At 66.4% G+C, this 113,949-nt stretch carries 100 protein-coding genes (2 of these 100 cut by a window edge); 35 read left to right on the top strand and 65 right to left on the bottom strand.

The window, feature by feature from the left end:
* Positions 1-257: the end of an MBL fold metallo-hydrolase gene (locus SMAL_RS17285; protein WP_012512093.1), read on the top strand. It extends 718 nt beyond the left edge of the window; 257 of the gene's 975 nt are visible here — the last part of the coding sequence; its start codon lies beyond the left edge, outside the window; its stop codon occupies positions 255-257.
* Between the two features lie 97 nt (positions 258-354).
* Here SMAL_RS17285 and yihA read toward each other — a convergent pair whose 3' ends face one another.
* Complete coding sequence (gene yihA, locus SMAL_RS17290; protein ID WP_041864681.1) at positions 355-957, bottom strand: ribosome biogenesis GTP-binding protein YihA/YsxC; 603 nt, start codon at positions 955-957, stop codon at positions 355-357.
* Between the two features lie 155 nt (positions 958-1,112).
* Here yihA and SMAL_RS17295 point away from each other — a divergent pair, with 155 nt between their 5' ends.
* From SMAL_RS17295 to SMAL_RS17310, 4 genes are all read left to right on the top strand, one after another.
* Positions 1,113-1,913 (top strand): c-type cytochrome, encoded by an 801-nt coding sequence (locus tag SMAL_RS17295; RefSeq protein ID WP_012512095.1) that lies wholly within the window; start codon positions 1,113-1,115, stop codon positions 1,911-1,913.
* 106 nt (positions 1,914-2,019) lie between these two features.
* Positions 2,020-2,670: a thiol:disulfide interchange protein DsbA/DsbL gene (locus tag SMAL_RS17300; RefSeq protein ID WP_006391516.1), complete on the top strand. Its 651-nt coding sequence runs from the start codon at positions 2,020-2,022 to the stop codon at positions 2,668-2,670.
* A gap of 106 nt (positions 2,671-2,776) precedes the next feature.
* Complete coding sequence (locus SMAL_RS17305; RefSeq protein ID WP_012512096.1) at positions 2,777-3,604, top strand: thiol:disulfide interchange protein DsbA/DsbL; 828 nt, start codon at positions 2,777-2,779, stop codon at positions 3,602-3,604.
* 53 nt (positions 3,605-3,657) lie between these two features.
* Positions 3,658-4,395 carry an endonuclease/exonuclease/phosphatase family protein gene (locus SMAL_RS17310; protein ID WP_012512097.1) on the top strand — a complete coding sequence of 246 codons (738 nt, stop codon included), beginning with the start codon at positions 3,658-3,660 and terminating at the stop codon, positions 4,393-4,395.
* A 131-nt stretch (positions 4,396-4,526) separates the two neighbouring features.
* On the opposite strand, the gene SMAL_RS17315 is transcribed toward SMAL_RS17310, so the two are convergent.
* Entirely contained in the window at positions 4,527-5,402 is an 876-nt protein-coding gene (locus SMAL_RS17315; RefSeq protein ID WP_012512098.1) for an EamA family transporter, read from the bottom strand.
* A gap of 72 nt (positions 5,403-5,474) precedes the next feature.
* Here SMAL_RS17315 and SMAL_RS17320 point away from each other — a divergent pair, with 72 nt between their 5' ends.
* From SMAL_RS17320 to fhuE, 3 genes are all read left to right on the top strand, one after another.
* Positions 5,475-5,957, top strand: coding sequence for an Lrp/AsnC family transcriptional regulator (locus SMAL_RS17320; RefSeq protein ID WP_006391525.1), 483 nt, complete (start codon positions 5,475-5,477; stop codon positions 5,955-5,957).
* Positions 5,958-6,034: 77 nt separating this feature from the next.
* Positions 6,035-6,586 (top strand): M23 family metallopeptidase, encoded by a 552-nt coding sequence (locus tag SMAL_RS17325; protein ID WP_012512099.1) that lies wholly within the window; start codon positions 6,035-6,037, stop codon positions 6,584-6,586.
* Between the two features lie 173 nt (positions 6,587-6,759).
* Positions 6,760-8,904, top strand: a complete 2,145-nt coding sequence (gene fhuE / locus SMAL_RS17330) for a ferric-rhodotorulic acid/ferric-coprogen receptor FhuE (RefSeq protein WP_012512100.1) — start codon at positions 6,760-6,762, stop codon at positions 8,902-8,904.
* Between the two features lie 148 nt (positions 8,905-9,052).
* Here the strand turns inward: fhuE and SMAL_RS17335 are convergent, their stop codons facing one another.
* Positions 9,053-11,914 (bottom strand): TonB-dependent receptor plug domain-containing protein, encoded by a 2,862-nt coding sequence (locus SMAL_RS17335; RefSeq protein ID WP_012512101.1) that lies wholly within the window; start codon positions 11,912-11,914, stop codon positions 9,053-9,055.
* 101 nt (positions 11,915-12,015) lie between these two features.
* On the opposite strand from SMAL_RS17335, the gene SMAL_RS21060 reads away from it, so the two are divergent.
* A complete protein-coding gene (locus tag SMAL_RS21060) occupies positions 12,016-12,618 on the top strand; it encodes a hypothetical protein (protein ID WP_157628473.1) in 603 nt (200 codons plus the stop codon).
* A 9-nt stretch (positions 12,619-12,627) separates the two neighbouring features.
* Here the strand turns inward: SMAL_RS21060 and SMAL_RS17340 are convergent, their stop codons facing one another.
* Complete coding sequence (locus SMAL_RS17340) at positions 12,628-13,035, bottom strand: ExbD/TolR family protein (RefSeq protein ID WP_006391637.1); 408 nt, start codon at positions 13,033-13,035, stop codon at positions 12,628-12,630.
* Between the two features lie 151 nt (positions 13,036-13,186).
* Between SMAL_RS17340 and SMAL_RS17345 the strand changes: the two genes are divergently transcribed.
* The 3 genes from SMAL_RS17345 (at position 13,187) to SMAL_RS17355 (ending at position 16,848) form a co-directional block, all read left to right on the top strand.
* Positions 13,187-15,172 carry a transglycosylase SLT domain-containing protein gene (locus SMAL_RS17345; protein ID WP_012512102.1) on the top strand — a complete coding sequence of 662 codons (1,986 nt, stop codon included), beginning with the start codon at positions 13,187-13,189 and terminating at the stop codon, positions 15,170-15,172.
* A 105-nt stretch (positions 15,173-15,277) separates the two neighbouring features.
* Positions 15,278-15,514: a hypothetical protein gene (locus SMAL_RS17350; protein ID WP_006391668.1), complete on the top strand. Its 237-nt coding sequence runs from the start codon at positions 15,278-15,280 to the stop codon at positions 15,512-15,514.
* Positions 15,515-15,627: 113 nt separating this feature from the next.
* Positions 15,628-16,848: a multifunctional CCA addition/repair protein gene (locus SMAL_RS17355; protein ID WP_012512103.1), complete on the top strand. Its 1,221-nt coding sequence runs from the start codon at positions 15,628-15,630 to the stop codon at positions 16,846-16,848.
* Between the two features lie 69 nt (positions 16,849-16,917).
* Here SMAL_RS17355 and SMAL_RS17360 read toward each other — a convergent pair whose 3' ends face one another.
* The 9 genes from SMAL_RS17360 to SMAL_RS17400 form a co-directional block, all read right to left on the bottom strand.
* The gene (locus SMAL_RS17360; RefSeq protein ID WP_012512104.1) at positions 16,918-17,352 is read right to left on the bottom strand and encodes an SseB family protein; all 435 of its coding nucleotides are present in this window, start codon (positions 17,350-17,352) and stop codon (positions 16,918-16,920) included.
* Between the two features lie 49 nt (positions 17,353-17,401).
* Positions 17,402-17,737: a hypothetical protein gene (locus SMAL_RS17365; protein ID WP_012512105.1), complete on the bottom strand. Its 336-nt coding sequence runs from the start codon at positions 17,735-17,737 to the stop codon at positions 17,402-17,404.
* 3 nt (positions 17,738-17,740) lie between these two features.
* A complete protein-coding gene (locus SMAL_RS17370) occupies positions 17,741-18,904 on the bottom strand; it encodes a S41 family peptidase (RefSeq protein ID WP_079993556.1) in 1,164 nt (387 codons plus the stop codon).
* 152 nt (positions 18,905-19,056) lie between these two features.
* The gene (locus tag SMAL_RS17375; RefSeq protein WP_012512107.1) at positions 19,057-22,086 is read right to left on the bottom strand and encodes an autotransporter family protein; all 3,030 of its coding nucleotides are present in this window, start codon (positions 22,084-22,086) and stop codon (positions 19,057-19,059) included.
* Positions 22,087-22,396: 310 nt separating this feature from the next.
* Positions 22,397-23,464 carry an acyltransferase family protein gene (locus tag SMAL_RS17380; protein ID WP_012512108.1) on the bottom strand — a complete coding sequence of 356 codons (1,068 nt, stop codon included), beginning with the start codon at positions 23,462-23,464 and terminating at the stop codon, positions 22,397-22,399.
* Positions 23,464-24,612: an N-acetylglucosamine-6-phosphate deacetylase gene (gene nagA / locus SMAL_RS17385; protein ID WP_012512109.1), complete on the bottom strand. Its 1,149-nt coding sequence runs from the start codon at positions 24,610-24,612 to the stop codon at positions 23,464-23,466. The genes SMAL_RS17380 and nagA overlap by 1 nt, the downstream gene beginning before the upstream one ends.
* On the bottom strand, positions 24,612-25,640 hold the full coding sequence (locus SMAL_RS17390; RefSeq protein WP_012512110.1) for an SIS domain-containing protein: 1,029 nt from the start codon (positions 25,638-25,640) through the stop codon (positions 24,612-24,614). Before SMAL_RS17390 ends, nagA begins: the two co-directional genes overlap by 1 nt.
* Before the next feature lie 7 nt (positions 25,641-25,647).
* A complete protein-coding gene (locus SMAL_RS17395) occupies positions 25,648-26,715 on the bottom strand; it encodes a LacI family DNA-binding transcriptional regulator (RefSeq protein WP_006391719.1) in 1,068 nt (355 codons plus the stop codon).
* A gap of 39 nt (positions 26,716-26,754) precedes the next feature.
* Entirely contained in the window at positions 26,755-28,044 is a 1,290-nt protein-coding gene (locus SMAL_RS17400; RefSeq protein WP_006391721.1) for a sugar MFS transporter, read from the bottom strand.
* A gap of 376 nt (positions 28,045-28,420) precedes the next feature.
* On the opposite strand from SMAL_RS17400, the gene SMAL_RS17405 reads away from it, so the two are divergent.
* From SMAL_RS17405 to SMAL_RS17415, 3 genes are all read left to right on the top strand, one after another.
* Positions 28,421-29,440: a glucokinase family protein gene (locus SMAL_RS17405; protein WP_012512112.1), complete on the top strand. Its 1,020-nt coding sequence runs from the start codon at positions 28,421-28,423 to the stop codon at positions 29,438-29,440.
* A gap of 143 nt (positions 29,441-29,583) precedes the next feature.
* Entirely contained in the window at positions 29,584-32,292 is a 2,709-nt protein-coding gene (locus tag SMAL_RS17410) for a TonB-dependent receptor (protein WP_012512113.1), read from the top strand.
* A gap of 111 nt (positions 32,293-32,403) precedes the next feature.
* Positions 32,404-34,761 carry a beta-N-acetylhexosaminidase gene (locus SMAL_RS17415; RefSeq protein WP_012512114.1) on the top strand — a complete coding sequence of 786 codons (2,358 nt, stop codon included), beginning with the start codon at positions 32,404-32,406 and terminating at the stop codon, positions 34,759-34,761.
* Positions 34,762-34,941: 180 nt separating this feature from the next.
* On the opposite strand, the gene SMAL_RS17420 is transcribed toward SMAL_RS17415, so the two are convergent.
* Positions 34,942-35,334, bottom strand: a complete 393-nt coding sequence (locus tag SMAL_RS17420) for a VanZ family protein (protein WP_012512115.1) — start codon at positions 35,332-35,334, stop codon at positions 34,942-34,944.
* Positions 35,331-36,515, bottom strand: a complete 1,185-nt coding sequence (locus SMAL_RS17425; RefSeq protein WP_012512116.1) for a class I SAM-dependent methyltransferase — start codon at positions 36,513-36,515, stop codon at positions 35,331-35,333. Before SMAL_RS17425 ends, SMAL_RS17420 begins: the two co-directional genes overlap by 4 nt.
* Positions 36,516-36,574: 59 nt before the next feature.
* Here SMAL_RS17425 and SMAL_RS17430 point away from each other — a divergent pair, with 59 nt between their 5' ends.
* Complete coding sequence (locus SMAL_RS17430; RefSeq protein ID WP_006391894.1) at positions 36,575-37,312, top strand: pteridine reductase; 738 nt, start codon at positions 36,575-36,577, stop codon at positions 37,310-37,312.
* Between the two features lie 80 nt (positions 37,313-37,392).
* On the opposite strand, the gene folK is transcribed toward SMAL_RS17430, so the two are convergent.
* The gene (gene folK / locus SMAL_RS17435; RefSeq protein WP_041864585.1) at positions 37,393-37,878 is read right to left on the bottom strand and encodes a 2-amino-4-hydroxy-6-hydroxymethyldihydropteridine diphosphokinase; all 486 of its coding nucleotides are present in this window, start codon (positions 37,876-37,878) and stop codon (positions 37,393-37,395) included.
* Between the two features lie 91 nt (positions 37,879-37,969).
* Here folK and SMAL_RS17440 point away from each other — a divergent pair, with 91 nt between their 5' ends.
* Positions 37,970-38,719, top strand: coding sequence for a proteasome-type protease (locus SMAL_RS17440; RefSeq protein WP_012512118.1), 750 nt, complete (start codon positions 37,970-37,972; stop codon positions 38,717-38,719).
* 71 nt (positions 38,720-38,790) lie between these two features.
* Here the strand turns inward: SMAL_RS17440 and SMAL_RS17445 are convergent, their stop codons facing one another.
* The 4 genes from SMAL_RS17445 to SMAL_RS17460 form a co-directional block, all read right to left on the bottom strand.
* Positions 38,791-40,302 (bottom strand): ATP-binding response regulator, encoded by a 1,512-nt coding sequence (locus tag SMAL_RS17445; protein ID WP_012512119.1) that lies wholly within the window; start codon positions 40,300-40,302, stop codon positions 38,791-38,793.
* Positions 40,303-40,306: 4 nt separating this feature from the next.
* A complete protein-coding gene (locus tag SMAL_RS17450; RefSeq protein ID WP_005411057.1) occupies positions 40,307-40,747 on the bottom strand; it encodes a response regulator in 441 nt (146 codons plus the stop codon).
* Positions 40,744-42,561: a sensor histidine kinase gene (locus SMAL_RS17455; protein WP_006392039.1), complete on the bottom strand. Its 1,818-nt coding sequence runs from the start codon at positions 42,559-42,561 to the stop codon at positions 40,744-40,746. The genes SMAL_RS17450 and SMAL_RS17455 overlap by 4 nt, the downstream gene beginning before the upstream one ends.
* A 199-nt stretch (positions 42,562-42,760) precedes the next feature.
* Entirely contained in the window at positions 42,761-43,144 is a 384-nt protein-coding gene (locus SMAL_RS17460) for a BON domain-containing protein (RefSeq protein WP_012512120.1), read from the bottom strand.
* Between the two features lie 171 nt (positions 43,145-43,315).
* Here SMAL_RS17460 and SMAL_RS17465 point away from each other — a divergent pair, with 171 nt between their 5' ends.
* A complete protein-coding gene (locus tag SMAL_RS17465) occupies positions 43,316-44,359 on the top strand; it encodes an oxidoreductase (protein ID WP_012512121.1) in 1,044 nt (347 codons plus the stop codon).
* Between the two features lie 335 nt (positions 44,360-44,694).
* Here SMAL_RS17465 and gnd read toward each other — a convergent pair whose 3' ends face one another.
* From gnd to SMAL_RS17500, 7 genes are all read right to left on the bottom strand, one after another.
* Positions 44,695-45,600, bottom strand: a complete 906-nt coding sequence (gene gnd, locus SMAL_RS17470) for a phosphogluconate dehydrogenase (NAD(+)-dependent, decarboxylating) (RefSeq protein ID WP_006470430.1) — start codon at positions 45,598-45,600, stop codon at positions 44,695-44,697.
* Between the two features lie 10 nt (positions 45,601-45,610).
* A complete protein-coding gene (locus SMAL_RS17475) occupies positions 45,611-46,849 on the bottom strand; it encodes a hypothetical protein (protein WP_012512122.1) in 1,239 nt (412 codons plus the stop codon).
* 17 nt (positions 46,850-46,866) lie between these two features.
* Complete coding sequence (locus SMAL_RS17480; protein WP_006392232.1) at positions 46,867-47,469, bottom strand: DUF2242 domain-containing protein; 603 nt, start codon at positions 47,467-47,469, stop codon at positions 46,867-46,869.
* Between the two features lie 245 nt (positions 47,470-47,714).
* Positions 47,715-49,892, bottom strand: a complete 2,178-nt coding sequence (locus SMAL_RS17485; protein WP_012512123.1) for a carboxy terminal-processing peptidase — start codon at positions 49,890-49,892, stop codon at positions 47,715-47,717.
* 291 nt (positions 49,893-50,183) lie between these two features.
* A complete protein-coding gene (gene lipA / locus SMAL_RS17490; RefSeq protein ID WP_006392304.1) occupies positions 50,184-51,194 on the bottom strand; it encodes a lipoyl synthase in 1,011 nt (336 codons plus the stop codon).
* A gap of 18 nt (positions 51,195-51,212) precedes the next feature.
* Complete coding sequence (lipB, locus tag SMAL_RS17495; RefSeq protein WP_012512124.1) at positions 51,213-51,923, bottom strand: lipoyl(octanoyl) transferase LipB; 711 nt, start codon at positions 51,921-51,923, stop codon at positions 51,213-51,215.
* A complete protein-coding gene (locus SMAL_RS17500; protein ID WP_012512125.1) occupies positions 51,911-52,189 on the bottom strand; it encodes a YbeD family protein in 279 nt (92 codons plus the stop codon). The genes lipB and SMAL_RS17500 overlap by 13 nt, the downstream gene beginning before the upstream one ends.
* 261 nt (positions 52,190-52,450) lie before the next feature.
* Between SMAL_RS17500 and SMAL_RS17505 the strand changes: the two genes are divergently transcribed.
* On the top strand, positions 52,451-53,524 hold the full coding sequence (locus tag SMAL_RS17505; protein ID WP_012512126.1) for a lipid A deacylase LpxR family protein: 1,074 nt from the start codon (positions 52,451-52,453) through the stop codon (positions 53,522-53,524).
* Positions 53,525-53,698: 174 nt separating this feature from the next.
* Here SMAL_RS17505 and SMAL_RS17510 read toward each other — a convergent pair whose 3' ends face one another.
* The 9 genes from SMAL_RS17510 to SMAL_RS17550 form a co-directional block, all read right to left on the bottom strand.
* Positions 53,699-54,919, bottom strand: a complete 1,221-nt coding sequence (locus tag SMAL_RS17510; protein ID WP_006392399.1) for a D-alanyl-D-alanine carboxypeptidase family protein — start codon at positions 54,917-54,919, stop codon at positions 53,699-53,701.
* Between the two features lie 100 nt (positions 54,920-55,019).
* On the bottom strand, positions 55,020-56,291 hold the full coding sequence (locus tag SMAL_RS17515; protein WP_012512127.1) for a septal ring lytic transglycosylase RlpA family protein: 1,272 nt from the start codon (positions 56,289-56,291) through the stop codon (positions 55,020-55,022).
* The gene (gene mltB / locus SMAL_RS17520) at positions 56,288-57,433 is read right to left on the bottom strand and encodes a lytic murein transglycosylase B (RefSeq protein ID WP_041864586.1); all 1,146 of its coding nucleotides are present in this window, start codon (positions 57,431-57,433) and stop codon (positions 56,288-56,290) included. Before mltB ends, SMAL_RS17515 begins: the two co-directional genes overlap by 4 nt.
* 1,068 nt (positions 57,434-58,501) lie before the next feature.
* On the bottom strand, positions 58,502-59,557 hold the full coding sequence (rodA, locus tag SMAL_RS17525) for a rod shape-determining protein RodA (RefSeq protein WP_232273996.1): 1,056 nt from the start codon (positions 59,555-59,557) through the stop codon (positions 58,502-58,504).
* 269 nt (positions 59,558-59,826) lie between these two features.
* A complete protein-coding gene (gene rodA, locus SMAL_RS17530) occupies positions 59,827-60,939 on the bottom strand; it encodes a rod shape-determining protein RodA (protein WP_012512130.1) in 1,113 nt (370 codons plus the stop codon).
* On the bottom strand, positions 60,936-63,011 hold the full coding sequence (gene mrdA / locus SMAL_RS17535; RefSeq protein WP_012512131.1) for a penicillin-binding protein 2: 2,076 nt from the start codon (positions 63,009-63,011) through the stop codon (positions 60,936-60,938). Before mrdA ends, rodA (SMAL_RS17530) begins: the two co-directional genes overlap by 4 nt.
* Positions 63,012-63,014: 3 nt before the next feature.
* Positions 63,015-63,500 carry a rod shape-determining protein MreD gene (mreD, locus tag SMAL_RS17540; RefSeq protein WP_006392642.1) on the bottom strand — a complete coding sequence of 162 codons (486 nt, stop codon included), beginning with the start codon at positions 63,498-63,500 and terminating at the stop codon, positions 63,015-63,017.
* Positions 63,497-64,720 carry a rod shape-determining protein MreC gene (mreC, locus tag SMAL_RS17545; protein ID WP_012512132.1) on the bottom strand — a complete coding sequence of 408 codons (1,224 nt, stop codon included), beginning with the start codon at positions 64,718-64,720 and terminating at the stop codon, positions 63,497-63,499. Before mreC ends, mreD begins: the two co-directional genes overlap by 4 nt.
* Before the next feature lie 121 nt (positions 64,721-64,841).
* Complete coding sequence (locus tag SMAL_RS17550) at positions 64,842-65,888, bottom strand: rod shape-determining protein (protein ID WP_005419402.1); 1,047 nt, start codon at positions 65,886-65,888, stop codon at positions 64,842-64,844.
* Between the two features lie 283 nt (positions 65,889-66,171).
* On the opposite strand from SMAL_RS17550, the gene SMAL_RS17555 reads away from it, so the two are divergent.
* Positions 66,172-67,110, top strand: coding sequence for a carbohydrate kinase family protein (locus SMAL_RS17555; RefSeq protein WP_006392776.1), 939 nt, complete (start codon positions 66,172-66,174; stop codon positions 67,108-67,110).
* A gap of 129 nt (positions 67,111-67,239) precedes the next feature.
* Here the strand turns inward: SMAL_RS17555 and SMAL_RS17560 are convergent, their stop codons facing one another.
* The 5 genes from SMAL_RS17560 to ubiE form a co-directional block, all read right to left on the bottom strand.
* Positions 67,240-69,213 carry an LTA synthase family protein gene (locus SMAL_RS17560; protein WP_012512133.1) on the bottom strand — a complete coding sequence of 658 codons (1,974 nt, stop codon included), beginning with the start codon at positions 69,211-69,213 and terminating at the stop codon, positions 67,240-67,242.
* Between the two features lie 285 nt (positions 69,214-69,498).
* Positions 69,499-70,131 (bottom strand): HAD family hydrolase, encoded by a 633-nt coding sequence (locus SMAL_RS17565; protein ID WP_012512134.1) that lies wholly within the window; start codon positions 70,129-70,131, stop codon positions 69,499-69,501.
* Positions 70,128-70,859: a hypothetical protein gene (locus tag SMAL_RS17570; protein ID WP_012512135.1), complete on the bottom strand. Its 732-nt coding sequence runs from the start codon at positions 70,857-70,859 to the stop codon at positions 70,128-70,130. The genes SMAL_RS17565 and SMAL_RS17570 overlap by 4 nt, the downstream gene beginning before the upstream one ends.
* 124 nt (positions 70,860-70,983) lie before the next feature.
* Positions 70,984-72,912 carry a M1 family metallopeptidase gene (locus SMAL_RS17575; protein ID WP_012512136.1) on the bottom strand — a complete coding sequence of 643 codons (1,929 nt, stop codon included), beginning with the start codon at positions 72,910-72,912 and terminating at the stop codon, positions 70,984-70,986.
* Between the two features lie 179 nt (positions 72,913-73,091).
* Positions 73,092-73,853: a bifunctional demethylmenaquinone methyltransferase/2-methoxy-6-polyprenyl-1,4-benzoquinol methylase UbiE gene (ubiE, locus tag SMAL_RS17580; protein WP_012512137.1), complete on the bottom strand. Its 762-nt coding sequence runs from the start codon at positions 73,851-73,853 to the stop codon at positions 73,092-73,094.
* Between the two features lie 79 nt (positions 73,854-73,932).
* Here ubiE and SMAL_RS17585 point away from each other — a divergent pair, with 79 nt between their 5' ends.
* The 5 genes from SMAL_RS17585 (at position 73,933) to SMAL_RS17605 (ending at position 76,310) form a co-directional block, all read left to right on the top strand.
* A complete protein-coding gene (locus tag SMAL_RS17585) occupies positions 73,933-74,385 on the top strand; it encodes a nucleoside deaminase (protein ID WP_012512138.1) in 453 nt (150 codons plus the stop codon).
* 198 nt (positions 74,386-74,583) lie between these two features.
* Positions 74,584-74,841 (top strand): hypothetical protein, encoded by a 258-nt coding sequence (locus tag SMAL_RS17590; RefSeq protein WP_006393103.1) that lies wholly within the window; start codon positions 74,584-74,586, stop codon positions 74,839-74,841.
* 74 nt (positions 74,842-74,915) lie between these two features.
* Positions 74,916-75,242 carry a hypothetical protein gene (locus tag SMAL_RS17595; RefSeq protein ID WP_006393104.1) on the top strand — a complete coding sequence of 109 codons (327 nt, stop codon included), beginning with the start codon at positions 74,916-74,918 and terminating at the stop codon, positions 75,240-75,242.
* A 73-nt stretch (positions 75,243-75,315) separates the two neighbouring features.
* Positions 75,316-75,738: a low affinity iron permease family protein gene (locus tag SMAL_RS17600; protein WP_012512139.1), complete on the top strand. Its 423-nt coding sequence runs from the start codon at positions 75,316-75,318 to the stop codon at positions 75,736-75,738.
* A gap of 119 nt (positions 75,739-75,857) precedes the next feature.
* Positions 75,858-76,310, top strand: coding sequence for an REP-associated tyrosine transposase (locus tag SMAL_RS17605; protein ID WP_012512140.1), 453 nt, complete (start codon positions 75,858-75,860; stop codon positions 76,308-76,310).
* Positions 76,311-76,441: 131 nt separating this feature from the next.
* On the opposite strand, the gene smeF is transcribed toward SMAL_RS17605, so the two are convergent.
* The 3 genes from smeF to smeD all read right to left on the bottom strand — a co-directional run bounded on the left by smeF (position 76,442) and on the right by smeD (position 82,269).
* On the bottom strand, positions 76,442-77,842 hold the full coding sequence (smeF, locus tag SMAL_RS17610) for a multidrug efflux RND transporter outer membrane subunit SmeF (protein WP_157628474.1): 1,401 nt from the start codon (positions 77,840-77,842) through the stop codon (positions 76,442-76,444).
* A gap of 110 nt (positions 77,843-77,952) precedes the next feature.
* Positions 77,953-81,075, bottom strand: a complete 3,123-nt coding sequence (smeE, locus tag SMAL_RS17615) for a multidrug efflux RND transporter permease subunit SmeE (protein WP_012512142.1) — start codon at positions 81,073-81,075, stop codon at positions 77,953-77,955.
* Between the two features lie 12 nt (positions 81,076-81,087).
* Complete coding sequence (gene smeD / locus SMAL_RS17620) at positions 81,088-82,269, bottom strand: multidrug efflux RND transporter periplasmic adaptor subunit SmeD (RefSeq protein WP_006393237.1); 1,182 nt, start codon at positions 82,267-82,269, stop codon at positions 81,088-81,090.
* Between the two features lie 226 nt (positions 82,270-82,495).
* On the opposite strand from smeD, the gene smeT reads away from it, so the two are divergent.
* Positions 82,496-83,155: an efflux transporter SmeDEF transcriptional repressor SmeT gene (smeT, locus tag SMAL_RS17625; RefSeq protein ID WP_012512143.1), complete on the top strand. Its 660-nt coding sequence runs from the start codon at positions 82,496-82,498 to the stop codon at positions 83,153-83,155.
* A gap of 45 nt (positions 83,156-83,200) precedes the next feature.
* On the top strand, positions 83,201-84,187 hold the full coding sequence (locus SMAL_RS17630) for a Gfo/Idh/MocA family protein (RefSeq protein ID WP_012512144.1): 987 nt from the start codon (positions 83,201-83,203) through the stop codon (positions 84,185-84,187).
* A gap of 229 nt (positions 84,188-84,416) precedes the next feature.
* Here SMAL_RS17630 and hslU read toward each other — a convergent pair whose 3' ends face one another.
* The 9 genes from hslU to SMAL_RS17675 all read right to left on the bottom strand — a co-directional run bounded on the left by hslU (position 84,417) and on the right by SMAL_RS17675 (position 92,430).
* Positions 84,417-85,790: an ATP-dependent protease ATPase subunit HslU gene (hslU, locus tag SMAL_RS17635; RefSeq protein ID WP_012512145.1), complete on the bottom strand. Its 1,374-nt coding sequence runs from the start codon at positions 85,788-85,790 to the stop codon at positions 84,417-84,419.
* A gap of 106 nt (positions 85,791-85,896) precedes the next feature.
* A complete protein-coding gene (gene hslV / locus SMAL_RS17640) occupies positions 85,897-86,448 on the bottom strand; it encodes an ATP-dependent protease subunit HslV (protein ID WP_005411093.1) in 552 nt (183 codons plus the stop codon).
* Positions 86,449-86,621: 173 nt separating this feature from the next.
* Positions 86,622-86,822, bottom strand: a complete 201-nt coding sequence (locus tag SMAL_RS17645) for a DUF3079 domain-containing protein (RefSeq protein ID WP_006393300.1) — start codon at positions 86,820-86,822, stop codon at positions 86,622-86,624.
* Between the two features lie 177 nt (positions 86,823-86,999).
* A complete protein-coding gene (gene xerC, locus SMAL_RS17650) occupies positions 87,000-87,890 on the bottom strand; it encodes a tyrosine recombinase XerC (RefSeq protein WP_012512146.1) in 891 nt (296 codons plus the stop codon).
* 13 nt (positions 87,891-87,903) lie between these two features.
* Complete coding sequence (locus SMAL_RS17655; protein WP_006393359.1) at positions 87,904-88,578, bottom strand: DUF484 family protein; 675 nt, start codon at positions 88,576-88,578, stop codon at positions 87,904-87,906.
* On the bottom strand, positions 88,575-89,426 hold the full coding sequence (dapF, locus tag SMAL_RS17660; protein WP_006393360.1) for a diaminopimelate epimerase: 852 nt from the start codon (positions 89,424-89,426) through the stop codon (positions 88,575-88,577). Before dapF ends, SMAL_RS17655 begins: the two co-directional genes overlap by 4 nt.
* Positions 89,419-89,691: an LPS translocon maturation chaperone LptM gene (gene lptM, locus SMAL_RS17665; protein ID WP_012512147.1), complete on the bottom strand. Its 273-nt coding sequence runs from the start codon at positions 89,689-89,691 to the stop codon at positions 89,419-89,421. Before lptM ends, dapF begins: the two co-directional genes overlap by 8 nt.
* A 128-nt stretch (positions 89,692-89,819) precedes the next feature.
* The gene (locus SMAL_RS17670; protein ID WP_012512148.1) at positions 89,820-90,242 is read right to left on the bottom strand and encodes a YbaN family protein; all 423 of its coding nucleotides are present in this window, start codon (positions 90,240-90,242) and stop codon (positions 89,820-89,822) included.
* A 55-nt stretch (positions 90,243-90,297) separates the two neighbouring features.
* The gene (locus tag SMAL_RS17675; protein WP_012512149.1) at positions 90,298-92,430 is read right to left on the bottom strand and encodes a S9 family peptidase; all 2,133 of its coding nucleotides are present in this window, start codon (positions 92,428-92,430) and stop codon (positions 90,298-90,300) included.
* 197 nt (positions 92,431-92,627) lie between these two features.
* Here SMAL_RS17675 and SMAL_RS17680 point away from each other — a divergent pair, with 197 nt between their 5' ends.
* The gene (locus tag SMAL_RS17680; RefSeq protein WP_012512150.1) at positions 92,628-93,812 is read left to right on the top strand and encodes a pyridoxal phosphate-dependent aminotransferase; all 1,185 of its coding nucleotides are present in this window, start codon (positions 92,628-92,630) and stop codon (positions 93,810-93,812) included.
* 119 nt (positions 93,813-93,931) lie between these two features.
* Here SMAL_RS17680 and SMAL_RS17685 read toward each other — a convergent pair whose 3' ends face one another.
* Together SMAL_RS17685 and SMAL_RS17690 are read right to left on the bottom strand one after the other, a co-directional pair.
* Positions 93,932-96,028 (bottom strand): prolyl oligopeptidase family serine peptidase, encoded by a 2,097-nt coding sequence (locus SMAL_RS17685; protein WP_012512151.1) that lies wholly within the window; start codon positions 96,026-96,028, stop codon positions 93,932-93,934.
* Positions 96,029-96,097: 69 nt separating this feature from the next.
* Positions 96,098-96,424 carry a hypothetical protein gene (locus tag SMAL_RS17690; protein ID WP_006393450.1) on the bottom strand — a complete coding sequence of 109 codons (327 nt, stop codon included), beginning with the start codon at positions 96,422-96,424 and terminating at the stop codon, positions 96,098-96,100.
* 127 nt (positions 96,425-96,551) lie between these two features.
* Between SMAL_RS17690 and SMAL_RS17695 the strand changes: the two genes are divergently transcribed.
* Positions 96,552-97,154, top strand: a complete 603-nt coding sequence (locus SMAL_RS17695) for a lipocalin family protein (RefSeq protein WP_006393456.1) — start codon at positions 96,552-96,554, stop codon at positions 97,152-97,154.
* A gap of 83 nt (positions 97,155-97,237) precedes the next feature.
* Here the strand turns inward: SMAL_RS17695 and SMAL_RS17700 are convergent, their stop codons facing one another.
* The 3 genes from SMAL_RS17700 to SMAL_RS17710 form a co-directional block, all read right to left on the bottom strand.
* A complete protein-coding gene (locus SMAL_RS17700; RefSeq protein ID WP_012512152.1) occupies positions 97,238-97,927 on the bottom strand; it encodes a methionine ABC transporter permease in 690 nt (229 codons plus the stop codon).
* Complete coding sequence (locus SMAL_RS17705) at positions 97,924-98,931, bottom strand: methionine ABC transporter ATP-binding protein (RefSeq protein WP_006393468.1); 1,008 nt, start codon at positions 98,929-98,931, stop codon at positions 97,924-97,926. The genes SMAL_RS17700 and SMAL_RS17705 overlap by 4 nt, the downstream gene beginning before the upstream one ends.
* A gap of 210 nt (positions 98,932-99,141) precedes the next feature.
* Complete coding sequence (locus SMAL_RS17710) at positions 99,142-100,038, bottom strand: DMT family transporter (RefSeq protein ID WP_012512153.1); 897 nt, start codon at positions 100,036-100,038, stop codon at positions 99,142-99,144.
* A gap of 151 nt (positions 100,039-100,189) precedes the next feature.
* Here SMAL_RS17710 and SMAL_RS17715 point away from each other — a divergent pair, with 151 nt between their 5' ends.
* Positions 100,190-100,672, top strand: coding sequence for a YajQ family cyclic di-GMP-binding protein (locus tag SMAL_RS17715; RefSeq protein ID WP_006393629.1), 483 nt, complete (start codon positions 100,190-100,192; stop codon positions 100,670-100,672).
* Positions 100,673-100,780: 108 nt separating this feature from the next.
* On the opposite strand, the gene SMAL_RS17720 is transcribed toward SMAL_RS17715, so the two are convergent.
* From SMAL_RS17720 to SMAL_RS17730, 3 genes are all read right to left on the bottom strand, one after another.
* Positions 100,781-101,875 (bottom strand): helix-turn-helix domain-containing protein, encoded by a 1,095-nt coding sequence (locus SMAL_RS17720; RefSeq protein WP_232273997.1) that lies wholly within the window; start codon positions 101,873-101,875, stop codon positions 100,781-100,783.
* A gap of 209 nt (positions 101,876-102,084) precedes the next feature.
* On the bottom strand, positions 102,085-103,212 hold the full coding sequence (locus SMAL_RS17725) for an NAD(P)-dependent alcohol dehydrogenase (protein ID WP_012512155.1): 1,128 nt from the start codon (positions 103,210-103,212) through the stop codon (positions 102,085-102,087).
* A gap of 17 nt (positions 103,213-103,229) precedes the next feature.
* Complete coding sequence (locus SMAL_RS17730; RefSeq protein WP_012512156.1) at positions 103,230-104,696, bottom strand: benzaldehyde dehydrogenase; 1,467 nt, start codon at positions 104,694-104,696, stop codon at positions 103,230-103,232.
* Positions 104,697-104,890: 194 nt separating this feature from the next.
* Between SMAL_RS17730 and SMAL_RS17735 the strand changes: the two genes are divergently transcribed.
* Positions 104,891-105,457 carry a DUF1415 domain-containing protein gene (locus SMAL_RS17735; protein ID WP_012512157.1) on the top strand — a complete coding sequence of 189 codons (567 nt, stop codon included), beginning with the start codon at positions 104,891-104,893 and terminating at the stop codon, positions 105,455-105,457.
* Positions 105,454-106,257 carry an SDR family oxidoreductase gene (locus tag SMAL_RS17740; RefSeq protein ID WP_006394009.1) on the top strand — a complete coding sequence of 268 codons (804 nt, stop codon included), beginning with the start codon at positions 105,454-105,456 and terminating at the stop codon, positions 106,255-106,257. The genes SMAL_RS17735 and SMAL_RS17740 overlap by 4 nt, the downstream gene beginning before the upstream one ends.
* Positions 106,258-106,328: 71 nt before the next feature.
* Here the strand turns inward: SMAL_RS17740 and SMAL_RS17745 are convergent, their stop codons facing one another.
* The gene (locus SMAL_RS17745) at positions 106,329-108,359 is read right to left on the bottom strand and encodes a M3 family metallopeptidase (RefSeq protein WP_012512158.1); all 2,031 of its coding nucleotides are present in this window, start codon (positions 108,357-108,359) and stop codon (positions 106,329-106,331) included.
* Between the two features lie 170 nt (positions 108,360-108,529).
* On the opposite strand from SMAL_RS17745, the gene SMAL_RS17750 reads away from it, so the two are divergent.
* Positions 108,530-108,934 (top strand): hypothetical protein, encoded by a 405-nt coding sequence (locus tag SMAL_RS17750; RefSeq protein WP_006394184.1) that lies wholly within the window; start codon positions 108,530-108,532, stop codon positions 108,932-108,934.
* 101 nt (positions 108,935-109,035) lie between these two features.
* Here the strand turns inward: SMAL_RS17750 and SMAL_RS17755 are convergent, their stop codons facing one another.
* A complete protein-coding gene (locus tag SMAL_RS17755; RefSeq protein ID WP_012512159.1) occupies positions 109,036-110,148 on the bottom strand; it encodes a PLP-dependent cysteine synthase family protein in 1,113 nt (370 codons plus the stop codon).
* 125 nt (positions 110,149-110,273) lie between these two features.
* On the opposite strand from SMAL_RS17755, the gene gloA reads away from it, so the two are divergent.
* Together gloA and SMAL_RS17765 are read left to right on the top strand one after the other, a co-directional pair.
* Positions 110,274-110,789 (top strand): lactoylglutathione lyase, encoded by a 516-nt coding sequence (gene gloA / locus SMAL_RS17760; RefSeq protein WP_006394246.1) that lies wholly within the window; start codon positions 110,274-110,276, stop codon positions 110,787-110,789.
* Between the two features lie 90 nt (positions 110,790-110,879).
* Entirely contained in the window at positions 110,880-111,308 is a 429-nt protein-coding gene (locus tag SMAL_RS17765) for a VOC family protein (RefSeq protein ID WP_012512160.1), read from the top strand.
* Between the two features lie 67 nt (positions 111,309-111,375).
* On the opposite strand, the gene SMAL_RS17770 is transcribed toward SMAL_RS17765, so the two are convergent.
* Both SMAL_RS17770 and glmS read right to left on the bottom strand, forming a co-directional pair.
* Complete coding sequence (locus tag SMAL_RS17770; RefSeq protein WP_012512161.1) at positions 111,376-111,807, bottom strand: CBS domain-containing protein; 432 nt, start codon at positions 111,805-111,807, stop codon at positions 111,376-111,378.
* A 445-nt stretch (positions 111,808-112,252) separates the two neighbouring features.
* Positions 112,253-113,949 carry the 3' portion of a glutamine--fructose-6-phosphate transaminase (isomerizing) gene (gene glmS / locus SMAL_RS17775; protein WP_012512162.1) on the bottom strand. Its footprint extends 142 nt past the window's final position, so 1,697 of the gene's 1,839 nt are visible here — the last part of the coding sequence; the start codon falls outside the window, past its right edge; the stop codon is at positions 112,253-112,255.

Consider the following 113,949-nt stretch of genomic DNA (forward strand, 5'->3'; position numbering starts at 1 on the left):
GCCTGGGCCAGTCGCTACTGGTGTGGGGCGATGTGCTGCACTTCCACGCGGTGCAGTTCGCGCACCCGGAGGCCGCGTTCGAGGCCGATTCGGACCGCAAGGCGGCCATCGCCAGCCGCCGCAGCCTGCTGCAGCAGGCCACCGCCAACGGCTGGTGGGTGGCAGGTGCGCACCTGCCGTTCCCCGGCCTGGGCCATGTGCGTGGCGAGGGCAAGGCCTATGCGTGGGTGCCGGCGGAGTATTCGCCGTTGAAATGAGGTGCCACCGGGCCTGGTGGCGTTGCCGGCCAGCGGCCGGCACTACCGGGCATCAGAGCGGTAGCGCCCGGCCGCCAGCCGGGCGACCGAAAATGCCTTATTCCAGCCCCAACCAGCCGCCGATGATGCCGCGGGCTTCGTCCACACCGGTGCGGGCGGCGCCGGAGAACACCTGCACGCTGACCGTATCACCGAAGGAGGAGTGCAGTTCCTTGCGCACCTTCTGCAGGGTCTGCATCTGCTGGCTGCGGCTCAGCTTGTCGGCCTTGGTCAGCAACGCATGCGCCGGCAGGCCACGCTGCACGGCATAGGCCAGCATCTGCCGGTCGTAGTCCTTCAGCGGGTGGCGGATATCCATCACCACCACCAGGCCCCTCAGCGCATTGCGGGTGCGGAAGTAGCGGTCGATGAAGGCCTGCCAGTGCGCCTGCAGGTCCAGCGGCACCTTGGCGTAGCCGTAACCAGGCAGATCGACCAGATGGGCTTCCGGGGTCACCTGGAAGAACACCAGCTGCTGGGTGCGGCCGGGGGTCTTGGAGACACGGGCCAGGCTGTTCTGGCGGGTCAATGCGTTGAGGGCACTGGACTTGCCGGCGTTGGAGCGGCCCGCAAAGGCCACTTCGGCCCCCTCATCGGGCGGCAGCTGCCCCATGTTGTGGGCAGAGAGGTGGTATTGGGCGCGTTCGATGAGCAATGACATGTGCATAGGATCGCATGTTGCGGCACCGCGCGCCCGGCCCAGGGCCCTCCGCCGGGAAAATGCTGCACTGCTGCGTTGACCGTGCGCGGAAACGGCGTTGATAATCCGGGCGATGCCGTGGCTGCCGCCCGGCCCGGTCCATACGGAGCTTTAGCATGCGCCACGCTCGCGTTCTTGCCGTATCCGCCCTTGCCACTGCCGTAGTCGTTGCCGCTGCTGCGTTCGCGCAGACCACGTTGACCCCGCTGCCCGACAACGGGCCGATCAACACCGCCTCGCTGGAGGTCGATTTCAGCAAGACCCACTGGGGCGATGCCAAGGCCGGCCAGACCAAGGCCTCGGCCTGCGCGGCCTGCCATGGCGCCGACGGCAACTCCACGGTGGAGATGTACCCGTCCATCGCCGGCCAGAGCGAACGCTACGTGGCCCAGCAGATGGCCCTGATCGCCAACGGCCAGCGCAGTTCCGGTGCGGCGGTGGCGATGGTGCCGTTCGTGCAGAACCTCACCCCGCAGGACATGCGCGACATCGGCGCGTTCTTCGCCACGCAGAAAGCCACCGCCGGCATCGCCGACGACACGGCGGTTACCGAAGGCCCCTACAAGGGCATGAAGTTCTACGAGATCGGCCAGCAGCTGTACCGCGGCGGCGACGCCAAGCGTGGCCTGCCGGCCTGCATGGCCTGCCACGGCCCCAGCGGCGCTGGCAATCCGGGCCCGGCCTACCCGCATATCGGTGGCCAGCACGCCAGCTATGTCGCGCGGCGCCTGCAGGAATACCAGGCCGGGCAGACCCACGAAACCGACAAGGCGCACTTCCAGATCATGGCCACGGTCGCGCAGAAGCTGAGCGAGCAGGAGGTGCAGGCGCTGTCCAGCTACCTGCAGGGCCTGCACAACAAGGCCGATGACGTGGCTGCCGCGCCTGTACCGGCACAACCGGTCGCCGCCCCCTGACCACCATTGGTCGGCCCGGGCCGCCACCACGGCCCGCGCCTGCGGTATGTTTCCTTCACGCCGGCGACTGCGCCGGCGTTGCTTTTTTCAACGGAGATGCGTGTCGATGAGGTTGATTTCCCGCCTGCTGTTGTCCCTTCTGGTCCTGCTGCCGCTGGCCGCCAGCGCCGCCACCCCTGCCAACGCGCCGCTGGTGGAAGGTAAAGACTACGAACGCATCGCCCAGCCAGGCCCGTTCCAGCCGCTGGCCGGAAAGATCGAGGTGGTCGAGGTCTTCGGCTACACCTGCCCGCACTGCGCCCATTTCGAGCCACAGCTGGAAGCCTGGGCGGCCAAGTTGCCGGCTGACGTGCGCTTCACCCCGGTCCCGGCCGCGTTCGGTGGCGCCTGGGATGCATGGGCGCTGGCCTACTACGCCGCCGACCAGGTGGGCGTGGCCAAGCGCAGCCACGCGGCCGTGTTCAAGGCCCTGCATCAGGATGGCTCGCTGCCGATGCAGAACGTCTCGGCCGATGAGCTCGCCAACTTCTACAAGGCCTATGGCGTGACCCCGGACCGCTACATCCAGGCCCTGCGTAGCGATGCGGTGCAGAAGAAGGTAGACGCCGCCCGCGCCTTCGCCCAGCGCACCAAGATTCCGGGCACCCCGGCCATCATCATCAACGGCCAGTACCTGGTGCGTGGCAACAGTTTCGACGACCAGCTGCGCATCGCCTCGGCGCTGATCGCCCAGGCCCGCGCCGCCCGCGGCCGCTGAACCAATACACACCATCGACACGGCGCTGTCGCCGCCGCATGTCATCATTTCCCTCTGGCCGGCACCGGTTGCCGGCCCCACCTATCCAGATGCTGGAGACGTTTCCATGAAGATCCGTTACGCCCTTGCACTCGCAGCGCTGCTGCCGATCCTGGCCGCCTGCAAGGCCGACGATGGCAGCACCAACACCACCGCCGCCCCGGCTGAGCCGACCGCCACTCCGGCCACCACCGAGCCGGCAGCACCGGCCGCTGGCAGCGAAGGCGCCGCCCCGGCCGCCGAAGGCGACAAGGCTCCGGCTGAAGCCGCACCGGCCGCGGCACCGGCCCCGACCACTGCCGCACTGACCGGCCCGGCCCCGGTGGAAGGCGCCGACTACCAGGTGATCCCGAACGGCCAGCCGTTCCAGCCGGCCGCCGGCAAGATCGAAGTGACCGAAATCTTCGGCTACGTCTGCCCGGCCTGCGCCGCGTTCCAGCCGCTGGTTGGCCCGTGGAAGGCCGGCCTGCCGAGCGATGTGAACTTCGTCTACGTGCCAGCCATGTTCGGCGGCACCTGGGACAACTACGCCCGTGCCTTCTATGCTGCGCAGACCCTGGGCGTGCAGGACAAGACCCACGAGGCGCTGTACGCCGCCATCCATTCGCAGAAGACCCTGAAGGGTGAGCGCGGAACCGACTCGGTGGACGACATCGCCAAGTTCTACGGTGCCTACGGCGTGGATCCGAAGCAGTTCGCCGCCACCATGGGCAGCTTCGCGGTGAATGCCAAGACCAATTCGGCCAAGCAGTTCGCGCAGCGCAGCCAGATCAGCGGCACCCCGTCGATCATCGTCAACGGCAAGTACCTGGTGAAGGGCAAGAGCTTCCCGGACATGCTGCGCATCGCCGACCACCTGATCGCCCGCGAGCGCGGTGCGGCCCAGGCTCACTGATCCAAGAGAAGCTGTTCCCGGCCGTGACTTCCCCCCACACACGGACCCTGCGCTTGCTGACGGCCAACATCCAGGCCGGCTCAAGTACCCGCCGCTACAGTGACTATGTGACCCGCAGCTGGTCACATGCACTGCCGGCGGGTCGCAAGCGCAGCAGTCTTGACGCGATCGCCACTTTGGCGCGCGAACACGACATCGTCGGCCTGCAGGAGGCCGACCCGGGCAGCCTGCGCTCGGGCTTCACCAACCAGACCCACTACCTGGCCCAGCGCGCCGGCTTCAACTACTGGAGCCACCAGCCGAACCGGCGCATGGGCGGGGTCGCTTCCAGCGCCAATGGCCTGCTGAGCAAACTGGAACCGGTGGAAGTACAGGACCACGCCCTGCCCGGCCGCATTGGCGGGCGCGGCGTACTGCTGGCCAAGTTCGGGGATGGCGAGGACGGCCTGGCGGTGGCGGTGGCCCATCTGTCGCTGGGGGCGGGTTCGCGGATGTCGCAGCTGGGCTTCATCGCCGAGCTGCTGTCCGACCACCCCAACGCGGTACTGATGGGCGACTTCAACTGCCTGGCCGAACGCCCGGAAATGCAGGTGCTGTACCAGAAGACCCGGCTGCAGCCACCCGGCTGCATCGTGCCGACCTTCCCCAGCTGGCGCCCCGACCGCGCCATCGACCACATCCTGGTCAGCAGCGGCCTGCAGACCCGCACAGTGGAAGCCGTACCGGCGGCGTTCTCCGATCACCTCGCGCTGGCGATGGCGATCGACGTACCGGCCAACGCCCTGCGCTGACGCGCTGCCGCTGCGCTCGCCGGGCATGGCCCGGCGCTACCGACCCTGGTAGGGGCCAACCTTGGTTGGCACGCTGCCCTGGTGGGTGCGGACCGTTGGTCCGCACGCTCTCCGCCGGGCATGGCCCGGCGCTATCCCGCCTGCACCACCGGCACCTTCAGCCGCCGCGCGGTCATCGTGCTGCCCACCGAGGCCAGCACCGTGCAGCCGATCGCCAGCCACTGCAGCCCATGCAGGTGCTCGTGCAGCAGCAGCATCGCCCACAGCGCGGCCACCGCCGGCTCCATGCTGATCAGGATGCCGAAGGTCTCCTTCGGCAGGCGCTTGAGCGCCATCATCTCCAGCGACATCGGGATCGCGCTGGACACCAACGCCACCAGCAGACCAGCGGCCAGGATCTTCGGATCAAGCAGCGCGGCACCGGCATGCACCACGCCCACCGGCACCACCACCAGCGACGCGGCCAGCAGGCCCAGCGATACCGAATGCCCGGCATGCAGGTGGCCGGCACGCTTGCCGAACACGATGTACAGGCCCCAGCACGCCGCCGCACCCATGGCATACAGCACGCCTGCCGGATCCAGCGCCGGGCCGCCACCGATCGGCAACAGCAACAGCAGCCCCACCGCCGCGCAGCCCACCCACAGGAAGTCGATCGGTCGTCGTGATGACAGCATCGCCACCGTCAGCGGGCCGGTGAACTCGATGGCCACCGCGATGCCGAAGGGGATCGTGCGCAGGGCCATGTAGAACAGCAGGTTCATCAGGCCCAGGGTGAGCCCGTAGCGCAGGATGGTGATCGCATCCACGCGGCTGGTCTTCCAGCGCCATGGCCGCCAGAACAGCAGCAGCAACAGCGCCGAAAAGCCCACCCGCAGTGCGCTGGTGCCCTGGGCACCGATCAGCGGGAACAGGTGTTTGGCGTAGGAGGTGCCGATGGCCAGCGAAGTGACCGAACCGAGCACTGCCAGCGCCGGCAACATCGGCGCGAATCGTGAAGTCTGCATGCGCAAAGTCTATTGCGCCGGCGCCGAGCACTTGGCTCAATTGACAGCCCGTTCGTGCAACTTCTGCTCGCCATGGCCACCGCCCCCGTGCTCGACAGCTTCGACCGCGCCATCCTCGACCTGCTACAGCGGGACAACACCCTGCCGCAGCGCGAAATCGCCGAGGCCGTGCACCTGTCCACCCCGGCCGTGCAGCGCCGCATCAAGCGCCTGCAGGACAGCGGTGTGATCGCGGCCAATGTGGCCGTGGTCGCTGCGGCGAAGGTCGGACGACCGCTGACCATCATCGTCGAGGTGCGCGTGGTCAGCGAGCAGCGCGAACGCGTGGCGCCGTTCAAGCGTCGCGTGCAGGACGACCCGGCCGTGCAGCAGTGCTATTCGATCACCGGTGACGGCGATTTCCTGCTGCTGCTTTCGGCGGCGTCGATGGAAGAATACGAAGCGATTACCGAGCGCTTGTTCGGCGGCGACGACAATATCGAGCGCTTCCGCACCTCGGTGGCACTGGGCACGTTGAAGCGGAGTTTCGAGGTTCCGCTGGTACCGGTTCTGTAGAGCCGAGCCAGGCTCGACTGCCTTTTGACCGCAAAGCTGAAGCAGTCGAGCATGGCTCGACTCTACACTCCGAAACCATGAGTACACCCCCCTCTCCTGCCCACCGCCTGCGCCGCTGGCTGCTGCGCGGCCTGTGGCTGGGCATTGCCATCGTTGCCGCGATGGCGCTTTGGAACAGCCCGTGGGCGGCCACGCCGCGAATGCTCTGGTCGCTGACACGGATGCCGGCTGCCACCGAACTGCCGGTGCCGGTGGAGGGTGTACGCCCCCGGCAGATTGCCGACACCTTCGGCGCGCCGCGAGGCCGTGACCGCTCCCACGCCGGTATCGACATCTTCGCCAAGCGCGGCACGCCGGTGCGCAGCGTCACTGCCGGCGTCATCGCGGATGTCAGCGAACGCGGCCTCGGTGGCCGCCAGGTCTGGGTGATCGGGCCCGGGCGCGAGCGCTACTACTACGCGCATCTGGAAGACTGGGCAGAGGGCCTGGCGCGCGGCCAGGTGGTCCAGGCCGGTGACCTGCTCGGCCACGTCGGCGACAGCGGCAACGCCAAGGGCACGCCGCCGCACCTGCACTGGGGCATCTACGGCACGAACGGCCCCCGCGACCCGTTGCCGCTGCTGCGCTGACCGCCATTGCGCCCCCGCGGATCGATCCGTTCATGATTTGTAAATAGGAATTGTTCGTATTACCATTTCTTTCGTTTCCGGTGGTGCCAGGACGGCCTGCCCGCCCTTCCCCTACCCGTAGCGCCTCGCCTTCTGGATGCCGGCCGAACGCGCGTGCTCGTCCAGGATCCCCCATGACCCGTCCCGCCTTCCGTACCCTGCAGCCGCAGCGGCTGTCCATTGCCGTGTTCGCTGCTCTCTGCTCCGTGGCCCCGACCGCCTTCGCCGACACCACCGCCGACCCGACCACGCTCGACAAGGTGGTGGTCAAGGGCGAACGCGCCGAAGGCTACTCGGTACGCCGCACCTCGGCTGGCACCCGCTTCGATCTGGCACCGCGTGAGATCCCGCAGTCGGTCAGCATCATCAGCCACCAGCGCATTGAAGATCAGAAGCTGGACGACATCATCGACGTGCTGGCCAACACCACCGGCGTGACCAGCACCCAGTCCGACAGCGAGCGCACCGAGTTCTATGCGCGCGGCTTCTACATCGATGCCTACCAGTTCGACGGCCTGCCGACGCAGATGGTGCAGAACTGGAGCTACGGCGATTCCGGCCTGGACCTGGCCCTGTACGACCGTGTGGAAGTCGTGCGCGGTGCCACCGGCCTGCTCAGCGGTGCCGGCAATCCGTCGGCATCGGTGAACCTGATCCGCAAGCATGCCGACAGCGCCGAGCTGACCGGCAGCGTCTCGGTGAACGTGGGCAGCTGGGGCCGCACCCGCACCACCGTGGACGTGGGCAGTGCGCTGAATGCCAGTGGCACGGTGCGTGGCCGCGTGATCGGCAGCTACCTGGATACCGATGGCCAGATGGACCGCTACAACCAGCGCAAGACACTGGGCTATGCGGTGATCGACGCCGACCTGACCCCGGACACGCAGCTCAGCGTGGGTTACGACTACCAGCAGAAGCGCGCCAATGGCGCGACCTGGGGCGGTTTCCCGATGTGGTACGCCGATGGCAGCCCGACGAACTACCCGACCTCGTTCAATCCGTCGCCGGACTGGACCTACTGGGATACCACCAGCAAGCGTGCGTTCGCCACCCTGCAGCACGCCTTCAGCAATGGCTGGAAGTTCAAGATCGGTGCCACCCACGACCGCACCGAGGCCGACGACAAGCTGTTCTATCCGGCCTACACCGCGTTCAACAAGACCACAGGCGCCGGCATCACGCCGATGGCCGGCTTCTACAACACCGAGCGCAAGGTCGATGGCATCGATGGCTACATCGACGGACCGTTCCAGCTGTTCGGCCGCGAACACCAGTTCATGGCCGGCCTGAGCTACAACAAGCGCGAGTTCGCCAACTATGGTGACTTCCAGCCCGACTCCAGCGATCCCGAAGCACAGTACCTGCCGCTGGCCAGCTACCTCGGCTGGACCGGTGATTTCCCCCAGCCGAACTGGCGTCCGCTGAAGCTTGCCAGCCAGGGAACCATCACCCAGAAGGCCGGCTACGCTGCTGCACGCCTGTCACTTGCGGATTCGTTGAAGCTGATCATCGGTGCACGCTATACCGACTGGAAGAGTGAAGACGAAGGCAACGATCGCTCGCACAAAGTGACCACGCCGTATGCCGGCCTGGTCTACGACATCAACGACACCTACTCCGCCTACGCCAGCTATACCGAGATCTTCCAGCCACAGACGCTGCGCAACAAGCAGAGGAGCTACCTCGACCCGGTCGATGGCAAGAGCTACGAAGTGGGCGTCAAGGGCGCGTGGTTCGACAACCGGCTGAATGCATCTGTGGCGGTGTTCCGCATCGAGCAGGACAACGTTGGCCAAGCGACCATGGACAAGGTCGACGGGCAGTTGAACGAGACCGCCTACATCGCTGCACGCGGCACCGTCAGCCGCGGCTTTGAGTTCGAAGTGAACGGCGAACTGGCACCGGGCTGGAATGCCACCTTCGGTGCTTCGCGCTATGTGGCCAAGGACATCAACGGCGCCGACATCAACACCGAGTTGCCGCAGACCGCGTTGAAGCTGTTCACCAGCTACACCCCGCAATCGCTGCAGGCACTGACCGTCGGCGGCGGCGCCAACTGGCAGAACCGCATCTACTACACCGCACCGGTAGTAGGCCGCTTCGAGCAGGAAGGCTACGCACTGGTCAGCGCGTTCGTGCGCTACCGCATCTCGCCCGAGTTCAGCGTGCAGGCCAACCTCAATAACCTGCTGGACAAGAAGTACTACTCGCAGATCACCGGTTACGGTGCGTATGGCGATGGCCGCAACGGCTCGCTGACGTTCACCTGGTCGTTCTGATCAGCAGCGGGGCACAACCGCCCCGCTCCTGTAGAGTCGAGCCCATGCTCGGCTGCCGTTCGCAACATCGTGTGGCGATCGAGTCGAGCATGGGCTCGGCTCTACATCCGCATGACGGCGCCGGGCTGAGCCCGGCGCCGTCCCTTCATCAGAAACGCAGGTCCGCGCGCAGGTACCAGTAACGGCCACGCGGGATGTCGTAGGTCGATGCGTCGTAGCCGTTCAACGAGCACGACAGGCAGATCGGCGGATCCTTGTCGAACACGTTGTTCAGGCCAGCGGTCAGCTGCAGCCCCTTCATCCAGTCGATCTTGTAGCCCACCTGCATGTCGTGGAAGGTGGTGGCCGAGAGCGTATTGGTACCGGCGGCCTGGTTGCTGCACACCGGGAACGCAGCGGCATCTCCACAGTTCTCGGTCAGCTCGGAGATGTGGCGCACCGTCCAGTTGGCGCTCCAGCGGTCCAGCGTCCAGCCGATGCTGGCATTGCTGGTCCATTCCGGAATCGAGCTGTCGGCCACTTCCACGCCCGGCTTCTGCGGCTGCTTCTGGCCAGCCGCGCCGGTGGCCTCATAGCGGCCGACGAAGGTGTTCTTCCAGCCCAGCTTGAACTGGCCGATGGACGACTGCGGCAACGTCCAGAACAGATCCACGTCCCAGCCGTCGGTCTTGATGGAACCGAGGTTGGTCAGGCGATTGTTGAAGCTGCTGACCGCACCGGTATTGGCACGGGTGATGCCCTCGCAGTAAATCGGGTCCAACGTATCCACGCACAGGTCCAGCTGGGTCTGTGCGTTGATTGCCTGGATCGCACCGTCGATGGCATGACGGTAGAAGGTCACTTCCACGTCGAAGCGTTCCGACCACGAGGTGTTGTTGCCGAACCACGGGCTCCAGACGAAGCCGGCACTGAAGCTGCGCGAACGCTCCGGGTCCAGCTCGCGGTTGCCGCCGGTGGTCACCGAGATCTGCGAGTTGGCCTGCTGGAAGCCGGCCGGCACGCCCAGCGCAGCGCAGTTGGCCGCACTGCCGCGCGGCGGCGTACCGCCCAGGCCCACCGAGCATGGATCGAACAGCTGCAGGTCGGCACGCGCCGCCGAGCCATACAGTTCGCCGATCGACGGCGCGCGGAAGCCTTCCGCATAGGTCGTGCGCAGCACGAAGTCGTCGGTCACCTGCCAGCGCAGGCCGTACTTGGGCGTGAACTCGCCGCCAAAAGTGGAATAGTCCGAATAGCGCCCGGCCAGGCTCAGGTCCAGCTTCTTGCCGAACGAGGAGTCGGCGAAGATCGGTACGCTCAGTTCCAGGTAAGCCTCGTTGACGTCATACGAACCCGAGGTCGGCTGCGATGGCACGCCATTGTAATGGCCGGCCACGGTCAATGGATCCGGCTGGTACGAACCCTCGTACTTGCGGTACTCGAAACCGGTGGCGAACGACACTGGGCCGGCCGGCAGCGAGAACAGTTCGCTGGACAGGTTGGCGGTGAACAGGCTCAGTTCGTTCTGGCTGCGGTCACGCACCACCGGCTGGATCCACTTCAGCATGTCCGGCGTGATCGAACCGACGCCGCCGAAGATGTTCAGCGGCACGCACCCCGGCGTCGCCGCACAGATAGCAGGATCGCCCAGCGCCATGTTGACGTTGTAGATGTTGTAGCTGCCGTAGTTGGTCTGTTCGGCCTTGTTCTTGCTGTACATGCCGTTGACGTCCCAGTACCAGCTGCGATCAGCGGCATGGAAGTCACCGACCAGACCGGTGGCGAAGTACGTGGTATCCACCTTCTGCTCGAACACGCGCGCACCGCCTTCCACCGGGCGGCGACCGATCAGTGCCATGTTGCCCGAGGACACCAGATCGAAGCCGAACGGGTTGTACGGATTCAAGCGCGAGACCACGATGTTGTCGGCCAGCGGATTGCCGGTGGCGCCATCAGGACCGAAGAACAGTGGCTCCGGCCCGGCCTGATTGGTCGACTCGCGGCGGTTGCCCAGTGCCTTGACGTACCACTGCACGTTGTCGGTGATGTCGAAGCGGAACTGGCCGAACAGGCCCTTCCGTTCCGACGGTGTCAGCACCATGTTGTATTCGGCGAAATTGAAGCGGTCGGCACTGGTGAAGCAGTGGTAGTCATCGCTGCGATTGCAGCCAGCACTACCGTCATAGCGCGGATTGCTGGCGCCGGTGTTCGGCACGATGTCCTGCACCGCTCCTGTGTTGGGATCGGTGAAGCGGAAGCGTCCCTGCGGAATGCCGCCGCTGCCGAATGCCAGGCCGGTGCCCGGAATCGGGAAGCGCGACTGCTCGCGATCCTTGGCGAACACCGGGTCCTGCTTGGTCCAGCTGGCGCCGAGGAACAGGCTGTAGCGGTCACCGCTCTTGCCCCAGGCCAGGTCAACGCCCTTCTGCGTGCCGTCGCCCTTGCTGTACTCACCGTAGTTCAAGGTCACCTGGCCACCGTCGAAATCGCGGCGGGTGATGATGTTGACTACGCCGGCGATGGCGTCGGAACCGTACAGCGATGAAGCGCCATCTTCCAGCACTTCGATGCGTTCGACGATGGCCAGCGGAATGGTATTGAGGTCGGTGGCCGAGCCCACGCCGGACGCGGACGACTCATTGACCCAACGGATGCCATCGACCAGCACGAGTACGCGCTTGGCACCGAGGTGGCGCAGATCGACCTGCGCCGAGCCGGCGCCTACACCGCTGCCATCGGGCGGGAAGCCGAAGTTGCCGGACGAATTGAACTTGGCATTGAGCGCCGAACCAGAGCCGGTGAGCTGCTGCAGCACTTCGCCGATCGAGGTCAGGCCGGTGCGTTCGATGTCGCCGCGGGTCAGGGTCTGGATCGGTACCTGGCCTTCGACTTCAGCGCGCTTGATGCGGGTACCGGTGACTTCCACAGCATCGAGGTTGGTGGTGGATTGTGCAGCGGCACCCAGTGGTGCCAGGGCCGTCACGCACAGCGCGACGGCAACCGCCAACGGGCGGTGATGCAGGTGAATCATTCGCTCTCTCTCCAAAGGAATGTCGGGACATTGGCTGCCGCGCTCCCCCCTGCATGGCGGCAGCGTCTCCTTTGTAAACAAGTGGTAAAAGTCGCGGCGTGATGATCGACACTCTTTCACGCGGATTTGACGCATTTAGCGGCGGATTACGTCAGATAGCTGCAGGTTATGACCGGACGATACTGTTCACAACAGGCAGCCTTGATGCCGGCTGCGACAGCGCGCGCCGACAGCTGCCGCATTCATGGAAAAGGTCTTTGCCGGACCGTTTCAGGAATAGTTTGAAATTCCTTCTTTCAGAAGGCGCCGCTAATCGATCCAGCGCAGACTCGCACCTCCAGCCATTCGCGGGAGGGTCGATCATGAAAGCGGTGAGTGCGGTGCTGGGTGTCACGACGGTGATGACGCTGCTTCTTTCCCCGGCAAGTGAATCGAGAGCAGGCGGCCTGATCGAGTGCAACAACTGCCCCTCTCCCAGCGATGCGGCCTTGGCCTCGGGAGAAGGATTGACGGTTGTGGTGGATTTCGAAAGAGCCGAGCTGACTGCTTTCGACGTTGAACATGAGCCCAAGGCCAAAAAGTGGCGAGCACATCCAACCCCTGTTCCAGCGCAGATTGAAACGGCCTTTCTGCGGATTCTGGATGCGACGCTGTCAGCAGGGGAAGCGCCGCTCATGCAGCAATCACCGCATGAGCGGCAGTGAGACAACGCCCTATCGCACGAACGCGATGCGCTCCACGCCAGTGGTTTCGGCCGCAGCCAATATCCGGGCCATGCCTTCGTACTCGGCCGCCGGATCGGTGGCGATGCGCAGCTCCGGCAGGTTGCCGGCATGCTCGCCCGCCTGCACCTGCAGGCGCGCCTGCAGATCGCCGATGGCCATTGGCTGGCCATTCCAGCTGAGCTGGTTGGCAGCGTCCAGGCGCAGCTCGATCGGCGGTGGCGGTTCGGGACGGTCGACCACGCGATCGGTGGCCTGTGGCAACTGCACGGCAATCGGCCGGGCCACGATCGGCGCGGTCACGATGAAGATGATCAACAGCACCAGCATCACATCCACCAGTGGCGTGACATTGATCTCCGCCAGCGGGCTGCCTGTTCCTGCGCTACTGAACGCCATGTGCCGCTCCCTGCAGCCGGGCCGTTCGCCCAAGCCCGACACTACGTCGCCCGCAGACCCGCGAGGCAGTGCCCGCAGCATGAGCATTCAGCTGCCGTTGCCAACCCACCGCGTGCACGCGATGCGAACCTGAATTCAGCCACTGCCCGCTATGCTGGTCGCCATGACCCGACGCTCTTCAACTGCCCTGTCCCTGCTGCCCTTGGCCACCACGCTGCTGATCGGCTGCGCCAATGCCCAGTCCCTCGACGCCCAGAACGCGCAGCTGAAGGCCGCGATCGCTGCCGCCGAACGCGGCCAGTTCGATCCCGGCCAGGCCGCCGCACTCAGCCGCCATCCAGCATACGGCTGGCTGGAGTACGCCAACCTGCGCCGCAACATCGACACCGTCGATACCGCGCAGGCGCAGGCCTTCCTCAAGCGCTATGACGGCCAAGCCGTGGCCAATACCTTCCGCAGTGTGTGGCTGCCCTCGGTCGCACGCCGCCAGGATTGGCCGACCCTGCTGGCCAACTGGACGCCCACCGACAACGCCGGCCTGCGCTGTGCGCAGCTGACCGCACGCCAGGTGACAGGCAAGGTCGATCCACAGTGGATCAGTGAAGCGCAGGACCTGTGGCGCAAGAACGGCAAATCACTACCCGACGGCTGCGATGCGGTGTTTGCCGTGCTGCAGGCACAGGGTGGCCTGAGCGACGCGCTGCGCTGGGAGCGCATCGACGCCGCCGCCGACGCGCAGCAACCGGCCGTGATGCGCAGCGCTGCGCGCGGCCTGCCCGCCACCGATCTGGCGCTGGCCAACAACTACGCCGCCTTCGTCGACAAGCCCAATGCCAGCGCACTGAACTGGCCGCGCAACGAGCGCAGCCGGCGCATCGCTACCGACGGCCTGGCCAAGCTGGCCAAAGCCGACCCCGGCGCCACCGAACAGCAACTGCCGCAGTACGCCCAGGCGCTGGGCCTGAGTGCCGAGCAAAGCGGCCAGGTGCTGTACCAGATCGCGCTGTGGACGGTGGCCTCCTACCTGCCCGATTCGGCGCGCCGCCTCAACGCGGTACCCGAATCGGCGTACGACGAACGCCTGCACGAATGGCGCGTGCGCGAAGCGATGTCGCGCGGTGACTGGCCGGCGGCGCTGACCGCGATCCGCAAGATGGCAAGCAAGCAGCGCAGCGACCCGCGCTGGCGCTACTTCGAAGGCCGCATGCTGGAGAAGACCGGCCAGGCCCAGCAGGCGCAGGCGCTGTTCCGCGAGGCCGCACGCGCACCGACCTTCCACGGTTTCCTCGCCGCCGACAAGCTGCAGCAGGGCTACACGCTATGCCCGTGGAAGCCGAATGACAGCGCGCAGGCACAAGCCACGATCGCACGCGATCCGGCCATCCAGCGCGCGATGGCGCTGTACCAGATCGACCGCGCCGGCTGGGCCGTGGCCGAGTGGAACAGCGCGCTGTCGCGCTTCGATGACACCCAGCGCCGCCTTGCCGTGCGCGTGGCGCAGGACAACGGCTGGTTCGACCGCGCCGTGTTCGCACTCGGCAAGCAGCCGCAGGAACAGCGCTTGTACGACCTGCGCTTCCCGCTGCACCACGACGCCACCATCCGCCGCGAATCGGCACGCAACGCGATCGATCCGGCCTGGGTGGCGGCAGAGATCCGCGCCGAGAGCACCTTCACCCCGCGTGCGCGCTCGCCTGCCAACGCCATGGGCCTGATGCAGGTGCTGCCGGCCACCGGTGCCGGCGTGGCCAAGTCGATCGGTCTGACCGGCTACGGCGGCGCCGACAGCCTGTACGACCCGGACACCAACATCGCCATCGGTACCGCCTACCTGCGCCAGCTGATGAACAAGTACGACGGCCTGCCCTACGTGACCATCGCCGCCTACAACGCCGGCCCGACCCCGACCGCCCGTTGGCAGAGCCAGCGCCCGGGTTACGACCCCGACCTGTGGATCGAGACCATCAGCTACAAGGAAACCCGCGAGTATGTGGCACGCGTGCTGGCCTTCAGCGTGATCTACGACTGGCGCCTCAATGGCGATGCATTGCCGCTGAGCGACCGCCTGATGGGCCGCCTGGTGGACAAGCGCAAGAGCTTCAGTTGCGCCGCCAACGCGGACCAGGGCGGCGATTGATCGCGCTGCGGTCGTGCCGGCCGCTGGCCGGCATCCGCGATTGTCCAAGAGTTGCCGGCCAGCGGCCGGCACTACCCGACATCCATTTCCCGGGGAGGGGAAACGATGAGCCTGCTGGTCTGGATCGGGATGTTCACCGCCTGGAGCCTGTTTGCCACCTGGGTACTACGCTGGGGTGGCGCGGCCTGGATGGAAGGCTGGAAGTCGCTGGCCTTCGTCGACAGCTGGGGCAGCCTGTGGGACGAAGCGCAGATCAAGCTGTACTTCCTCTGCCTGTGGATCGTCTACGGCCTGTGGTTCGTGGCCGGCCTGTTCGTGCCGGAGTGGCGCGGCCTGCCGTGATGCCGCTGCGTCGGTAGTGCCGGCCGCTGGCCGGCAACCGCCATTGTCCAAGGGTTGCCGGCCAGCGGCCGGCACTACCGATGCTCATTCTCCTACCATGCGATCATTCCCCCATGAAGATCTATCTTGTCGGCGGCGCCGTACGCGACCGCCTGCTGCAGCGCCCTGCCGGTGACCGTGACTGGGTCGTGGTCGGTGCCACGCCCGCGCAGATGGAAGCACAGGGCTACAGCGCGGTAGGCCGTGATTTCCCGGTGTTCCTGCACCCGAAGACCGGCGAGGAGTACGCGCTGGCACGCACCGAGCGCAAATCCGGCCGCGGCTATCGCGGTTTCGTGGTCGACGCCGATCCGGCGGTGACGCTGGAAGAAGACCTGCAGCGCCGCGACTTCACCATCAACGCGATTGCCTGCGACGAAGACACCGGCACGCTGGTCGACCCCTATGGCGGCGTGCGCGATATTGAACAGCGCGTGCTGCGCCACGTCGGTCCTGCGTTCGTGGAAGATCCGCTGCGCGTGCTGCGCGCGGCGCGCTTCATGGCGCACTTCGCGCCACTGGACTTCACGGTCGCGCCGGAGACAATGGACCTGATGCGCAATGTTGCTGCCAGCGGCGAGCTGGATGCGCTGGTGCCCGAGCGCGTCTGGCAGGAGCTGCGCAAGGCGCTGGTCAGCGCACAGCCCTCGGCCTTCCTGCGCACGCTGCACGACGCGCATGCACTGGGCCCGATCCTGCCCGAACTGGAAGCGCTGTATGGCGTACCGCAGCGTGCCGAATTCCACCCGGAAGTCGACACCGGCATCCACCAGGAAATGGTCAGCGACATGGCCGCGAAGCTGGCACCGGGCGACGACCTGGTCGGCTTCGCCGCGCTGACCCACGATCTTGGCAAGGGCCTGACTCCGCCGGAAGAATGGCCGCGCCACATCATGCACGAGCAGCGTGGCATCAAGCCGTTGAAGGAACTGTGCGCACGGCTGAGGGTTCCCACCGAGCACCAGCAGCTGGCCGAGGCCGTCTGTCGCGAGCATTTGAACGTGCACCGCATCGACGAACTGCGCGACGCCACCGTGCTGGAGCTGTTGGGACGATGCGATGCGCTGCGCCGACCGGAGCGCGTGGCCCGCATCGCGCTGTGCTGCGAAGCCGACAAGCGCGGTCGGCTTGGATTCGAGGACAGCGACTACCCGCAGGGCGAGACGCTCAAGCGCCTGCATCAGGCGGCGCTGTCAGTGCAGGCACGGGATCTGGATACGACGCACCTTAAGGGTCCCGCCATCGGCGAAGCGCTGGCCAAGGCACGGGTGAAAGCCATCGCCGCCGCCCGTTGATCCGCAGCGGCTGCGCGCACTGCCATGGGTAGTGCCGGCCGCTGGCCGGCACTCAGACAACCCCTGTATTCAGTGCGCCATGCCGCGGGTGATCGCCGCCGCACGCTGCTTCAGCTGGGCCACGGCATCGGGAATCATCTCCATGCCCACGTCCAGGCCCGGGTTCAGCACCAGGCCGACGCCGTCGCCGATACCGGCCAGCAGCGCGTGCACCGCGATCGGCATTGCATGAGCAAACTGCGGCAGCTGCTCATGCCATAGGCCAGCACGCTCGGGCGCGGTGAACACCGCGAACATCGCCTCGCCGCTCTCGCTGGTCAGCACCAGCGGCGAGATGCTCTCATCCCAGGCACCGTCTTCGCCGATGGCCTTGTCCAGCAACACGAACGCCGTCGAGGTCAGCAGGCCATCGAGGAACTGCGACGCGGTCAGCGTGCCGTCCTGGGCCTGCAGCAGGCGCACCTCGAGGTCGTTGAGGGGTTCGAACGGGGTGTCGTGGTCCATGGTCGGTTCCGGTACGTGATTGCAGGACAGACTTTAACAGCCCCGGCCCTCAACCGATGAACCCGTGCCGCCACAGCCAGCCCGAGAGGGCCAGACCGACCACCACCACCAGCATCAGTGGCAGGCCGAAGCGATGCCGCCACGGGATCGGTACCCCGCCCAGCTGCTGGTCCATGGTGTCGGTGTCCAGCACCCAGCCGTACCCGCACCGGCTGCAGGCCAGCTCGTAACGGCGCTGGTAGGTGAAACCGAACAGCAGGTCGATGCGCGCCATCCTGTAGCGCAGCTGGGGCGCGAACTCGGTTTCCGTCTGGCAACGCAGGCAGTGATGGGCTTCGGTTGGGCCGACGGTCACCACCCGTTCGTGCTGGCCGATCAGGATCATCGATCAGCTGCCCTGGCAGGCGGGTTGGGCCAGCAGCCAGGCTTGGGCGGCGGCAAGGGTGGCCGGTCCGCTGGGGGTAGCCTGATCCGGCTGCATCCTGCCACCGTCGCCCTGGCCGTTACGGTCGGTCATGACGTTGTGGGTCAACAGCAAGGTGGTACCGTCCACCAGCGTCGTCGGTCGATTGCCGGTAGAAAAGCCCGCGCTCGGCTGGCCGAAACTACGACTCCCTGGTTGCCCTCGAAACGCGAGTGCCACTGCTTCGCCGGAGCTGGCAGTGCCTGCCCCCATCACCACCGCCACCGGTGCCGTGCCCACACGCAGCCGATACGCGCCCTGTCGTGAACGCAGCATCGATGCATTGCCTTGCACGACTTCACCTTCCGCCTGCCGCCACCACAGCAATCCATTGGCACTACGGAAAGCGCCGATCAACGCCCCCTGCGTATCCGGTGTTCCATGCAGCAATGGCAACAAACCAAACAACATCGGCCACATGTTGCCGCCACCATTGCTGCTTACATCCACTACCCAGCCGCACCGCGTGCCGTCATCCAGGCCAGCGATACGCTCCTGCAACGCCAGCGCGTAGACCTTGCGTGCTTCATAACGTTCCGGTTCGCTGCGCTGCTGGTCTTCCACGAAGGGGCTCACCCGCAGCACGCCGATGCGGGGATTGGCGTGCCTGGGCGCAGCGAGGGCGGTCGCCTGACCGGCATTCAAGCGCTGGGCACGTTCGGAGCGCTGACGCTGCTCGCTGGGCGAAAACCAGCGGCCGTGGCCTCCGCTGCTACGTGCGGCGGTCTCATCCAGAACACGGCGCTGTTGCGCGCGGTCATCGCCTGCGGCGGTCAGGCGCGCGCGCACGTCATTCCAATCTACGCGGTCGCGGTACAGGGACTGGGTTTCCAGCAGCTGCAGCATCTGTTCACGTGCTTCGGGCGAGGGCAACTCCACCGTTTCCTCTGCGACTGCGACAGAAGATGAAAGCAACAGCGTGGCAAGCAGGGGGGCGCGCACGCTCATGAGATCCAGCATCGACGACTCCTTGTCATGTATCGAAGTCGCAGGATAGCCGGGGCGGGACCGATCTCGCCACGCGCCAGTGTGCTGTAGAGCCGAGCCCATGCTCGGGTTGGGGGGATTGCGACTGAAGCAGCCGAGCATGGCTCGGCTCTACAGATGTCCCCGACCGGCAGGGTTCGTGTCGACCAAGGTCGACACCTACCAGAGCAGGTTCATGGCGTCGGCGGAATAGGTGCCGACCAAGGTCGGCACCTACCAGAGCGCGGGGAGGCGCCGCCGGGCGTGGCCCGGCGCTACCAGTCCGCGCGCAGGCCGATGTTGCCTTCGATGATGCGGCGCTTCTCGTTGCGGTCGCCGCCCAGTTCGCGCGCGTAATCGGCCACGGCATAGGCGCTGATGGTGCGGTTGAAGCGCCCGACCACGCCTACACCGGCTTCCAGCGAACGCGAGCGCTGCGAATTGATGATCACGTCATCATCGAAGCGGATGCGATCCTCACCGGAACGGCCATGCCAGTAGTTGAGCTTGAAATACGGCTGCCAGCCGTTGTCGGCCAACTGGTAATCGCCGGCCAGGCGCAGGCCAACACGACCGGTCCAGGCATTGTCATTGTCGAAGCGCACGCTCGATACATCATCACGCCGGTCATCCAGCGAGGTGCGTTGCCAGATCACCTGTACCTGCGGTTCCAGCCACCATGCGGACTGACCGAAGTGCAGCAACGGCTTGCCCGCTTCCACCGACACGCTGGTGCCATCGCCCTTGATCCCGAAGCCGAGCCCACGCGATGAGCGAGCGCGCCCGTCGTAGCGGCTCTGCATCGCCACCGCATCGATGTAGCCACCACTGCTGTCGGTGAACGTCCAGTACAGGCCCACGTGTTTGTCATCCAGGCGGTTCTGCCCCACCTGTACGTTCTCCCAGCCCAGCGCCAGGCCGGTGGTCTTGCCCTGCGCGCGGGTGCGGCCGACGAACACGCCGATCTGATTGCGATGGCTGTCATTGGCCGCGGCCCACACATCGAGGCCTGCCTGCAGGCCCATCACATCGCCATCAAAGCCCGGCTGCGCATCACCCTTCCAGTGGATCTCGCTGCTCTGCCCCACCAGACGGCCCCAGGCAGTGCGGAATGCGCCCTGGTTGTACAGCAGGCGTTGTTCGCCTTGCCGCTCGTGGAACGTGCCGAGGCTGGCCAGCGAGGTCTCGCGCAGCAGCGGCGGCACCACGGCATAGGTGGCGGTCTCCACGCGGTACAGCGGTACCACTGTGCCCTCGGCGGGGCGTGCACCCGGCGTCGGCGGCGTCCCGATACCCGGCAGGCTGCCACCCGCAACCGGCACGTCCGGCACCGCCGGATCGCTGGGCGGGGCGACAGGCGCCGGTTCAGGCGGTGGCGGTGGTGGCGCGGTCTCGCCGGCGGTCAGATCGGGATCAGTGGCACCCTCGGGTGGCGGTGGCGGCGCAGGGGTAATGGGTGGCGGCGGTGCCACCGGGGGTGTCGGTGGCGGTGGCGTGGTGTTGACACCGATTCCGTTGGGCGCCGGTGCCGGCCCGGCCACCACGGTCGAGCGCAGGTACCAGTTCTCGCCGCTGCCGGAACTGACACCGCCCTTGAACAGGAAATACTCATAGGCACCAGCAGCCACTGGCGCGAACAGCGAGAAAGCACCGGGTGAGGTCGTCGCACCATTCAGGGCCTGCACCACCAGGATGCCGTCGGCCAGCGTGGCCGCTCCACTGCCTCCAGCATTGAGGACACCGATGCCCGTCGTGCCAGTGGCGGTACCGCCATCGATCACCAGTCGATCACTGGTGGAATTATCCGCCCCCAACACCGTACGCAGGTACAGCCCGCCACCGTCACCGCGGTAGTTGCCGCGGACGGTAAATACATCACCGGCGCCGGTACCTGTCAGATCGATGCGCCCGGCATTGACCATCTCCACCAGTGCGCCACTGTTGAACGGACGGACGGCATGGCCGCCACTGCCCGCGTAGACAGTGCTGGTGTCATCCACCGTGAGCGTGCCGGTGCCGGTTCCGCTGTCACCCAGCACCAGATCGCCATCGAAGGTCAGCTCGGTGCTGTTGGCCAGACTGATCGTCTCCCAGTTCTGGAAGCGCCCCACGCCAGCGGTTTTGACGTTGTTGAAGTTGAGCTGATCGATGCCGCTGCCACCGTCGAACAGCGGCACCGCACCAAGGTTGGCGTGATTGAGGCTGCCGAGATTGGCCACGTCATTGTCCGGGCCCATGTCGATCGCGCCGTAGACGATGCCGCCACCTCTCCAGTTGAAGATGTCGTTGCCGGTGCTGAGCAGTACCTGGCCGCGCACGGTGCCATCGGTGATGGTCACGCTGTCGGCACCACCACTGACACTGATATTGCCGCCGATGTAGGCCGTACCCGAGATGATGATGGTGTCGGTGTCGAAGCCGGTGACCACGTTGCCCTCAACGATGCCGCCGGACTGATCCCACAGATTCTTGTCCAGCTTCATGTTGACGCGGCCGACGCGGCCAGCGGTCATCCAGGCCTGGTCGCCATCCTCGAACGCACCGATGATGCGGCCACCGCTCATGCGGAAGGTATCGATGTTGTCGCCCTGCTGCAGCGCGCCGATCGTGCCGCCACTCATGACGAAATCATCGCGGCCGCTGCCCTGCACCACCACACCGGTGACGGTGCCGCCGGTGACGGTCACCTGGTCATCACCGGTGCCCTGGTCGACGCTGTCGATCGTACCGTCGCTGAGCTGCAGCACATCGTTGCCATCACCCTGCAGGACACCTCCGGCGATGCTGCCGGCCTGCATCTCGAGGCGATCGTTGCCGGCATCGAACTGCACGCCTGTGCGGCCACTGATGGTTCCGCGGTTGATCAACACGCTGTTACCGCCACCGACGAACTGCAGGGCGATGGTGTTGCCGGTGCTGATGCTGCCAAGGTTCTCGACGCGGCTGCCGCCCCCAAGCTGCACGGCCACACCGCCCACTGAACTGATCGCGCCCTGGTTTGACAGCAGGTGCCCGCCGGCACCGACCAGCGCGATGGCCGATCCACCACCATTCTGCTGCAACTGGGCACCATTGGCGACGTTGACGGTGATTCCGGCCACGCCACTGGCAGTGATGGGAACGGTCTGCGGATTCGGTGCGTTGGCATCACAGGTGACCGTCTGGCCGGCGGTCAGTGCCGGGTTGTTGCAGCCCGCCCAGGCGACGCCGGCGGTCGTCAGAAGCAGGGACGGAACGGCGAGGGCCTGCAACACGGAAACAGCAAGGCGGCGCGGGCGGAACGCACGCGGAACGGCACGGGACATGGGGCACTCCTGGACGGGAAATCAGGAACTGCGTATGTGCGGCACTGCGCTTGCAGTCTGCCGTGTGGTGAAGCGTTTCGACAGGTGAACTTGCGTGCAGAGAATCACAGTTCAGATGTGAAAACGCCCGGTCCTCACGCCAATGTGACGTGCCTGAAATCGTTCATTTTTTCGGAACTTGGGAATCACGCGCAAAGCATCCACGCATGGCGTGGATCTACTGATCCATCGCGCCCTGCCCGATTGATCCACGCCACGTGCAATGAAGCGCATCGCCAGTAGTTCCACGCCATGCGTGGATTAGGCGCCATCAGATCTTCAAATAGATCTTCCGCCGGTCCAGCCACCACGCCACGCCCCACCACAGTGCGACGAACACCAGCGCCTGCAGCATCGACGCCAGCTCCAGCGTCTGCGGCATCGCGGTGGCCAACTGCTGCCAGATCCAGCCCCAGGCGCCGGTGGCCATCAACACCACCGACATCACCGATGCCCCGAGATACGCGGTGATCGCATTGACCCCGAAGCGCCGGCCGAGTGCCGGCCAGCCCTTCTGGTCAATCAGTACGTAGCCCAGCCACAGCGCCAGCGCCGCAAGGCCGCCGGTCCACAGCACGTAGCTGGGCGTCCACAGCTGCTTGTTCAACGGCAGTACCACGGCCAGCAGCAAGCCCAGCACGGCAGCAACCGCGCCCAGCCCAGCCAACGCAGCAGTGCGCCGGTTGCGCAGCAGGCCACCCGCCAGCAGGCCAAGCACCGTGCTGGCCAACGCGCCCAGCGTGCTCAGCAGCCCTTCCGGGTCATGGCCGAGCCCGGTATCGGCGTGCCATTGATAGATCCACGGTGCGAACAGCGCGGTATCCAGACGACTGGCCGGATTGGTCCACGGCGCAAGGTCACCGATGCCGAGCAGCAGTACGGTGTACCCCACCAACAGCACGATCAGCGCACCGACCTGCACACGCGGACGCGCATACACCGCCAGTACGCCCACCAGCGCCGCGCATACCGCGATCCGCTGCAGTACGCCCCATATGCGGAAGTGATGGGTATCCAGCGCCCACCAGATCAGCAGGTGCAGCAGCGCACCGGCCACCAGGATGCGCAGTGCGCGCTCCAGAACGCCGCGCGCCAGCGCGGGTCGTAAGGCCACGTCCAGCGCGCGTGGCGCCACGCTGAAGGCCATCGACACGCCGACCAGGAACAGGAAGAACGGGAACACCAGGTCGGTGGGCGTGCAGCCATGCCATTCCGAATGACGCAGCGGCGCGAACACCGCGCTCCAGTCACCCGGGTTGTTGACCAGCAGCATTGCCGCCACGGTGATGCCGCGCAGGGCATCGATCGAGCCCAGCCGGCGTGGCGGCGAACTGTTCATCAGGCAGCCTCGTACTGTCCGGCAATCCAGGTGCCACGCACCTGCAGGGCATCGTCCAGCAGCACCAGGTCGGCCTGGTAGCCCTCGGCGATGTGACCCAGGCGATCGTCAACGTTGAGGAACTGGGCCGGATAGGTCGAGGCCATGCGCGCGGCTTCGGCCAGCGGCTGGCCGAGCAGTTGCACGGTGTTGCGCACGGCAGTGGCCATGTCCAGCGCCGAACCGGCCAGCGAACCGGCCGCATTGCGCACCACGCCATCGATGGCGGTGATGGTTTCGCCGTACAGCACGTAACTGGGATCGTCGGCGCCAACCGGTGGCATCGCATCAGTCACCAGCAGCAGGCGGCCGCGCGGCTTGGCCGCCAGCGCCACGCGCAGGCTGGCCGGATGCACATGCACGCCATCGACGATGATGCCGATCCAGCTGTCGCGGTCTTCCAGCGCCGCGCCCACCGCGCCGGGCTCACGGCCCTGCAACGGCGACATCGCGTTGTACAGGTGGGTGAAGCCGCGCACGCCGGCATCCAGGCCGGCGCGGATCTCTTCATAGGTGCCTGCGGTGTGGCCGGCGGCAACGATCACGCCGCGCTCGACCAGCGCGCGAATGGTCTCCAGCGGCACGCGTTCCGGTGCCAGCGTCAGCAGGGTCACGCCGTTGTCCAGCGATGCGGCCAGCGCGATCTCTGCTTCGTCTGGCACACGGAACTTGCTGGCATCGTGCGTACCCTTGCGGGCCGGCGCGATGTACGGTCCTTCCAGATGGATGCCGATCACGCCTGGCACACCCTGTGCGATCGCCTCGCGCAGCGCATCGATGGCTTCACGCATCACGCCCACGTCATCGCTGATCAGCGTCGGCAGCATCGCGGTGGTACCGAAGCGGCGGTGCGCCTGCGCGATGGTCCGCAGCGACGCCACGTCCGGCGTGTTGTTGAACAGCGCGCCGCCGCCACCATTGACCTGCACATCGATGAAGCCGGGCAGCAGCCAGCCACCGCCCAGATCAACCTGCTCGGCGGCCTGGCCCAGCTGCGGCGCTGCATCGGGCAGCAACGCGCTGATGCGGCCGTGCTCGATCACCACCGCCAGATCATCGCGGAATTCGTCGCCGGCAAGGACGCGGGCATTGCGCAGGACCGTTGCCATCACACCGTCTCCGTGACCTTGTTCAGGTGCGGCGGCAGGTCCGGGTTGAAGCCACGACGCAGCGCCAGCGCGTTGATGGCGCGGTAGAAGCTCTGCACGGTCAGCAGCGGTGCGCACAGCGGATGCGGCGCGGCCGCTACCGGCAGGTTGCCACCGGCACCGGCCATCCACACCTGTGCACCGCGCGCGGTGAATTCTTCGACGACGGCACGGGTGCCGGCGCCGGTTTCATCAGGCTGGGCAAAGGCCAGCACCGGGAAACCGCGGTCGACCAGCGCCATCGGGCCATGCTTCACTTCAGCCGAGCTGTAGGCTTCGGCATGCAGGCTGCAGGTTTCCTTGAACTTCAGTGCGGCTTCCTGCGCCGCGCCCAGGCCCAGGCCACGGCCGAGCACGAACAGGTTGGTCGCCTCGACCAGGCCCTCGGTCACCGGCGTCCAGTCGCACTGCCAGGCCTCGCGCATCGCATCCGGCAGCAGATCCAGCGCATTACGCAGGCTGCTGTCCTGCTTCCAGTACGCGGCCAGCTGCAGCAATGCGGCCAGCGAAGCCAGGTAGCTCTTGGTCGCCGCCACACTCTTCTCGGCACCGGCATGCAGCGGAATGACCGTATCGGCCAGCTGCGCCAGCGGCGAATCCTCGACGTTGACCAGTGCGATCACGCGCGCGCCGGCGGCCTTGGCAGCTTCCGCGTTGCGCAGCAGGTCCGGGCTCTTGCCCGACTGCGAGATGACGATGAACAGCGCGCCACGCAGCTGCAGCGGTGCGGCATAGACCGAACCCACCGACGGCGAAGCCGATGCGACCACCAGGCCCAGCTGGGTTTCCAGCAGGTACTTGCCATAGGTGGCGGCATGGTCGGAGCTGCCGCGTGCGCAGGTGACCACGAACGGCGGCGGCGCGGCGCGCAGGCTGGCAGCCAGGGTTTCCATGGTGGCGTGGTTGCGCGAGAACTGGCGCGCGACCACGTCGGCCGCTTCAGCGGCTTCGGCGAACATCAGGGTGGACGTGGGGTCTGACAGCGACATGGCAGGCTCAGGCAGGATCGGAAGGAAGGGGGCGTGCGCCGGCCGGGCGCATCGGCGCGGTCGAGCCGCGCACCACCAGTTGTGGCACGAAGCCCTGGTTGTGCAGCGGTGCCGGCGCATCGTCGTAGGCGTCGCTGCGCAGCTGTGCGATCAGCAAGCGCGCGGCATGGCGGGCAATGTCCTCGGTGGCCTGCTTGGCGGTGGTCAGCGGCGGCCACGACTGGCGCGAGAACGGGCTGTCCTCGAAACCGGCAATGGACAGGTCGTAGGGCACGTTCATGCCGGCCGACTTGGCAGCGGCCAGTACGCCGGCGGCGATTTCGTCGTTGGAACCGAAGATGGCGGTGGGCGGCTCGCGCAGCGCCAGCAGGCGGCGCGCACCACGGAAACCATCGTCGAAGGTGTAGTCGCCCTGCACCACCAGGTGCTTGTCCACGGTCATGCCGTAGTCCTTCAGCGCAGCTTCGTAACCGGCGTAGCGCTCACCCGAGGAACGGTGCGAGATGCCGCCCCAGAGGAAGCCGATGCGCTGGTGGCCCAGCTGGATCAGGTGCTCGGTGATCTCATAGGCGGCCTCGCGGTCGTCCACGAACACGCAGGCGCCGTCGGCCGGGTCTTCGGTGGCCGCGATGATCCGCACCAGTTTGATGCCGCGCGCGGTCAGCGCCTGGATCAGGTCACGACGCTCGGACATCGGCGCGGTCAGTACCAGACCGGCCAGGCGCGAACGCTGCACCCAATCGGCCAGCTCGTCGGCCAGCAGCGGCGAGCTGGAATCGCAGGGATGGATCTGCAGGCCGAAACCGGTCTCGCGGCACGCGGCCAGCACGCCGTTCTGCACGCCGATGATGTGGTACGGGTTCGGGTTGTCGTAGACCAGCCCGATCACGAAGGTGGTGCCACTGCGCAGGTTGCGCGCCGACGGATCGGGCTCGTAGTCCAGCTCGGCGATGGCACGCAGGACCCGCGCGCGGGTGGCCTGCATCACCGAAGGTTCGTTGTTGATCACCCGCGAGACCGTCTTCAACGAGACCTTGGCCTTCTCCGCAACGTCCTTGATGGTCGCTCTGCGCATCGGTTTCCCCTGGGGTTGGCTGCCGTCCATCATCGCCGATCAGACCTTGTCCTGCGGCAGGCCGGCGCGATGGCCGATCACCGAATAGAACAGGATGTACAGGTAGCAGGGCACCATCAGCAGCACGAACACCAGCTGGAAGTCGATGTGCTGCTTGAGCACGGCGAACAGCTGCGGAATGATCGCGCCACCGGCAATGCCCATCACCAGCAGCGCCGAGCCGGTCTCGGTGAAACGGCCCAGGCCGCGGATCGCCAGCGGGAAGATTGCCGGCCACATCATGGCGTTGGCGAAGCCCAGCAGGGCCACGAAGGCCACCGACACATAACCGTGGGTGGCCCAGGCACCGAGGCAGAACACCACGCCCAGCACCGCCGAAATGGTCAGGTAGCGCGACTGCGACACGACCTTGGGGATCAGCAGCAGGCCGACCACGTAGCCCACCAGCATCGCGCCGAGGGTGAGCGAGGTGAACATCTTGGTCTGGTCCAGCGGCAGGTCGAAACCATGGCCGTAGGTGCCGATCGCATCTCCGGCCATCACCTCAACGCCCACGTAGACGAACAGGCACAGTACGCCCAGCCACAGGTGCGGGAACTGGAAGATGCTGCGGCGCTCGGCGGCACCGGCAGCCACCGGCGTGGCGTTGGCCTCGGAGGACTTGATTTCCGGCAGCGGCGAGAACAGCACGGCCACCGCCAGCACCACCAGCAGGCCGGCCATGGCCAGGTACGGCGCGTGGATCTTGGCGGCGAATTCGTTGAGCAGCTGCGCCTTGGTGGCTTCGTCCGCAGCGGCCACCGTGGCCGACAGGTCACCGATGCCATGCAGCACCACGGTACCGATCAACACCGGAGCGAGCATGCCGGCGATCTTGTTGCAGATGCCCATCAGCGCGATGCGCCGCGCCGCGGTCTCGATCGGGCCGAGGATGGAGATGTAGGGGTTGATCGCGGTCTGCAGCAGGGCGAGGCCACTGCCGATCACGAACAGGCCGCCGAGCGCACCCGGGTACCAGCGCTGGGTGGCGAATTCACCGAACAACGCGGCACCACCGGCCATCACCAGCAGGCTCAGGCTGAGGCCCTTCTTCATGCCGGTACGGCGCAGGATCCACGACGCCGGCAAGGCCAGGAAGAAGTAGGACAGGTAGAACACCATCAGCACCAGGAAGGCGCCGACCTCGCTGAGTTCGAAGGCCAACTTGACGAAGGTGATCAGCGGGCCGTTGAGCCAGGTGAAGAAGCCGATCAGGAAGAACAACACGCCAACGATGGCGATGGAGGTGGCCACGTTCGGGCGCGCGCTTGCAGCGGGGACGGCGGACATCAGGAGGGCTCCTGCGGCGACGGCCGCAGAACGCGGCGTCGGAGAGTGGCTGGGAACAACGTTGTCACATTCTTTCGATGGACTACGCCGGTTTGTCAACTTCCACGCACGCCTCCGCAAACCACGTGCTGCACTGCGCAACCCCTCAACAGCGACCCGCGCTGAATGCGCACCAGCCCTTGAGCCCCATGCTGCAACGGTTCCCGCGTGAAAGCAGCACTCACGCCATGTAAACGTTTACTGCATGTCGCATTCGTTGCGACGCAGCAACGAAAGTGTCACGAACTCGTTGACATCGTTGTCAACGCGGTTACAGACTCCGCCCCAATCGCCGCCCCCGATCCTGGGTCCGGCCCCACCTGCTGCAGGAGCCCGCGTGACCGCCAGCCACCCCGCCCCGGCCCATGTCCTGTCCCGAGTCGCGCCCTCGTTCCTGGCCGCCGACGTCGGTGGCACCCATGTGCGCGTTGCCCGGGTCCAGGCCAGCGGTGACGCTGCCCATCCGGTGCAGGTGCTGGAGTACCGCAAGTACCGCAACGCCGACCATGCCGGCCTCAGCGCGATCCTGTCCGACTTCCTCGGCGAAGGCTCGCGGCCCACGCACTGCGTGGTCGCCAGCGCCGGCTATGCCCGCGAGGATGGCACGGTGATCACTGCCAACCTGCCATGGCCGCTGTCGGCGCGCCAGGTGGAGGCCGACGTCGGCCTGCAGCGGGTCTACATCGTCAACGACTTCGAAGCCGTGGCCTACGCCGCCGCGCAGGTTGACGCCAGTGGCGTGCTGCACCTGTGCGGGCCGGACACCGCCGCCCGAGGCCCGACCCTGGTGGTCGGCCCCGGCACGGGTCTGGGTGCCGCGCTGTGGATTCCCACCGCGCACGGACCGGTTGTGCTGCCCACCGAAGCCGGCCAGCCCACGCTGGCGGCCAGCACCGAACTGGAAATGGCCATCGTCCGCCACATGCAGCGCGACCGCGCGCACGTGTCGATCGAACATGCGATCTCCGGCCCGGGCCTGATGAACCTGTACCGCGCGGTGTGTGCGCTGCAGGACCAGGCGCCGACCCTGGCCAGCCCCGACGCGGTCACAGCCGCGGCCATGGCCGATACCGATGCGCACGCGCGCCAGGCGCTGGATGTGTTCTGCGGCCTGCTCGGCAGCACCATCGGCGACATGGCCCTGTTCTACGGCGCCCATGGCGGCGTCTACCTGGCCGGCGGCATCCTGCCGCAGATCCGCGAATACCTGCGCGGCAGCACTTTCGTCGAACGCTACCTGCAGAAGGGGCCGATGGGCGAAGCGCTGGCACGCATCCCGGTGAAGGTGGTCGAACACGGCCAGCTGGGCGTGGTCGGCGCTGCCAGCTGGTACCTGCAGCAGCAGTCCGCCGCCTGACACCGCAACAGGCTTCAACGCAATCGCAGCACGCAGTACGTGGCACGCCAACGCACGGGACTTCGCCGCCGCCCCGCGCATGTCATCGCAACCGTAATCGAACACCGCCGCCGGCATCCATTCGAGTGATGAGGAGAGACATCATGAACACCCGCAAGACCCTGCTTTCGGCCGCCATCGTCAGCTGCATCGCCTTCAGTGCGCATGCGCAGCAAGCCGCCCAGAACGCCACCGACCTGGACACCGTGCAGGTCACCGGTATCCGTGGTTCGATGGAAAAGTCGCTGGACACCAAGCGCGAATCCAATGCGCGCGTGGAAGTGGTCACTGCCGAGGACGTGGGCAAGCTGCCCGCGCACAACGTCGCCGACACCCTGCAGCGCCTGCCCGGCGTCAACATCAGCTCGTCCAGCGCCGATGAAGGCGGCTTCGACGAAGCCGACCGTGTCAGCCTGCGTGGTACCAGCCCGAGCCTGACCCAGACCCTGATCAACGGCCACACCGTCGGTTCGGCCGACTGGTTCGTGCTCAGCCAGGGCAACAACGTCGGCCGCAGCGTCAGCTACTCGCTGCTGCCGTCGGAACTGGTGCGCTCGGTGGAAGTGAACAAGTCCTCGCAGGCCAAGCTGCAGGACGGCGGCACCACCGGTACCGTCAACATCCTCACCCGCAAGCCGCTGGAATTCTCCAAGCAGTTCACTGCGGAAGGCTCGATCGGCATGGTGCGTTCGGACCAGGCCAAGTCGAATGACCCGCAGCTGTCGGCGCTGTTCAACTACAAGAATGACGAAGGCAACTTCGGCGTGATGGTGCAGGCCTTCAGCCAGAAGCGCGAACTGCGCCGCGAAGCGCAGGAAGTGCCGGGCGGCTTCTTCCAGATCGATCCCAACGGCACCGTTGCCAAGTCCAACCCGGACCTGGCGGGCGTGTACGCGCCGGGCCTGCTCGGCTCGACCCTGTTCGAACAGACCCGCGAGCGCAAGGGCGGCCTGGTCTCGCTGCAGTTCAAGCCGTTGGACAACCTGACCCTGGGCCTGGAAGGTTTCAGCTCGGAACTGAAGGCCAACAACTACAACCGCAACTTCATGCTGTGGGGCGGCCGCATCCTCAACGACCGCACTGTTGAAGATGCCAACGGCAACAAGACTCTGATCCCCGGCCAGGCACCGAATCCGGGTTACGTGGTCAAGGATGGCGTGCTGACCAATGCCACCTTTGCCGGCCAGGCCGATCGCGATTACGCGGTCTACGACATGATCTACCGCGAGTCGAAGGCCAAGACCAACTACATCACCTTCGATGCCGACTGGCAGATCAACGACAACCTGGGCATGAAGTTCCAGGCCGGCAACACCAAGGGCACTGGCGATACGCCGCGCCAGTACATCGCCGAGGTCAACCTGGCCCGCGGTGGCGGTGCCAACTGGTCGACCCACGGCAACGGCTCGCCGATCGACTGGAACGTTGGTGGCAACATCAGCCCGGGCGGGGTGACCGATTTCGGTACCTGGGGCAACCAGCAGGTCACCGCGATCGACAAGGAGAAGTGGGCCACGGTCGACTTCAACCAGTACTTCAGCAATGCCGGCGTCCTCAACTCGCTCGACTTCGGTGCCCGTTTCGGCGACCACAAGCGTGAAGCGAAGTCGCCGGAAGGCGCAACCCCCGGCGCAATCTGGAATGCCCTGAAGAACGGCGCGACCGCCAACTTCCCGGGTGGCTTCGCCAACGGCATCGGTGGCAGCTTCCCGCGCGACCTGTGGTACTTCACGCCGGGCGCGTTGAAGGATGCGGTGACCAACAACTCCACCTGGCTGTCCGGCAATGACGGTCCGACCGGCCGCCACAATTACGGCGCCGAGTGGAAGGTGTCGGAGAAGAACTTCGCCGCCTACGTGCAGGCCAACCTCAGCGGCGACCGCTGGAGCGGCAATGTCGGCCTGCGCTACGTCAACATCAAGCAGGACATCGACACCTACGCCGCAGCCACCGGTTCGACCGTGCCGGATGTGAGCAGCCTGTTCGGTGCCTGGACCCGCCAGGCCTTCGACAACAAGCACAACCGCGTGCTGCCCAGCGCCAACCTGAAGTTCGACCTGCGCGATGACCTGGTGCTGCGCTTCGCTGCGTCGCAGACCCAGACCCTGCCCGACTTCTCGGCGCTGGGCGCCTCGTCCTACGGTTCGGACCTGAACCGGACCGGCGGCGGCGGCAACCCGAAGCTGAAGCCGGTGGTGTCGACCAACTTCGACGCCAACCTGGAGTGGTACTTCATGCCGCGCGGCATGCTGTCGGTCGGTGCCTACTCGATGCGCCTGAAGGACTACGTGGCCTTCAGCACCGAGAAGGAAATGCTGTTCAGCGAGCTGACCAACCGCCTCGAGGAATACAACATTTCGCGGCCGAGGAACGCCGACGGCAAGGTACGCGGCATCGAAGTGGCCTATGAGCAGCCGATCGGCGAGTACTTCGGCGTCAATGCCAACTACACCTACGCCGATGGCAGCACCGAACATACCTGGGCCGACGGCAGCGACAACCTGCTGGGCACTTCGAAGAACACCTACAACGTGGGTGCCTACTTCGAGAACGACACCTTCGGTGCACGCCTCAGCTACACCCGCCGTTCGTCGTTCCTGATCGGCCTGTCCGGTGCCAACCCGTACTACCAGGATGACTTCGGCACGCTGTCGGCATCGCTGAGCTACAAGGCCACCGACTGGCTGAGCATCAGCCTGGATGGCCTGAACCTCAACAACCCGACCTACAAGTACTACCAGACCGCGGCCATCCCGACCTCGTTCTACAGCAACGGTCGCCAGTACTACCTCAACTTCCGCTTCAAGTACTGATCCAGCGGCGGCAACATCGCCGAGTCGTGCACGCACGCCGGGCCTGGGTCATTCCGGGCCCGGCGTTTTTCATGTATAGCGTTCATCGCACCGTTCCAAGGAGTCGTTCCGATGGTCAAGCCTTCCCGCGCCCGGATGCGCAGCGCAGTGCTGCTGGGCAGCCTGCTCGCTCTGCTGCCGGCACTGCCGGCACTCGCCGCCGATCCCACGCCTGCCGCTGAAGCACCCGGCCCGCAGCTGCGCGCCGGCAGCCTGATGCTGATTCCCGCCCCCAGCAATGTGCAGGCCGGCCAGGGCAGCGGCATCACCGTTCGCGCCGATACCGTGCTGCAGGCCGAAGGCGAAGTCGCGCAGCGCGTCGCCGCCCAGTTCGCCGACCTGCTGGCCCGCAGTGGTGGCCCGCGCCTGGTCCTGGCCAAGGGCAAGGCTGCAGCCAAGACCGGCAGCATCCGCTTCCAGATCGTGCCCACCTTCCGCGACAGCGGCGAAAGCTACACGCTGGAGAGCACCGCGCAGGGCGTGGTGATCCAGGCCGGCAACGAGACAGGTCTTTTCTACGGCGCGACCACCCTGGCCCAGCTCGCCACCGGCGGCAGCAACGGCGTGCTGCCGGCAGTGCAGATCCAGGACGCGCCGCGCTTCAGCTGGCGCGGCTTCATGCTCGACTCGGCGCGGCATTTCCAGAGCCTGGACGAGATCAAGCGCGTGCTCGATGCAATGGCCGCGCACAAGCTCAATACCTTCCATTGGCATCTCACCGATGACCAGGGCTGGCGCATGGAGATCAAGCGCTACCCGAAGCTGACCGAAGTGGGCAGCTGCCGCCTGCCGGCCGGCGACGGTGGCATCGATCCGGTCAGTGGCCAGGAACATCCGTACTGCGGCTTCTACACGCAGGAGCAGATCCGCGAGGTGATCGCCTACGCCGCCAAACTGCATATCCAGGTGATTCCGGAAATCGACGTGCCCGGCCATGCGACCGCTGCGATCGCCGCTTATCCCGAACTGGGCACCATCGATACACCACTGAAGCCGCTCAGCGAATGGGGCGTGTTCCCCAACCTGTTCAACGTCGAAGACAGCACGGTGACCTTCCTCGAGAACGTGCTGGAAGAAGTGATCGAACTGTTCCCCGCCAAGTACGTGCACGTGGGTGGCGACGAGGCGGTCAAGGACCAGTGGGAAGCTTCGAAGCAGGTGCAGCAGCGCATGCATGCGCTGGGCATCAAGGATGAAATGGCCATGCAGAGCCACATCATCAAGCGCCTGGAGACGTTCCTGGAGGAGCACGACCGGCGCCTGATCGGCTGGGACGAGATCCTCGAAGGCGGGCTGCCGCCGCAGGCCACGGTGATGTCATGGCAGGGCACCGAAGGTGGCCTGGCTGCAGCCAGTGCCGGGCATGACGTGATCATGTCGCCGGTCGGCTACCTGTACCTGGACTACCTGCAGACCGCCTCGCCGAACGAGCCGCCGGGTCGTCCGACCCAGGTCAACCTCGGCAAACTCTACAACTTCGAACCGGTGCCGGCCGAGCTGGCGGCCGACAAGCGCGGGCACATCCTCGGCCTGCAGGCCAACATGTTCACCGAGCACACGCGCAGCTATGCGCGCCTGCAGCACAACCTGTTCCCGCGCCTGGCCGCTGTGGCCGAGACCGGTTGGAGCACGCCGGAGCGTCGTGATTTCCGCGATTTCCTCGCACGCCTGCCGGCACAGCTGCAGCGCTACCGTGCCTGGGGCCTGGCCTACGCGCAGACCCCGTTCGAAGTGGGCGTGGACTACACCGACAGCCGCGCGGCCAACACGGTGACTCTGTCGCTGGCCAACCCGCTGGGCTATGAAGTGCGCTACAGCACCGACGGACAGCCAGTGACCGCGCAGTCGCCGCTGTACCAGCAGCCGCTGACCACGCAGCTGCCCGCCAACGTGCAGGCCGCCGCGTTCTACCAGGGCCAGATGCTGGCCGCGAGGCCGACGGTCGCGGACTTCAGCGCACAATCGCTGCTCAGCCGCCGCAGCGATGAACTGCTCAGCTGCGTGGGCAAGAAGGGGTTGGTGCTGCGCCTGGAAGACGATGGCCCGCGCGAAGGCAACCGTGCGGTATTCAACGTCGACATCTTCCAGCCGTGCTGGCGCTGGCCGCAGGCGCAGCTGGACGGCATCGGCAGCGTGGAAGTGCGTGCCGGCCGCATTCCGTACTACTTCCAGCTGGCCCACGACGAGCCCAAGCGCCGCTTCGAGAAGGCCAAGCGTGCGCACGGCGAGATGCAGGTGCGTCGCGGAGACTGCAGCGGCAGGGTGCTGGCCGAAGTCCCATTGCCGGCCAAGCCGGATGCCGATGGCTTCGTGACCCTGCGCGCCACGCTGCCGAAGGGGACCCAGGGCAGCGCTGACCTGTGCATCAACTTCACCGGCGATACGCGCCCGGCGATGTGGGTGCTGGATGAGGTCACGCTGGGGAAGTAACGGCAGGTCTGTCCTGGTGGGTGCCGACCTTGGTCGGCACCTCAGGCAGTTCATCCACGCGCGGCGTGGATCTACTGAAATTCCATCCAGGCGCGGCGTGGATCTACTGTAGAGCCGAGCCCATGCTCGGCTGCTTTTCAACCGGAAAGCCGAGCATGGGCTCGGCTCTACAGCACGCCTTTACCCGCGCCAGCGCAGCAGCAGGTCGCGCAGCGGGGTCAGCGCGGTGACCATACCGGCCAACACGCCGATCGTATTGGCGATGGCATCCATCGGGTCGGCCATGCGATTGCTGGTCAGCGCGCCCTGCGCGAACTCGATACCGATGCCCATCAGTACCAGGCCCACGCCCACCCACAGCAGCGGGCGGCCGCGACGGAACAGCTGCACCGCGCTGCCGGCGAGGATGAAATAGGCGAGGAAGTGCTCGCCCTTGTCGCTGTTTTCCGGCAGCGGAATCGGCGGCGGCGGGATCAGGCAGACCACGATCACCAGCAGCACCGCCAGCGCCCACAGCACGGCCCACAGGCGCGGCCGCTGCAGCGGCTTGATCACCGGCAACGCGTGGCTCACAGGCGCCAACTCAGGTCGCCCAGCTCGAACGCCGGCTCGAAATCGACGTCGCGCTGCAGGCCGATGGCCTGGAAGCGCTCGCCCATCTCGGTCGGCAGGGTCAGCTTCTTCACCTGGTCACGCAGCTGGATGCGCCCCACTTCATCGGTGCGTTCCTCGGCCAGCAGCAGCACCTGGTCCAGGCCGTTGCCAAGCAGGAAACTGGCCTGGCTGCAGTAACCGGCCAGCTCGAAACCGGCGTGCATGCCGGCCTCGGCCATCGCGGTGAAATCCACCGACGCCGTGATGTCCTGCAGGCCCGGCCAGCGGTAGATCTCGTTGTGCACGTGCTGGCGATAGAACGCGCGCACGGTGCCGTCATCGCGATCTTCCATGTAGAACTCGCCACGGTTGTAGCCGTAGTCGACGAACAGCATCGCGCCACGCTGCAGGCCACCGGCCACCGCCTGCAGCCAGTACGGCAGCTGCGGCAGCACTTCGGAGCGGTAGCCCTCGGCAAAAGGCTTTTCCAGGTAGCGTTCAAGATGGCGCACCGCACCGTTGAGCAGGACGTCGGCCGGCTGCGCACCGCGGATGAAGTTGCCATCGCCATCGAGCTCGACGGTTTCCTCGTAGACCTCGCCGTCCCTGATCAGGAAGCGTGGAGTCGGCAGCGCGTCGATCACCTCGTTGGCGAACACCACGCCCTCCCAATCCTCTTCAAACGGGCGGTCGACCCAGTCCACGCGCGCGGCCAGCTCGGCCGGCAGGTTCTGCTGCAGGCGCTGCTGCTGGCGCTCGCGCAGGTCCGCACTGGGTTCGAGGATGGCGTAGCGCGCCGGCAGTGCGTCCAGCTCGGCCAGGCGCAGCAGCACCGCTTCGGCGAAGGCGCCGGTGCCGCCGCCCAGCTCCAGCATGCGCGCCTGAGCGCCCAACTGGGCGAACACCGGGGCCAGCGCATTGGCCACGCTGCCGGCGAACAGGCTGCCGAGCTCGGGCGCGGTGGTGAAATCGCCGCTGCCGCCGAACTTGCTGGCGCCGGCGCTGTAATAGCCCCAGCCGGGGGCATACAGGCACAGCTCCATGAACCGCGAGAACGGCATCGCCCCGCCCTGCGCAAGGATTTCAGCGCGCAGGGCGGCGGCCAGCTGGTCGCTGTGGGCCAGGGCATCGGCTTCGGGCAGAGGGAACGTGGGCTGCATGGCGTCTTCGAATGCGGTGACAATGGTGCACAGGATAGCCGAGCCTTGGAGGACCCTCGATGAGCGACACCACCCCCGTGGTCCTGATCACCGGCAGCGCGCGCCGGATCGGTGCGGCCATTGCCCGCCAGTTCCATGCCTGTGGCTGGTCGGTGGTGCTGCATGCCAACACCTCCAGCGCCGAGCTGCAGCAGGCCGCGTTCGATTTCGACAACGTGCGCCCCGGCAGCGTGCTGGCGCTGCAGGCCGACCTGCGTGACGCCGATGCCCTGACCGATCTGGTGGAACAGGCCGTGACCCACTTCGGCCGCCTGGATGCGCTGGTCAACAACGCCTCCAACTTCTTCCCTACCCCGCTGGGCCAGGTCACCGCCGAGGCGATGGACGAGCTGTATGCAGTCAACGCACGGGCGCCACTGCTGCTGTCACAGGCGGCAGCTCCGTACCTGCGCCGCCAGCACGGCTGCATCGTCAACCTGACCGACCTGCACGGCACCGACCCGATGCGCGACCACATCGCCTACACGATGGCCAAGGCCGCGCTGGAGATGGCCACCCGCTCGCTGGCGCTGGAACTGGCGCCGAAGGTGCGGGTCAACGCAGTGGCCCCCGGCGCGATCCTGTGGCCGGAACAGGGCAAGGACGATTTCGCCCGCGAGGCGCTGCTGGCGCGCACGCCGCTGGCGCGGATCGGCACCGTGGAAGAGATCGCCGAGGCGGTGTACTGGCTGGTGGCCGATGCCAGCTTCGTCACCGGCCATACCCTGCGCGTGGATGGCGGGCGTACGGTCAGCTGACGATCCGCCGGGCATGGCCCGGCGCTACCGGGTCACGTAGATCCGTAGCGCCGGGCCATGCCCGGCGAGCGCAGCGGCCATCATTCGAGGTCCACGACCTCGAACGCTTCGCCAAACTGCCTGTGCGCACGCCACAGCGTGGCCAGGTCCTGGCCGCTGACCGGGTCAACGAACTCCGGCGCGATGTCCGCCAGCGGCTTCAGTACGAAGGCATGCTTCAGCTCCGGGCGAGGGATGCGCAGGTGGCCGGGGCCCTCCACCACCAGGTCGCCGTAGAACACCACATCGATGTCCAGGGTCCGGTCGGAAAAGCGCGGGCCACTGCGGTCACGCCCTTGCGCGTCTTCCAGCGCATGCAGCCAGTTGTCCAGTTCCTGCAGTGGCAGGTCGGTCTCGATCGCCACCGCATTGTTGAGGAAGGCCGGGCCATCGAAGCCGACCGCAGCAGTACGGTAGGCGGGTGACACCTGCAGCGCGCCGAAGCGCTCGCGCAGGGCCGTCACCGCGGCGTGGAGGTAGCGGCGGGGCTGGACGTTGCTGCCCAGGCTCAGGAGCACGGTGGTCATGCGGTTCAGGTGACGGCACTTGGGGGGCGTGGACATGCCGTCGTCACGGCGGCCTGCCTACAATCCGGGACGCACATGATAGGGCACCGACATGACCTATTGCGTTGGAATCGAGGTGGACGAGGGCCTGGTCTTCGCCGCCGACACCCGGACCAATGCCTCGCTGGACGATGTGCGCGTGCACCGCAAGCTGCACGTGTTCGAGTACCCCGGCCAGGCAGCCTACGTACTGATGGCGGCTGGCAACCTGGCCACCACCCAGCTGCTGGTGTCGCGCCTGGTCCGCGACGCCGACGAGCGGCGTACGCCCAACCTGCGTGACATGGCCCACCTGTTCGAGGCCGCAGCCTACGTTGGCCAGTTGCTGGTCGACAGCCAGGTCAAGACCGAGCACAGCGAGCACGGCCATGACGGGGTCAACACCCAGGCCACGCTGATCTTCGGCGGCCAGGTTGCCGGTGAACGCCCAGGGTTGTACATGGTCTACCCGTTGGGCAACGCCATCGCCGCCTCGCCGGAGACGCCCTACCTGCAGATCGGCGAATCCAAGTACGGCAAGCCGATCCTCGACCGCATCCTCAGCCCGGCAACACGTCTGGAAGATGCCGCACGCACGGCCATCGTCTCGCTGGACTCCACCATCCGCTCCAACCTGTCGGTGGGCCTGCCGATCGACCTGGCGCTGCTGCGCGATGGCGAACTGCGCATCGGCCAGCAGCTGCGGCTGGGTGCGGATTCAGCGCTGTATGCCGACATCCACCAGAACTGGTCGCGACGGCTGGAGCAGGCGGTGGACAGCCTGCCGCGGTTTCCGTGGGAAACCACGGATCGCCCGGTCTGACCTGCCGCCGGGCATGGCCCGGCGCTACCCACAACCTTCGGTAGCGCCGGGCCATGCCCGGCGAGGCGCAGTCAGCCCAGCGCTTCGGCCACCGCGCGGAACACCTGCTGCATCTGCAGCGGCTTGCGCAGCACGTGCACTTCCACGCCAGCGGGGAATGCATCGGCCGATACATCCACCGTTGCGTCTTCCAGCACCAGCGCCGGGCCGCGATAGCCCAGTACAGCCATCTCGCCCAGCAGCTGGCTGGCCGGCAGCAGCTTGGAACCGGCGTCGGCGATCACCAGTGCCGGCAACGCCTCCTGCTGCATCCAGCGCAGCGCCGCCGGACCATCGGATGCCAACTGCAGCTGATAGCCCTGGCTGGACAGCGCATTACCGAGCAGCGACAGGCGGGTGGCTTCGCCATCGACCACCAGGATCGACTGGCCACTGCCCAGCGCCACCAGCTGCTCGATCGGCTCGCTGCCATCAATGGCCTCGTGCATCGGCAGTCGCAGTTCAAAACACGTTCCCTGCCCCGGCTGGCTGCTGACGTGGATGCTGCCGCCGGCACCTTCAACGATGCGCTTGCAGGAAATCAGGCCCAGGCCGGTGCCATCGGCCTTGGTGGTGAAGAACGGGTTGAACAGGTGCGAGAGCGTGTCCGCATCCATGCCGATGCCCTCATCGACCACACGGATCTGCATCCAGTCCACGCCATCGCGCTGGCCGGCATGGCTGGCGGTCAGGCTCAGCCGGCCACCGTTGGGCATCGCCTGGATCGCGTTGAGCGCCAGATTCAACATCACCTGCTGCAACTCGGTGTAATTGGCATCGACCACCAGGCCCTGGTCCTGCACCTGCAGTTCCAGACGCACGGCATCGGGCACGTTGCTGCGCAACAGCAGTGCCACCGCATCGAACAGGCCATCGATCTCGATGCGTTCACTCGGCTTGCGCGAGCCACGCACGAACGACAGCATGGATTCGGCCATCTCGTGGCCACGACGGCCGCACTCGGCGATGACATCGGCCAGGTGGTGCAGCTGTGGATCGTCGGTACGGGCCTTCAGCAGGTCCGGCATGATCAGCAGCGGCTGCAGGATGTTGCGCAGGTCATGGCTGAGGCCGGCGGCGAGCAGCGACAGGCTCTCCAGCCGCTGCGCGCGCATCAGCTCGGTTTCCACGCGTGCGCGTTCAACCGCACTGCGCGCCTCGCGGATCGCGCGCGCCACCGCCGACGGCAGGCGCGCCGGCAGGTGCTTGATGATGTAGTCGTTGGCACCCTTCTGCAGCGCCGCCACCGCGTTCTCCTCACCCATGGTGCCGGAGACGAAGATGAAGGGCACTTCCGGTGAGGTCTCGCGCACGATGCGCAGTGCATCGTCACCGGAGAATCCCGGCATGCTCAGGTCGGACAGCACGATGTCCGGCACGAACGCAGCCAGCGCCTGGCGCAGCTCGACCTCGCTCTCGACACGCTCGAAACGGGCTTCCAGGCCCGCATCGAGCATCTGTTCGGACATCAGCTCGGCATCTTCCGGGGAATCTTCCACCAGCAGGATGCGCAGCGCCCCCAGGGCGGGACCGGTCAGGGGCATGGGCTCACTCGAGTTCCGGTGCCTGGTTGATCAACGCCCAGAACTTGCCCAGGGTCTGCACCGCGCCAAAGAACTGGTCCACGTCCACCGGCTTGACCACGTAGGCGTTCACGCCCATGTCCCAGCTGCGGGCGAGGTCGCTTTCCTCGCGCGAGGACGACAGGATCACCACCGGCAGGCGCTTGAGTTCTTCGTGCTCGCGGATCTGCCGCAGCACTTCCAGGCCATCCATGCGCGGCATCTTGATGTCCAGCAGCAACACCGCCGGCAGGCCTTCCTCACGGTTGGCGAAGGCGCCGCGGCGCAGCAGGTAATCCATCACTTCCACGCCGTCTTCGACGTGCACGATGGGATTGGCCAGACGCGCCTCTTCCAGAGCGTCGATTGCCATTTCGGCATCGGCCGGGCTGTCTTCGGCGAGAAGGATGGTGCGCAGAGTCGTCATGCAGAGGGACCTTGTTTGTCCGCGTCGATCGCGGGAGGCAGGTAGAAGTGGAAGGTGGCGCCGACGTCAGGCTCGGCTTCTGCCCAGATACGGCCGCCATGGCGGGTCAGCACGCGGCGCACGCTGGCCAGGCCGATGCCGGTACCCGGGTAGTCGCTGGCCTTGTGCAGGCGCTGGAACACACCGAACAGTTTGGCGGCGTACGCCATGTCAAAGCCTGCACCATTGTCGCTGACCGTGAACTGATGGCCACCGTCGGGCTGCAGCTGGTAGTCAACGCGGATCTTTGCCGGCTCGCGGTTGCCCGAGTACTTCACCGCGTTGCCGAGCAGGTTCAGCCAGACCTGGCGGATCATGTTTTCATCGCCGACCACGATCGGCAGCGGTGCGATGCTCCACTCCACCTGATGCGCATGGCCGCTGTTTTCGGCCTCGGCCTGCAGGTTGGAATCGAGCATGGCACGGGTATCGGCCACCAGCGACTGCATGTCCACCGCCTGCTGGCGCATCGCCACGCGCCCCAGGCGCGAGTAGACCAGCAGGTCGTCGATCAGGGCTGCCATGCGCCGCGCCGAACTGGAGATCACTTCAAGGTAATGGCGGCTCTTGTCGTCGGCCTGTTCACCCAGATGGCGCGACAGCTTGTCGGAGAAACCGGCAACATGGCGCAGCGGCGCACGCAGGTCATGCGAGACCGAATAGCTGAACGCCTCCAGTTCGCGATTGACCTCAGATACCTGTGCCACCTTGCCTTCCAGCTGGCGGTTCAGCTCTTCCACGCGCAGCTGCACGGCCCGCTGCACGGTAACGTCACTGACGGTCATCAGCACCACTTCGTCATCGGTATCGGGCAGTGGCATGCGCCGGGCGTTGAGCAGCATGTAGCGCACCATGCCATCGGCGGCGCGCTGTTCGTGCTCGAAGTCCCACAGTTCGCGGCCACGCAGCAGCACATCGGACAGGCGCTGGCGCATGACCGGATCCCGCCAGGCGCCATCACCGACCGATTCCAGCAGCAGGCCATCGGCCCGCTCATCCTGCAACCCGTACAGCTCAGCGAATGCAGGATTGTGCAGCTGTACGCGCAACTCACGATCCAGCAGCACGATCGGCTCACGCACGGTCTGCAGTACCGACGCAGCGCGCGCGGCCGAGCGCTGCGATTGCCGTTCGGCGTGCAGGCGGCGGCCGATCTGACGCTGCAACAACCACAGCACCAGGCCCAGCAGGGCCAGCTGCACCACCAGCGAGCTCCAGGAAACAAACTCGGTCTGCCTGCGCTGGCGTGCGGCCTGCTCGGCGCGAAGTGCCAGCAACTTTTCCTCGCTGGCCTGCAGTTCCTCAACCAGGCCACGGATCGGGTAACGCGTGCTCAGGTCCTGCACCAGTTCGCGCTGGTCGCTGTTCGGTTCGGACTTGGCCAGTTCGCGCGCCACCGCCAGGCGCCCGTCCAGCATCGACTCGATGCGGCCAATGCGGATCAGCTGTTCGGGATTATCGCGGGTCATGCGGCCGAGCTGGGCCAGGCGGCCCGGTATTTCATTCGCTTTGGCCATGCGTTCACGCAGGCCCGGTGCGTCCACACCCTTGGACAGCGTCAGCGCAGCCGATTCGACATCGCGGACATCGGCCTGCAGCTGTTGCAGGGCCACGCCCACGGCCTGGGTGTGGTTGACCCAGGCCATCGCTTGTTCGTTGTCCTGCTGCAGTTTGCGCAGGGTCAACCACGGCACCACGATGATCGCGGCAGCCGCCAGCGCCAGGGCCGGCAATCGCCAGCGATCCCAGACGTCGTCACTGAAAACCTGCGCCATAGTTCCTCGTCAGCACGGCCGCGGAGCATAGGCCGATACCGGCCCGGCTGCGGCGGAACGGGCAATATAGCGCAGGCGGTCACAACTCTGGAGTTTCCAGCCGGGTTGGCTGAACGGGTTCGGAATCCGGTGCTGTAGAGCCGAGCATGGGCTCGGCTCTACATAGCAGCGGGCGCCCCACGCGGGGCGCCCACCGGGTTCAGCGCTTGGCGGCCGCGCTGACCTTCAATGCGGCGGCATCGACGCGGGTCACGCCCTTGATGCCCTTGGCGGTGGTGACCGCCTTGTCTTTCTCGGCCTGGGTGGCCACGGCACCGCTCAGGCTGACCACGCCATTCACCGTTTCCACCTTGATTTCGGTGCCCGGGACGTTGCTGCTGGCCAGCAGGTCGGCCTTCACCTTGGTGGTGATCCAGCTGTCGGTCACCGGCTCGTTGGAATCATGGCGGTCGGCGTGGGTGGCCGGATGGGTGCTGGTCGGCGGGCTCTTCGCGGCCGGATCCTTGGCGAATGCAGCCGAGGAGGACAGCGCCAGGCCCAGCGTCAGGGCGGAAGCGATCAGCGTGCGGGTGGTATTGCTCATCGTGTCGTACTCCTTCGGGATGTGCTGCCAGTCTGGACACACCGGCGTAGAGCAGGCGTGGCGTTACGGTCATGCCGCCGTGAATCGAAGCGTTTCCAACGGCAACGGTTCAGTTTTGGCCTGCCATGCCCCGTCGTTTACCCTGCCCTTCCCCACTGCCGGAGCTCTGCCATGCGCCCCGACCTGCAACTGGCCCTGATCGGCTACGGCCTCGCCGGCCGTGTCTTCCATGCGCCACTGATCCAGCACACGCCCGGCCTGGTGCTGCACAGCATCGTCAGTTCGCAGCGCGACACCCTGTTGCGCGCGTTCAGCGACGTGCACGTGCGTGCCACGCCGCAGGAAGTGTTCGACGATCCTGCAGTGGATGCGGTAGTGATTGCCACACCGAACGAACAGCACGCGCCGCTGGCCATCGCGGCGTTGGCCGCGGGCAAGCACGTGCTGGTCGACAAGCCGTTCGCGCTGGATGTCGCTGAAGCCGAAGCGGTGCTGGCTGCGGCACGTGATGCCGGACGCATCGCCACCGTGTTCCAGAACCGGCGCTTCGATGCCGATTTCCTCACCCTGCAGGCGCTGCTGGCCGAAGGTACGCTCGGCGACGTGGCCGAGTGCCATGCGCACTTCGACCGCTACCGGCCACAGGTGCGCGAGCGCTGGCGCGAGCAGGATGGCCCCGGCAGTGGCCTGTGGTACGACCTCGGCCCGCACCTGCTGGACCAGATGCTGGAGCTGTTCGGCTGGCCACAGTCGATCGATGCCGATCTGGCCGTGCAGCGCGAAGGTGGCAGCGGCATCGATTACTTCCACGCGGTGCTGCACTACCCGCGGCATCGCGCGATCGTGCATGCCGGTTCGCTGGTTGCGGCGCAGACACCACACTTCAGCGTGCATGGCAGCAAAGCCAGTTGGATCAAGCACGGCCTGGACGTGCAGGAAGCGCAGCTGCGGCGTGGGGTTGCGCCGGGGGCGCCAGGCTGGGGCATCGATCCGCGGCATGGTGAGCTGGTGCACTGCGATGCGGAGGACAACGTACAGCGCAGTACCGTCGACAACCTGCCCGGTGACTACCGGCGGCTGTATGCGCAGTTCGCTGCGGCGATGCACGGTGACGGCGAAGCGACGGTCAGTCCGATGCAGGCGCTGCAGCTGATGCGGTTGCTGCAGGCGGGGATGGACAGCGCGCGCGAAGGGCGGCGGGTTCAGTTGGGGTGACCGGCAGGGCTGCGCCCTGCACCTGCCGAATCAACGGCAACGGCAACGTCAAAAGCGGGCATTCCGTGGGATGGCGGGGTGGGTCCGGTTGCGGGGGACGCCGTGAATCCGTCCATGGAGGCTCGGTCGCCGCATCCATGCGGCTCACGCCCCCGCAACCGGACCCACCCCGCCTTCGACAGTTTCAAGCCGCTGTTGGTAGGTGTCGACCTTGGTCGACACATCGACGTGGAAACCATCGGAGACGGCTTTTGTAGAGTCGAGCCATGCTCGACTGGCTTCATGGGGTCGGACCCCTTCGGCAACGCCGAAGGGGTCCGACCCCACCGCGGTGCTTACGATTTCTTGATGGCGTGGCCGCCGAACTCGTTGCGCATCGCCGACAGCAGGCGGTCGGTGAACGAATTCGATTCGCGCGAGCGCAGGCGTTCCAGCAGCGACAGGGTGATCACCGGTGCCGGTACATCCAGTGCGATCGCTTCGGCAACCGTCCAGCGGCCTTCGCCGGAGTCTTCCACGTACGGTGCAATGCCATCCAACGACGGATTGCGCTTTAGGGCTTCGGTGCTCAGGTCCAGCAGCCACGAGCGCACCACGCTGCCGTGGCGCCACACCTCGGCCACCTGGGCCAGGTCCAGCTCCATTTCCTGCTTGCGCTCCATCAGTGCGAAGCCTTCGGCGTAGGCCTGCATCATTCCGTACTCGATGCCGTTGTGGACCATCTTGGTGAAGTGGCCGGCGCCAGACGGGCCGACACGCGCCCAGCCGCGATCCTCGGCCGGGGCCAGGGTGCGCAGCAGCGGCGCGATCTGCTCGACCACCGAGGCCTCGCCACCGACCATCAGGCTGTAGCCTTCCTGCAGGCCCCACACGCCACCGCTGGTGCCGCAGTCGACATAGCCCAGGTCGTCCTCGGCCAGCGCCTTCGCGCGGCGGATCGAGTCCTGGTAGTTGGAGTTGCCGCCATCAATGACGATGTCACCCTCGGCCAGGTGCGGGGTCAGCTGGCCCAGGGTCTGGTCGACGGTTTCGCCGGCCGGCACCATCAGCCACACCACGCGCGGCACCGGCAGCGCGGCAACTGCGGCGGCCAGCGAATCAACCACCTCCAGGCCGGCCTCGGCGGCGCGCTGTCGGGCGCCTTCGCCCGGGTCGTAGCCGACCACGCGGTGGCCGCCGCGATGCAGGCGCTGGGCCATGTTGGCGCCCATGCGGCCGAGGCCGATCATTGCAATATCCATTGTTTCACCTTCAGTTGGGGTCTAGGGTCAGGCTGCCTGGCCTGCCGGTAGCCGCGCAGTGGCGCAGCTGCGCCTCGCGCCAACGCCGGTAGAGCGTGGTATGCAGATTGTGCACCGCCAGGTCGATCGAAAACGGCGTTCGCGGGTTGCGATCGAGCAGGCGGGCGATGTGGTAGCCGATGGGACGTATACCGCGTGGATGCACATAGATCACGAACTGCTGGTAGAACGGATCGTCCAGCAGCTGGTCCATGCGTGCCAGCGTGGCGTGGTAGCGCGGTTCCAGCCGTGCACGAAGGTCCGGGTCGCGCTCGAACAACAGACGCTCGAAGTAGCGCCGGCCGACGCGCGGAATGCGCTGGGCCAGCGTCCAAAGTTCAACATTGCGCTGGTCGTACCAGGCCAGGCCGCCATGCTCAGCCAGTGCCTGCGCGGCGCCCTCGCCCACCTCGACCACGACGAAGTTCTCGGCCTGGTTGCTCAGGTCATCCAGCGTGCCCTTGTCGTACACGTGCTCGATGAAACCGGGCACGCCGACGAAGGCCTGCCGTCCCATCGCCGAGGTGCGCACCGCCTTGCCATCAGCGAAGAAATCACCCGCGTGGGCACCGAGCAGGATGCTGTCGGTCTCGTGCAGGGCGAGGAAGGTGCCGATCGACAGTTCATCTGCTGCGAACTCAGTATCGAACGCGGCATCACCATAAAGCTCTCGTTGCGTGGCCAGCTGCGCGACCTGGCGGCCGACCCCGCATTCGGCACGCACGGCACCGCCGTAGAAGGCCTGCAGTGCATGGCTGTTGCCCGCCTCGGGAACATAGCCGCGGCCGAAACTGCGCGTGCGCTGCCAGCCTTGGGCGCGTGGGCCCTGCAGGCCGAAGCCGATCCAGCCCAGCTGCGGGCCGGAAAATCGGAAGCGGGTATTGGCCTGCAATGCCGAGGTCGCACGTTGTGTGGCTGCGCCCAGCTGGAACGCATAGGCACAGACCGTGGCCGGATCATCCAGCAGCCGCTGCAGCAAGGCCTGGCGCGTTGCAGCGGGCATGTCTGCCGGCCAGCGCACGCGCAGATCGCCGGCGGCCTGCGCCTCGGCCAGCGACGCGCGCGTACACACCGCGCCGCCGTGCTCCTGCGGCGTACTGAGCGCGACTTCATCGAAACGCCAGCCCAGCCGCTGCAGCAGCCCCTGCGTGCAGTCGGCGGCTGTGGCCGCCATGCCCAGCACAGGCGCAAGCATCAGGGCCGCGCCCATCAACCCGCCGTGCACGTTCAGCCCTGGTCCGTGCGGGCCGGTGCGGGCTCGGGAGCTGCAGCGGGTGGTGGCGGCGGCAACGGCGATGGCGTGCCCGCAGCCGCCGGCAGGTACTGTTGCAGGCGCTGGAAGAAGCGGCGATAGAACTCGGCATCGGTGACCGTGCTGCTGGCCACTTTCACCAGCGAGTCGTCATTGCTGCCGAACGGCAGCGACACCGAGCCCAGCGCACCGACACCAACACTGGCCGAGGTTGGGCTCTTCTTCAACGCATAGCGGTCCTGCACCGCGCTGACGAACACCAACGCCTGGCTGCCGCGTGGCGCGCAGGAGATGCGCAGCACCAGCTGTTCGTGGTCATCCTCGCGCGGCTGGAAGTTCTTGTTGCCTTCCACCTGCGTATCGTCGGAACGGGCGATTGCATAGCCTTGGCTGAGCAGGGTGCGCCGCGCCGCTTCGCAGGCATCAGCCGGCCGACCATCGACCGTGCGCGAGAAGGTATCGCCGGAATCAAAGGATTCGCGCAGCACGGTGCTGTCGGCGGCACGACCACCGCAGGCCGACAGGACCAGAGCGCTGGCGAGGGCTACGGCAGCACTGGAAAAACGAGAGGCCCGCATGGGTACTCCTGCGAGGACAGTACCGCCAAGGGTAGTCCCGCGCCCGTGTGCAGCAGGTCGAAAGTGCGCCCGCCAGCCCCCGTCGTTGCAGCCTGTTCATGCGCCGGTAGCGCCGGGCCATGCCCGGCGGAAGCGCGCGATCCACTTCGCTCGCCGGGCACGGCCCGGCGCTACCGTGAACGAGGTCCCCAGACAGAAAGGGGCCGGCAATGCCGGCCCCTCGGCTATCACATGCCGTCGCCGGCTCAGTCCGCCCAGCGACCAGCGCCGGTGGACTGCGGCAGCACCTGCGCCGACAGCGGGCGGTCATTGGCCAGCAGGTTCACCGCATCGGCCAGGATCGAGGCCGACTCGCGCAGCAGCGGATCCGGACGCTTCTCGGCAGCCTTCTCGCGGGCGGCATCCTTCACGATGTCGCGCTCGTTGCCAGTCAGGCCGTCGTCGTTGCTGTCATCGGCCAGCGGGTCCAGGGCCAGGCCCAGTTCCTTGCGCATCGCCTGGCGCTCCTTGCGCTGGGTGTCCTGGCGCTCACGCTCGGCGCGGCGGGTGGCCTCGTTGAGCGAGATGTACTTCTTCGCGGCCTCGGTGCGGAACTGCTGCACGTCCTCGTTCCACCACTGGAATTCCTTGTCGGCGGCAATGCGCGCGTCATGGCGGGTTTCCAGCTTCGGCAGCAGCGGCGCGAAGTTGCCGTACTGGGTGTGCGGCACGGCAGCAATGCGGGTCCACGGCAGGGCGTTGTCGTAGGTGCTCTCGCCGAATTCGGTGGCATCGACGCTGGCCGGGAACGCCAGGTCGGGCACCACACCCTTGTGCTGGGTGCTGCTGCCGCTGATGCGGAAGAACTGGGCGATGGTCAGCTTGACCTGGCCGAAGCGCTGGGTTTCGCCACTCGGCCAACGGTCGAGATCGACGATGTTCTGCACGGTGCCCTTGCCGAAGCTGGTTTCACCGATCACCAGGCCACGACCGTAGTCCTGGATGGCGCCGGCGAAAATCTCGGAGGCCGAGGCCGAGCCACGGTTGATCAACACCGCCAGCGGACCGTCCCAGGCCACGCCCTGGTTGCGGTCACTGTTGACGGTGATGCGGCCACCGGATTCACGCACCTGCACCACCGGGCCCTGCTCGATGAACAGACCGGTCAGTTCAATTGCTTCGTCCAGCGAACCACCGCCGTTGTTGCGCAGGTCCAGTACCACGCCGTCCAGCTTGTCGTTCTTGAAGCCGGCCAGCAGCTTGGCCACGTCACGGGTCGCCGAAGCGTAGTCGGCGGCGTTGCGACGACGACCTTCGAAGTCCTGGTAGAAGGTCGGCAGCTTGATCACGCCGACCTTGCGTGCCGGCTCGCCGTTGGCAGCCGGGATGCTCATGGTCTCGCCCTTGGCGGCCTGTTCGGCCAGGCGCACCTTCTGCCGGGTCAGCACCAGGGTGTGATGCTTGCCGTCGGCACCTTCGGCCGCCGGAATGAATTCCAGCTTGACCTCGGTGTCCTTGGCGCCGCGGATCTTGGCCACGACATCGTCGATGCGCCAGCCGATCACGTCCTCGATCAGGCCGGACTTGCCCTGGCCGACGCCAACGATGCGGTCACCCGGCTTCAGCGTGCCGTCCACCGCCGCCGGACCACCGGCGATGATCTCGCGAATCACCACCACGTCGTCCTGGCGCTGCAGCTGCGCGCCAATGCCTTCCAGCGACAGCGACATCGCCTGGTTGAAGTTCTCGGCGGTGCGCGGGGTGAAGTAGTCGGTATGCGGATCGACCGCGCTGGTGTACGAATTCATGAAGAACTGGAAGACGTCTTCGCCCTTCAGTTCGTTGACCGATTTCTGCAGCGTCGCATAGCGCTTGTCCAGCGTCTTGCGGATGTCGTCGGGCTTCTTGCCGGCCAACTTCAGGCGCAGCCAATCGTTCTTGACCGACTTGCGCCACAGCTCGTCCAGTTCGGCGCTGCTGGCCGCCCACGGCACCTTCTTGCGGTCGTATTCGAAGCGCTCGTCGGCGGTGAAGTCCGGTTCCTGCTTGAGCAGCTTGCGCGCATAGGCCACGCGTTCGCCGACCCGCTGCTTGTACACGGCGAATACCTGGAACGCCGGCTCCAGCTCGCCGCCACGTATGGCCGAAGAAATGTTGGCTTCGAACGGCGCGAAGCGCGCCACGTCGGCCTGGGTGAAGTACTGCTTGCCGCCGTCCAGCGTTTCCAGATAGCGCTTGAACACGTCCTTGGAGGTGGCCTCGTCCAGCGCGCGCGGGCGGTAGGCATAACGACTGTCGGACAACAGGCCGTACACCAGCTTGGAGGTGGTCACCTGATCGGCGGTGGCCGCAGCAGGCAATGCGGGCGAGTCGGCCTTGGCCGCCAACGCCAGCGGCGCGACCAGCGCCAGGGCCATCAGGAATGCGGGGGCTTTGAATTTCATTGACGTGCTCGAAGGCGCCTTGCCAAGGGGGAGACTGCGGGGTGTTCAGACACCGCGACAGTGCCGAAAGTTGCCGGGTTTGTCATCCGGCCGCGTTCGGTGGAAAACCAGCCTAGCGGGGCCGGTGTAGCAAATTGTGAATGCAGGCGAAGGCGTGCGGACCAACGGTCCGCACCCACCACCAACGGTGGGCGCGCCCATCGGTAGCGGTGGGCCACCGATCGGTAGCGCCGGGCCATGCCCGGCGGCTCTTTCCCGCTGCGCTCGCCGGGCATGGCCCGGCGCTACCGATCAGGAGACGCCGGCGCCCTTGGCCTGCACGTCGGCGTGGTACGACGAGCGCACCATCGGGCCGGAGGCCACGTGGCTGAAGCCCAGCTCGTAGCCGTAGTCTTCCAGCGCCTTGTAGTCCTCGGGGGTCCAGTACTTCAGCACCGGGTGGTGGTGCGCGGTCGGCTGCAGGTACTGGCCGATGGTGATCATGTCCACGTCGTGCGCGCGCAGGTCGCGCATGGTGGCCTTGATCTGTTCGAACTCTTCGCCCAGGCCCAGCATGATGCCGCTCTTGGTCGGCACCTCCGGGTGCTGCGCCTTGAAGTTCTTCAGCAGGTTCAGCGACCACTGGTAGTCCGCGCCCGGGCGTACGTTGCGGTACAGGTCCGGCACGGTCTCGATGTTGTGGTTGAACACATCCGGCGGGTTCTGCGCCAGGATCTCCAGCGCGCGCTCCATGCGGCCCTTGCCACGGAAATCCGGGGTCAGCACTTCGATGCGGGTGCCCGGCGACTTCTCGCGGATGGCGCTGATGCAGTCGACGAAGTGCTGGGCACCGCCGTCGCGCAGGTCATCGCGGTCGACGCTGGTCACCACCACGTACTTCAGGCCCATGTCGGCCACGGTCTGGCCGAGGCTGGCCGGTTCGTTGGCATCCGGCGGCTTCGGGCGGCCATGGGCGACGTCGCAGAACGAGCAGCGACGGGTGCAGACTTCGCCGAGGATCATGAACGTTGCCGTGCCGTGGCCGAAGCACTCGTGGATGTTCGGGCAACTGGCTTCCTCGCACACCGTCACCAGGCGGTTCTCGCGCAGCTTGGCCTTCAGGTTCTGCACCGCATTGCCCGAGGGAATGCGCACGCGGATCCACGACGGCTTGCGCAGCACCGGCGCGTCGGCGAACTGCACCGGCGAGCGGTTGATCTTGTCACCGCCCAGCTGCTTGACTCCGGCCTGCAACGGCGCGGCGGACGGAGAATCGCCCTGCACGATCTGCAGGGGAATGGAACGGGCGGTGGATTCAGTCATGGCAGTTCCGGGTGGCGGTCAGGCGGCCGCAGAAAAATCAGGCAGTTCGGGCGTGTGCTGCAGCAGCAGGCCGAACTGGCGGGCCAGGTGGTCCAGCAGCACCGGCTTGACGGCATCCATCCCGGAGGGGCCACCCAAGTCTACCACCGAGGTCACCTGCAACCCCTGATAGCCACAGGGGTTGATACGGTGGAAGGGTTCCAGGTCCATGGCCACGTTGAAGGCCAGGCCATGGAAGGTGCAGCCACGGCGCACGCGGATGCCGAGCGCGGCGATCTTGGCGTTACCGACATAGACGCCGGGGGCGCCCTCGCGGCGCTCAGCGCCGATGTTCCATTCGGCGAGCGTGTCGATGATCGCCTGTTCGATGCGGCACACGTAGTCGCGCACGCCGATGCCCAGCCGCGGCAGGCGCAGCAGCGGGTAGACCACGATCTGGCCGGGGCCGTGGTAGGTCACCTGGCCACCACGATCCACGTGCAGCACCGGGATCTCACCGGGCGCCAGCACGTGCTCATCCTTGCCAGCCTGGCCGAGAGTGAACACCGGATCGTGCTCGACCACCCACAGCTCGTCGGCATCGGCGTCGCTGCGCTGGTCGGTGAAGCGCTGCATGGCACGCCACACCGGCTCATAGGGCTGGCGACCGAGATCACGGACCACCGCCGGGCGCGGCGCGCGGTGTTCCGGGGCGGCTTCGGCCGGGCAGCTGTCGGCTACAGCGTCCACTTCACTTCCGGGTGGTCGCGCAGTGCCTGGTGCGCCAGATCGTACTGTTCGCGGCTCTCGGCCTTGAACACCATGCGCACAGACACGTACTTGCCGTTGGTCGAATGCTTCCAGCTGATGCGTTCATTGACCACATCGATACCGGCAGCCAGCAGCAGGCGGGGAAGCTCATGTTCCAGGCCGCGGTTGGCCGGGCCCATCGCGCTGAGCTCGAACTGGCCGGGGAACTGGAAGCCGTGGTCGGGGTTGTCGGACTTGATTTCCATGCCCCCATTATCGGGCCGCAAGGCAACAAACCCAAGAGTATTCATCGAAGTCAGCAGACCCACCAATGAGTCGCTGCGTTGCACCTGAACAGGCGTTCAGCATTGGCCATTGCCCGCGCAGGCGCCGCAGGGCAGTACAGGATTGTCTTCACGAGACAATGTCGTTTTCGGAACAGACAAGTGATTCGAACGCGCTCGTTCCATCACGCCCGCACGAGTACCGTGTCGCGGCAGATAACGACAGACAGAAAAAACCTCCTCATGAGCCCCCCTTCCCAACGCCGCCTCACGGCCCTCGGGCTGTCCGGCCTGCTGGCCGCTGCCCTCCCCCTTGCCGCCCAGGCGGCCGAACAATGTGGCCCGGACGCGATGCGCGACCACCCGCCGCAGATCAATTTCCGCGTCGACAACGACCTGTTCGGTGGCCGCCACCAGGACCAGGGCTATACCAACGGTGCGCTGTTGACCCTGGTCTCGCCCAACCTGGTCGATTACACCGATGACCCGTGCCTGCCGCGCATGGCGCGCTGGGTGAACCAGTACCTGGAAGGACTGCATCCGGGCAAGTTCGAACAGCAGAACATGATCTTCAGCATCGGCCAGGGCATCTTCACCCCGACTGATTTCAGCCGCAGGGACCTGATCGAGGACGACCGCCCTTACGCCGGCGTACTGATCGCAAACTTCGGTTTCAATGCGCGCAGCGGCGACCGTCTGCAGACCACCCAGCTGACGCTGGGCGTGGTCGGCCCGTGGGCACAGGGCAAGCAGGTGCAGAATGCGGTGCACGAAGTACTGGGCGACGAGAAATTCAAGGGCTGGGACAACCAGCTGCACAACGAACCGCTGTTCATGCTGACCCATGAGCGCATGCGCCGCTGGCCGGGCGATGCCAGCATCAATGCCGACGGTTGGGGTTGGGACGCGATCAGCCACTACGGCGGGTCGATCGGCAACCTGGAAACCAAGGCCAACCTCGGCGGTGAAGTGCGCTTCGGCTGGAAGCTGCCGGACGACTTCGGCAGCACGCCGCTGCGCCCGGCCGGTGAGAATACTGCGCCGACCCGCAGCGGCCGTCCCAATGGCTGGTCCTGGCACCTGTTCGCGACCTCGGACGCTGCCTGGGTGATCCGCGACATCACGCTGGATGGCAACACGTTCCGCAGCAGTCACAGCGTGGACAAGCGTCATGTGGTGGCCTACGGCGGCTACGGCGTGGCCGTGATGTACGGACGCTGGAAGTTCGCCGCTGCGCGCTATCACAGCACGCGCGAGTTCAACGGCCAGCGCGAGGCGCCCGTGTTCGGCAGCTTCACCATCAGCCGCTCGCTGTAGGTAGGTGCCGACCGTTGGTCGGCACACCGGGGCCGGCATATCCGGATGGGTTCATGAGGAGCCGGCCAGCGGCCGGCACTACCCACATCCGGCAGGATTCATGCGCAAGCGGCATCCCGAAACGGAAAAGGCCGGCATTTGCCGGCCTTTTCCTTCACCACGCCGGGGCGTGGATCATTCCGATTCCCACCACATCCAGAAGCTGTCCCACAGGCGCTTGAAGAAGCCGGCCTGTTCGACGGCAGCCACCGCCACCAGCGGCGCTTCGGCCACCAGCTTGCCATCCAGCATCACCTTCACGGTGCCGATCTGCTGGCCGGCGGTGAACGGCGCTTCCAGCGTCTTGGGCACGTCGATGCTCGGCTTCAGGTCGTTGTAGCGACCGCGCGGCACGCTCACCAGCATCGGCTGGGCCACGCCCAGCTGCACCTTGTCGGTGGTGCCCTTCCAGACCTTGTGCTCGGCCACGGCCTTGCCCGGCTCGTACAGGCGATGGGTCTCGAAGAAGCGGAAGCCCCAGTTCAACAGGGCCAGGCTGTCATCGGCACGCTGCTTTTCCGACTGGCCGCCCAGCACCACGGCCACCAGGCGCTGGTCACCACGCTGGGCAGAACTCATCAGGCAGTAACCGGCTTCCGAGGTGTGGCCGGTCTTGATGCCGTCCACGCTGCCATCGCGCCACAGCAGCAGGTTGCGGTTCGGCTGCTTGATGTTGCCGACCTGGAATTCCTTGATCTTGTTGTACGCGTAGGTTTCCGGGTAATCGCGCACCATCGCGCGGCCCAGCAGTGCCAGATCGTAGGCGCTGCTGTGGTGGCCCGGGGCGGTCAGGCCATGGGCATTCACGAAGTGCGAATTCTTCATGCCGATCTTGGCCGCGTAGCTGTTCATCAGCGAAGCAAAAGCTTCTTCGCTGCCTGCCACGTGCTCGGCCAGGGCGATCGCGGCGTCGTTGCCGGACTGGATCGCCATGCCCTTTTCCATGTCTTCCAGGCGTGCAGTCTGGTTGACCGGGAAGCCGCTGTAGCTGCCATCGGTACCCGCGCCACCTTCGCGCCAGGCGCGCTCGCTCATCATCACCTGGTCGTCCGGACGGACCTTGCCGTTCTTGACCTCGGCGGCGATCACGTAGGACGTCATCACCTTGGTGATGCTGGCCGGGGCCAGCTGTTCGTTGATGTTTTCACCAGCCAGCACCTGGCCGGTGGCGTAATCCATCAGCACCCAGGCTTTGGACACGCTGGGCGCGGGTGCCGGCGGGGTGGCGACGGTGGCCGGGGCAGCAGCGGCGGCGGCAGGCGTCGGCGTGGCCGGGGTCGGCAGCGGCGTCTGGGCGGAGGCCAGGCCCACCACCAGGGTGGCGGCCAGGGCGGTGGCGGCGGAACGGAAATTCATTGGACAGCAGGCTCCAGGGGACGGCCGGGAATGGAGGGTGGAACGTAACGGCCATTGTAAGGCCGGGGGAGCATGGGCCGGCAGCACCGGCCCGGGCGGATCAATCCTTGACGATCTGCGGCGAACCCAGGCCCAGACCGGCGATACGGCCGGCAAGTTCCGCGGCACTGGCATGGTCGCTGGCGGGAACGCGCAGGCGGAACAGGGTGCGGCCACCGGCGGCGATGTCGCTGATGGTCGCGCCGACGATACCGGCGGCGTTGAGCTGGCCCATCGCGCGGTTGGCATTGTCGCGGCTGGAGAAACTGGCGACCTGCACCATCACCGCGCCCACTACCTGCTGCGACAGGCTGGGTGCCGCTGGCGTGGTGCGGACCGGCGCCGGCGCAACAGCGCGCGGCGTGGTGCTGGCAACGACCGCCTGTGCCGGCGCGGTGCCGCGTACCGGCGGCGCACTCGGCGGCAGGCTGCTGACCGCCACGTCCGGCACGGTGCTGGCCACGCCCTGGGTGGTGGCCGGCTGGCCGCGCGCCGGCGCGCCATCGGACGGCAGGCGCTGGACCAGGCGATCGATGTCACTGCCGGCGGCGGCACGAGCGGCCGGTACCGGCCGCGCACTGGCCACCGCAGTTGCCGCAGCGGCCGCTTCCGCAGCACGACGTTCGCGACGCGACGGCTTCTGCGCCATCAGGTTGCTTTCGCCCGGCTGCAGCGCGCGCACTTCGACGTTGCCGGTGCCGCGCTGGGTAATGCCCAGGCGCACGGCGGCCGCATAGCTGAGATCGACCACGCGGCCGTCGTGGAACGGGCCACGGTCGTTGACGCGCACGATCACCGATTCGCCGTTGTCCAGGTTGGTCACGCGGGCGAAGCTGGGCAGCGGCAGCGTCTTGTGCGCGGCGGTGAACTGGTACATGTCGTAGACCTCGCGGTTGGAGGTCAGGCGGCCATGGAACTTGGCACCGTAGTACGACGCGGTACCGCGTTCGACATAGTTGCGGGTATCGTCGAGCACCTTGTAGGACTTGCCCAGCACCACGTACGGGGTCTTGTTGCCGATCGCCGAGCGATCTTCCGCGGTCACTTCCGGCTCGGGGATGCAGGCCACGTTGGGAATGTAGTCCGGCGTGCTGTCACGCACGCCCGGCTTGTACAGGCCGCCGGCAGTGTAGTTGCCGCGGGTATTGAGGTCTTCCTTGGCGGCCGCATACGGCGAGCCCTCCGGGCAATGCGCCGGGCGTGAGCCACGGCCCTGCACCAGCGTACCGCCGGACTTGCCGCCATGGCCGGCCGTGGCCGGCTTCTTCGGCGCGCTGCTGCAGGCAGCCAGCGCGAGGACGATCAAGCCTGGGACCAGCCATCTGATGTTCATGCCGGGGGCAGCTCCTGTCCGGCGATGGCCTGGGACAACTGGAACACGGCCATCGCATACATCTTCGAGAGGTTGTAGCGGGTGATCGCATAGTAGTTCTGGAAGCCCAGCCAGTACTGCTTGCCGGTGCTGCCTTCCAGGGTGATCGGGGTGGCGGTGGCACCCGGCTGCACCGGTGCATTCGGCTGGTAGCCGCGCTGCGCCAGATCGGCCAGCGACCAGGTGGGCATCCACTCGGTCGGGTTGAATTCCTCGCGCCCAGCGGCCAGCGTTGCGGGCACGGCGACCTGGCCACCACGTACCCAGCCGCCCTTCTTCACGAAGTAATTGGCGATGGACGAGAACACGTCGTCATAGCTGGTGAACAGGTCGCGGCGGCCATCACCGTTTCCGTCCACGGCGTAATCGAGATAGCTGGACGGCATGAACTGGCCCATGCCCATCGCACCGGCATAACTGCCCTTGAGCGTGGTGATGTCCAGGTTTTCTTCGCGGCCCAGTTCGAACAGTTTGGCCAGTTCATCGCGGAAGAACAGTTCGCGGCGCACTTCGCGCTCCAGCTTGGCCGGATCACCACTGCGCGGGTAATAGAACGCCAGCGTGTACAGCGCATCGAGCACGCGATGGTTGCCGGCATTCTTTCCGTAGCTGGTTTCCACGCCGATGATTGCCACGATCACTTCGACCGGCACCCCGGTGCGCTGCTGCACGCGATCCAGTTCGGCACGGTGCTGGGCCAGGAACGCGCGGCCGCCATCGATGCGCGCCTTGCTGATGAACATCGGCCGGTATTCGTTCCACGGCTTGACCCGTTCGGCAGGGCGCGACATGGCGGCGATGATCGGCTGGCGCACCTGAGCCTGGTCGAGCACGTTGCTGATCTGCTCCGGTTTCAGGCCATAGCGCTTGGCGGTATCGGCAACGAAGCGGGCACGCGCGACCTCGAACGGGACCGGGGTGAGGTCGACCGGCGGCGCGGTAGCAGCGGCGGCCTCAGGCGCGGCCTCGGCCGGGCCATGGGCCTTGGCGGCGGGCTGGCGCGGCGTACTGCTGGCCTGGGGCGAAGACGGTGGGGACTTCGGCTGGGTCGCGCAGGCGACCAGGCCGAGGGTGAGCATGCAGGCCAGTGTGCGTCGAATCATCGTCGCAGGTTAGCAGGTCATGGATGAATTAAAACCCCTAACACCATGAATCACAACGATTTGCATGCGAGCAGCGGGAAATGTGAAGGCCTCGTGATCCCGTTTCCCCATTCAGATAGAGGTTGCCGGTTGCGTCCCCATCCCCGCAGACGCAACCGGCGACCGGATCCGGTCGGTACCTGCGCGGCTGCCGCTCCCCAGTGGCAGTACCCCGCGCTCCCTGTACCCGTTGGACCAGTACTGCTTTCCCGCCCGACGCCCCCTCGCGCTGCAACGATTGACGGCGCGCCGTGCCGAACGGGCCGTCATTGTGCAGGCCGATTACGACAAGTCCATTGATCAGGATCAACGCGCTGTAAAAGTGTGAACCAGCTAACGCTTTTTACGGACTTTGGTCGTCGGGCGTGCTGTCGTGCATCGTGGTGAGAACGCTTCCACAACGAGCGTTGCGCAGAGTCAGGAAGTTTCCGGCCAACGGCGCAGCCCCTCGTGGGTGGCCGCGAAAAGCGGCTCATGTAATTGGGGCGGGCGCGGTGGGTTCGCGGGACACGCCGTAAACCCGTCCCTGGGGGCTCGATGGCGCCATCCATGGCGCCAACGGTCCCGCGAACCCACCGCGCCCGCCCCCTGACAGTTTCCGTGCGCGTCCACCCACGGAGAAGAAAGAGAAGATCAAAAGCAAAAGCGGCTTGGCGGGTCACTTCATTGCCTTGTGTGGAGCCGAAGGCAGCGGCAGGAGCCGCTGCCAACGTCGCCCACGGCGACGGCCCGAAGGGTGCCGGTCAGGACGACCGGCATAGCCATGCTCGGTTCACGAGCAAGCGCAGCGCCGCGACCCGCTTTTGATCTTCTCTTTCTTCTCCGTGGGTGGCAGACCGCCAAAATCTGTCAGAGGCCGGTCGGGTTGGGTACGCGGGGGTGTCAGCCGCATGGATGCGGCTGCCAAGCCTCCAGGGACGGATTCACGGCGTCCCCCGCGTACCCAACCCGACCGGCCCACCCGCTGCTTCTGCTTTCCGCGACCACCCAGACACCACCCACGAGGGGCTGCGCCGTTGGCTGGAAACCCTATCCCCCGTGCACGGGCCGGTGCCCAGGCACCGCCATCACCAGGCCGATGCCGGCCAGCAGCGAGACCGCTGATGTCCCGCCATAACTGATCAATGGCATCGGAATGCCCACCACCGGCAGCAGGCCGGAAATCATTCCACCGTTCACCAGTACGTAGACGAAGAACGCCAGCCCCAGGCTGCCGGCCAACAACCGTGCATGGGTGTCGCGCGCCTGGACCGCGATCCACAGGCAGCGCCCGACCACAAATAGATAGAGTGCGAACACAGTCGCCACGCCGATCCAGCCGAACTCCTCGGCGAGCACTGAAAATGCGAAGTCGGTCGTGTACTCGGGCAGGAAATCCAATGTCGCCTGCGTGCCCTGCCCCCAGCCACGGCCCTGCCATCCACCCGAACCGATCGCGATGCGCGACTGCAGGATGTTCCAGCCGGTGCCGAGCGGGTCCGCCGTCGGGTCGAGGAAGGTCAGCACGCGATCCTTCTGGTACTGCCGCAGCAGTCCGAACCACGCCAGCGGCGCGGCCACCGCCAGCCCCGCCACACCCGCCGCCACCCAGCCCCAATGCAAGCCGGCCAGCAATAACGCGAATACGCCGCTGGCGGTCACCAGCGTGGCGGTGCCGAGGTTGGGCTGCATCAGGATCAGAACCGCTGGCACGCCAATCAGCACCGCGGCGGTGAGTACCGTGCGTGGCGAGGGCGGCAACGGCTGCCGATGCAGGTACCAGGCCATCATCAACGGCAGGCTGAGCTTGAGCAGTTCGGACGGCTGCAGATAGAACACGCCCAGGTTGAGCCAGCGCTGCCCGTACTTGCCGGTGCCAGTCACATATACCGCCATCAGCGGCAGCATCGACAGCGCGTACAGCGCCGGCGTCCATGCGCGCAGGCGCAGCAGCGAGACCCGCGACAGCAACCACATCGCCACCAGGCCACCGGCAAAGCGCGCCGCCTGCCCCGTTACCGGACCGGACACGCTGTGCAGCACTGCCAGGCCGGCGGCCATCAGGATCAACAGCGCGATCAGCAACGGCAGATCGATCGTGCGCATCGCCTCACGGCAGCCGCCAAGCATTCGTTTCCATTCCACGCGGGCCACGGTAGCAACGCGCCCTTGCGTGAAGCTGTCAGGCTGCTTCTGTATTTGTAGAGTCGAGCCATGCTCGACTGCCTTTCGTACAGTGTATGCAGGCCCTGAGCCGAGCATGGCTCGGCTCTACAGAAATCAGAAGCGGTCGAGCAAGCTCGACTCTACGGGAAGGCGAAGGCAGGTAGCGCCGGGCCATGCCCGGCGGCGGCTCGCGAAGCGCGCAGCCGGTGTTACCCGTAGCCGCCGTGTACCGGATTGTGGCTGCGTACCGCCATCACCAAGCCGAAGCCGGCCAGCAGCGAAACCGCCGACGTACCGCCGTAGCTGATCAGCGGCATCGGCACGCCCACCACCGGCAGCAGTCCGGAAATCATCCCGCCGTTGACCAGCACGTAGACGAAGAACGCCAGCCCGGTGGCACCGGCCAGCAGCCGCGAATAGGAATCGCGCGACTGGCTGGCGATCCACAGGCAGCGACCGATCACCACCAGGTACAGCGCCAGCACGGTGGCCACGCCGATCCAGCCGAATTCCTCGCTCAGTACCGAGAACGCGAAGTCGGTGGTCTGCTCGGGAATGAAGTTCAGGTGCGACTGCGAGCCCTCGCCCCAGCCCTTGCCATCGAAGCCGCCAGAACCGATCGCGATCTTCGACTGGATGATGTTCCAGCCAGCACCCAGCGCATCCATCTCCGGGTCCAGGAACATCATGATGCGGTCCTTCTGGTAGGGCCGCAGCAGCCAGAACCAGGCCACCGGTGCGACCGCGGCCACACCACCCACACCCAGGCCAACCCACCACCACGGCAAGCCGGCCAGCAGCAGCACGAACACGCCGCTGGCAGCGATCAGCACGCCGGTGCCGAAGTCGGGCTGCAGCATCACCAGGCCGGTCGGCACACCTATGATGACCAGGGACACGAGCACGGTATTGAAGCGCGGCGGCAGCGGCATCTTGTGCAGGTACCAGGCCACCATCATCGGCAGGCTGACCTTCAGCAGTTCGGCCGGCTGCAGATAGAAGAATTTCAGGTCCAGCCACTGCCGACCGTACTTGCCTGTGCCAAGCACGAACACTGCCAGCAGCGGAATCATCGAGATCGCATAGATCATCGGCGTGGCCGAGCGGATACGCAGTATCGGTACCCGCGAGATGCCCCACAGCGCGGCCATGCCCACCGCGAAACGCGCGCCCTGGGCCATCACCAGGCTGTCGCCGCCCGCGCTCTTGAGTGTCGCCAGACCGATCACCATCAACGCGCCCAGCGCCAGGCACAACACCCAGTCCAGCGTGCTGAAGAAGCGGCGCAGCATGTCGCCGGCCCAGCGCAGGAATACTTTCATCGCGCGGGCTCCGCGGCGGTCGGGCGTGGTGTGACCGGCAGTGCGGCGGCAGCCGGCGTACCCGGCTGTGGTGCAGGTACCGGCTCCGGCGCAGGCACGCCGACCAGCACCTGGTGTTCACCCACCTGTGCGGCGGCGAGGTCGCCCGCCTGGCGCGCGCCCACATCTTCGTTGTCGAATGCGGTCGCACCGATGGCAGTGGTGCCACGTTCGCTGTCCAGCGGCTGCATGCCTTCAGGCATCTTGCCCAGCAGATAGGCATCAAACACCTTGCGGGCGATTGGTGCGGCCGCCGCACCGCCGTAACCACCACCTTCCACCGCGATCGCCAGCGCGATCACCGGCTGATCGACCGGCGCGAAACCGACAAACAGCGCGCGGTGGCGCAGGTGCATCGGCAGGCTCTTCGGGTTCACTGCGGCGGTGCCCTTGCGGCTGACGACCTGCGCGGTACCGGTCTTGCCTGCCATCGTATAGGGTGCGCCGGCCGCCATCCGCGCAGCGCTGCCGCCGGGCAGCATGGTGGCCATCATGCCTTCGCGCACCGCCTGCAGATTGTTCGGGTTCGGGCTGACCGGCTTGCTCTCGCCCGGGTCGGTGGCCATCCAGTCATGGTCGAAACCTGCACGTTGCTGGATCACCAGGTGCGGCGTGCGCAGCTGCCCGTTGGCCAGCCCACTGACACCCCGTGCCAGCTGCAACGGAGTGACCTTCCAGTCGCCCTGGCCGATGCTGATGTTGACCGTGTCGCCGGGGTACCACGCTTCCTTGCGGCTCTTCCGCTTGTACGCCGGAGACGGCAGGATGCCCCCGATCTCGCCGGTCAGGTCGATGCCGGTCGGCTGGCCGAAGCCGTAGTACTCCATGTAATGGTCGAAGCGCTCGATGCCCAGGTCCAGCGCCAGCTTGTAGTAGTAGGTGTTGACCGACTGCGCGATGGACTTGCGCAGGTCGGTCCAGCCATGGCCGCCGCGGTGCGAGTCACCCCAGCCACGCGAGGTGCCGGGCAGGTAGAACATGCCGGTGGACAGCACTTTGTCTTCGGGCCGGCGCACGCCCGAATCGAGGCCGGCCAGGCCGATCAGCGGCTTCAGGGTAGAACCGGGAGCGACGCCACCCAGCACCAGGCGGTTGAACTGAGGCCGTGATGGGTTGTCGTTCAGCGCCTTGAAGTCGGCATGGGAAATACCGTTGACGAACAGGTTGGGGTCGTAGGACGGCAGGCTGACCATTGCCAGCACCTCTCCGGTGCGCGGGTCCATCGCCACGGCCGAGCCTTCCTGTTCGCCGAAGGCGGCCACCATTGCGCGCTGCAGGTCGGCATCGATCGACAACCGCAGGTCGGCGCCGGACTGCGCGGCGACGCGGCCGATGGTACGGATCGCACGGCCCTGTACGTTGGTCTCGACCTGTTCGTAGCCGACCTTGCCGCGCAGCTGCTGCTCGTAATAGCGCTCCAACCCGGACTTGCCGATGTGGGTCAGGGCTGCATTGCCCTCGCCGAGGATTTCCAGATCCTTTTCATCGACGCGGCCGACGTAGCCGATGATGTGCGCGAACAGGTCACCGTACGGGTAGCGCCGGGTCAGATAGGGTTCCAGCTCGACGCCGGGGAAACGCCAGCGATCGACCGCGAAGCGCGCCATCTCCTCGTCGCTCATGCGCAGCTTCAGCGTGACCGGCAGGAACTTGCGGCGCGCCTTGCGCGACTTGTCGAATGCTTCCAGCTCTTCCGGGCTGATGCTGATGATCTTCGCCAGCCCTTCCAGGGTGGCATCCATGTCCTTGACCTTGTCCGGGGTCACGTCCAGGCGGAAGGCCGGCACGTTCTCGGCCAGCAGGCGGCCGTTGCGGTCGTAGATCATGCCGCGCCCGGGCACTACCGGCCGTGGCTTGATGCGGTTGGCTTCCGAGCGGGTGGCGTAGACGTCGTGGTCCAGCACCTGCAGCTTGAAGTACCAGCCGCCCAGGCCCAGCAGGCAGACCAGCACGCCAAGGAAACCCAGCGCCGCGCGGCGGCGGAACTGCTCGGCTTCGGCGTGCGGGTTCTTGACCTGGCGGCGCGGAATCATGGCTCAGCGCCCGCGCTTGCCGAAACGCACCGCGTCCAGCAGCACGAACACCAGCGGCCACAGGCCCATGCCCAGCAGCGGCGCCCACCAGTACGACCACGGCAGGGTCGGCTCATCCACCACGATGTGGACCAGCGCGCTGACGATGCGGTCGTTGAACAGCAGGCCGCCAATGGCGAGCATCTGCTGCGACATCGGGAAGAAGCGGATGCGGGCGCGGAAGCGCTGGAGGATGAAGGCCAGCATCACCAGCCGCAGCGCCTGTTCTCCCAGCACGCCGCCGTACAGCAGATCGGCGATGACGCCACTGGCGAAGGCGATGCCCAGGCCGACGCGCTCGGGCGCTTCGATCACCCAGTACGCCAGCACCAGCGCCAGCCAGTACGGACGCAGCGGCTGCAGCAGCGCCGGCAACGGCAGCAGGCCCAGCAGCAGGGCCACTACCAGGCTGGCCGGCAGCACCCAGGGGTTGTCGCGCAGGCGGCTCATCGCTGGGCCTCCGGCGTGGTCGGTTGCCGGCCAGCGGCCGGCACTACCGGAGCGCTGGCTGGAGTGGAGCCCCCTTGTTGTTCAAGGGGGCGCGCCGCAGGCGCGGGGTTAAGGAAAGATGCGGGGGCAGCATTCCTCGTCGCAGACGGGGATTGCTGCCGGCCAGCGGCCGGCACTACCGTGGAGCTGGCTGGAGATGCCGGGGCCACCGTCGGCGACGCGGACGGAGCCGGTGACCGGCCCACAGTCGGTGCAGGCGTTGCAGGTGCGGGTGCCGGCGTGGTGGTGGCCGGTGCGGTTGCCGCCGGCACAGTTCCGCCCGCCGCCGGGCCACCCGGGGCGGTCTCTTCCAGCTGCAGGCGCAGTTCCGGCGGAATGCGGATCGCCGCACCCGGGCGCAGCAGCAGCACGTCGCGGCCACGGTCGAGCTGTGCCGCCGGCTTCAGTTCGCCGACCAGGAAGGCATGGGTGTCGTCCGGGCGCAGGCCGGTGATGGTGCCGACCGGGAAGCCTGCCGGGAAACGGCCGCCGAGGCCGGAGGTGACGATCTCGTCGCCCACTTCCACGCCGGCGCTGAGCGGGATGTCGCGCAGTTCCAGCTTGTCACCGCGGCCATAGACGATCAGGCGAACGCCGTTGCGGGCCACGGTGACCGGTACCGCATGGTCGGGGTCGGTCAGCAGCAGCACCGTTGAGGTGCTGCCGGTGACGCTGATCACCTGGCCCATCAGGCCCCCGACATCGATCACGGCCTGGCCGACGTGCACGCCTTCGCGGCTGCCCGCATCCAGCACCAGGCGCTGCTTCACCGGGTCCAGGTCGATGTCCAGGATCGGCGCCAGCTGCACGTCCAGGCCACTGCGCTCGGCTACGTTCAGCAGCTCGCGCAGCTGGGCGTTGTCCAGCGCGGCGGTCTGCAACCGGGTCAGGCGGGCGTTGGCCAGCAGCAGCTGGTTGCGCAGTTCGCGGTTCTCGGTCACCAACTGGCTGTGGCTGGCTGCAGAGTCCTTGACCTGGTTGCCGAGCTTGCCGGGCAGGCCGGCCAGTGCCCACACCGGCTGCACCAGACTGTTGGCCTGCCCGCGCAGGCGCGCCAGCCAGCCGGCCTGGTCGTCAAGCACGATCAGGGTGATGGCCAGCGCGAGGTAAGCCAGCAGCCGCAGCGGGCTGGCGGCATCACCGGATCGGGAAGCGACGGGAGGTCCGGCGTAGGGCGGCACGGCAACGATTCAACTGGCAGAAGGCGGAGGGGAAACACGCGGACGCCCCGCCGGTGCCGACCCACCATCATGGCGGGCCGCACCCCGGTGGGGCGCTGCGGGCGCAGGCAGCCGGGACGGCTTACTCCGGCGCAAAGAACTCGTTGCCGTGCATGTCGACCAGCTCCAGTGCACGGCCACCACCGCGGGCCACGCAGGTCAGCGGGTCATCGGCCACCTGCACGTGCAGGCCGGTTTCCTCGGAGATCAGGCGGTCCAGGTCACGCAGCAGGGCGCCACCACCGGTCAGCACGATGCCGCGCTCGGCGACGTCGGCGCACAGTTCCGGCGGGGTCTGCTCCAGCGCCAGCTTGACCGCGCTGACGATGCCCGAAAGCGGTTCGTGCAGGGCTTCGAGCACTTCGTTGGAGCTGATCTTGATCATCTTCGGCACGCCCTCGGCGAGGTTGCGGCCGGAGATTTCCATCTCGATCACTTCCGCCTGCGGGTAGGCGCAGCCCAGTTCGACCTTGATGCGCTCGGCGGTGGCTTCACCGATCAGCATGCCGTGGTTGCGGCGCACGTAGTTGGTGATCGACTCGTCGAAGCGGTCGCCGCCGATACGGACCGAGGCCGAGTAGACGATGCCGTTGAGCGAGATCACCGCCACTTCGGTGGTGCCGCCGCCGATGTCGATGACCATCGAGCCACGGGCTTCGGTGACCGGCATGCCGGCGCCGATCGCGGCGGCCATCGGCTCTTCGATCAGGAACACGTCACGGGCGCCGGCTTCCTCGGCCGATTCCTTGATCGCGCGGCGCTCGACCTGGGTCGAGCCGGCCGGCACGCAGACCAGCACGCGCGGGCTCGGGCGCAGCACGCGCGACTTGTGCACCTTCTTGATGAAGTGCTTGAGCATCGCCTCGGTGTAGGTGAAATCGGCGATGACGCCGTCCTTCATCGGGCGGATGGTGGTGATGTGGCCCGGGGTACGGCCCAGCATCTGCTTGGCCTCGGCGCCGACGGCTGCCACCGAGCGGGTACCACCGATGGCGCGATCCTGACGCACTGCGACCACCGACGGCTCGTTCAGCACGATCCCCTGCCCGCGCACGTAGATGAGGGTGTTGGCCGTGCCCAGGTCGATGGACAGGTCGTTGGAGAACATGCCACGGAGTTTCTTGAACATCTGAGGAAGGAGTCCTGAGGGGTGTCGTGCCCGCCGCGGGATGGCGAAAAAATGGGCAGAAATCGAGGCCGACAAGCCTAGCAACCCGCCTGCCGCCGAGCAAGGAAAAAACTAGCTGAACCCGCGCCTTGACAGGCTTTCGGCCCGATCGGGCATCACCCGGTTCTGGCCCTGAGCGGCACCAGCGGGTAACCTTTGCGCCGTCGGGCGCCCAAGGGCGCCGTTTGCTTGCCTGCTGAACCGGGCCGGCCCACCCCAAAATTCACCGCATAGGCTTACATCGATGTCCGCTCTGATCTGTGGTTCTCTTGCCTTCGACACCATCATGGTGTTCCCGGACCAGTTCAAGAATCACATCCTGCCGGACAAGGTGCACATCCTGAACGTGTCCTTCCTGGTGCCGCGCATGCGCCGCGAGTTCGGTGGCTGCGCCGGCAACATCGCCTACAACCTGCACCTGCTGGGCGGCCAGCCGATCCCGATGGGCACCGTCGGTTCGGACTTCGGCCCGTACCGCGAGTATTTCGAAGGCCTGGGCATCGACCTGACCCGCGTGCGCGTGATCGATGAGCTGTTCACTCCGCAGGCGTTCATCACCACCGACCACGACAACAACCAGATCACCGCCTTCCATCCGGGCGCGATGATGCGTTCCTACGAGAACCACGTGCGTGGCGTGCCCGGCGTGACCCTCGGCCTGGTCGGCCCGGACGGGCGCGAAGGCATGATCCAGAACGCACAGGAATTCCACGAAGACGGCATCCCGTTCATCTTCGACCCGGGCCAGGCCATGCCGCTGTTCAACGGACCGGAGCTGCGCGCCTTCATCGACCAGGCCGACTACGTGGTGGTCAACGACTACGAGTCGAACCTGCTGCAGGAACGCACCGGTTGGGACGAGAAGGAGATCGTCAGCCGGGTCAAGGCCTACATCACCACCCGTGGCCCGAAGGGCGCGGTCATCCACACCCCGGAAAAGAGCTACGACATCCCGCCGGCGCACGAGCGCCGCGTGGTCGACCCGACCGGTTGTGGCGACGCCTTCCGCGCCGGCCTGATCTACGGCATCCAGAAGGGCTACGACTGGCTGACCATCGGCCGCATGGGCAACCTGATGGGCGCGCTGAAGGTGGAGCACCCGGGCACCCAGAACCAGCGTTTCACCTTCGAAGAGTTCAACGAGCAGTTCAAGCAGCAGTTCGGTTACGCGTTGAACGCGTAAGCGAATTGCCCGCGCGACAGCGGAGATTCCGGTAGCGCCGGGCCAAGCCCGGCGGCTTTCCAATCAGATATTGCCGGACGCCGCCCGCGCTGTGCGCTCGCCGGGCATGGCCCGGCGCTACCTTCCGGCTCAGGGCTTGGCTTTCTCCGGCAACCGGTACAGCTCTTTCTCGTAAGCCAGCGTGCCCCACATGGCATAGGCATGTGCGCGCCGTGCCAGCTCCGGCCGCAGTGGGTGTGGCTGCAGCTGATCGGTCGCCGGGTCGTAGCGGAATCCCTGCGCCGGCTTGTCCGGCTGCAGGATGGCGACGTCGTTGCCCTCCATCCATGCCAGGTTGCGGTCGTACTGCATCAGCGCGCGGCCCGGTTGCAGCCGCCGCATGTCGGTCAGGTCCTGGCCCACCAGCGGCGTGGGGTCGGCGATGCCCAGCAGCGACAGCAGCGTCGGCGCCAGATCGATCTGGCTGACGATGCGGGTATCCCGCCGCGGTTCGATGCCGCCGCCAAGGATCAAGCCCGGGATATGGAAGTTGGCGATGGGCACCATGTCCTTGCCGAACACGCGCGAGTCATGGTCGGCCACCACCAGGAACACGGTGTTTTCCCAGTACGGTGAGGCCATCGCCTTGCGGAAGAATTCTCCCAGCGCGTGATCGGCGTACTTGGCTGCATTGTCGCGGGTCTGCTTGGGCTGCTCGTACAGTTCGATGCGGCCGTCCGGGAACTCGAACGGATCATGGTTGCTGGAGGTGAACACCAGGCCGAAGAACGGCTTGCCCTGCGCATTCAACTGCTGGAACTGCTCATCGGCGCGGTTGAACAGATCCTCGTCCGATGCCCCCCATGATCCGACGAACGTCGGCGTGCGGTAGTCCTTGCGATCCACGATGCGGGTGAAGCCATTGGCGAGGAAGAACTCGCGCATGTTGTCGAAGTGACTTTCGCCGCCGTAGTAGAAGCCGGTGTCGTAGCCATGCCGGCCCAGTACATCGGCCAGGGTGAAGAAGCGTTGGCGGCTGGCCGGCAACTTGACTACCGATTCGGCCGGGGTCGGCGGGAAGCCGGTCAGCACCGCTTCGATCCCGCGCACCGAACGCGTACCGGTGGCATACAGCCGCTCGAACGCCCAGCCCTGCTTGCTCAGGCGGTCGTAATGCGGCGACAGCGGCCTCCCGCCAAGGCTGCCGATGAACTGTGCACCGAGGCTTTCTTCCAGCACGATCACCAGGTTGCGCGGCTTGCCCTGGTGCAGCGGTGGACGCAATGCCAGGCTCGGCAGCGCCTCGGACACGTACGCCGTGGCAGGCAGGCCACTGGTCGCGTGCAGCTCGTCGACCACCTGCGCCAGCGGCAGCTCGCCATAGATGCGCGAGGTCTCGCTGCGGGCGGCCAGCTGGCGCGCCGCATAGCCGACGGTGTACAGCGAGTTGAGTGGCAGCACGTTGACGGTGGGGTCGGTGGAGAACGCCACCAGCGCCGGATTCAACGGCCGATGGCCGAGGCTCGAACGCACACCCATCGCCGCCAGCAGCAGCACCAGCACCGCCAGCGGCAATCGCCACAGCCACCCGGCTTCGGCCACGGCCGCCGGGCGGGTTTCCACCCAGCGACGCGAGCCACGCAACAGCGCCCAGCACAGCACGATCACGGCGACCACTTCGATCACCACCGCCAGCAGATGCCCCCGCAGCAGCGTCATTCCGACTTCTTCGGGGTAGATCAGATACTCAAGGAACAAACGATTGGGCCGCAGGCCGTACTCGGCCATGAAGCTTGGCGTGGCCAGTTCCATGAACACCAGCAGCACGCTTGCCACGATCAGCCACCCGCGCAGGACATGCCTCCAGGCGCGGCCCAACCGTCCTTCGACCGGCAACAGCAGCGACAGCACTGCCGGGATGCCAAAGAGCAGGCACAGCGTGGACACGTCCACACGCAGTCCCTGCAGGAAAATCGTGGACCAACCGTCGGCAGCACTGACCCGCGCGGCATGCCACAGCGCCAGCCCCAGCCGCGACAGCGACAGGGCCACCAGGCCAAACAGGAAGAAGGCGGCGATCGGACACAGACGCCGGTACAACGACAGCAGCACAGCTCGAGGCATGAAAGGAATCCTGGAATGGAACAACGGAGACCCTCGCCGCGTCCCTGGCAGCGGGCTACATCGACCAACGTGTTACCTGACACCATCGCCAGCGCCCGATCAGGCCACGACAGTCGTCGGCAGCGGTTCCCCAACCGCCCCCGGCCTCAGCTCCGGCCGGGCATCCCGCCAGACACAGTCCTGCGCAGTGATCGCGCACAATACACTGTGATGACCGTCTACTTCGACGGCTTTCGACATCTGAACCCTTTCCCCCTGCCCGCCATGGCGCGCAGAGGGCGCCCCCTAGCGCTGCCAGTGCTCCAGCACCGCCGCACAATCGGCCATGTGCCAGCAGGCCATGTCCGGCCACGGGTTGTCCGGGGCATTGACCAGCAGGGTGCGCGTGCCCGCGGCCCGGCCGCATTCCAGGTCGAAGCGGTAATCGCCCACCATCACCACCTGCGCCGGATCCACCTGCCAGCGCTGCAGGAAGTACTGCAGGCCGTCCGGCGAGGGCTTGGGCTCGGCTTCGTCGCGGCCGATGATGTCCTCTTCGGCAAACACATCGCCCAGCCCGATCGCCTGCAGCGTGACCTGGGCCAGGTTGCGCACGTTGCGGGTGAGGATGCCCAGCCGGCAACCGGCGCCCTGCAGCGCACGCACCAGCGCCACCGCGCCCGTCGCCGGCACGGAGGCCGCGGCCAGTTCACGCTCGTGGGCCAGCAGCCAGGCATGCTTGGCACTGGCCTCTGCAGCGGGCAGAGCAGCCAGGTGGGTGAGGATGTCGTCCTGCGCCGGAATCGCCAGTTCGCGCTTGATCCGCGCGAAATCATGCATCGCCACGGTCAACGTGCCATCCATGTCGAACACCCAGTGCCGGATTGCCGACAACGCCGGTACTGCCCTGGCGTCCACCACGGGTACCGCCAGGGTCATCGCCACCACGTCGGCATGCGGCTGGCGTCGATGCCACCGGTCTCGAACACCGCAGTACGGGTGCCACCGGCCTTGACCGGGAACTCGACGCTGATCGACTTGCCCTTGGCTGCCAGCTTCCACAGCGCTTTCTGGTCAGTGATGAACAGGGCGATGGCTTCATCGGTCTTCGGCCGCCAGGCGGCCATGGAAATCGGCTTGCCGTCGTCCACGGTCACCTTCACCGTGCACTGCGGGCAACGGAAATCGCCGGCCTGCAGCACCAGGTAGGCATGCCGCTTCCACTCCGGATGATCGCGGAACACCAACTGCACCGGCTTGGCACCGCTGCCATCCACGTCCACCCGTTCCTTGCTGTAAATCTGTGCCGAGACCTGGTTGCCCTTGCTGCCGACCGGGATCTGGTTGTACTGCCACAGCCCCTGCATGCGGCGCAGGTCGCGCGCGGCATCGCCCTTGGCCTTTACTTCGTCGAAGCCAGCCGCGATGCGCTCGGCGGCGGCGGTGTCCTTGTACTGGTCCAGCAGCGAGGCACCATGCAGGCGCGCACGCTCCCAGTCCTGCGCGGCCACGGCCATGTCGTACTGCTTGGCCACGTCCTCGGCCTTGGCTTCCTTCTGTGCCTGCACGGCGGCCGCGGCGGCTTCCTGCGCCTTGCGCTCTTCCTCGGGGTTGCTGCAGGCAGCCAGGGCCAGGGTGCAGGCGGTGAGCAGGATCAGTCGTTTCATGGCGGAGGTCCTTCGTGTTTTCGCATTTCTGTAGAGTCGAGCCATGCTCGACTGGCGCTTCAACAGCAGTCGAGCATGGCTCGACTCTACAAAAAAAGCGCCGGGGGTTGCCCGGCGCTTCTGCTTACTTGGCTTCAGCCTTGGACAGCATGTCCTGCACCGAGCCGGTGGTGATCGGGTGGTAGCCCGGCTTGGCCTTCTCGAAGGCCTGCTTGGCCAGCTCCAGACCCTTCGGGGTCTTCACCAGTTCGGCGTAGATCGGCAGGATCAGCTTGCGACGGCCGACGCGCTCGATGAACGCTGCGGCGCCTTCATTGGCCTGCTCGTAGCCGCTGCGGATCGCCAGCGGATACCAGCGCATGGCGATCTCGCCATTCGGGGTACCGGTGAAGTGGAACGCCTTGTCCAGCGTGGCCAGCTTGTCCAGCGGCTGGGTCGCGCCCAGGCCGTCGATGAAGCGCACCCATTCCTGCGTGCTCCAGTCGGCGATGACCTGGCTGCTCGGCACGGTGCCGGCGCTGGCAAAGGCGATGCGTGCGGTATCGACGCTGCTGAAGTTGCGCGACTGCGCCTTGGCCGCGAACGCCGGGATGCCCGGCTCGTCCAGCCACGCCTTCAGTTCGGCATCGGTCACTGCCGACGGATTCTTCGGCAGCAGGTTCTTCTTCAGATACTCCACGAACTGGTCGGTGTTCGCGCTCTGGAAGGCGTGGTCATCGAACCAGCCACGCAGGAACGGATCGAAGGTCTCGCGGCCGAAGCGCTGTTCCAGGAACTCCAGGAACCACGAACCCTTGACGTAGGCGACCTGGCTCAGGGCTTCGTCAGGGTCACGCTCGTTCAGCGGCGGCAGCGCCAGCGCCTGGTCGGCCGGGCTCATGTCCTTCACTTCGGCCAGCAGATCGGTCTGGTCGATCTGCTTCTCCATCTCGGCCATCTCCTTGCCGTACAGGGCTTCGGTGATGCGGCCCTGGACGTAGGTGGTGAAGCCTTCATTGAGCCAGATGTCCTTCCAGCTGGCGTTGGTCACCAGGTTGCCCGACCAGCTGTGCGCCAGTTCGTGGGCCACCAGCGAGACCAGCGACTTGTCGCCGACGATCACGGTCGGGGTGGCGAAGGTCAGGCGCGGGTTCTCCATGCCGCCGAACGGGAACGACGGCGGCAGCACCAGCATGTCGTAGCGGCCCCAGCGGTATTCGCCGTACAGCTTCTCGGCGGCACCGATCATCTTCTCGGTGTCTTCGAATTCCTTGGCGGCCTTGTTGACCATGGTCGGCTCGGCCCAGACGCCGGAGCGGCCGGAGATCGGCTCGAACACCAGGTCACCGGCAGCGATGGCCAGCAGGTAGGACGGAATCGGCTGCGGCATCTTGAAGGTGTAGTCACCGTCACGCGCGGCCTTCGGATCGTTGTCGGCGCTCATCAGCACCATCACGTCCGGGCGCGAGACCACGTGCGCGCTGTAGGTGAAGCGCACGCTCGGGGTGTCCTGCAGCGGCACCCAGGAACGGGCGTGGATGGCCTGCGACTGGCTGAACATGAAGGGCAGCTTCTTGCCCTCGGTCATCGACGGCGCCAGCCACTGCAGGCCCGAGGCGGTCGGTGCGGTGTGGTAGGTCACTTCCACCTTGGCCGGCTGCGCCGGGGTCTCGATGGTCAGCTTGCTGCCGAACACCTTGTCGACCGGGGCGAGCACGAACTGCAGCGGGCTGCGCGCGCCATCGGCGGCGATCGCCTCGACCTTGGACACGCTCAGCTCGCGGGTGTCGAGCACCAGCTGCTTGGCGTCCTTCTGTTTCCACTCCAGGGTGTAAGTGGCGGTGCCGCCGATCTGCTTCTGGTCGAAGTCCAGCTTCAGGTCCAGCGCGATGTCCTTGATGACGACCTTGTCCGGCTCGGCATAGGAGCTTTCGTCGTGGCTGCGGTTTTCGGCGTTCACGGGAGCGGCGGGGGCCTTTTCGGCAGTCGGGGCGGCGGCGGGCGCGGCCGCCTCCTGGGAGCAGCCGGCGGCCAGGGCCACGGCCAGCGGAAGGAGCATCAGCGGATTACGCATGAATCGGGACCGTTACGGGGATCAGACCCCCAATGGTACCTCCCTCCGGCCCCGCAGGCGTTGCGCGGTGCGGGGTAATGGCGGGCGGGGCCGCCTGCTCGCCGGGCATGGCCCGGCGCTACCGGGGGTGCCGGGACGTTGCGTGGTAGCGCCGGGCCATGCCCGGCGACCTTCAAGGCTTAAAGCTTGTAGCCGGAATGGATCGAGACGATGCCGCCGGTCAGGTTCTTGTAGTGGCAACGCTCGAAACCGGCCTGCCCCATCATCGCCTTCAGCTCTTCCTGCGGCGGGTGCTTGCGGATGCTCTCGGCCAGGTACTGGTAGCTGTCCGAATCGTTGGCGAACAGCTTGCCCAGCTTCGGCAGGATCTTGAACGAATGGAAGTCGTAGATCGGCTTGAACCAGTCGGCGGTGACTTCGGAGAACTCCAGCACGCGGGCCTGGCCGCCGACCTTCAGCACGCGGTACATCTCGCGCAGGCCGGCGTCCTTGTCGGTCACGTTGCGCAGGCCAAAGGCAATGGTCACCAGGTCGAAGCTGTTGTCCGGGAACGGCAGGGCTTCGGCGTTGCACTGCACGTAGTCCAGGCCGAGCACCAGGCCGCGGTTGGTCAGGCGGTCGCGGCCGACCGACAGCATGCCGGCGTTGATGTCGCCCAGCACCACCGAACCTTCGACGCCGACGCGCTCTTTCAGCAGCGCGGCGATGTCACCGGTGCCGCCGGCCAGATCGAGCACGCGGTCACCCGGCTTCACCTGCGCAGTGGCGACGTAGTAGCGCTTCCACGCCCGGTGCACGCCCATGCTCATCAGGTCGTTCATCAGGTCGTAGTTGCGCGCGACCGACGTGAACACCTGGCCGACCAGCTTCTGCTTGTCCTTGGCGGCGACGTCGCGGAACCCGAAATGGGTGGTACCGGATTTGTAGGGGGATTCGCTCATGCCCCGATTATCGCACCGCCGGGGGCCATCGGCACCCCCTGCCCGTATCATGGCGGGCCATGACTTACCGGAGCCCCGCATGATCACCACGCCCGACTACCAGGCCCTGCTGCAGACCGCCATCGCCGAAGCCCGCCAGGGCCTGGCCGAGGGTGGCGTGCCGATCGGCGCGGCGCTGTACCACAACGACGGCCGTCTGCTTGGCTGCGGCCACAATCGCCGCGTGCAGGAAAGCGACCCGTCAGTGCATGGCGAGACCGATGCCTTCCGCAAGGCCGGCCGCCAGCGCCGTTACCAGGACACCATCATGGTCACCACCCTGGCGCCGTGCTGGTACTGCTCGGGCCTGGTGCGCCAGTTCAACATCGGCACCGTGGTGGTCGGCGAATCGCGCACCTTCCAGGGCGGCATCGACTGGCTGCGCGAAAACGGCGTCAAGGTGATCGACCTGGACAGCCAGGAATGCGTGGACCTGCTGGGCGGCTTCATTGCGCAGCACCCGGAGATCTGGAACGAAGACATCGGTGAATGAACACCGCGCAGCCTCCTGTTGAACCCGCTTAATGAACGCTTCAGTGCCGGCACATCCTTGTGCCGGCAGCGTTTGCGGCAATCGCCGTGAACCGGTGCACAGTCAGTTGCCCTGCATGCACACGCGCCGGTAACACCCCAGCCCGCCATCGCACCTAGGGTGGAATGACCGGGGCCCCTTTCCCCGGCGGAGCCAGCCATGTGCGCGCTCGCCCTACGCTCCACGCCCGACCCGGCCCTTGCCGGCATCCGCGACCGATTGACGCAGCAGTTCGCGCTGCATCGACGCACCGCGCCGTTCTGGACCGCTTACCAGGGATTGCAGCAGGAAGTGATCCACGCCCACCCGCGTGATCATGTCCGGCTGTGCAACGCCATGGCCGACATCGCCGAAGACCTCGGTGCAGTGACCCACGCGCAGCTGCTCGATGGCAACACCGGCTGCACGCCGCGCTGACGCGGCATGCACCGGCGCATACGCCACACTGCGATGAACCCCCACTCCCATCCACCTCAACCGATTGGATCGACATGCACGCTGAAGTTCCCACCATTCCCCCGGTCATCAATGTCGATGCCGAGCTTGATCACTGGCGCCGCCAGCATGCCGACGGCGCACTACCGCACAACTCGTTCGGTTCGTACGTGCCGTGGATCAAGTTCGCCTGCGATTCGCTGATCACCCAGCCGCGCGCAAGCAATGCCCAGCGCGACGAGATGTTCCAGACCCAGTACGCGCTGCAGATCATGCCGCGGCTGAGCGAGTCCCAGGCCCGCGAGTTCGTCGACCGCTGCTGGCAGCATGTCTACCAGACCAGCCCGGTGCGGCTGCAGGACGCTCCGCGCCTGCGCGCCTGAGCCGATCCACGGCTGCACGGCCCCTGCACGGGCCACTGCCGATCATCCTCGTCATCTGAGTAGGACGACGACGATGAAAGCAAGAAACCTGTTCAATACGATCGCCAAGAAGGCTGCGGCCGCCACCGGTTCGCCGTGGACCTTCCTGGCTGCGGTGATGATCGTGGTGATATGGGGCATCAGCGGGCCCGTGTTTGGATTCAACGACACCTGGCAGCTGGTGATCAACACCGGCACCACGATCATCACCTTCCTGATGGTGTTCCTGATCCAGCACACGCAGAACGCCGATACCGCGGCGATGCAGATCAAGCTGGACGAACTGATCCGGGCGACGGCCGAAGCCAACAACGAGCTTCTGGACCTGGAGGAATTGGACGAAGAGCGCCTGGAGGAGATCCGCGCCGAATACGAGCAGATGGCGCGCGAGGCCGGTGACGCACTGGCGCGCGTACGCGCCTGCCACGGCGTGCGCCGGGATGATGAAGCGGTCTAGCGCACACGCTCTGGTAGCGCCGGGCCATGCCCGGCGAGCGCGTGAACCAGATGATCCCCACATAATCCGATGGCGGATGCCTATGGCAACAAGCGCCTGCCATTGCGCAGGCTGCGTCCATGTCCAGCCGTCATCTCCAGCGTGGTCGCGATTCCCGTATCGATGGCTGCTACGTGCTAACCACCGTTGTCCGGCGTCGGTGCCGGGTGTTTGACGATCCACGCTGTGCAACCTGTCTTGTGGACGCGCTGCGATTCGTCGAATCCATGGGACTCAGCCACTCCTTTGCCTGGGTTGTCATGCCTGACCACCTGCATTGGCTGGTGCAACTACGTGACGGTTCGCTCGCACGGCTGATGGGAACACTCAAGTCACGCAGCAGCAGGCTGCTGGGGCAGCAATTCGGGATCGAGACGCCACTTTGGCAGCCGAGTTACTTCGACCATGCGGTGCGCCATGAGGATGCATTGAGACGCCACGCGCTTTACATCCTCGGCAATCCCGTTCGGGCTGGACTGGCGAGCCGGCTGGATGAGTATCCGTTTGCGTGGTGCCACTGGCCCCAGCGGTAGCACCGGATGGCCTGCGCTGCAGTAGCGCCGGGCCAAGCCCGGCGAACGCAATGCGCGGTCTGCGCCAAGCAGCATGAACATCAGATCGAAAAGCCGCCGGGCATGGCCCGGCGCTACCGGATGGCTCGCGCTTATCCGCGTTCGTGCCAGCCGCCGCCCAGCACCTTGTACAGGGTGATGCGGTTGGACTGCTGGGCCAGCTGCGCCTGCAGCTGCGTCTGCTGCGCGTTGTAGGCGGTACGACGCGCGTCGAGCAGGGTCACGAAGCTGTCCAGGCCAGCGTCATAGCGTGCCTGCGACAGGCGGTTGGCCTGTTCGGCCGCTTCCACCAGGCGCTGCTGTGAACTCACCTGCTCATCCAGACTGACGTTCAACGCCAGCGCATCGGCGGTTTCGCGGAAGCCCACCTGGATCGACTTCTCGTACTGCGCCAGCGCAATGTCACGGTCCGCATTGGCGATGGCCAGATTGGCGCGCAGCTTGCCCCCCTGGAAGATCGGCAGCGTGATCTTCGGCAGGAAGCTCCACACGCGGGTCCCGCTGTCGAACAGGTTGGACAATTCGCTCGAACCACTACCGATGCTGCCGGTCAGCGAGATGCTCGGGAAGAACGCCGCGCGTGCCGCACCGATGTTGGCGTTGGCCGCCAGCAGCTGATGTTCGGCGGCCATGATGTCCGGGCGCTGCAGCAACACGTCGCTGGGCAGGCCGGCCGGCGGCGGTGCCAGTGCCAGCAGCTGCGGTTCGATGCTGTCCGGCAGCAGTGCCGGATCCAGCTGGCCACCGGCCAGCAGCGCCAGCGCATTGCGGTCCTGGGCCAGCTGGCCACGCAGGCGTGCAGCATCCGTACGTGCGGTCTCGACCAGGGTACGGGTCTGGGTCAGCTCCAGCGCCGAACTGCCACCACGCTCGTGGCGGGCCTCGGCCAGGCGCAGCGAATCCTCGTAGGTCTTCAGCGTGGCATCGGCGATCTTCAGCCGCTGCGCATCAGCCCCGTAGGTCAGCCACGCGGTGGCGGTCTCGGCCACCAGGCTCAACTGCGCGTTGCGGCGGTTGGCGGCCACGGCGAAGTACTGCTGCAGCGCCGCTTCACTGAGATTGCGCACGCGGCCGAACAGATCCAGCTCGAACTCGGCTACGCCAACACCGGCGGTGAACTGCTCGGTGACACCGGCGTCGGTACCACGGCGGTCCATCTGGCCGGTGACGGCCACGCCGGGCACACGGTCGGCGCGCTGTACGCGGTACTGGCCGCGCGCGCGTTCAACGTTGAGTACGGCCACGCGCAGGTCGCGGTTGTTCTGCAGCGACTGGTCGATCACCTGCTGCAGGCGCGCATCGGTGAAGAAGTCGCGCCAGCCGACGGCGGCGACATCGGCCACCTCGCCCTGCGCGGCCTCGGCCGGCCACTGCGCCGGAATGGCCGGAGCAACGGCGGTGTTCTTCGGCACCAGGGTGGAGCAGCCGGCGAGCGCGAGCGCGGCGGCAATGGAAAGGAACAGGGATGCACTTTTCATGGGAATGACTTCCATCGGTACTGCCGGATGGCAGGAGGTAGTGCCGGCCGCTGGCCGGCAACCTCGTTGGATTCACATCACGCGGGCAGTAGGTGCCGGCCAGCGGCCGGCACTACCGTTTCAGGTCACGTCGTGGACTTGCGCTTGAACACGCGCTGCACCACCACGAAGAACAGCGGCACGAAGAACACGCCGAGCACGGTGCCGACGATCATGCCGCCAAGCACGCCGGTGCCGATCGCCTGCTTGGCACCGGAGCCGGCACCGGTGGAGATTGCCAGCGGCACCACGCCCATGCCGAAGGCCAGCGAGGTCATCACGATCGGGCGCAAGCGGTCGCGCACGGCGTGCATGATCGACTCGATCAGGCTGGCCCCCTTCTCCAGGTTTTCCTTGGCGAACTCGACGATCAGGATCGCGTTCTTGCTGGTCAGGCCCACCGTGGTCAGCATCGCCACCTGGAAGTAGATGTCGCGCTCCATGCCGCGGAAGGTATTGGCCAGCACTGCACCGAGGATGCCCAGCGGCGCCACCAGCAGCACCGAAGTCGGCACGCTCCAGCTTTCATACAGGGCGGCAAGGCACAGGAACACGATCATCAGCGACAGCGTGTACAGCAGCGGCGTCTGCGAACCGGCCTGGCGTTCCTGGTAGGACATCGCCGTCCACTCGACACCGAAGCCCTGCGGCAGCTGCTTGGCCAGCTGTTCGATCTCGGCCATCGCATCACCCGAGGCCACGCCCGGCGCCGGCTCACCCTGGATCTCGGTGGCCGACACGCCGTTGTAGCGCTCCAGGCGCGGCGAACCGTAGTCCCAGCGCTTGCTGGCGAAGGCGCTGAACGGAACCATCTCGCCCTTGTCGTTCTTCACCGACCAGAGATCAAAGTCCTCCGGCACCATGCGGAACGCCTGGTCGGCCTGCACGAACACGCGCTTGACGCGGCCGCGATCGACGAAGTCATCGATGTACGAGCTGCCCCACGCGGTGGCCAGGGTGGTGTTGATCTGGTCGATCGACAGCCCCAGCGACGTCGCCTTGGCCACATCGATATCGATGCGGAACTGCGGCGTGTCTTCCTGGCCGTTCGGACGCACGTTGGCCAGCTTGCTGCTCTGGGCGGCCAGGCCCAGCAGCTGGTTGCGCGCCGCCACCAGGGCTTCATGGCCCTGGCCGCTGTTGTCCTTCAGGAAGAAGGTGTAACCCGAGGCGGTGCCCAGTTCTGGAATGGCCGGCGGCGGGAAGGCGAAGATGAAGGCATCCTTGATCTGGCCCAGTGCTGCCATCGCGCGGCCGGTGATCGGCATCACGCCGTTGTCGGCATCACGGTCCTTCCAGTCCTTCAGCTTGACGAAGGCCATGCCCGCGTTCTGGCCCATGCCGGCGAAGCTGAAGCCCTGCACCGAGAACACCGACTCGACCGCGTCCTTCTCGTTTTCCATGAAGTGCTTTTCAAGCGCGGCGATCGACTCCAGCGTGCGCTCCTGGGTGGCACCGACCGGTGCCTGCACCAGCGCCATCAGCACGCCCTGGTCTTCATTGGGCAGGAACGAGCTGGGCAGGCGCACGAACAGCACGCCCATCAGCAGGAACAGTGCGGCGACGATGCCCATGAACCGCCACGGGCGATGCAGGATGCCGCGCACGCCACGCTGGTAGCTCTCGCTGGTGCGGTCGAAGCCACGGTTGAAGCCATTGAAGAAGCGGCCCGACCAGCCCTTGTGTGCAACGTGGTGCTCGCCCTTCTTCAGCGGCTTGAGCATGGTGGCGCACAGTGCCGGGGTCAGCACGATCGCGACCAGCACGGACAATGCCATCGCCGAAACGATCGTGGCCGAGAACTGCCGGTAGATCACACCGGTGGAGCCGCTCATGAAGGCCATCGGCACGAACACCGCCGACAACACCAGACCGATACCCACCAGTGCGCCGGTGATCTGGCCCATCGACTTGCGGGTGGCCTCCAGCGGCGATAGTCCTTCTTCGGACATGATGCGCTCGACGTTCTCCACCACCACGATGGCATCGTCCACCAGCAGGCCAATGGCCAGCACCATCGCGAACATGGTCAGCATGTTCACCGAGAAGCCCAGCACCGACAGCACGCCGAAGGTACCCAGCAGCACCACCGGCACGGCGATGGTCGGGATCAGGGTGGCGCGGAAGTTCTGCAGGAACAGGTACATCACCACGAACACCAGCACGATCGCTTCAAGCAGGGTCTGCACCACGCCCTTGATCGACACGCGCACGAACGGAGTGGTGTCGTACGGGATCTCGGCCTTCAGGCCGGCCGGGAAGAAACCTTCCAGTTCCTTCAGGGTTGCATCGACACCGGCAGCGGTATCCAGCGCGTTGGCGCCGGTGGCCAGGGTAACGGCCAGGCCGCTGGCCGGCTGGCCGTTGTAGCGGGTGACGAAATCGTAGGACTCGGCGCCCAGCTCGACGCGGGCGACATCGCCCAGGCGCAGTTCGGCACCGTCCTGCGCGCCGCGCACGATGATGTTGCGGAACTGTTCCGGGGTCTGCAGGCGCGACTGCGCATTGATGGTGGCGTTGAGCTGCTGGCCCTTCACCGACGGCGCACCGCCCAGCTGGCCAATGGCCACCTGCGCGTTCTGGGCCTTGATCGCGGCAGTCACTTCCGGCACCGACAGGCCATAGGTATGCAGCTTGTTCGGGTCCAGCCAGATGCGCATGGCGTACTTGCCACCGAAGACCTGGATGTTGCCCACGCCCGGCACGCGGCTCAGACGGTCAACGACGTTGGAACCGACGTAGTCGGCGATGTCGTTGGCATCCATGCTGCCGTCTTCGGACACGAAGGCGATGACGTTCAGGAAGCCCGAGCTGGACTTGGCCACGTTGATGCCCTGCCGCTGCACTTCCTGCGGCAGCAGCGGCATGGCCAGCTGCAGCTTGTTCTGCACCTGCACCTGGGCGATGTCCGGGTTGGTTCCGCTCTCGAAGGTCAGGGTGATGGTGGCCTGGCCATTGGACGAGCTGTTGGAGGAGAAGTAGATCAGGCCATCCAGGCCCTTCATGTTCTGCTCGATGATCTGCGTCACCGAGTCTTCGACCACCTTGGCCGAAGCACCCGGATAGCTGGCGCTGATTTCCACCGCCGGCGGTGCGACGTTGGGGTACATCGAGATCGGCAGCTTGAACAGGGCCAGGCCGCCGGCGAGCATGATGATGATCGCGATGACCCACGCGAAGATGGGTCGATCGATGAAGAAACGTGCCATGGGGTTCTCCGCTTACTTCGCGCCTGCGGCCGCAGCTGCAGGTTGGGCGGCAGCCGGCTTGGCCGGAGCGGCACCCTGTTCGGTGACGTTCACGGGCATGCCCGGGCCGATCTTCTGCAGGCCTTCGACGATGACCTTGTCGCCGGCCTTCAGGCCGTCCTCGACCAGCCATTTGTCGCCAACCGTGCGGCTGACCTTGACCGGGCGCGCTTCGACCTTGTTGTCCTTGCCGACCACCATGGCGCTGGTGTCGCCCTTCGGATCACGGGCGATGCCCTGCATCGGCACCAGCACCGCATCACTGCGCACGCCGCCGCCGATCACGGCGCGCACGTACATGCCGGGCATCAGCAGGCCATCGGGATTGTCGACCTTGACCCGCAGCCCGAAGCTGCCGGTGGCCGGATCGACGCTGACTTCGGAGAACTCCAGCGTGCCCTTGTGGGCGAATTCGCTGCCGTCTTCCATCAGGATGCTGACCGGGGTCTGCTGGTTGTCCTGCAGGCGGCCGGCGGCCAGTTCGCGGCGCAGCTGCAGCAGCTCGGCCGAGGACTGGGTGAGGTCGACGTAGATCGGGTCCAGCTGCTGCACGGTGGCCAGCGCGGTGGCCTGGCCGGCGCTGACCAGCGCGCCCTGGGTGACGCTGGACTTGCCGATGCGGCCGCTGATCGGCGCGGTGATGCGCGCGTAGCCGAGGGTGACGTTGGCCGCATCCAGCGATGCCTTGGCGGCACCGACGTCTGCTTCGGCCTGCTTCTGCGCAGCCACGGCGTTTTCCAGATCCTGCTGGCTGACCGCGTCGACCTTGGCCAGCTCGGTGATGCGCTTGGCGCTCAGGCGGGCGGCATTGGCAGTGGCTTCGGCACGGGCCAGCTGCGCGCGGGCGCTGTTGGCCTGGGCGCGATAGCTGGCGTCCTCGATCTGGTACAGCGGCTCGCCGGCCTTGACCATTCCGCCTTCGGTGAACAAGCGCTTGGCGACGATGCCATTGACCTGCGGGCGCACTTCGGCGACCAGGAACGCATTGGTACGACCCGGCAGTTCGCGGGTCAGGCCCACGGTTTCGGACTTCAGCGTTACCACGGTGACATCGCCCGGGCCCTGCTCGGGGGCCTGGGGTTGGCCGCCACAGGCAGCCACGGTCGCGGCGATCGCCAGCGACAGTGCAAAGGGTCGGATTCGGCTCAGCAACATGACGGAAAGGCTCTTGAAGGAAAGGGTCTCAGCCAGCGCTGATACGGCGGACCCTCCACCAGAACTAGTGAAGACCGTGCGAACAGCGCCCACCCGATGCGGCGTGGGGGCCGGACTGGCCTGCCACGCACACGACGGCAATGATGGGAACGAAATATACATACATGCGTGTTTGTTTGTAAACAGGTACAATTCAGCCACGTTTCACCCGCACTCGTACCTACCCATGGCCCGCAAGACCAAAGAGGACACCCAGGCAACCCGGGAAGGCATCCTTGACGCCGCCGAAGCCTGCTTCCATGAACACGGCGTGGCCCGTACCACGCTGGAGATGATCGGTGCCCGTGCCGGCTATACCCGTGGCGCGGTCTACTGGCACTTCAAGAACAAGAGCGAGGTGCTGACCGCGATCGTCGAGCGCGTGCACCTGCCTTTCATGCAGGAACTGGAGCGCACCTCCACCGACCAGCGCGACACCCCGGTGCACGACCTGCGCGCGGTGATGATCCATTCGTTCATCGAGCTGTCCGAGGACGAGCGCCTGCGCAAGACCATGGAGATCATGCTGCGCAGCGATGCCTCCGCCGATACCAAGGTACTGACCGAACTGCAGCAGGCTGGCTTCCGCGATGCGCTGGACCGGATGGAGCGCGCCCTGCGCCGTGCGCAGGACCTGGGCCAGCTGCGCGAAGGTGCCGACCCGAAGATCGCCGCACGCATGCTGCATGCCACGGTACTGGGCGTGCTGCACGGGGCGATGGTCGAACCGGACCTGATGGACCTCAAGCGCGATGGCATGCTGGCACTGGACATGACCCTGGCCGCCTACGTGAAGGAAGGCGTGTTCGTGCCGGGCACGGTGCCCGAGCCCCTGCCGGAAGCGTGAGCGGCGTTGCTGCCGCCACTACGGCCCCCATCTGAGGACGGCCCCATGATCCTGGACAATGTGGTGTGGGGTTTCATCGGTTGCGGCAGCGTCACCGAGAAGAAGAGCGGCCCCGCTCTGGCCGGCACGCCCGGCTCACGGGTGGCCGCGGTGATGCGCCGCAATGCGGCACTGGCCGAAGACTACGCACGGCGCCATGCGATTCCCTGCTGGTACACGGAGGCCGATGCGCTCATCGCCGATCCGGAAGTGAACGCGGTGTACGTCGCAACGCCACCCTCGACGCACATGCAGTACGCGTTGCAGGCGATTGCCGCGGGCAAGCCGGTCTACATCGAGAAGCCGATGGCCATGGACCATGACCAGTGCCAACGCATCATGGAGGCCAGCGCACGCAGCAGCGTGCCGGTGTTCGTGGCCTATTACCGCCGCGCCCTGCCCCGCTTCGAGAAGGTGAAGCAGCTGCTGGACAGCGGCGCGATCGGTGAACCGCGCAGCGTGCGCGCCACCCTGCATCGACCGCATTCGGCGAACGCTGCGTCGCCGGACTTCTGGCGGACCAATCCAGCAATCTCCGGCGGCGGCCTGTTCGTTGATCTGGGCTCGCACACCCTGGACCTGCTCGATCATCTGCTCGGGCCTTTGACCGATGTGCGTGGCCTGGCCAGTTCGCAGGCAGGCGCGTATGCCGCCGAGGACAGCGTCTCGATGTGCTTCCGTGCCGGTCGCGGGGTGCATGGCATCGCGCAGTGGAGTTTCTGCGCGTTCCGCCGCCAGGATGAGGTCGAGATCACCGGCGACCAAGGTCAGCTGCGCTTTGCCACCTTCGAGGATGTTCCGGTAGTGCTGGAGACCGGGGCCGGCGTGCAGGCGTTCGACATCCCGAACCCGCCGTCGATCCAGCAGCCGTTGATCGCCACTCTGGTGGATGAGCTGCGCGGCAACGGCCACTCGCCGTCGAACGGCGCCAGCGCCGCCCGTACCAATGCGGTGATGGACCAGGTGCTGCAGGCCTACCGAACGCAACGGTAGCGCCGGGTTGACCGCGCCCAGGTAGCGACGGGCCATGCCCGGCGAGCACGCAGCGCGACCTGCGTCGGGTAACACCAACATCGGGCCGAACAGCCGCCGGGCATGGCCCGGCGCTACCGGAAGCCCAACGAAAAGGCCGCCTTGCGGCGGCCTTCTGTGTTGCAGCGGCCGGGGTCAGAGCCCTCGCCACGGCGAGGGATCCGACCCCATCGGATAGCGGCCTTCTGCGTTACAGGATGTAGCGGCTCAGGTCCGGATCCTGCACCAGCTCGCCCAGGTGCGTATCGACGTAGGCGCTGTCGATCACCAGGGTCTCGCCATCACGGTCCGGCGCTTCGTAGCTGAGCGAATCCAGCAGCCGCTCCAGCACGGTGTGCAGGCGGCGGGCACCGATGTTCTCCTGGCGTTCGTTCACCTGGAAAGCGATCTCGGCCAGGCGATCGATGGCATCGGCGGTGAAACTGACCTTGACGCCCTCGGTGGCCAGCAGCGCTTCGTACTGCTTGGTCAGCGCGGCCTTCGGCTCGGTCAGGATGCGCACGAAGTCGTTCTTGCTCAGCGCACCCAGCTCGACGCGGATCGGGAAACGACCCTGCAGCTCGGGAATCAGGTCGCTGGGCTTGGCCAGATGGAATGCGCCGGAGGCAATGAACAGGATGTGGTCGGTCTTGATCGTGCCGTACTTGGTGGACACGTTGGAACCTTCCACCAGTGGCAGCAGGTCGCGCTGCACGCCTTCGCGCGAGACGTCGCCACCACCCACGTTGTCACCACGCTTGGCGACCTTGTCGATCTCGTCGATGAAGACGATGCCGTGCTGCTCGCAGGCTTCGATCGCCGCGGTACGGATGTCGTCCTCGTTGACCAGCTTGCCGGCTTCTTCTTCGATCAGCAGCGGACGCGCGGCCTTGATGGCCAGCGTGCGCTTGTGCGCCTTGGCGCCGCCGCCGAGGTTGGCGAACATCGACTTCAGCTGCTGGCCCATTTCCTCCATGCCCGGCGGGGTCATGATGTCCATGCTGACGTTGGCGGCCAGGTCCAGCTCGATCTCGCGATCGTCCAACTCGCCATTGCGCAGCATCTTGCGGAACTTGATGCGGGTCTCGTTGTCCTGTGCCGACGGCTCGTTGCGCGCCACTTCCGGATCGAAACCGATGCCGCCACTACGACGCGGCAGCAGCGCATCGAGGATGCGGTCTTCGGCGCGTTCTTCGGCCTGGGTACGCACGCGCACCTTGGCCTGTTCGCGGTAAAGCTTCACTGCGGTATCGGCCAGGTCACGGATGATCTGCTCGACGTCCTTGCCGACGTAGCCGACTTCGGTGAAGCGGGTTGCTTCGACCTTGACGAACGGCGCGTTGGCCAGCGTGGCCAGGCGGCGTGCGATCTCGGTCTTGCCGACGCCGGTCGGGCCGATCATCAGGATGTTCTTCGGCATCACTTCATTGCGCAGCTCAGGCACCAGCTGCATGCGGCGCCAGCGGTTGCGCAGGGCGATGGCCACCGCGCGCTTGGCGTCGTGCTGGCCCACGATATGCCGGTCCAGCTCCTGCACGATCTCGCGCGGGGTCATGGTGGCGGAGGAAACTTCGATCTTCGACATGGATGTGCTCACGAATTCGTTGTCTACGATGCCGGAACCGAACGGCCCCGGACGGTAGCGCCGGGCCATGCCCGGCGAATCTGGAATGTCTGTGACGGGTTCCCCGTCACAACTCCTCGACCACCACGTTGCGGTTGGTATAGATGCAGATGTCGCCGGCAATGCCGATCGCTTCACTGGCGATGGTGCGCGCATCCAGTTCGGTGTGCGCCATCAGCGCGCGGGCGGCCGACAGTGCATAGGAACCACCGGAACCGATGGCGATGATGCCGTCCTCCGGCTCGATCACATCACCGGTGCCGCTGATGATCAGCGAGGTTTCCTTGTCGGCCACCGCCAGCAGGGCTTCGAGCTTGCCCAGACGGCGCTCGGTGCGCCAATCCTTGGCCAGCTCGACCGCAGCGCGCTGCAGCTGGCCGTGCTTTTCCAGCTTGGCCTCGAACAGCTCGAACAGGGTGAAGGCATCGGCGGCGGCACCGGCGAAGCCGGCCAGCACCTGGCCGTCACGGCCAAGGCGGCGCACCTTGCGCGCATTGCCCTTCATCACGGTGTGGCCCAGCGTGACCTGGCCGTCGCCGGCAATGGCCACATGCTCGCCGCGACGGACGCAGACGATGGTGGTGGCGTGGAAAACGTTGGGATTCTGACTGGGGTCCATGCGGCCTCCGATAGCTGTTCACGGGAGATGGGGACAGCGCCGGGTGCGATCAAGCCTGTGCGGATGGCTGCCGTTCAGCGCTTGGCCGCGCCCCATCGACAGGAGGGCGCCTTTCTGACGAGCGCATCGCAATGCGCGCGGATCCCACCGCCCGAACGTGGAACACCTGCCGTTCAGCGTTTTGCCTGCGACGGCCGATCCGGATTCGGCTCGATGCCCCAGGCGATGTACCAGTCCTCGCCCTGCGTCTCGATCGGATGCTGGGTGCGGCCGGAACCATTGCCGCAGGCCAGCGCATCAGCCGCGCAGTAGCGGTCGCAGCCCCAGCAGATGCGCTCGGGGTGTTTGGGGTGCAGCGGGATGGGCTTCGCCATGGCAGGCGGTTTCCTCGTGGCCTGCGGCCACGGTGCGCCGGTTGCGCCCGCCCTGCCCTGATCCAGATCAAGGGCGGTCTATTCCGGTAGCGCCGGGCCGTGCCCGGCGAGCACGCAGCGCGGACCGCGTCGCATGCACGGGAAATGGATCACACAGCCGCCGGGCATGGCCCGGCGCTACCCCTCCTTGTCGTCCTTGCTGCGGCGCTTGGCGCGTGGATGCGCGGCGTCGTAGACCTTGGCCAGGTGCTGGAAATCAAGGTGGGTATAGATCTGGGTGGTGGCGATGTCGGCGTGGCCGAGCAGCTCCTGCACGCCGCGCAGGTCGCCGGAGGATTCCAGGATATGGCTGGCGAAACTGTGCCGCAGCATGTGCGGATGCACGTGCTTGAACAGGCCCTGGCGCTGCGCCAGCTGGCGGATGCGGATCTGTACCGCGCGTTGGCTGATCGGCCCGTTGCGGCCGGGAAACACCGGCATTGCCGGGCCACCACCACTTTCCGCACGCCATGCCTGCAGCGCTTCGCGCGCCGGCCGGCCGAACGGCACCCGGCGCTGGCGATTGCCCTTGCCCATCACGTTGACCAGGCCGCTGGCAAAATCCAGGTCGCGCCAGGTCAACGCACACACTTCGCTCAGGCGCAGGCCGGAGGAATAGAACAGTTCCAGCAACGCACGATCACGACGGCCGAGTTCACCCTCGGGCTCCAGTTCAACCAGCTGCACGGCTTCATCGGCATCGAGCACCTGCGGCAGCCGGCGTGGCGCGCGTGGCGCCTTCAGCGTCGCCGCCGGATTGACCTCGATACGGCCGTGCTTGAGCAGCCAGGCATAGAAGCTGCGGCAGGCGGACAAGCGGCGCTGCAGGCTCTTGGCCGACAGTCCGCGGCGGTGTTCGTCGGCAACGAACTGGCGCAGCGTTTCGGCATCGAGTGCTTCCACCGCCATGCCACGCGGCTCGGCCCACACCGACAGCGCGTCCAGGTCACGGCGGTAGGCATCGAGCGTATGCGCCGACATCCGCCGCTCCACCTGCAGGTGCTGCAGGAAGGCCTGTACCGCGCTCATCGTCGTGCCCTGCTCAGCCCGGGAAGCGCTTCAGGCCGGTGACCAGCGCATCGCCCATCATGCGCAGGAACAGCGTGCCCATGCCCGGGTAGAAGCGGTTCGGGTCATGACTGCCGACCGCGATCAGGCCTACGCCCGGCAGTGGCAGCAATGCGGTGGTCTGCACTTCTTCGCTGCGTACGCCATACAGCACGGCGTTCTTTTCCGGCTGCAGGCGGCCACAGATCGGCTCGCCGTCCTTCAGGCAATCGCGGAACGGACCGAGCTGCGCATCATCGGCGGCGATCACCTGCAGCCAGTCGGCCTGTTCCAGTCCTGCCACCGGCGTGTGCACCACCAACCGCACCAGGTCGCCGGCGAAGTCTTCCTGCAGCGAGGCGGCCATCGCACGCAGGGTGTCGGCGGCGTTGTCCTGCTTCATCAGCGCCAGGGTCAGCTGGTGCGTACGCACCGCCAGACGCTCGTTGACCTGTGCGGTTGCGCCCAGATCGGCCAAGCGTCGCGCCAGCTCGCGGTTCTTCTCGCGCAGCACTTCCAGCTGGTAGCTGGCCAGCGACGCGGTCGGGCCGTCATCGCGGGGCACCACCAGGGTCAGGGCCAGGTCCGGGAACTGCTTGAGGAAGCCGGGATGACGCCGCAACCAGGCAGCAACTTCGTGGGCCCCGAGCTTGTCGACGGTTTCGGTCATGCGATCCACTCCCCTTCGAAGACGAATGCGGTCGGGCCGGCCATTACCACCGGCTGGCCATCGCCCGGCCACTGGATGCGGAGGTCACCACCGGGCAGGCTGATGCGCGCATCGCGCTGCAGGCGGCCACGCTGCATCAGGGTCACCGCAGCGGCACAGGCACCGCTGCCGCAGGCCAGGGTTTCGCCAACGCCGCGCTCGAACACGCGCAGGCGTGCATGCGCGGGGTTCATCACCTGGGCGAAGCCCACGTTCACCGAACGCGGGAACGACGCATGCTGCTGCAGCAGCGAACCGACGCGCTCGACCGGTGCGGCATCGATCAGGCCGACTTCAATCACCGCGTGCGGATTGCCCATCGACACGGCGGCAAAACGCACGGTCTCGCCCTGCAGCGGCAGCAGGTATTCCTCGCGCGGATGGGCGAAACCCACCAACGGCACGTTGGCCGGCTCGAACGCGGGCACACCCATGGTCACCGCGTAGTGGCCATCGCCCAGCACCTTCACTTGGTGGCTGGCCAGCGGGCTGTCGATGACGAACGCATCGCCCTGTGCACTGCCCTCGCGCACCAGCCAGGCGGCGATGCAGCGCGCGCCGTTGCCACACTGTTCGGAATTGGAACCATCGGCATTCCAGATCCGGTACGAAGCCACCGAGCCTTCCGCACGCGGCGCTTCGATGGTCAGGATCTGATCGCAGCCGACACCGGTGTGGCGATCGGCCAGGCGCGCGGCCAGCTCGGGCGTAGGTGGCACGGTGCCGTCACGCAGGTCGATCACTACGAAATCATTGCCTGCGCCATGCATCTTGCTGAAGCGCAGGGCCTTGGACCCGGCCTTACTCATTCCCGCTGCCCACCTTCTTCGCGGGCGCAGGCGCCGGCTGGGTCGTCGGCGCGGCCGGGTCCACGGTCGTGGCCGGGGTGCCGGTGCCCTGGGTCTCCGCCGGAGTCGCCTCGTTGGCGGGCTCGGCAACCGGTTCGACCAGTTCTTCCACCGGCACCGGCTTCTGCGGCAGTACCAGCGGGCCCTTGTTGCCGCAGGCGGCGAGGAGCAGCAGCGAAGCCGCTGCCAGCGGAATCAGGATGGCGTTTCGATGGGGGATCTTCATGCCCCGAGTATAGCCATTGGCGGCTGAGCGGTTGGTGCAGGGTGCCGTGCCGCGCATCCGCCGGGCATGGCCCGGCGCTACCGCAACCGGGCCCGCTGGTAGCGCCGGGTCATGCCCGGCGAGGGACGCTATTCGGGTGGTGGCAGCGGCCGGGTCCACAACCAGATCGCCACCACGGTCATGCTGCCGATCGAGAACCACTTCACCCAGGCGATCGGCACGCACCACAGCATGATGCCGGCGCACACCGCCATGGTGATCGTGGCCATCCACTTGCCATAGCGGCTGACCGCGCCATGCGCCTGCCAGTTGGCGATGGCCGGGCCGAAGCGCGGATGTTGCAGCAACCAGTTGTGCAGGCGCTCGGAACCACGCGAGGCAGCCCAGGCCGAGATCAGGATGAATACGGTGGTCGGCAGGCCTGGCACGAAGATGCCGACGATGCCGGTGCCGAGGCTGACGTACGCCAGCAGCCACCAGGCCCAGCGGAAACGTACCGGCCGGACCGGCGCGGACGATGCTTTGGCAACAGGTGGGTCGGGCTGGCTCATCGCACAAGGATACCCAGAGCGGTGGCGGCGGCGATATCACCGCCGCCACCGTGCGTCATTCCGCCGCAGCGGCGCCGGCCGGGCCCTGGATACCCAGCTGCTGCAGCACGAAAGCGTATGACTCGGACAGCTCACGGTAGCGCTGGAAGCGCCCCGACTTGCCACCGTGACCGGCTTCCATGTTGGTGCGGAACAGGATCGGAAGATGGCCGGTGTTGTCGTCACGCAGCTTGGCCACCCACTTGGCCGGCTCCCAGTACTGCACCTGCGAATCCCACAGGCCGGTGCCCACGAACAGCGCCGGGTAGGCCTGCTTCTTCACGTTGTCATAGGGCGAGTAGGACAGCATGTAGTCGTAGTACGGCTTCTGCTCCGGGTTGCCCCACTCGTCGTACTCGTTGGTGGTCAGCGGAATGGTCGGGTCGAGCATGGTGGTGACCACGTCGACGAACGGCACCTGCGCCACCATCACCCGGTAGTCCTGCGGCGCCTGGTTGGCCACCGCGCCCATCAGCAGGCCTCCGGCACTGCCACCGGAGGCGGCCACGCGATCTTTCGCCGCCCAACCCTGTGCCACCAGGCCACGGGTGACGTCGATGAAATCGTTGAAGGTGTTCTGCTTGTGCAGCAGCTTGCCGGTCTCGTACCAGTCACGGCCCATTTCCTGGCCGCCGCGGATATGCGCAATGGCATACACCACGCCGCGATCGAGCAGGCTCACCGCGGTCTGGTTGAAGTACGGGTCCATCGACATGCCGTAGCTGCCGTAGGCGTACTGGAACAGCGCGCCCTTGCCATCCTTCTGGTAGCCCTTGCGGTAGACCAGCGACACCGGCACCTTGACCCCGTCACGTGCGGTGATCCACACACGGTCGGTTTCGTACTTCGATACGTCATAGCCGATCACCGGCTGCTGCTTCAGCTGACGGCGCTCGCCTGTGGCAGTGTTCAGCTCGAACACCGTAGTCGGGGTGGTCATCGAGGTGTAGACGTAACGAAGCCACGGTGTATCGGCCTCGGTGTTGTCGCCCAGGCCCATGGAATACGCCGGCTCATCAGCCTTCACGTAATCGCTGCGGCCATCCTTGAACAGCAGGCGGATGCGCTCCAGGCCTTCGGAACGTTCGGCGATGGCGGTGTAGGTATCGAACAGTTCGAAGCCTTCGATGAACACCGCGGCGTCGTGCGCGATCCAGTCCTGCCACTGCGAACGCGAGGTCGCATCGGTGGGCGCGGTGACCAGCTTGAAGTTCTTCGCACCGTCGTTGGTGCGGATCACCCAGCGGCCATCGTAGTGGTCGGCGTCATACTCGACATCGCGCTGGCGCGGCGCAAGCACGGTGAAGGTGGTCGGATCACCGGCCGGTGCGTAGCGCTCTTCCGAGGACACGGTGCTGTGCACGCCGATGGTGATGAAGCGGTCGTCGCGGGTGCGGCCGAGGCCCATGTAGAAACTGTCGTCCTTCTCTTCGTAGACGACGGTGTCGGCGCTGGCCGGGGTGCCCAGCACGTGCTTCTTCACGCGCACGGTCAACAGCGTTTCCGGATCATTTTCGACGTACAGCACGGTGCGGTTGTCGTCGGCCCAGACCAGATCACCGGAGCTGCCGCTGATCACATCGGGCAGCACCTGGCCGGTGCGCAGGTCCTTGAAGCGAATGGTGTACTGGCGGCGGCCGACGTCATCATCGGCCCAGGCCAACAGCTGGTTGTCCTGGCTGACCTCCATCGAGCCGACACTGAAGTAACCCTTGCCGGCGGCCAGTGCATTGACGTCGAGCAGGATCTCTTCGGGCGCTTCCATCGCACCCTTGCGGCGCGCATGGATGGGGTAGTCCTGGCCGGTCTCGTAGCGGCTGTAGTACCAGTAGCCGCGCTCACGCGCCGGCACGCTGGAATCGTCCTGCTTGATGCGGCCGACGATCTCCTTGTACAGGGAGTCTTCCAGTGGCTTCAGCGGTGCCAGCAGCTGGTCGGCATAGGCATTCTCGGCCTGCAGGTAGGCCAGCATGTCCTTGTTCTCGCGCTTGTCGTCGCGCAGCCAGTAATAGTCGTCGTTGCGGGTCGCGCCGAACGGCGCCTTGACCACGTGCGGATGCTTGGCGGCATCCGGCGGAACGGGCGGAGTGGCTGCGGTAGCGGTGGTGGTCATCAGGCTGGCAAGCAACAGGCAGAGGGTGGATTTCATGAGATAAGGCTCCTGGTGCATCAATGCAATGGTCTTCGACGGGGTCAGATCCCTTTTCCCGAAAAGGGATCTGACCCCAATACCGGCAATGCGGCAACCCTGCGGATCGTCATGGGTCGCGCGCGGCCCTCCTCCGGGCCAGAGCCCTTTTGCACGCAAAAGGGATCCGACCCCGGCACGCGGCGTACCATGGCGGCATGAGTACCCTGCCCCACACGCCGGGCTACAGCCGGCGCAGCCATGAAATCGCCCCGTTCCACGTGATGTCCCTGCTGGCCCGCGCACAGGCGCTGGAACAGGCCGGCCATGATGTGATCCACCTGGAGATCGGCGAACCGGACTTCACCACCGCCGAACCGGTCGTACGCGCCGGCCAGGCCGCACTGGCCGCCGGCCACACCCGCTATACCGCCGCGCGCGGCCTGCCGGCCCTGCGCCAGGCGATCAGCGGCTTCTATCGCAGCCACTATGGGCTGGACATCGATCCCGAACGCATCCTGGTCACGCCCGGCGGTTCCGGGGCGCTGCTGCTGGCCAGCAGCCTGCTGGTCGATCCCGGCCGCCACTGGCTGCTGGCCGACCCCGGCTACCCCTGCAACCGCCACTTCCTGCGCCTGGTGGAAGGCGGCGCGCAGCTGGTGCCGGTCGGCCCGGACACCGCCTACCAGCTCACTCCATCGCTGGTGGAACAGCACTGGAATGCCGACAGTGTCGGCGCGCTGGTGGCCTCACCCGCCAATCCGACCGGTACCGTGCTCTCCGCCGACGAACTGGCGGCGCTGTCGAAAGCCCTGCAGGCGCGTGGCGGCCATCTGGTAGTGGACGAGATCTATCACGGCCTGACCTACGGCCTCGACGCAGCCAGCGTGCTGCAGGTGGATGACAACGCGTTCGTGCTGAACAGCTTCTCCAAGTATTTCGGCATGACCGGTTGGCGACTGGGCTGGCTGGTGGCGCCGCCGGCGGCGGTGCCCGATCTGGAGAAGCTGGCGCAGAACCTGTACATCAGCGCGTCCAGCATCGCCCAGCACGCTGCGCTGGCCTGCTTCAGCGCGGAATCGATGGCGATCTTCGAGCAGCGCCGGCAGGCTTTCCAGCAGCGCCGCGACTTCCTGCTGCCGGCCCTGCGCGAGCTCGGCTTCCGCATCGACGTGGAGCCGCAGGGCGCGTTCTACCTGTACGCCGACGTCAGTGCATTCACCGATGACGCGCAGGCGTTCTGCAACCACTTCCTGGAAACCGAGCACGTGGCGTTCACCCCGGGCCTGGATTTCGGCTTCCACCGTGCCAACCAGCATGTGCGGCTGGCCTACACCCAGGAAGTGCCGCGGTTGCAGGAAGCGGTGGCGCGGATTGCGCGCGGGTTGAAACGATTCCGGTAGCGCCGGGCCATGCCCGGCGGCATATTGCCGCGCTCCGCGCTCGCCGGGCATGGCCCGGCGCTACCGTTCAACGAACGCCCAAAGAAAAACGCCGCCCGAAGGCGGCGTTTTTCATTCCATCACTTACCGCCCAACCGCTCCCACAGGAAGCTGTAGGCCAGCGCCGACATGTGCGCTGCCTGCGCATTGTTGGCCGCACCGCCGTGGCCACCTTCGATGTTCTCGTAGTAGGTCACGTCCTTGCCGGCGTCGGTCATCTTCGCTGCCATCTTGCGGGCGTGGCCCGGGTGCACGCGATCATCGCGGGTGGAGGTGGTGAACAGCACCGGCGGGTAGGTCTTCTTCGCGTCGAACAGATGGTACGGCGAGAAGGTCTTGATGAACTCCCAGTCGCTGGTGTCCGGGTTGCCGTACTCGGCCATCCACGAGGCACCCGCCAGCAGGTGGCTGTAGCGCTTCATGTCCAGCAGCGGTACCTGCACCACCACCGCACCGAACAGCTCCGGGTACTGGGTCAGCATGTTGCCGGTGAGCAGGCCACCGTTGCTGCCACCCTGCACACCCAGGTGCTTGGCCGAGGTGATCTTGCGGGTGACCAGGTCCTGCGCCACGGCGGCCATGTCTTCATAAGCCTTGTGACGGTTCTGCTTCAGCGCCGCCTGGTGCCAGCGCGGGCCGTACTCGCCACCGCCACGGATGTTGGCGACCACGTACACGCCGCCCTTCTCCAGCCAGGCGCGGCCCATGCCACCGGAGTAGTTCGGGGTCAGCGAGATCTCGAAGCCACCGTAGCCGTACAGCAGGGTCGGGTTGGAACCGTCCAGCTTCATCGTCTTGTCGTGCACCACGAAGTACGGCACGCGGGTGCCATCCTTGCTGGTAGCGAAGTGCTGTTCGATCACCTTGTCCTTGGCATCGAAGAAGGCCGGCATGGTCTTGAGCACTTCCGGTGCCTTGCCGATCTCGGCCAGTGCCAGCGTGGTCGGGGTCAGGTAGTCGGTGGCGGTCAACCACACCGCATCACTGTCGTTGCTGTCCACTGCTGCCACGCCGAGGGTACCGAACGCCGGTGCACCGACGAACGCGCTCTTCTGCCAGCCCTTCGCGCCCGGAGTCAACACCGACAAGCGGTTTTTGACGTCGTCCAGCACGTTCAGTACCAGGTGGTTCCGGGTCCACGAAGCGCCGGCCAGCGAAGTGGTCGCGGTCGGAGTGAACAACACCTCGAAATCGCGTTTGCCGGCCAGGAAGTCATCCAGCTTGGTCGCCAGCAGCGAACCGGAGGCATAAGTCTTGCCGCCCACGGTCCAGGCGTCACGCAGCTCCAGGGTCAGCCATTGCTTGTGCAGGCCCTTCTCGGCCGAGTTCGGCGCGTCGATCTTGGTCAGCGTGCCGTCGTCGCTGCGCAGGTAGATCTCGTTGTTGTAGAAGGCCAGCGTGCGGCTGACCAGGTTGCGCTCGAAGCCCGGGGTGTCATCGTGCATCGCCGCGATGTACATGTCTTCCGGCTTGCCTTCGTACACCACGCTGGCCGAAGCCATCGGCGTGCCGCGCTTCCACAGCTTGGCCACGCGCGGGTAGCCGGAGGTGGTCATCGAGCCGGCACCGAAGTCGGTGTAGACGAACACGGTGTCGCGATCGATCCAGTTCAGGCCGCCCTTCGATTCCGGACGGAAGAAGCCGTCCTTGATCCAGGACTTGTTGGACAGGTCGAACTCACGGGTGACATCGGCATCGGCGCCGCCGCGCGACAGCGCGATCAGGCAGCGGCTGTAGTCCGGGCGCAGGCAGTCGGCACCGTGCCAGACCCAGTTCTCACCCTCGGCCTTGTTCAACGCGTCCAGGTCGAGCACGGTTTCCCACAGCGGCGAGGCCTTGCGGTATTCGGCCAGCGTGGTGCGCCGCCACAGGCCGCGCTCGTGCTGCTTGTCCTTCCAGAAGTTGTAGTAGTAGTCGCCGATCTTCTGCACGCCGGGGATCTTGGCGTCGGAGTCGAGCACCTCGCGGATGCTGGTTTCCATCTGCTTGAAGGCAGGGGTCTGTGCCAGGCGCCCTTCGGACTTGGCGTTCTGTTCCTTGACCCAGGACAGCGGCTTGTCGCCGGTGACGTCCTCCAGCCAGGCGTAGCGATCGGTTTCTTCAGCGGCCACGGCGGTCCCCACCGAGGCAGCGGTCATCATGCCGGCCAGCAGGCAGGCGGAAGCGAGTCGTGACATTGCAGCTCCAGGCAGTCATAAGCCCAGGAACGCTAGCACGGAACATCGCGGCCGCCCCCGTGTCGAAGGTCAGGCCGTGGCCGTCGAGCCGCGCCGGCCTCGAGGCGTCCCGCCGCTGCGACGTCGCGCCTGTCCACCGGTACGACGTGCCAGCCGCAGCCACGACAGGCGTGGCAACGGGAAGCGCAGCAACGCCCACCAGGCCACCAGCGGCATGCCTACCAGCCACATCGGCAGCCAGCCCAGCCAGGCGCTGCTGCCGCGCGCGGCCGGCCAGACCAGTACCAGCGCCAGGCCGGCCAGGGCCAACTGCTGCACGCTGCGCAGCAGGCGCGGGTCGGCACGCTCGAGGATGACGCGTTCAGTTGCAGGGCGACGGACGGAACGTGCGTTCATGGGGCTTCTCCGGTAGACAATGCAACACAGCTTGGGCAAGCCCCTTCTCACAGGTTGCGACACCATTGACGGATCGCGTGCACACAGTCGACCATGCGCGTGCAAGCCCACTGGAGCACGCTCCCGCATGACCTCGATCCGCCCGCTCTGCGCCGTGCTGCTGGCCCTGTCCCTGGCGGGCCCCGCCATGGCCACCAGTGAGCCGCCGTCGCCCCGTGCCAGCGCAGCGCGCGCTTCCGCCCTGGACGAACCGATCGACCTGAAGCGTTTCATGGGCACCTGGTACGTGATCGGCCGCGTGCCGAACTTCATCGAACGCGGCCATGTCGCCAGCGTCAACCAGTACGAATTGCGCGACGAACACAAGGTCGGCATCACCTACCGCTACCGCGATGGCTTCGGCGAACCCCTGCAGGAAGTCCGCGCCCGTGCCAGCGTCGACCCGGACAGCGGCAACCACGGCTGGCGCACCTGGTTCTATCGCGTGGTGCCTACCCATTCGCGCGTGCTGGAAGTCGCCCCGGACTACTCATGGGCGCTGATCGGCTACCCGGGCCGCGAGATGGCCTGGATCTTCTCGCGTACGCCGGACATGGACAAAGCCCTGTACAAGGAGCTGGCCGAGCGCCTGCGTGACGAGTACGGGGTGAACACCGACAAGCTCAAGCGCGTGCCGCAGCATCCCGAGCAGGTCGGCAAGCTGGGCTACGAAGTGCCGAACGAGCGTTGAGATGGCGCCGCTGGGCATGGCCCGGCGCTACCTGCCACATGACCCTTCCGGTAGCGCCGGGCCATGCCCGGCGGATTCACCGATTATTTGCGGCTGTAATGCGTGACCAGGCGGTCGCCGAGCATCTGCAGCAGCTGCACCAGCACCAGCAATACCACCACGGTGACCAGGGCCACGTCGGTACGGTTGCGCTGGTAGCCTTCGCGAAGCGCCAGGTCGCCCAGGCCACCGGAACCAATCGCACCGCCCATTGCCGTGAACCCGACCAGCGCCACCGTGGTTACGGTCGCGGCTGCAATCAGGCCCGGGCGGGCTTCGGGCAGCAGTACCCGGCTGACCAGTTGCCAGGTGGTGGCGCCCATCGACTGTGCTGCCTCGACCACGCCGCGGTCTACTTCACGCAGGGCGGTCTCGACCAGCCGCGCGTAGAACGGTGCCGCACCGATGACCAGTGCGGGCAGCGTGCCGAGCACACCGATCGACTGGCCCATCAGCCACAGCGACACCGGGATCAGCACCACCATCAGGATGATGAACGGTACCGAGCGCAGCAGGTTCACCACCAGCGCCAGCACGCCGTAGGCAAAGGGCCGGCGCTTCAGCTGCGGCGCACCGAACACGTACAACAACACGCCCATCGGCAACCCAATGGCCAGAGTCAGTGGCAGCGAACCGGCCATCATCAGCAGCGTCTCGATGGTGGCCTTGCCGATATCCACCCATTTGTCCGCATCCAGGTGGCGGAAGAAACCTTCAGCAGTGGCGGCGATCATCGACGCAGTTCCTCAACGTGCACGCCGGCGGCCACGAATGCGGCCTGCGCGGCGGACTGGTCACCGCCCACCAGGGCGACCACCAGCTGGCCATACGGGGTGTCCTTGATCCGGTCGATACGGCCGGACAGGATGTTGTAATCGACCCCGGTCTGGCGCGCGACGCTGCCGAGCAGGGGTTCATAGGTGTCGCCGCCGAGGAAGGTCAGACGCACGATGCGACCGCCGACGACGTCGAAATCGCGGTGCAGCGCGCCTTCATCCACATGCTCCGATTCGCTGACGAAACGGCGCGTGGTCGGGTGCTGCGGATGCAGGAACACCCGGGTGACCGGCCCGGTCTCGACCATCTGACCGGCATCAAGCACGGCCACGCGATCGCAGACACGGCGGATCACGTCCATCTCGTGGGTGATCAGCACGATGGTGAGGCCCAGCTCTCGGTTGATCTTCGACAGCAGTGACAACACCGAAGCGGTGGTCTGCGGGTCGAGCGCACTGGTCGCCTCGTCGCACAGCAGGATCTGCGGGCGGGTCGCCAGCGCACGGGCGATGCCGACGCGCTGCTTCTGGCCACCGGACAACTGGGCCGGGTATTTCTGCGCATGCGCTTCCAGGCCGACGGTCTGCAGCAGCTCGGCCACGCGCGCGTCGATCTCCGCCTTCGGCGTACCGGCCAGTTCCAGCGGGAAGGCGACGTTGCCCGCCACCGTGCGCGAAGACAGCAGGTTGAAGTGCTGGAAGATCATGCCGATGCGCCGGCGCAGCGCGCGCAGGCCGTCCGGGTCCAGCGCGGTGACATCCTCGCCGCCGATCAACAGCCGTCCACCGCTGGGCTCTTCCAGGCGGTTGATCATGCGGATCAGGGTCGACTTGCCGGCACCGGAATGGCCAATGATGCCGAACACCTCACCGGCCTCGATGGTCAGGTCCAGCGGTTGCAGCGCGCTGACCTCGCGGCCGGCAACGGCATAGGATTTGTGCAGGCGCTGGAACTCGATCACGGGCGTGACTCACCGGCTGGGTGGCGGAAGGGGGCGTGCAGCCTACCAGCGTGGGGGCTTGCGCGCCCGCGCCATGGGCCAGAATGTTATTCCTTTTGGTTCTAAGGCGTAATTGCCGGCGATGACGTTGGGGTCAGAGCCCCTGCGGGGATCCGACCCCGGGGTCGGATCCCCGCAGGGGCTCTGACCCCATTCCCCGGCCCAACGGACTCAGGGATGATCCAGCGGCTTCGGCGGCTCCTGTCGGTTCACCCGCTCGCGATGCAGCAGGTAAAGGCCGGAGGCGACAATGATCGCCGCTCCCACCCAGGTATAGCCATCCGGCAGCTGGCCCCAGAAGGCCAGATCCCAGCCGATCACCCAGACCAGGCCGCTGTACTCCAGCGGCGCGATCATCGAGGCCTCGCCCAGCTGGAACGCCTTGGTCAGGGCAATCTGGCCCAGCGCCCCAGCCAGTCCCATGCCGGCGATCAGCGGCGCATGCGCCAGTTGCAGCGGCACCCAGCCCGGAATCGCCAGCAGGCCGGCGCCGATGGCCATGATCACCAGGAACCAGACCACCATCGACTGCGAGGTATCGGTGCGGGTCAGCAGGCTGACCGTGATCGCGGCGATGGCATAGGCGGTGGCCGCCGCCAGCACCATCAACCCCGGCACCGAGATGAAGCCGTCCACGCCCGGCCGCAGTACCACCAGCACGCCGATCAGGCCGATGCCGATGGCCACCCAGCGCCGCGGCCCAACCCGCTCGCCCAGCAGCGGCACCGACAGCGCCGCAATCAGCAGCGGCGCGACGAAATAGATGGTGTAGGCGGTGGACAGCGGCAGGTCACGCAGGGCGAACACGAAGCAGCCGATCATCGCCATGCCCAGCGCGCCGCGCAGCAGGTGCAGGCCCCAGCGGCGCGGGATCAGCGAGCGCGGGCCGGCGCTGACCAGCACCCAGACCAGCACGAACGGCAGCGAGGCCGCGCCACGCAGGAAGGTCACTTCCAGAGTCGGATAGCTGGCCGACAGCTGTTTCATGCCAGCATCCATCAGCGAGAAACAGGCGACCGCCGCAACCATCCAGGTCACCGCGCGCGAGGGAGAGCGTTGCAGGTTCATGGCCCATTATCGCCCGCCCGTTGCTCTTATGTAGCGCCGAGCCATGCTCGGCGGCTTTGTGTAGAGCATTCGAGCATGGCTCGACCCTACAAAACGGGCATGCAGCCGGCGCGATAGAATGGCCGCCACTGAATTCTGCGGAGCCTCGCCCATGCCTTCCTTCGACGTCGTGTCCGAAGTCGACACTCACGAGCTGACCAACGCCATCGACCAGGCCAACCGCGAGCTCGCCACCCGCTTCGATTTCAAGGGTGTGGATGCCAAGTTCGAGCGCGAGGGCGATGTGATCAACCAGACTGCGCCGACCGAGTTCCAGCTCAAGCAGATGAACGACATCCTGCGCGCGCGCCTGGCCGCGCGCGGCATCGACGTGCTCAGCCTGGAATTCGGCGATATCGAAACCAACCTGGCGCAGGCCCGGCAGAAGATCACCGTCAAGCAGGGCATCGAGCAGAAGATCGCCAAGAAGATCGCTGCGGCACTGAAGGATGCCAAGCTGAAGGTGGAAAGCCAGATCAACGGCGACAAGCTGCGCGTGCAGGGCAAGAAGCGCGACGACCTGCAGGACGCCATCGCGGTGCTGAAGGCCGGCAAGTTCGAGCTGCCGCTGCAGTTCAACAACTTCCGCGATTGATGGATTTCGCCGGGCTGGGCCCGGCGCTACCGGGTGGCGCGCGACTGATGACCCGGCGCGCCCCGGGCTGCAACGGTAGCGCCGGGCCATGCCCGGCGGACTGCGCGATCAATCGCGCAGCAGCTTGTACAGCGTGGTGCGCGAGATACCCAGCTGGCGTGCGGCCAGGCTGAGATTGCCGTCTGTGGCCTGTGCCGCACGGCGTGCCGCCTCGCGCTGCTGGTCACGCAGCAGCAGCGCCCCCGGGTTTGTCGGCGCACTCCGCTGCGCGCCGCGCCGCAATGCACCTCGCGGTGCCTGCAGATGCTGCAGGTAGACCGCACTGCCCTCGCCCAGCCGGACCCGATGCGGCGCACCTGGTTGCAGCAGGCGACGCCGTTGCGCCGCACTGGCACCGGCAAACAGCGCCTCCAGACTCAGCAACGGCAGCGGCCCGCGCCGTGGCAGACCCAACAGGCGCCTTGCAACGCGGTTGGCCGCGCGCAGCTGGCCGTCCTCCTGCACCGCCAGCAGCCCTTGCAGCGGCGACGCCAGCCAGCGTGGATCATGCTGCACGGCCAGCAGGTGCACGTCGGTGAGGGCATGGAACAGGCGGTTCTCGCTGGCCAGCGCGGCCTGCCGGAAATAGCCCTGCAGCAAGGACGGATCGCGCTCGCCCAGGCCGGTGATGTCGATCACCCCGAAGATCTTGCCGTCGAGATCGTGCAGCGGCTCGCTCAGGCAGAACACCGGGGCGAAACGCTGCAGGTAGTGCTCGTTGCCACGCACCAGCGCCGGCAGGTCGTCGGCCAGGCTGACCGCCGGTGCCGTGGTGCCGATTTCGCTCTCGCCCAGCCGCCGCCCAACCTGGATCGGCCTTAACAGTGGCGCGTCTTCCAGGCCATGCGCCTGCTGCGCGACCACCATGCCGTCGCGGTTGGCGCAGAACATCGTCCAGCCCCGTCCGCCGAACGCGGCCCAGAGTTGTTCCAGCTCCGGCTGCACGCAACGCGCCAGGCGTCGGTCATCGGGATGGGACAAATGGCGGCCATCGCCCAGCAGCGGCCGGTAGTCCGGCTCCTGCCCCGGCCGCAGGCCGGCCGCACGCGAGCGCTGCCAGGACTGCTGCAACGGCAAGGGCAGCACGCCCAGTGACTGTGCATCGCCCTCGGCGAAGGCCGCCCGGGCGGCCACCAACTGCTGTTGTCCCAGTGCGGAAGCCATCATGGATGCAGAGTACACCCGCGCTCGCCATGCCCGCGTTACGCCACGGCAACGGAACGTTTCCGCCAGGAACTCATGCCCCAATCAAACACGGGGGGTCAGAGCCGTTTTCCTCTGGAAATCGGATCCGACCCCATCGCATGTCCAACAGTTCGCGGAGACCTGTCCAAGGCCGGGTGCCGGGCGCAACCGTGCACCCCACCCTGACCTTACGCCGCGATTCGCAGGATCGGCTTCAGCGTAATACCCCGGGTGCTGTCTTCGGCGGCCTGGTTGATCTGTTCCAGCGGATAGAACTTCACCAGCTTGTCGAACGGGAAACGGCCCTGCTGGAACAGTGTCACCAGCTGCGGAATGAACACCTGCGGCACGCTGTCGCCCTCGACGATGCCGCGGATGCTGCGACCGCCGAGCAGCAGGTTGTTCACATCGAAGCTGGCGGTGGTGCCCAGCTTCGGCGCACCGACCACGCCCATCATGCCAAGCCCGCCGAGCGCTTCGATGCCGGCGGAGAGCACTTCCGGGCGACCGGTCGATTCCAGCGCAAAATCAGCGCCGCCGCCGGTGATCGCACGCACGGCCTCGACCACATCGGTCTCGCGGCTGTTGATCACGTGGGTGACCCCCAGTTCCAGCGCCAACTCCAGGCGCGACGGCACCACATCGATGGCGATGATGGTGGTGGCGCCAGCCACCTTGGCCGCCATCACCGCGCTCAGGCCGACTGCACCGGCACCGTAACTGGCGAAGCTGCTGCCGGACCGCACCTGCAGCGAGTTGAGCACCGCACCCGCGCCGGTCTGGATGCCGCAGCCCAACGGACCGAGCAGTTCCAGCGGTGCATCGTCCGGCACCTTGATCGCATTGATCTCGCGTGCAAGTGCGTAGGTGGCGAACGAGGACTGTGCGAAGAAGTGGTCGTGCAGCGACTGGCCCTGCGCATCGGTGATCGCGGTATGGCCGTGGCCATCGTCGCCACCGAAGTTGAGCGCAAAGAAGTCACGGCAATACGCGCCGTGGCCACCGCGGCAGGGATTGCAGTGACCACAGGCACCGTAGGTCAGCACCACATGATCTCCGGCCTTCAGTTCCTTGACGTTGGGCCCGACCGCTTCAACGATGCCGGCACCTTCGTGGCCAAGTACCGCCGGCAACGGCACCGGGTAGTACTGGTCGCGCACGATCAGGTCGGTATGGCACAGGCCCGTGGCCACCACCTTCACCAGCACCTCGTCGTCCTGCGGGCCGCGCAGCGTGGCCTGCTCGATGACGAAAGGCTGTTCCTTGCCGCGCACCACGGCGGCGGTGATCTCACGGGTTGCAGTGTCGATGTTCATACGTGGATCCTCCTGGATCAGATCGGGTAGGCGGGCGCTTCGCCCTTGACGGTCAGCCACTGCCACTGGGTGAATTCTTCGCCGTTGGCCGGGCCACCGATGCTGGTGCCGTTGCCGGACGCACCCACGCCACCAAAGGGATTGATCACTTCGTCGTTCACGGTCTGATCGTTGATGTGCAGCAGGCCGGTGCGCAGGCGTTCGCCGATCTTCAGCGCGCGGCCGACATTGCTGGAGATGATCGCCATCGACAGTCCGTACTCGCTGTCGTTTGCCAGGCGCACGGCTTCGTTGTCATCGTCGAACGGCACCACCACCGCTACCGGTGCGAAGATTTCTTCGTTGAATGCCGGATTGTCGGCCGCGACGTTGCCAAGCACGGTCGGTGCAAAGAACAGGTCCCGGTGCGTACCGCCCGCTTCCAGCGTGGCGCCGGCCTGTACCGCCTGCTCGACCACGCGCAAGGCGTGGTCGCGCTGGCCGGCGTTGATCAGCGGGCCTATTGCTACGTCCTCGCGTGCAGGATCGCCCACCTTGAGCGCGTTGGCCTTGGCCACCAGCTTCTGCAGGAACGCGCCGTGGATCTTCCGGTGCACCAGCACGCGGCCGGTCGCCATGCAGATCTGGCCCTGGTGCAGGTAGACGCCCCACGCGGTGTTGGCCACTGCCAGATCGAGGTCGGCATCGTCCAGAATGATCAGCGAGTTCTTCCCACCCAGTTCCAGCGAGACCTTCTTCAGGTGCTTGCCCGCGGCCTCGCCCACCTTGCGCCCGGCCGCCGTGGAGCCAGTGAACTGGATCATCGCCACGTTCGGATCGCTGGTCAGTGCAGCACCGGCCGCACCGTCACCCGGCAGCATGTGCAGCACGCCCGCCGGCAGGCCGGCCTGCTCGAACAAGCGCGCGATCACCGCGCCACCACACACCGCCGTGCGCGGATCGGGCTTGAGTACCACGGCATTGCCGAGTGCAATCGCCGGGGCCACCGCGCGCATCGCCAGGTACAGCGGGAAATTGAACGGCGAAATGATCCCCACCACGCCCAGCGGCCGGCGCCGTGCCAGGTTCAGCCGGCCCGGTTCGGAGGGCAGGATCTCGCCGACGCTGCGCGACGGCAGTGCGGCGGCTTCATGCAGCGCCTTGATCGTCACCTTGGCCTCGAAGCCGGCCTTGAGGCGGGTCGAGCCGCTTTCGCGGACCAACCAGTCGATGAGGGTGTCGATGTTCTCCTCGGCCAGCCGCGCAGCCTTGCGCAGCACCTCGGCGCGCTGTTCATAGGGTGCGGCGGCCCACGCCTGTTGTGCCTGCGCAGCGGCAGCCGCCGAACGCGCCACCTGCGCCGGGTCCGCCAGACCGATCTCGCCGAGCGACTGGCCGGTAGCCGGTTCGATCACCGGCTGCCGCTGCACAGCGGCCTGCCAGTGCCCATTGAAGAAGGCGCCGGCCCAGAGGGCGTCCGGCAGCCACGGGGAAGGTGCAGTCATGTGGAGTCCTCCTGTGTCGTGCGTCCATTCCACGCCCGTAGGCCCTGGCGGGCAATCGGCCATCCGCCGGTAGCCTGCAAGGGATTGAATCAACGGGGATTTACAGCATCGCCACTGTCCAGTTCCTGCACAGTGAACAGCGCGGCAGCGGCACACTGCCTACAATGTCCGCCCCGCCAGCCGACGTGCCCGCCATGACCGATACCTCCCTGCCCACCGATGACCCGATCGCCGCCACCCGCCTGTGGCTGGAGCGCATCGTCATCGGCCTGAACCTGTGCCCGTTCGCCAAAGCGGTGTACGTGAAGGACCAGGTGCGCATCGTGCTCAGCGACGCCACCACGCCCGAGGCGCTGGTTGAACAGCTGGCCGAAGAGCTGGTGCTGCTGCGTGACACACCCGCCGAGCAGATCGACACCACCCTGATCGTGCATCCGCAGGTGCTGACCGACTTCCTCGACTACAACGACTTCCTCGACAACGCCGACGCAGCGATCGAGGCGCTGGACCTGCAGGGCATCCTGCAGGTGGCCAGCTTCCATCCGGACTACCAGTTCGATGGCGTGGCCGCTGACGACGCCAGCAACTACACCAACCGCGCGCCCTTCCCTACCCTGCACCTGCTGCGCGAAGACAGCGTGGCACGCGCGGTGGAGGTCTATCCGGACCCGGACGTGATCGTCGAACGCAACATCCAGACCCTGGACCGCATCGGCGTGGAAGGCTGGCACCGTCGCCTGCGCGGTGACGACCTGTCGTGAGCACGGTACCGCCGATTGCCGCATGGCCGGCCGCGCCGCTGTCGGGCAAGGTAGTGCTGGTCACCGGCGGTGCCAACGGCATCGGCCGCGGTATTGCCCAGGCCGTGCTCGGTGCCGGTGGCCGCGTGCTGATCGGCGACCTGGACACCGAGGCCGGCGAAGCGTGCCTGGCGGAATGGCAGCGTGGCGACGATGCCGCGTTCCAACCGTTGGACATCACAGATGAAGCCAGCGTGCGCGCTTTCATCGCCGTGGCCCTGCAGCATTTCGGTCGCATCGATGGGCTGGTCAACAACGCTGGCATCGCCGGCCCGCACGGTACGTTGCTGCAGGACATGGACTGGGACGAATGGCAGCGCCGCCTTTCGTCGCTGCATGGTGCGTTCCTGTGCAGCAAGCATGCGCTGCCGGCACTGTCGGCGAATGCTGCCGGCACAATCATCAACATCGCCTCGACCCGCGCGTGGCAATCCGAATCACATAGCGAAGCCTATGCCGCAGCCAAGGGTGGACTGGTCGCCTTCACCCACGCGCTGGCGATCAGCAGCGGGCCGGCGGTGCGGGTGAACAGCATCAGCCCCGGCTGGATCGGCACCTCTGACTGGCAGGCGCCCTCACGCCGACACGCGCCGCAGTACTCGGCCGAAGACCATGCACAGCATCCAGTGGGGCGTGTTGGACGCCCCGGGGACATCGGCGCCCTGGCGGTGTACCTGCTGTCGTCGTTGTCCGGTTTCACTACTGGCCAGGACTTCGTCGTGGACGGCGGCATGACCCGGAAGATGATCTACGCCGAATAGAAAAAGGGGACGGAGGGGATTAAGTCGTTTGTGCACAAACGACTTAATCCCCTCCGTCCCCTTTTTTGCGCTTACGCCATGCCCGAATGGCGCAGCAGCGCGTCGATCTGCGGTGCGCGGCCACGGAAGGCCTTGAAGTTCTCCGCCGCCGGGCGGCTGCCACCACGCGACAGGATCTCATCGCGGAAGCGCGCGCCGGTTTCAGCCAGCGCCTGCGGCTCCTCCTCGAACGCCGCATAGGCATCGGCGCTCAGCACCTCGGCCCACTTGTAGCTGTAGTAACCGGCTCCGTAGCCGCCGGCGAAGATGTGGCTGAACTGATGCGGGAAGCGGTTCCAGACCGGCGGGTGGTTCACCGCCACTTCCGCGCGCACACGATCGAGCAGTGCCAGAACGCTGTCCTGCGCCGGCTCGAACTGGCTGTGCAGCAGCATGTCGAACAGGCCGAACTCCAGCTGGCGAACGGTCGCCATGCCGCTATGGAAATTGCGCGCGGCCAGCATGCGCTCGTACAGCGCGCGCGACAGCGGCTCACCCGTTTCCACATGCGCGGTCATGCCCTGCAGGTGGTCCCATTCCCAGCAGAAGTTCTCCATGAACTGGCTGGGCAGCTCCACCGCGTCCCATTCCACGCCGTTGATGCCAGCCACACCCAGTTCGCCGATGCGGGTCAGCAGCTGATGCAGGCCGTGGCCCATTTCATGGAACAGGGTGGTCACTTCGTTGTGGCTGAAGGTGGCCGGCTTGCCATTGGCACCACGGCCGAAGTTGCACACCAGGTAGACCAGCGGCGTCTGTACGCTGCCGTCGGCACGCTCGCGACGGTTGCGGCAATCATCCATCCACGCGCCACCGCGCTTGCCTTCGCGCGCGTACAGATCCAGGTAGAACTGGCCCACCAGCGCGCCCTGCGCATCGACCAGGCGGAAGAAGCGCACATCCTCGTGCCAGACCGGCGCGCTGTCTTCCTGTACGCGCAGGCCGTACAGCTGTTCGATCACCGAGAACAGGCCGCCCAGCACCTTGGGCTCGGTGAAGTACTGCTTCACTTCCTGCTCGGAATAGCTGTAGCGCGCCTGCTTGAGGCGGTCGGCGGCGAATGCCAGGTCCCAGGCCTGCAGGCTGTCGATGCCGAGCTGTTCGCGTGCGAACTGCTCCAGTTCGGCGCGGTCCTTGGCCGCGAACGGCTTGGCGCGTGTAGCCAGGTCACGCAGGAAACCAAGCACCTCGGCCGGGTCCTGCGCCATCTTGGTCGCTACCGAATAATCACCATACGAGCCGAAACCGAGCAGCGCGGCCAGTTCAGCGCGCAGGGCCAGGATCCGGTCGATGTTGCCGCTGTTGTCCAATGCATCGTCGCCGAACTCGGACGCACGCTGCGCGCTGGCGCGATACAGGATCTCGCGCAGATCGCGATCTTCAGCCCAGGTCTGCACCGGCTGGTAGCACGGCATCTGCAGAGTCAGTTTCCAGCCGGTCTTGCCGTCTTTCTCTGCTGCGGCATGCGCGGCGGCCTTCACGTCAGCGGGTACGCCGGCCAGACGGTTTTCATCCTCGACGATCAGCGACCACGCATCGGTGGCGTCGAGCACGTTCTGCGAGAACTTCGCCGACAGCGCCGACAGCTCTTCCTTGATCGCGGCGAAACGCTGCTGCGCCTCGGGTGCCAGCTCAGCGCCACCCAGGCGGAAATCGCGCAGCGTGTTGTCCAGCACCTTGCGCTGGGCCTCGTCAAAGTGCGCCGCCTCGGCGCTGGCAGCCAGGGTCTGGTACTGCCGGTACAACGCCAGGTTCTGGCCCAGCGCACTGGCGAAACGGGTCACCCGTGGCAGGTTGCTGTTGTAGGCCTCGCGCAGTTCCGGGGTGTTGACCACGCCCTGCAGGTGGCCGACCAGGCCCCAGGCACGCCACAGGCGCTCGGTGGCATCGTCCAGCGGGGCAACGAAGGTCTCCCAGCGCACCGGCTGCACCTGCTCGGCCGTGCTGACGGCGGCTTCGGCCTCGGCCAGCAGCACGTCCAGCGCCGGCGCCACGTGCTCGGGGCGGATCGCCTCGAAGCGCGGCAGGCCGGAAAAATCGAGCAGGGGGTTGGCAACGGTCACGGCAGATCTCCAGGGTACGGGCCCGACAGGCGGGCAGCACGGTAGATATGGCGCTGCCGGGCGTGGCTGACAAGGGGGCGCCGCCCGGTATTCACGTCGGCCTTACGGTCGCGGTTCGAAGCTCTGGCTGCGGGGGAGTCCGCAGCAGTAGGTACCCAACGAGGCCCCACATGGAAGGTCTGGCTGCAGTTGCATCCGCCTCATCGGCGCGGTCGCTGGCGTTGTCCGCCAGCGCGGCCGAGCTGTCCTGGATCGCCGCGCTGTGCGATGCCGGCGACGACGCCCCGCGCCACCTGCAACAGCTGCAGGCCGTGCTGCAGCAGGGTGGCACCTTCAACGATGCCCAGGAGTGGTACCCGTTCGAGGTGATCGAACGCGGCGCCAGCCAGCTGCGGCTGGGCCATGAGCGCGAGTTCGTGATCTGCGTGCTGCTGTGGCTGCAGGCACTGGCCCAGGGCCGGGCCAGCGGCCTGGACCCAAGCCTGCACCTGGATGATCGCGCGATGGACATCGAGGCATTGCCCGATGCGCTGCGCGATGCAGTGCTGGATGCGTTCACCGCAGCGGGGTACTGATCGGGGTGCGACACACCGCCGCGCTCGCCGGGCATGGCCCGGCGCTACCCTTTCAGCACGATCGGTAGCGCCGGGCCATGCCCGGCGGAAATGCCGACCGGCTACAGTGCTTCCAAGCTGCACCACGGCAGTTGCGGCAGGCCCTGCCCGGCTACCGCAGCAGCCAGCTGCGCGTCGGCCCCCTGCACATCGATACCCTGCCGTGCATACCACGCCGGGTCGTAGTAGCTCTGCGCATAGCGCTCGCCGCTGTCGCACAGGATGCTGACGATGCTGCCCTGGTGGCCGGCCTCGCGCATCCACTGCGCGGCCTGCAGCACGCCGATGAAATTGGTACCGGTGGAGCCACCCACGCGTCGACCGAGCTGGCGACTGACATGGCGCATCGCGGCCAGGCTCAGTGCATCGGGCACCTTCACCATCGCATCCACACTGGTCGGAATGAAGCTCGGTTCCACCCGCGGCCGGCCGATGCCTTCCACGCGCGAACCGCCGCTGCAGGTCAGGCCACGCCAGTCCTGCTGGCCGGCCACGGCAGCCTGATAGCCATCGAAGAACACCGACACTTCCGGGTCCGCGCAGAGGATGCGGGTGTCATGCCGGCGGTAGCTGACATAGCGGCCCAGCGTGGCCGCGGTACCGCCGGTGCCGGGGCTGCACACGATCCACTCCGGAACCGGGCTGGGCTCTTCGGCCATCTGCTTGAAGATGGATTCGGCGATGTTGTTGTTGGCGCGCCAGTCGGTGGCACGCTCGGCGTAGGTGAACTGGTCCATGAAGTGGCCGCCGGTGTCGCGGGCGAGCTTTTCCGAATCACAGTTGAGGTCACAGGCACGCTCGACCAGATGGCAGCGGCCACCATGGAACTCGATCGCGGCAATCTTCTCCGGCGAGGTCGTGGCCGGAATCACCGCGATGAATGGCAGGCCCAGCAGGCGCGCGAAATAGGCTTCGGACACCGCGGTCGAGCCGCTGGATGCCTCGATCACCGGCCGCCCCTCGCGCAACCAGCCGTTGGTCAACGCATACAGGAACAGCGAGCGGGCCAGCCGGTGCTTGAGGCTGCCGGTGGGATGGCTCGATTCATCCTTCAGGTACACATCGATGCCATCGAACCCGGGCAGCGCCAACGGGATCAGGTGGGTATCGGCGGAACGGTTGAAATCGGCTTCGATCTTGCGGATGGCGGCGGCCACCCATTCACGCTGCGACATGGCGGGCAATGGTCATCAGGACGGAACGGTGCGATCCAGCCATTGTACGTCGCGGTGCCGTCAGGTGGCGGCCGGTAGAATAAGCACATCCGGCCGGCAACGGCCCTGTCTGAAGGACCTCCCCCATGACCATTCCCGCCCTGCGCGATGTCCCCGGCGTCGCCGCCCAGGCTCCGGCCGAAACCACCGGCTTCGTGTTCAACCACACCATGCTGCGGGTGAAGGACATCACCGCCTCGCTGGACTTCTACACGCGCGTGCTGGGCTACCAGCTGATCGACAAGCGCGACTTCGCCGAAGCCCAGTTCAGCCTGTACTTCCTGGCCTACGTACCGGCCGGCGCCGTGGTACCCGAGGATGACGACGCCCGCCGCGTGTGGATGGCCGGCCTGCCGGGCGTGCTGGAGCTGACCCACAACCACGGTACCGAGAGCCAGGACGGCGCGGTCTACCACGACGGCAACAGCGACCCGCGCGGCTTCGGCCACATCTGCGTGTCGGTGCCGGACATCGAGGCCGCCTGCCAGCGCTTCGAGGATCTGGGCGTGACCTTCCAGAAGCGCCTGACCGACGGTCGCATGAAGAACCTGGCCTTCATCAAGGACCCGGACGGCTACTGGGTCGAGATCATCGCCAACTGATAAAAAGGGGACGGAGGGGATTAAGTCGTTTCTGGCACTATTAGCCGGAAGCGACTTAATCCCCTCCGTCCCCTTTTTTGCGAGGTTGGTATGGAAACGATGGAACTGCACCGCGGGCGACTGATCGACCACATCCAGCTGGTCGTACGCGACCTGGCCGCCAGCCGGCGCTTCTACCAGGCGGTGTTCGATACGATCGGCATCCCGATCGCCGGCGAAGGCGATGATTACTTCTGGGCCGACGAGCTGTTCATTTCCAGCGCCAGCAGCGAAGCCGCCGCCGGCCAGCTGACCGGCCGCCACCACCTGGCGTTCCAGGCGCGCGACAGCGCCACCGTCGATGCCTTCCACACGGCGGCCATCGCCGCCGGAGGCAAGGACAACGGCGCACCCGGCGAGCGCCCTTACCATCCCGGCTACTACGGCGCCTTTGTGCTCGATCCGGATGGCAACAACATCGAAGTGGTCTATCACGGTCCGGCGAACTACAGCGCCGATTCGGTGAAGGTCACTTTCTGATATCACCAAAGCCGTGAACGAAGAAGCCGGGCAATGCCCGGCTTCTCTGCATCCAAGGGTCCAGCCCTCAGTGGGCGGCCATGTAGATGTCCTGCAGCACGGCCTTTTCCAGTTCCAGCTCACCCAGCAGGTTCTTCACGATGTCGCCCAGGCTGAGGATGCCCACCAGCAGGGTACCTTCGGTGACCATCAGATGACGGCGCCGCGAGTACGTCATCAACGACATGGCCTGCTTCAGGGTGGCCTCCGGCGCAATGCCTTCCAGACCGGTGGACGGCAGGCTGGAGATCACCCGTCGGCCGGCCTGCGGGCCGTCGTCGGCCAGGGTACGCACGATGTCCTTCTCGGAAATGATGCCAACCGGGGCATCGTCCTTCGTCACCACCAGCGCAGCGATCTTGTTCGCGCTCATCTTGTGGGCGGCGGCACCGATGGTGTCTTCGGCGTCGATGGTGATGACAGCTTCTTTCTTGGATTGCAGGAGTTCGCGGACGTTCATTCTTGTTTCCTGGTGCAGGTCACTAAGTCAAAAAGTGTGCTCTTCCGATGCGCCCCCTCCCCGGGAACAGACCTTTCAGTGCACGTCTGGCGCACCCGGCTGCCGCTTGGAATGGATCGGCAGACATCGTGCTGCAACGCGAACGAGGTGGGTTCAACGGCTCAACCCGACCCTCGGTCAAAGTGATTCTACGACTGCGACCATCGGTCACTACCGGCATCGATAGGACAGTTCATCGTGGGAACCAACTGACGATCCAGAGAATGGCACCGCGGCTGAAACCGCCGCTGAATACAGGCGATGTCGCGCATTAAAGATTGATTGCCGGCTGCCGACAGCGGACAGAACACCCGGCGGCTGTCCCACTTGGCACGCCCCCCCGGCGCAAACGAAAGGGGCCCACGTGGGGCCCCTTCGCATGCAGCATCCAATGGACCCGACGGGGTTATTCCACCGTCACGCTCTTGGCCAGGTTGCGCGGCTTGTCCACGTCGGTGCCACGCGCCAGTGCGGTGTGATATGCCAGCAGCTGCACCGGGATGGTGTGCACGATCGGGCTGAGCACGCCGGCATGGCGCGGCGTGCGGATCACATGCACGCCCTCGGACTCGTTGAAGTTGCTGTCCTGGTCGGCAAACACAAACAGTTCGCCGCCACGGGCGCGCACTTCCTGCATGTTCGACTTCACCTTTTCCAGCAGGCTGTCGTTGGGCGCGATCACCACCACCGGCATGTCCTCGTCCACCAGCGCCAGCGGGCCATGCTTCAGCTCACCCGCCGGATAGGCCTCGGCGTGGATATAGGAGATTTCCTTGAGCTTGAGCGCGCCTTCCAGCGCGATCGGGTAATGCAGGCCACGGCCCAGGAACAGCGCACTGCTCTTGCGCGCGAAACGCTCGGCCCAGGCAGCGATCTGCGGCTCCATGTTCAGCGCGTGCTGCACGCTGCCCGGCAGGAAGCGCAACTGCTCCAGGTAGTCCGCTTCCTGCGCCGCGTCGATGCGGCCATGCAGCTTGCCCAGCACTACGGTCAGCTGGAACAGCGCGGCCAGCTGGGTGGTGAAGGCCTTGGTCGAGGCCACGCCGATCTCGGCGCCGGCGCGGGTGTAGCAGACCAGTTCGCTGGCGCGCGGGATCGCACTCTCCGGCACGTTGCAGATCGACAGCGTGTGCTTGTGGCCCAGCGACTTGGCGTACTTCAGCGCCTCCATCGTATCCAGCGTTTCGCCGGACTGGGAAATGGTGACGATCAGGTGCTTCGGGTTCGCATAGGCGGCGCGGTAGCGGTACTCGCTGGCAATCTCCACGCTGCACGGCAGGCCGGCAATGGCTTCGATCCAGTAACGCGCGGTCAGGCCGGCGTAGTAGCTGGTGCCGCAGGCGATGATCTGCACGCCTTCGATGCCCGACAGCACGGCCTCGGCATTCTTGCCGAACAGCTCGGCCGGGAAACCACCGGCGTCGATTGCCGCCTCGATGGTATCGCCCAGTGCGCGCGGCTGTTCGTGGATTTCCTTCTGCATGAAGTGGCGGTACGGGCCCAGCTCCAGCGACGCCAGCGACACGTCGGACAGGTGCACGTCACGCTCGACCGGCTGGTCATGCTCATCGAAGATGCGCACGCCGTCGCGGCGGATTTCGGCGGTGTCGCCCTCTTCCAGGAAGATCACCTTGCGGGTGGCCGACAGCACCGCCGAAACGTCGGACGCGACGAAGTTCTCACCCTCGCCCAGACCGATCAGCAGCGGGCAGCCCATCCGCGCGCACACGAAGCGTTCCGGCTCGGCGCGGCTAACCACGGCTAGCGCGTAGGCGCCGGTCAGTTCCTTCACGGTGCGCTGCAGCGCCACCAGCAGGTCATCGCCATCCTTCAGGTGATGGTGGATCAGGTGCGCGATGACTTCGGTATCGGTCTGCGATTCGAAGCTGTAGCCCAGCGCACGCAGCTTCTCGCGCTGCTCCTCGTGGTTCTCGATGATGCCGTTGTGGACCAGCGCCACGCCGTGGCTGATGTGCGGATGCGCATTGGCCTCGGTGACACCGCCATGGGTCGCCCAGCGGGTGTGGCCGATGCCCAGCACTGCATTGAAGCCCTCGGCCTCGGCCGCAGTGGCCATTTCCGAAACGCGACCGGTGCGGCGCA

The organism is Stenotrophomonas maltophilia R551-3 (assembly GCF_000020665.1).
Classification (GTDB): Bacteria; Pseudomonadota; Gammaproteobacteria; order Xanthomonadales; family Xanthomonadaceae; genus Stenotrophomonas; species Stenotrophomonas maltophilia_L.

Excerpts from the sequence above, each read along its gene's own strand:
- yihA (WP_041864681.1), bottom strand. The coding sequence starts at position 957 with ATGTCATTGCTCATCGAACGCGCCCAATACCACCTCTCTGCCCACAAC.
- SMAL_RS17295 (WP_012512095.1), top strand. The coding sequence starts at position 1,113 with ATGCGCCACGCTCGCGTTCTTGCCGTATCCGCCCTTGCCACTGCCGTA.
- SMAL_RS17300 (WP_006391516.1), top strand. The coding sequence starts at position 2,020 with ATGAGGTTGATTTCCCGCCTGCTGTTGTCCCTTCTGGTCCTGCTGCCG.
- SMAL_RS17305 (WP_012512096.1), top strand. The coding sequence starts at position 2,777 with ATGAAGATCCGTTACGCCCTTGCACTCGCAGCGCTGCTGCCGATCCTG.
- SMAL_RS17315 (WP_012512098.1), bottom strand. The coding sequence starts at position 5,402 with ATGCAGACTTCACGATTCGCGCCGATGTTGCCGGCGCTGGCAGTGCTC.
- SMAL_RS17320 (WP_006391525.1), top strand. The coding sequence starts at position 5,475 with ATGGCCACCGCCCCCGTGCTCGACAGCTTCGACCGCGCCATCCTCGAC.
- SMAL_RS17325 (WP_012512099.1), top strand. The coding sequence starts at position 6,035 with ATGAGTACACCCCCCTCTCCTGCCCACCGCCTGCGCCGCTGGCTGCTG.
- fhuE (WP_012512100.1), top strand. The coding sequence starts at position 6,760 with ATGACCCGTCCCGCCTTCCGTACCCTGCAGCCGCAGCGGCTGTCCATT.
- SMAL_RS17335 (WP_012512101.1), bottom strand. The coding sequence starts at position 11,914 with ATGATTCACCTGCATCACCGCCCGTTGGCGGTTGCCGTCGCGCTGTGC.
- SMAL_RS21060 (WP_157628473.1), top strand. The coding sequence starts at position 12,016 with ATGATCGACACTCTTTCACGCGGATTTGACGCATTTAGCGGCGGATTA.
- SMAL_RS17340 (WP_006391637.1), bottom strand. The coding sequence starts at position 13,035 with ATGGCGTTCAGTAGCGCAGGAACAGGCAGCCCGCTGGCGGAGATCAAT.
- SMAL_RS17345 (WP_012512102.1), top strand. The coding sequence starts at position 13,187 with ATGCTGGTCGCCATGACCCGACGCTCTTCAACTGCCCTGTCCCTGCTG.
- SMAL_RS17350 (WP_006391668.1), top strand. The coding sequence starts at position 15,278 with ATGAGCCTGCTGGTCTGGATCGGGATGTTCACCGCCTGGAGCCTGTTT.
- SMAL_RS17355 (WP_012512103.1), top strand. The coding sequence starts at position 15,628 with ATGAAGATCTATCTTGTCGGCGGCGCCGTACGCGACCGCCTGCTGCAG.
- SMAL_RS17360 (WP_012512104.1), bottom strand. The coding sequence starts at position 17,352 with ATGGACCACGACACCCCGTTCGAACCCCTCAACGACCTCGAGGTGCGC.
- SMAL_RS17365 (WP_012512105.1), bottom strand. The coding sequence starts at position 17,737 with ATGATCCTGATCGGCCAGCACGAACGGGTGGTGACCGTCGGCCCAACC.
- SMAL_RS17370 (WP_079993556.1), bottom strand. The coding sequence starts at position 18,904 with ATGCTCGGCTGCTTCAGTCGCAATCCCCCCAACCCGAGCATGGGCTCG.
- SMAL_RS17375 (WP_012512107.1), bottom strand. The coding sequence starts at position 22,086 with ATGTCCCGTGCCGTTCCGCGTGCGTTCCGCCCGCGCCGCCTTGCTGTT.
- SMAL_RS17380 (WP_012512108.1), bottom strand. The coding sequence starts at position 23,464 with ATGAACAGTTCGCCGCCACGCCGGCTGGGCTCGATCGATGCCCTGCGC.
- nagA (WP_012512109.1), bottom strand. The coding sequence starts at position 24,612 with ATGGCAACGGTCCTGCGCAATGCCCGCGTCCTTGCCGGCGACGAATTC.
- SMAL_RS17390 (WP_012512110.1), bottom strand. The coding sequence starts at position 25,640 with ATGTCGCTGTCAGACCCCACGTCCACCCTGATGTTCGCCGAAGCCGCT.
- SMAL_RS17395 (WP_006391719.1), bottom strand. The coding sequence starts at position 26,715 with ATGCGCAGAGCGACCATCAAGGACGTTGCGGAGAAGGCCAAGGTCTCG.
- SMAL_RS17400 (WP_006391721.1), bottom strand. The coding sequence starts at position 28,044 with ATGTCCGCCGTCCCCGCTGCAAGCGCGCGCCCGAACGTGGCCACCTCC.
- SMAL_RS17410 (WP_012512113.1), top strand. The coding sequence starts at position 29,584 with ATGAACACCCGCAAGACCCTGCTTTCGGCCGCCATCGTCAGCTGCATC.
- SMAL_RS17415 (WP_012512114.1), top strand. The coding sequence starts at position 32,404 with ATGGTCAAGCCTTCCCGCGCCCGGATGCGCAGCGCAGTGCTGCTGGGC.
- SMAL_RS17425 (WP_012512116.1), bottom strand. The coding sequence starts at position 36,515 with ATGCAGCCCACGTTCCCTCTGCCCGAAGCCGATGCCCTGGCCCACAGC.
- SMAL_RS17430 (WP_006391894.1), top strand. The coding sequence starts at position 36,575 with ATGAGCGACACCACCCCCGTGGTCCTGATCACCGGCAGCGCGCGCCGG.
- folK (WP_041864585.1), bottom strand. The coding sequence starts at position 37,878 with ATGACCACCGTGCTCCTGAGCCTGGGCAGCAACGTCCAGCCCCGCCGC.
- SMAL_RS17440 (WP_012512118.1), top strand. The coding sequence starts at position 37,970 with ATGACCTATTGCGTTGGAATCGAGGTGGACGAGGGCCTGGTCTTCGCC.
- SMAL_RS17445 (WP_012512119.1), bottom strand. The coding sequence starts at position 40,302 with ATGCCCCTGACCGGTCCCGCCCTGGGGGCGCTGCGCATCCTGCTGGTG.
- SMAL_RS17450 (WP_005411057.1), bottom strand. The coding sequence starts at position 40,747 with ATGACGACTCTGCGCACCATCCTTCTCGCCGAAGACAGCCCGGCCGAT.
- SMAL_RS17455 (WP_006392039.1), bottom strand. The coding sequence starts at position 42,561 with ATGGCGCAGGTTTTCAGTGACGACGTCTGGGATCGCTGGCGATTGCCG.
- SMAL_RS17460 (WP_012512120.1), bottom strand. The coding sequence starts at position 43,144 with ATGAGCAATACCACCCGCACGCTGATCGCTTCCGCCCTGACGCTGGGC.
- SMAL_RS17465 (WP_012512121.1), top strand. The coding sequence starts at position 43,316 with ATGCGCCCCGACCTGCAACTGGCCCTGATCGGCTACGGCCTCGCCGGC.
- gnd (WP_006470430.1), bottom strand. The coding sequence starts at position 45,600 with ATGGATATTGCAATGATCGGCCTCGGCCGCATGGGCGCCAACATGGCC.
- SMAL_RS17475 (WP_012512122.1), bottom strand. The coding sequence starts at position 46,849 with ATGGGCGCGGCCCTGATGCTTGCGCCTGTGCTGGGCATGGCGGCCACA.
- SMAL_RS17480 (WP_006392232.1), bottom strand. The coding sequence starts at position 47,469 with ATGCGGGCCTCTCGTTTTTCCAGTGCTGCCGTAGCCCTCGCCAGCGCT.
- SMAL_RS17485 (WP_012512123.1), bottom strand. The coding sequence starts at position 49,892 with ATGAAATTCAAAGCCCCCGCATTCCTGATGGCCCTGGCGCTGGTCGCG.
- lipA (WP_006392304.1), bottom strand. The coding sequence starts at position 51,194 with ATGACTGAATCCACCGCCCGTTCCATTCCCCTGCAGATCGTGCAGGGC.
- SMAL_RS17500 (WP_012512125.1), bottom strand. The coding sequence starts at position 52,189 with ATGGAAATCAAGTCCGACAACCCCGACCACGGCTTCCAGTTCCCCGGC.
- SMAL_RS17505 (WP_012512126.1), top strand. The coding sequence starts at position 52,451 with ATGAGCCCCCCTTCCCAACGCCGCCTCACGGCCCTCGGGCTGTCCGGC.
- SMAL_RS17510 (WP_006392399.1), bottom strand. The coding sequence starts at position 54,919 with ATGAATTTCCGTTCCGCCGCCACCGCCCTGGCCGCCACCCTGGTGGTG.
- SMAL_RS17515 (WP_012512127.1), bottom strand. The coding sequence starts at position 56,291 with ATGAACATCAGATGGCTGGTCCCAGGCTTGATCGTCCTCGCGCTGGCT.
- mltB (WP_041864586.1), bottom strand. The coding sequence starts at position 57,433 with ATGATTCGACGCACACTGGCCTGCATGCTCACCCTCGGCCTGGTCGCC.
- rodA (WP_232273996.1), bottom strand. The coding sequence starts at position 59,557 with ATGCGCACGATCGATCTGCCGTTGCTGATCGCGCTGTTGATCCTGATG.
- rodA (WP_012512130.1), bottom strand. The coding sequence starts at position 60,939 with ATGAAAGTATTCCTGCGCTGGGCCGGCGACATGCTGCGCCGCTTCTTC.
- mrdA (WP_012512131.1), bottom strand. The coding sequence starts at position 63,011 with ATGATTCCGCGCCGCCAGGTCAAGAACCCGCACGCCGAAGCCGAGCAG.
- mreD (WP_006392642.1), bottom strand. The coding sequence starts at position 63,500 with ATGAGCCGCCTGCGCGACAACCCCTGGGTGCTGCCGGCCAGCCTGGTA.
- SMAL_RS17550 (WP_005419402.1), bottom strand. The coding sequence starts at position 65,888 with ATGTTCAAGAAACTCCGTGGCATGTTCTCCAACGACCTGTCCATCGAC.
- SMAL_RS17555 (WP_006392776.1), top strand. The coding sequence starts at position 66,172 with ATGTCCGCTCTGATCTGTGGTTCTCTTGCCTTCGACACCATCATGGTG.
- SMAL_RS17560 (WP_012512133.1), bottom strand. The coding sequence starts at position 69,213 with ATGCCTCGAGCTGTGCTGCTGTCGTTGTACCGGCGTCTGTGTCCGATC.
- SMAL_RS17565 (WP_012512134.1), bottom strand. The coding sequence starts at position 70,131 with ATGACCCTGGCGGTACCCGTGGTGGACGCCAGGGCAGTACCGGCGTTG.
- SMAL_RS17570 (WP_012512135.1), bottom strand. The coding sequence starts at position 70,859 with ATGAAACGACTGATCCTGCTCACCGCCTGCACCCTGGCCCTGGCTGCC.
- SMAL_RS17575 (WP_012512136.1), bottom strand. The coding sequence starts at position 72,912 with ATGCGTAATCCGCTGATGCTCCTTCCGCTGGCCGTGGCCCTGGCCGCC.
- ubiE (WP_012512137.1), bottom strand. The coding sequence starts at position 73,853 with ATGAGCGAATCCCCCTACAAATCCGGTACCACCCATTTCGGGTTCCGC.
- SMAL_RS17585 (WP_012512138.1), top strand. The coding sequence starts at position 73,933 with ATGATCACCACGCCCGACTACCAGGCCCTGCTGCAGACCGCCATCGCC.
- SMAL_RS17590 (WP_006393103.1), top strand. The coding sequence starts at position 74,584 with ATGTGCGCGCTCGCCCTACGCTCCACGCCCGACCCGGCCCTTGCCGGC.
- SMAL_RS17595 (WP_006393104.1), top strand. The coding sequence starts at position 74,916 with ATGCACGCTGAAGTTCCCACCATTCCCCCGGTCATCAATGTCGATGCC.
- SMAL_RS17600 (WP_012512139.1), top strand. The coding sequence starts at position 75,316 with ATGAAAGCAAGAAACCTGTTCAATACGATCGCCAAGAAGGCTGCGGCC.
- SMAL_RS17605 (WP_012512140.1), top strand. The coding sequence starts at position 75,858 with ATGTCCAGCCGTCATCTCCAGCGTGGTCGCGATTCCCGTATCGATGGC.
- smeF (WP_157628474.1), bottom strand. The coding sequence starts at position 77,842 with ATGGAAGTCATTCCCATGAAAAGTGCATCCCTGTTCCTTTCCATTGCC.
- smeE (WP_012512142.1), bottom strand. The coding sequence starts at position 81,075 with ATGGCACGTTTCTTCATCGATCGACCCATCTTCGCGTGGGTCATCGCG.
- smeD (WP_006393237.1), bottom strand. The coding sequence starts at position 82,269 with ATGTTGCTGAGCCGAATCCGACCCTTTGCACTGTCGCTGGCGATCGCC.
- smeT (WP_012512143.1), top strand. The coding sequence starts at position 82,496 with ATGGCCCGCAAGACCAAAGAGGACACCCAGGCAACCCGGGAAGGCATC.
- SMAL_RS17630 (WP_012512144.1), top strand. The coding sequence starts at position 83,201 with ATGATCCTGGACAATGTGGTGTGGGGTTTCATCGGTTGCGGCAGCGTC.
- hslU (WP_012512145.1), bottom strand. The coding sequence starts at position 85,790 with ATGTCGAAGATCGAAGTTTCCTCCGCCACCATGACCCCGCGCGAGATC.
- hslV (WP_005411093.1), bottom strand. The coding sequence starts at position 86,448 with ATGGACCCCAGTCAGAATCCCAACGTTTTCCACGCCACCACCATCGTC.
- SMAL_RS17645 (WP_006393300.1), bottom strand. The coding sequence starts at position 86,822 with ATGGCGAAGCCCATCCCGCTGCACCCCAAACACCCCGAGCGCATCTGC.
- xerC (WP_012512146.1), bottom strand. The coding sequence starts at position 87,890 with ATGAGCGCGGTACAGGCCTTCCTGCAGCACCTGCAGGTGGAGCGGCGG.
- SMAL_RS17655 (WP_006393359.1), bottom strand. The coding sequence starts at position 88,578 with ATGACCGAAACCGTCGACAAGCTCGGGGCCCACGAAGTTGCTGCCTGG.
- dapF (WP_006393360.1), bottom strand. The coding sequence starts at position 89,426 with ATGAGTAAGGCCGGGTCCAAGGCCCTGCGCTTCAGCAAGATGCATGGC.
- lptM (WP_012512147.1), bottom strand. The coding sequence starts at position 89,691 with ATGAAGATCCCCCATCGAAACGCCATCCTGATTCCGCTGGCAGCGGCT.
- SMAL_RS17670 (WP_012512148.1), bottom strand. The coding sequence starts at position 90,242 with ATGAGCCAGCCCGACCCACCTGTTGCCAAAGCATCGTCCGCGCCGGTC.
- SMAL_RS17675 (WP_012512149.1), bottom strand. The coding sequence starts at position 92,430 with ATGAAATCCACCCTCTGCCTGTTGCTTGCCAGCCTGATGACCACCACC.
- SMAL_RS17680 (WP_012512150.1), top strand. The coding sequence starts at position 92,628 with ATGAGTACCCTGCCCCACACGCCGGGCTACAGCCGGCGCAGCCATGAA.
- SMAL_RS17685 (WP_012512151.1), bottom strand. The coding sequence starts at position 96,028 with ATGTCACGACTCGCTTCCGCCTGCCTGCTGGCCGGCATGATGACCGCT.
- SMAL_RS17690 (WP_006393450.1), bottom strand. The coding sequence starts at position 96,424 with ATGAACGCACGTTCCGTCCGTCGCCCTGCAACTGAACGCGTCATCCTC.
- SMAL_RS17695 (WP_006393456.1), top strand. The coding sequence starts at position 96,552 with ATGACCTCGATCCGCCCGCTCTGCGCCGTGCTGCTGGCCCTGTCCCTG.
- SMAL_RS17700 (WP_012512152.1), bottom strand. The coding sequence starts at position 97,927 with ATGATCGCCGCCACTGCTGAAGGTTTCTTCCGCCACCTGGATGCGGAC.
- SMAL_RS17710 (WP_012512153.1), bottom strand. The coding sequence starts at position 100,038 with ATGAACCTGCAACGCTCTCCCTCGCGCGCGGTGACCTGGATGGTTGCG.
- SMAL_RS17715 (WP_006393629.1), top strand. The coding sequence starts at position 100,190 with ATGCCTTCCTTCGACGTCGTGTCCGAAGTCGACACTCACGAGCTGACC.
- SMAL_RS17720 (WP_232273997.1), bottom strand. The coding sequence starts at position 101,875 with ATGGCTTCCGCACTGGGACAACAGCAGTTGGTGGCCGCCCGGGCGGCC.
- SMAL_RS17725 (WP_012512155.1), bottom strand. The coding sequence starts at position 103,212 with ATGAACATCGACACTGCAACCCGTGAGATCACCGCCGCCGTGGTGCGC.
- SMAL_RS17730 (WP_012512156.1), bottom strand. The coding sequence starts at position 104,696 with ATGACTGCACCTTCCCCGTGGCTGCCGGACGCCCTCTGGGCCGGCGCC.
- SMAL_RS17735 (WP_012512157.1), top strand. The coding sequence starts at position 104,891 with ATGACCGATACCTCCCTGCCCACCGATGACCCGATCGCCGCCACCCGC.
- SMAL_RS17750 (WP_006394184.1), top strand. The coding sequence starts at position 108,530 with ATGGAAGGTCTGGCTGCAGTTGCATCCGCCTCATCGGCGCGGTCGCTG.
- SMAL_RS17755 (WP_012512159.1), bottom strand. The coding sequence starts at position 110,148 with ATGTCGCAGCGTGAATGGGTGGCCGCCGCCATCCGCAAGATCGAAGCC.
- gloA (WP_006394246.1), top strand. The coding sequence starts at position 110,274 with ATGACCATTCCCGCCCTGCGCGATGTCCCCGGCGTCGCCGCCCAGGCT.
- SMAL_RS17765 (WP_012512160.1), top strand. The coding sequence starts at position 110,880 with ATGGAAACGATGGAACTGCACCGCGGGCGACTGATCGACCACATCCAG.
- SMAL_RS17770 (WP_012512161.1), bottom strand. The coding sequence starts at position 111,807 with ATGAACGTCCGCGAACTCCTGCAATCCAAGAAAGAAGCTGTCATCACC.